This window comes from Pantoea sp. F_5 (genome assembly GCF_008631595.1).
Lineage (GTDB): Bacteria > Pseudomonadota > Gammaproteobacteria > Enterobacterales > Enterobacteriaceae > Pantoea > Pantoea gossypiicola.
On the sequence record NZ_VWUO01000007.1, the window covers coordinates 1 to 113,417 of the forward strand.

A 113,417-nucleotide genomic window follows, 5' to 3' on the forward strand; every position below is an offset into this window, starting at 1 on the left:
GACCGCATTCATCGCTGAATTATCAGACGCCGTCAGAGTTTGCAGCACGGTGGCGGAATGGAAAATGTGAGGGTAAACAAACCGACGTTACTAACTGAAGGTTGTATCTAATACTGGGGGCAGGTCAGTTGGATGTGCGGTAGGGTGGTCAATAATACCCGGACTTGTAAAACTATTCATATGCTATGGCTTTACTTTTTATCTGCCAACACCAGCCCGGCTATTGCCGGGCTTTTTATTACCTAGACTGTATGCCTTTCATTCCATGCGTCTGCATGCTGAATATTACCGTCTACAATTTTCCAGGTGATTTTTTCATATTGCATGCTCACACTTTCAACATGATTCATCTTATCATTTCCCGCTAACTTTACATTAGGCACGCCGCAATTGACGCCGGTAATTTTTACATTCTCCATTAAGACACTGTAATAACAAACTTCCTGCCCAGCATCATTTATATGGTAAAATTTAATCTCGGCGCTTTTTAGCGTCTGGCCTGTAGCTGCTGCTTTATAGAGATACGGCGTAGAGCTATCAACCTCCTTTTCAATCATCATAGGAGAGTGCTGCCGCGTACCCGTTATTCTGCCGTTTGCGCTGTCCACTGGCAGGTTAATACCGTGGCTTAGCCCGATAATTTCGATACTGCCGTCACGGTCTTGCACGTCCACGGACCCTTTGATATCAGCGCCGCCGTCGTCTTTGAGCCACATATATGGAGGGATTGGCATTTTACTTGCTCCTTAGTTTTTTGATTAACTTCATTGTCAGATAATAAATAAGTGTTGTTATTGGGAAGACTGTTATTAATGATATGTAAAAATACATGTCATAAAAATTGTCAGCCCCTATTTCTCCTGGGCCGTGGAGGAGGTGACCCAGCTGATTAGTTAAATCGTCGTTCATCCAAATTTCTGGGTTGCCTAGTGTTCGGGCTACGATTAATGACACGATGATGTAATAGGCAATCTTTAAGAACTTATGGGCAAGTGTTTTTATAACCATCAATTACCTCCACCCAGCCCCTGGCCATGAGTGAACGCATGCAGGGAACCTGCATTGGTGCCGTTCTTAATAATGCATTTCTGATAAGAGCATAATCAGAGTTGTGGGCTATTGTGATGCAGCCCTCAGAAACCGTTCCCGGATGTAACCTGAATAGGCCACGGTGAACACCGTTTATCCACGTTCCATCATCAATACCCCAATCATCCTTGTATAATGCAAACCACTCATCACGACCAAACTCAGCTCCATAATAGACTTTGTTAAAAAGATCCTGGGCTGTTGCTTTAGCCCAAGAAAGCAAGCCCCCCGCCCCCCTTTCAACTATCCAGTACTTCCCTCGAGGTAGCGGGCCATCACTCGGAATCGCTGAACACGCGCCTTTGTTGCGATACATACCCTTCCCAGAATGCGCCATAAATACCCCGACGCCATACAGATTAAATGGCGCGTAATCAGCGCCATTGAGAATCATTTTTCCATGTAGTGCCATGCTGAATCCCTTAGCAAAAAGTGAGAGTTAATTACTCACCGGATAAACCTCTGACTGCTGCATGCTAAAACAAGGCGATTAACCACGCTAAAACTAAGGTCTTGTGGTTGTTTTGTAAACAGAAAAGTGATCTGACATGGGCTGTCAATGCTTTTGAAATAACCGCACCTATGCTCTGCACAATAGGGGATGCTGGTAAGCATGGGATTTGAAGTGAGACATTTCAGTATCTCTATTCGCTCTCTGCGCCTCTGCACGCAGTAGGGTGAGGGAAGATCGTTGTCTGTTTCACGCCTTTATGATCCAGCGTGACCGAACCCCTATAGCGGTCCCGAGCCTGTCCCTGTGGTAAGCCATATTGTTACGCGCCAGAAGTTAAGGGCTTTCCCCGAAAACGCCGAGGCATCCCGGTTCATACTTTTTTTCAATTTATTCAAACCTTCACAGCGCTTTTGCCGTAAAACGTGCGGCTGTTTCCGTTTCGTTTTTAGAAATTTTTCCCCGTGCAATTAAGGATGAAGTGTTGAAAAGGCGTCTGTTGTTCTCCGTTACCGCTACTGTTTTCTGGGCCTCGCTGGCACAGGCTGATACGATCCCCTTTCCTGTGACGCCTCCGGCGATTGATGCGGCTTCCTGGGTATTGATGGATGCCACTACCGGACAGGTCCTGACTGCGGGCAATCCCGATGAACGCCGCAATCCCGCCAGCCTGACCAAACTGATGACCGGCTATGTAGTCGATCGCGCTATTGACCAGAAGAAAATCAGCCGGGACGACATGGTCACGGTTGGAAAAGATGCCTGGGGTGCAGGGAATCCGGTGTTTAAAGGGTCCTCCCTGATGTTCCTGAAGCCAGGCGATAAGCTGAGCGTCCGTGATTTAAGCCGCGGCGTGATCATCGACTCCGGCAATGACGCCTGCGTTGCGCTGGCGGATTACGTGGCGGGTAGCGAAGCGAACTTCGTCGGCATGATGAATCATTATGTTGAGAAGCTCGGCCTGCAGAATACGCATTTTGAAACGGTTCATGGTCTGGATGCGCCGGGTCAGTACTCCAGCGCGCTCGACATGGCGAAGCTGTCACGCGCCATTATTGATGGTGAGCCTGACTTTTATGCCATGTACAGTGAGAAAACCCTGAGCTGGAACGGCATTACTCAGAACAACCGCAATGGTCTGCTATGGGATAACAACCTCCACGTTGATGGGCTGAAAACCGGTCACACTGAGACCGCGGGTTTTAACATCATCGCCTCGAATGTCGTGGGCAAACATCGCCTGATTGCTGTCGTCATGGGTGGTAAAAGCCCAAAAGGCCGTGAAGAGCAGGCGCGTAAACTGCTGGTCTGGGGCCAGAACACCTTTGATACCGTTCAGCTGTTCCATGCCGGTAAGAAGATTGGCAGTGAAAACGTCTGGTACGGCAATCCGCATCAGGTCGAGGTGGGAACGGCAGAAGATGTCTACCTGTCTCTGCCGCGTAGTGAAGTGCAGAACGTGAAGGCGAAGTACGTCATCGATCGTAAAGATCTGGAAGCGCCGCTGAAAGCCAATGAAGTGATTGGTGAGATTCAGGTGATGGATAAAGATCAGCAGATTGCTCACTATCCGCTGGTGGCGCTGAGTGCCGTTGAACCTGCCGGTGTTATTACGCGACTGACAGACTATCTTAAACAGAAATTCTGATTAACCGCCGGGCAGTACAGAAAACGGGTAGCCTGCGGGCTGCCCGTTTTCACATTTATTCCCTGAGCCTGTTACTGATTCCTGAGAAAGGTTAAAAAGCCGTATTAAGTTGTTCATGACTTCCGGTCAGGTATGTGAGTCGGATGTTGATAATTGTAAGCGAACGTCAAAACCGTTTTGAAATATCCGGCCCGCGCTAAGCCCGAGCCGCTTTCAGGGTTAAGATAGCCCCATCATGTTCCTGTAACCGGAAAGTCACATTGCGTCCTGACAAGCCCATATCGAAACTGGAGTTCTGGTTTTATCGCCATTACCGATCCGTCCACGGCGTGCGCATTGCCATCGCCTTTTTACTCTGCTTTATCTTTGTCCGGGCGACTGGTATTCCGGAAGGCACCTGGCCGCTGATCACGCTGGTGGTGGTAATGGGACCGATTTCCACCTGGGGAAATGTCTTTCCGCGCGCCCTGCAGCGCATCTGCGGCACGGTGGCGGGCTCGATTTCCGGCCTGATTGCCCTGAAGCTGGAGCTGATCTCCATGCCGGTGATGCTGGCCTGGTGCGGCATCATCATGGTGATTAGCGGCTACCTGACGCTGGGCAAACATCCCTACATGGCGCTGCTGATTGGGATCACGCTGAGCGTGGTGGTGGGTGCGCCAACCGGCGATTTCACCGTGGCGCTGTGGCGGGGTGGTGATGTCATTCTGGGATCGCTCATGGCGCTGCTGTTTACCGCTATCTGGGCGCAGCGCGCCTACACACACTGGCGCATTCAGCTCTCCGACACGCTGGCGGGCATGGCAAAAATCTATCATGCCGGCTTCTCGCCTAACCTGGTTGAAAAGCCGCGTCTTAATAAGCCGCTTGGCAAGTTGCTGACCAGCGTGATCAAAATGCGGGCGCTGCTGGAGCCGTCGAGCAAAGAGACCCGCATCCCGAAGTCGGTGCTTGAAGCGATTCAGACCATAAACCGTAATATGGTTTACACCATTGAGATGCAGATTAATGCCTGGTGGGCCTCGCGTGAGAGCCACCTGATTATGCTTAACGCGCCTGCACTTCGCCGCACGCAGCAGATGACCGAGAATACGCTACGGGCGCTGTCGGTGATGGCGATTGAGGGTGAAACAGAAGAGGTGATTGCCAATAGCCATGAGCTGACCGAAATCAGCGGCGAACTGCGCAGACTGATTGCTGAAGCAGGCAGCGACGGGCTGGAAGAGACGCCAATCTACGGTTACGTCTGGCTGACGCTGGAACTGGCGAAACAGCTGGAGCGGATGACCGATCTGATGCGGATGGCGCTGCGCAAATAATCACCTCAGACAATGACTTAATGTGAAACCGGGTTTCTTTGCGCTAAGATAAGAGCCAGTCTGAATTTAGCTGCGAAAATTGCTTACCTGGCGGGCTAGCCGCTAAGCTGATCGTTTTGACTCTCTCCCTGCGTCAGCAGGCTTAAAGAAAGGTGCCATCATGGAAAATGCCAAGCAGTCATTTCAGGACGTCCTGGAGTTCGTGCGTATGTTCCGCCGCAAAAACAAACTGCAGCGTGAAATTGTCGATAACGAGAAGAAAATCCGCGATAACCAGAAGCGCGTACTGCTGCTCGACAACCTGAGCGAATACATCAAACCTGGCATGAGCGTTGAGGCTATTCAGGAAATCATCGCCAGCATGCGTGTGGATTATGAAGACCGCGTGGATGAGTACATCATCAAAAACGCCGACCTGTCTAAAGAACGTCGCGAGCTGTCGAAAAAAATCAAAGCGATGGGCGTGGGCGAACACCCGAAAGCATAAGAACAGGGCGCTTATGCGTTTTGCGTTCCATGCGAACCCGCATTCACTTCGGTGGTGCGGGTTTTTTTATTGCCTGTCTCTGCGCAGAATTATTTACCCACCAGCCTGCGGGCAATCCCCTGTAACTGCTGTGACAGCGCCACTAAATCGATCCGCTCATCAGCAGGCGGGGCGGTGGTCTCACGGATCACCAGCGTGGTTTCCAGCGCATTGTCTGGTGCCTCTTCACCCTGAAGCCGCGCCAGCATGCGCTCAACACTCTGCGCGCCAAGATAGTGTAAATCCTGCCGCACCGTGGTCAGCGGCGGCTGATACCACGCGCTCTCGGCGGTATCGTCATAACCGATCACGGAGATCTCGCCGGGAATGGCGACACCATACTGATGCAGCGCCCGCATCGCACCTAGCGCCATCTGATCGTTGGCCACCAGCAGCGCCTGCGGCAGATCATCGGGAAGCTGGGTCAGTAGCGCCTGATAACCCGACTGTGCGCTCCAGTCACCGCGCAGCGCGCAGTGCGGCGTTAGCTGATGATCGGCCAGCGCCTGACGCCATGCATTTTCGCGCTGACGGGCCGAAACCGAGCGCAGCGGCCCGTTTAACAGGCCAATCTGACGATGCCCCAGCGCCACCAGATGTTCAACGGCGGCACGTGCGCCGGACTCACTAGGATACTGACACTGTGCCACCGCCGCCTGCGGTTCGACATCCAGAAACAGCACCGGCTTGACGCCGCACAGCAACTGGATCTGCTGCGCTTCATCGGCATCCAGCGGCAGGTTAATCAGCAGCCCATCGACCCGCTGAGCCAGCAGTTCATTAACGGTGGCGGCCGCATCGTGACCGCTGTCCATCGCAATCACCAGATGATAACCCGCCCTCGCAGCACGCTGCTGAATCGCCGAGGCAATCTGCGCCGGTGCCATCAGGGCCAGGTCGCTGGTGGCGAGACCTAACGTGCGCGTTGCTTTGCCCGCCAGCTGCTGCGCCACCCGATTGGGTACATAATTGAGCTGCTGCATCGCCGCCTCAACCCTTTCCCGCGTGCGGGCTGAAACCTGTTCAGAACGATTTAAAACACGTGAAACGGTTTGATATGAGACGCCGGCCAGTTGAGCGACATCATCAAGGGTCACAGAGCGGGAAGTCATTGAACTCTCCAAAAGATGAAGCGACGAGTGTAACAAATTTTCATGCTGTGCTGCTGCTGCTGCCGGCCACACGTTTACCGCCACGCCAGCGGAGAACGTGGCGGCACCCGACTCGCGAACGTTGCCGGTTGTTAGCGCTGCTGCAGATAGACCTGCAGGTTCACATCCACCGCATTCAGCAGCGGCGTGGCAAGTCCGTTTCGTTTCGCCCGCAGCAGCAAATCGCCGATGATCTGATCGGCTTCAATATCATAACCCTGGGTGAGATCGCGGTACATTGAGGAGGTCATCGGGGTCGCAGGATTGTTTAACAGCTCAAAAATGCGGGCCGTCACCGCCGGGCGAGGCTGATAGCCTTCGGCAGTAATGACGGACAGAATCTCCGTAAAGATCCCCTGTAGCAGCGCTTCGCCGCCGCGCGAGCTGAGGATCTGCCGGGTGTCGCCGCGTGCCAGGCAGCAGACCGCGCCAAGCGTGCTGAGCAGCAGCCACTTCTCCCACAGTTCATCCATAATGTTATCGCTGAACAGGGTATCAACCTGACAGTCGCGCAGTGCAGCATCAACCCGCTGCAGCCGTTCATCATTGTTGCCGTCCAGCGCGCCGTAAACGATATGATGCAGCGGTGTCATCTGGATGACTTCGCCCTGTTCGCCCAGCGTGGCGTTGATTTTGCACAGGCCGCCAATCACCTTATCTTCGCCGAAGCGCTGTTGCAGCGTCGCGATGTGCCGCATTCCGTTAAGAATTGGCATAATCAGCGTGTCCGGGCCGACCGCAGGTGCAATATCCTGCATCACCTGTTCAAGGGCAAAACTCTTCACCGTCACAATAATCAGATCATAGTGACCCGTCAGGGTGCTGGCCTGCGTCAGCTGCGGCAGTAACGTTTCGGTACCCTGCGGCGTCTGCAACACCAGCCCGTTGTTTTGCAGCTGCTGATAGCGGCGTTCACGCACCAGAAAAGTCACATCCTGACCTGCCTGAGCCAGTCGTGCACCAAAGTATCCACCGGTCGCGCCGGCACCTGCCATCAGAATCCGCATTCCACTCTCCCTTTGCTGAAAGCCTTTACCTTAAAACGCCGCGAGCGTGCTTACCAGCGTTAGCCTCCGGCGTAGCGTATCGGAGTGCGTGAAAAAACCGGCAGGGAAAGCGTGAGCAGTGAGGCGAGGATGCAGAAAAATCAGATTTTCCCGGTCAGAAGGGCGAATCAGCGTGCGGCGTTAAAGCCGCGTGACGCCCAGCGCGGCAGCCTGCTGTTCCCACGCCAGCACGTCCTGATAATCGTCTCGCTGCACCGGGCTGAATCCACTGATGAGATTATCGTCGCAGACGCCGCGAAAGGCGGGATCGCTGACCAGTTGATATAGCGCTGTACGCAACCTCTCCAGCCGGGCCGCTGACGCTGAGGCGGCCGTGATCAACGGCAATCCGGGTGCGGCGGGCGTCTCACCGATGATATGCAGGTCACGCAGTTCATCCGGCGCATAACGCGCCAGCAGCGCCCAGCTCACACAGTCGACAGCGGCGATATCTGCCTGTGAATCACGCAGCGCCGCCAGCGACTGACGGTGTCCGCCACTTAGCAGCAGCTGTGAAAAAGTCACGCCCTGAAGCGCCGCCACAAACCGCAGCGCGTTATAGCCGGAGTGCGAGTCCTGGCTATTAGCTACGGCCCGCTGACCGTTGAAATCGGCCAGCGTCGCCTGTTTATTACGCGCCACCAGCCAGCTGCGATAATTGCGCCCGCTGCAGCCCGGTGCCTGATAGTGAAAGGTGCCGACCAGCTTAACCGTCAGTAACTGGCTGACCAGCGGATAGCCGCAGGTCTGGCTCAGCAGCAACCGGTCATCCCGCCAGTGGGCCAGCAGATCGTCAGGCCAGACCGGCTGCGCCTCTGTGCCATGCTGTGCCAGCAGCGTCACCACAGCCTGCATCAATGCCCGTGTGGCAGGCGGATGGAGGGCATACATGGGCAAAGCGAGCAGATTATTCATGGGTTTTCTCCCCTGAGCGGCCCGGATGGGCATTGACACTAACTGGTCTGGCCCAGAACAGACGCAGCCAGACCCGATAGCCCGCCACCCGAAAGCCGTGGTTGCGCTGATAGTAGTGCTCGCGGTCGCGCAGATAGAGCGGGCGCAGGCCATACCAGGGAACACCAGGCAGATCGTGATGCACTGAATGGTAGTTCAGATTCAGGAACAGTATGCGCCAGGGCCAGGCCGCTTCATTATTCACCGAACGTGCCAGCGGATCGTCCGCTGCACGGTGCTCGTAAAAGGATCGCACCTTGGTCAGCGCCAGCGCCGGATAACTTACGGCCAGCAGATACCACAGCGGCGAAAACCCGAGCTCCGCCATCCAGTAAAACAGCAGAGCCAGCAGCGCGCCATGCAGCAGCCACATGCCGGTCGCAGGGCGATCGCCACGGCGCAACGCCTGCCACATCCCGCCAACGGTCGACGCGATATCCAGCAGCGGGCCGAGCAGCAACCGTCCCGGAAACGTGTTGCGCAGATGAATCAGCTGCTGCTGCCAGCGTGGCAACTGCGCCCAGCGTGCAGCGGAAAAATAGTAGGTTTCCGGGTCTTCGTCTGGCTCGGTCAGGGTGTGATTGCGATGGTGGGCCAGATGAGAGTCGCGATACAGACCATAGGGATACCAGACCGCCAGCGGCAGGGTGCCGAACAGTTGATTCACCCGCGGCCAGCGCGTGGGATGACCGTGGATCAGCTCATGCTGCAGTGACATATACCAGGCCGTGAAAACAATCAGCAGCAGGGTAGCGGGCATCTGCCCCAGTATCTGCCAGTTCAGCATCACCGAGAACCAGCCACCGTAAATCACGCCCATCAGCAGCCAGGTCGGCAGTTCGCTGCGCCAGAGCCAGCTGCGCGCGCTGTTTCAGCCAGGCGCGCTGCTGTAAAGAGAGATAACCGTTGTGCATCGTTCACCTGACAGCAGAAGCGGGAGTCTGGAGAGTGAAAGAAAGCGCGGATAAAGACAAAGTAGATAATCTGCTTAGCTATGTCGAAATTCCTGAATATAGCGCTGAAAGATATTGACTATCCGTAGCCGCGCGGAGGGCGTAACCTTTCCCTATCAAAAATCGGCTCATGTCCACAGGCGTTTATCGCCTGTCAGGAGAAATACAGATGAAAAATATCGGCTTCTTATCCTTTGGCCACTGGACGCCTTCATCGCAGTCCGCCACCCGCACCGCGCAGGATGTGTTACTGCAATCGATCGATTTAGCGGTCGCCGCCGAAGAGCTGGGCGCAGATGGCGCTTACTTCCGTGTCCACCATTTTGCCCGTCAGCTCAGCTCGCCGTTTCCGCTACTGGCTGCCGTGGCAGCCCGTACCAGCAAAATTGAGATCGGTACCGGTGTCATCGACATGCGTTACGAAAACCCGCTTTATATGGTGGAAGACGCCAGCGCGGCAGACCTCATCTCCAACGGTCGCCTGCAGCTGGGTCTGAGCCGCGGTTCACCGGAGCAGGTGATCGATGGCTGGCGCTACTTTGGTTTTGAACCGAAAGCGGGTGAAAGCGATGCGGATATGGGCCGTCGTCATACCGAAGAGTTTCTGGAGGTGCTGCGCGGCGAAGGCTTTGCTAAACCGAATCCACAGCCAATGTTCCCGAACCCGCCGGGTCTGCTGCGACCAGAGCCGCTTTCGGAAGGGCTGCGTGACCGCATCTGGTGGGGGTCCGGCTCCAATGCCACCGCAGAGTGGGCGGCAAAAATGGGCATGAACCTGCAAAGTTCAACTCTGAAAGATGATGAGACCGGCGAGCCGTTCCACATTCAGCAGGCGAAACAGATCCGCGCCTACCGCGAGGCCTGGAAAGCGGCGGGGCATCAGCATGCGCCACGCGTTTCCGTCAGTCGCAGCATCTTTGCGCTGGTGAATGATATGGACCGCGCCTACTTTGGCCGCAGCGGTAACGATCAGGATTCGGTTGGTTTTCTGGATGAGAAAACCCGCGCTATCTTTGGCCGTAGCTATGCCGCAGAGCCTGAAGTACTGATTAAGCAGCTGGCGCAGGATGAGGCGATTGCCGAAGCAGATACGCTGCTGCTGACCGTGCCGAACCAGCTTGGTGTCGCCTATAACGCCCATGTGATTGAGGCGATTCTGAAGTATGTCGCCCCGGAACTCGGCTGGCGTTAAGTGACTACCCGAGCGCCCGCACAAGCGGGCGCTCTGTTGTTTCGCCATAAACCTGTGTTACCTGTCATTCACCTCTGCGATCGTTAACGTTTTTTAATCATTTTCTCTTTTTGTCTTTCGGCCGCTCTTGTCTGGCGTGTGATCTGACCATCCCATCAACTACACCGGTTTAGCCAGCTACCGCGGCTATAGCTGGTCAGGCCGCTGCTCTGCCAGCCATGAATAAGAGGGTTGTGCAATCGGTTATGCCGGAATAGTCTGATTAGCATCGATGCCGCTTCGTTGATGATTCCGGGTAGTAACATCCGATGCGCCATTGCTGGAAGCTGTTGAAACAAACCTTATTCAAAGGGATAAGCTATCAATCTTATAGGATGAGACAGGTGTGAGTTCCTGAAAATCCTCTATAGAGTAGCGATGAAAATACAAAAAGAGGTGTGACCATGAGCAATTCCATTGATGAAGATGCAAAAGATGCAAAGCCTATTGTTGAAGCCGATCGCGAAGCGCCTGAAAGCAAATGCCCCTTTCATGCAGGCAAGCCAGCGCAGCCCAATCAGGCGCCGGGTGGCGGAACAACCAACCGTGACTGGTGGCCTAACCAGCTCCGCGTTGATCTGCTGAATCAGCACTCATCCCGTTCAAACCCGCTTGATGAATCCTTCGACTATCGTAAAGAATTTGCCAAATTAGATTACTCTGCGCTGAAAGCTGACATCAAAGGGTTGCTCACCGAGTCACAGGCCTGGTGGCCCGCTGACTGGGGCAGCTATATCGGCCTGTTTATTCGCATGGCCTGGCACAGCGCCGGAACCTATCGCTCCGTGGACGGACGCGGTGGTTCAGGCCGTGGTCAGCAACGTTTCGCCCCCTTAAACTCCTGGCCGGATAATGTCAGTCTGGATAAAGCGCGCCGCCTGCTGTGGCCGATTAAACAGAAATACGGCCAGAAAATCTCCTGGGCTGACCTCTACATCCTGGCGGGTAACGTTGCGCTGGAAAACTCCGGCTTCCGTACCTTCGGCTTTGGTGCCGGACGTGAAGATGTCTGGGAACCGGACATGGATGTGAACTGGGGCGAAGAAGCCGCCTGGCTGGAGCATCGTCACCCGGAATCCCTGGCACAGTCACCTCTGGGTGCCACCGAGATGGGTCTGATCTACGTGAACCCGGAAGGCCCGGAACACAGTGGCGATCCTGCCTCTGCAGCCCCGGCGATTCGCGCCACCTTTGGCAACATGGGCATGAACGACGAAGAGATCGTGGCACTGATTGCTGGTGGACATACGCTGGGTAAAACCCACGGTGCGGCACCGGCCAGCCACGTGGGTGTCGATCCTGAAACCGCACCGATTGAAGCGCAGGGCCTGGGCTGGGTCAACAGCCACGGCACGGGTGTCGGCCCGGATGCGATTACCTCCGGCCTGGAAGTGATCTGGTCGCAGACACCGACCCAGTGGAGCAACTACTTTTTCGAGAACCTGTTCAAATATGAGTGGGTGCAGACGCGCAGCCCGGCGGGTGCGATTCAGTTCGTGGCAGCTGATGCGCCGGATATCATCCCGGATGCGTTTGATTCCACTAAGAAACACAAGCCGACCATGCTGGTTACCGACCTGACGCTGCGTTTTGACCCGGAGTTTGAAAAAATTTCGCGTCGTTTCCACAACGATCCACAGGCGTTCAACGAAGCCTTTGCCCGTGCGTGGTTTAAGCTGACGCACCGTGATATGGGACCGAAAGCGCGCTACATCGGACCAGAAGTGCCACAGGAAGATCTGATCTGGCAGGATCCGCTGCCTGCACCGGTTTATCACCCCACCGTGGCAGATATCGCCCAGCTGAAAGAGAAGATTGCCGCCTCCGGCCTCAGCGTCAGCGAGCTGGTCTCTGTTGCCTGGGCATCAGCATCGACGTTCCGTGGTGGCGACAAACGTGGCGGTGCCAACGGTGCCCGACTGGCGTTGCTGCCGCAGCGTGAGTGGGACGTCAATGCTGTCGCAGCACGCGTCCTGCCTGCGCTGGAAGCCATTCAGCGCGAAGCCCACAAGGCTTCACTGGCGGATGTTATTGTACTGGCGGGTGTGGTCGGTGTTGAGCAGGCGGCGAAAGCGGCTGGCGTCTCGATCGACGTGCCTTTTACCCCGGGCCGTGTTGATGCCCGTCAGGATCAGACCGACGTTGAGTCGTTCAATCTGCTCAAACCGCGTGCCGATGGTTTCCGTAACTACGGCACCGGTTTTGGTAAAACGACCACCGAAAGCCTGCTGATCGATAAAGCGCAGCAGCTGACCCTGACCGTGCCGGAGTTAACGGTGCTGGTGGGCGGGATGCGTGCCCTGGGCGCTAATTTCGATGGCAGCCAGCACGGCATCTTCACGCACAATGTGGGATCGCTGAACACGGACTTCTTCGTGAATCTGCTGGATATGCGTACCGAGTGGAAAGCGACTGATGGCAGCAATGAGAAATTCATCGGACGCGATCGCGTCAGTGGCGAAACCCGTTTCACTGCCACCCGTGCCGACCTGGTGTTTGGATCTAACGCAGTGTTACGCGCTTCGGCGGAAGTTTATGCCAGCAGCGACGCCCGTGAAAAATTTGTCAAAGACTTTGTCGCCGCCTGGACCAAAGTGATGAATCTGGATCGGTTTGACATCTGATAGCTGTTGACGTTGTTAAAGCCGTAATTCGCTAATACTCAACTGCACCCTAAAAGTCGGTGGTCCGACTGATTAAGGTGCAGTTTTTTTGCCAGATTTCTTCTGATTACTGGCCCTGTCGTCTGCGTATGGAAGCCGAGCCGCAACTTTTTCATCGGATTTAGCCCAATCCTTTGCCTCCCCGGAAACGTTTTTTATTCTCATCCTGATGAATACAGTTGATCCCCGTGCAGGTGCGGTTCAGGAGAATAAGAGAATGGAACTGGTTAATAATTGCTCGCCATTGTCCGCCGGTGTTATATTAAAATATAACATCAGGAGGTGTTTTATGTTTATCACGCGTCTTAAAAAGGTTGGCGGATCGGTCATGCTGGCGGTTCCTCCCGCCGTTCTGAAAACCCTGGCATTGTCGACAAACAGCGAAGTCGGTATGACTATCGATAATGGTTATCTGATCGTTAAGCCCCAGAATCGTCCGCGATATTCACTCGAGGAACTGCTGGCGCAATGCGATCCACACGCTGAAATGAGCAAAGAGGATCGGGAATGGATTGATGCGCCTGCAGCAGGTAAGGAGAACCTCTGAATGGAGAGAGGGGAAATCTGGCTGGTAACACTCGATCCCACCGCAGGTCATGAACAAAGTGGAAAGCGTCCGGTGCTGATCGTTTCTCCGGCCTCGTTTAACACGTTCACCCGATTACCGATTGTGGTTCCGGTCACCAGTGGTGGAAACTTTGCCCGTGCAGCAGGTTTTGCGGTTTCACTGGATGAGGCGGGGTGCAGGACAAAGGGCGTCATTCGCTGCGATCAGCCGAGGACGCTCGATATGGAAGCCCGCGAAGGCAGGCGGCTTGAGCAACTACCTGACGCTATCGTGAATGAAGTGCTGGCACGTCTTGAAGCCATTCTGAACTGAATAGCTTGCGTGGATAAAAAAATCAATAAAAAGCCCGCTCAGTTTCCTTAGCAGGCTTCTCGAATTTGGCTCCTCTGACTGGACTCGAACCAGTGACATACGGATTAACAGTCCGCCGTTCTACCGACTGAACTACAGAGGAATCGTTTGAACGGGGCGCATAGTAACGGCCACGCCGGATCATGTCAAAGCTCTTTTTCACAAATCTGCGCGACTGCTGAAATAGTCACCACAATAGCGATTCGGACCATGAATGAATGGACATCTTAGCGGCTTCCTGCGCTAAAAAGAGGCTCGTCAGACTGAGGTGTTTATGAGGTGTTCTGACGCGGCAAAGCCCTTGTCAGACCGCACTACGCATGATTTAACCGGATAGTTTTTTACTGCCGTCACAAAGTCCCAACGTTGACTTTGTCAGCAGCAAATATGAAACGTAGATTCCATTTCAATCCTGAACTGAATATCCGGAGTTGAAATGAACAAAGTCAGAATCGGCATGATTGGCAGTGGTTATATCGGGCGCTGCCACGCGATAGCCTATGCCCAGGCCCCCACTGTATTCGCGCTGAAAGGCGAAATCGTGCGGGAGATGCTGGCCGAAGTTAACCCTGAGCTGGCGGCGCGCCAGGCGGCGACCTTTGGCTTTGCTCGCTCCACCGGCGACTGGCGCGCGCTGGTCAGCGATCCGGCGATTGATGTGGTAGATATCTGCGCGCCTAATTTTCTGCACAAAGAGATGGCGCTGGAGGCGATACGCCACGGCAAGCACGTCTATTCTGAAAAGCCGCTGTCGTTAAGTGTGGCGGATGCGCAGGAGATGGTGGCAGCCGCCGAAGCAGCAGGGGTCAAAACCCTGGTCGGCTTCAACTACATGAAAAACCCGACCAGTCAGCTGGCAAAAGAGATCATTGCTGGTGGTGAGATTGGTGACGTGGTGCATTTCTACGGCACCCATAACGAGGATTACCTCGCCAGACCGGAAACGCCGCTCGACTGGCACTGCCAGAAAGCGCTGGCAGGGCTGGGTGCGCTGGGCGACCTGGCGGCGCATATCGTCAACATGGCGCACTATCTGGTCGGTGATATTGCCGAAGTCAGCGGCGACATGATGACGGTGATCACCTCACGGCCTGATCCAAAAGCACCTGCGCGGCAGTTACCGGTGGAAAACGAAGATCAGGCCAGCGCGCTGCTGCGTTTCCGTAATGGCGCACACGGCGTGATTGAAACCTCACGCATTGCCTGTGGCGCAAAAATGGGCCTGACCTATGTTGTCACCGGCACCAAAGGCACGCTGCGTTACACTCAGGAGCGCATGGCGGAGCTGGAGCTTTATCTGCATGACGAGCCTGCCGGGCGTCAGGGATTTAAAACGATCCTGACCGGACCGGCCCATCCTGACTACGCGAACTTCTGTGTCTCTGCCGGGCACGGCATCGGGTTTAACGATCAGAAAACGGTGGAGATCCGCGACCTGATTAACGGTATCGCAGCAGGGGATCGCATGTGGCCAGATTTTGCTGAAGGATTGCAGGTGCAGAAGGTGCTGGACGCGATTGCACACTCTGCTGAGCAGCGCCGCTGGGTCGAGGTGTAAGGCAGAATCTGAGGAAGAGAGGATCTGGCGAAGTGGCAGGCTATGGGCTTGAGTAAACAGGCGGGAAGGGCGGGAGTGTCCCGCCCGTATCCGGTCAGATCAGACCGCTTTTTTCCCACCACAGCTTATCCAGCGCATAGAAGCGATCGCGCTCACTTTCAGGTTGGCTGAGATCGCGCTTCCACGGCTTGGCCAGAATATAGTGCAGATTCTTCACCTCATCACCCTGCCACAGACCGCTGTGCTGGAACGGCAGCGTTTTTAACGCGTTGTAGATATAAGAGAGCGGCTTCCAGCGGTCGGCAAAAATTTCATTCAGCAGATCCTGCTCCGAGAAAGGATAGGCGCTGAGGTCATCAATGGCGGCAATACGCTTTTCCATCGCCTCAAACACCGCATTATCGGGCTTCAGCACCAGAAAACCGCCGTTCAGGTAGTAGTCGACGCTCTCCGGAGCCTGCTCACCGCGTGCCTGCCAGGTGTAGTGGCACTGCTCTGGCTGCCATTCCGGCGGATAGGAGGCGATCTGGTTGGGATTACAGCGGCAGGCGTGACAGGCCGCCAGCGGATTATCGCCCAGATCCAGGGTAAACAGCTCATCCATGTTCTGTAGCACCAGCATATCGGCATCGAGAAACACGACGCGATCATAATCGGTAAGCTGCCAGGCACGCAGCTTGGTCCAGACCTCGCCGAACTGCGCCGAGGCGTAATGCTGAGCCAGATCGGCGCGGGGATAGAGGGGGTCGACCGGTTTAATCACACAGCCCTCATCCTGCAAAATCTGACAGTCAGCGTCAGAAATGGCCGGCGTAGTCATCACCACCAGCGGCCACTGGCTGTGGCTCTCCTGCAGCGAACGGTGCAGCGCTTTGACGCCCACCAGATAATCGGGTTGTGTTAACAGTGTTACCCAGGCAAACATAGCTTTCCTCAATCAGTCAAAAAGTGGCGTGATGTAGTCGTTCCCCAACCGTCCCTGCGGGTCGAGCTGGTGACGCAGGGCGCGGAACGCGTCCCACTGCGGATAGATATCACGCCAGGTGTAGCGTTCTTCGTCGTAATACTTGCCCCAGTGCGGACGTCCGCCCTCTTCGGCCAGCAGTTTTTCCACTTCGGTCAGGAAGTGCAGACCCTCCTGTGACAGCGAGCCATCGTCGGCGTAATAGACCACGAAGCCGAAGAAACAGGTTGGCTGGTCAGCGGCCGGACTGAGCCAGGCTGACGACGCGCCGGTGCAGCGCAGGATAATCGGGTAATGCATATGCGGACGATTCTCCGCATACCACTGCTTAATCCGGCGGATGATGGCCGGGGTTTTTGCCAGCGGCACGCCGATTTCCACATTAATTTGTGGCACAGCAATGCCGCGGCAAAAGAGCTGATAGATGTCGCCGGTAACATCAGTGAAGTCGCGAAAGCGGGTGACGGTACGAAACTGCTTGCCGCCTTTGCCCTGAATCTGCGTGTCGCGGTGCATGTGCGCCAGCGTCTGGTCAATGGTGTCATTGAGACTGCCGTCAGCTTCACCCTCATGTTCCACCACCTGACGCCCCTGCGCTTCGTAACGCTGACGCTCTTCGTCACTCGCTTCATGGGCGTTCCAGACGTGCATCAGGTTGTCATCAACAAACCACCAGGCTTTGCTCAGCGGATAGTCGTTGTTCCAGCGCAGCAGATCCTCTTCCAGCATATCGGCAGAGACAGCATTTTTGTGGCAGGTGAAGATTTTAAACGGCTGAGTGCGCAGGGTGACGGCAGTGACAATGCCCAGCGCACCTAAAGAGACCTGCGCCGCCGGAAAGTCAGCGTCGCCGCGGACAAACTCACGCACGCTGCCGTCGGCCAGCACCATCCGTATCGCCAGCGCTTCATCGGCAATCGAACTCTGCTGTAAGCCCTGACCGTGCGTGCCGGTCGCCATTGCGCCTGCCAGCGTCTGAATCGCAATCACGCCTGGCGATGAAGCCAGCATCCGGTTCATGTCGGTCAGGCTGCGATAAACCTGCTCAAGCGGGGTTGCGCCACCAAAGGTCACGCTCTGCTCATCACTGGCTATCAGACCGCGCAGGGCGCTGAGATCCAGTAACAGATCGTCTTCAGCGACATGCAGCATCCGGCCAGGCGACAGCTTGCTGCCGATCACCCGGATCTTACCGCGTGATTCGCGGATCAGTTTCTGCAATTCCGCTTCGCTGGCGGGACGCTTAACCTGCTGACGGCTGCCGATTTGCGCATTCTGCGCCCAGTTCCACAGCGCATCATCATCGGGTTCAATATGGGTCTGGCGAAGCGGATAGAGGCGTGCGTCTTTGCTCACAACAGCATTCCTTTTATGGCGGTTTCATGACAAATGTTTACTAAGCGTAGACCATGGGTAAGCGAAGCCCGGGTTGCGGGCATTTATTTGCGGATATAGCGTAACGTTGCGGTAACAGCGAGCTGACGATTGCGGCGGATACTGTCGGCTTCACTGTTGTCAGGACTGAACAGGGCATTGAAGGTATAGCGGTTTGAGACGTGATGAACGCAGATACTGCTGATCAGGCGATGAACATCGATGGTCTGCACATCGCCAGTAAATATCCCCTGTTGCTGACCGCGCGCCAGAATGTCATCCAGCAAATCCAGCGCGCTGCGGTTCAGCGCTTTAATCTGCGGCGACTGGGTGATGTAGCGACCGCGCAGCAGGTTCTCACTGCAGACCAGCCGGATAAAATCGGGATGCTCGACGTGATAGTCAAAACTGGCTTCTACCAGTCGGGTCATGGCCAGTTCCGGCTCCATCGATGCCAGGTTCAGGCCGGTTTCATGCTGACGTATCTGCTGATAAACCTGCTCAAGCACGGCGATATAAAGCTGCTCTTTACTGCCGAAGTGATAGACCACCATGCGTTTCGTGGTCTGCGCATGCTCAGCAATCTGCTCCAGCCTGGCACCCTGCATACCAAATTCAGCGAAGGTTTTCAGTGCGCCTGCGATAATGCGTTTTTTCAGCCCTTCAGGGTCATTTTTACGTTTTTTTAGTTCTGACATGGTGCTCAATAAGGTGATTTTGACCGGGGAATGTTAGCACACTGTTGAGGCGTAACCCGCAATCGCCGCGTCAGCCTGGCACAGCCCGAAAGATTACAGGTATAATCCCGGACATAATTTCACAGGTTCAGAGACGACAATGACAAAACTCACCTTGCAAGAGCAGATGCTGAAAGCGGGCTTAGTATCCAGTAAAAAAATGGATAAGGTTCAGCGCACCGCGAAGAAATCCAGGGTTCAGGCGCGCGAAGCCAGAGCAGCGGTAGAGGACAACAAAAAAGCGCAGCTTGAGCGGGATAAGCAGCTGAACGAGCAGCAGAAACTGGCTGTGCTGTCGAAAGAGTATAAAGCGCAGGTTAAACAGCTGATCGAAATGAATAAAATCGACGTGGCGAGAGGCGATATCAGTTTTAACTTTACCGACAACAACCTGATTAAAAAAATCATGGTGGATAAGCTGACGCAGACTCAGCTGATCAATGGCCGTCTTGCCATTGCCCGCCTGACTGCTGACAAAAGTGGTGAGAGCCAGTACGCCATCATCCCGGCCAGCGTGGCGGATAAAATTGCCCAGCGTGATGCCAGTGCCATCGTTTTAAACAGCGCGCTGAGCGAAGAAGCACAGGACGAAGACGATCCTTATGCAGACTTCAAAGTGCCGGATGATCTGATGTGGTAATCGCGTGCTGATGCCATCAGAAGGGACTGGCGGCAGAGAGGTGCAGTGTCTCGCCACTGACAGGATGCAAAAACGTTAGCCCGCTGGCGTGCAGCATCAGCCTCTCTGCCTGCTCAGCGCCTGACAGCGCCAGCCCGCCGTAAAGATCACAGCCCAGAATCGGGTGACCCAGTTGCTGACAGTGAATGCGCAACTGATGGGTGCGTCCGGTTTCTGGTGTCAGCTCAACCCGCGTAACCGGCAATTCCTTTACCTCTTCTCCCCGGTAATAACTGCGTTCAGTAACCTGATAACGTGAGCGCGCGGGCTTGCCCTGGATCGCGCAAATCACCATGCGCGGAAACTGTGCCGGATCTTTGGCTATCGCAGCGTCAATCACACCGTCGTCATCGGCAAGGTGCCCGCACAGCAGTGCCTGATAGGTTTTGCGCACCGTACGCTGACTAAACTGCTGGCACAGCGCGGCGTTGATCGCTTTGGTTCGTGCCACCACCATCAGCCCGGAGGTGCCAAAATCGAGCCGATGAACCAGCGTGCAGCCTGGAAAACGTTTTACCAGCCGATAATGTACTGAATCGAGGTTTTGCGGATTCTTACCTGACAGGCTCAGCAGCCCGCTGGGTTTGTTTATCACCAGCAGATGATCGTCCTGAAACAGGAGAGTGATCTCATCAAAACAGGGCGGGGCAATAAACGTATCGATAATGGCAGACATCGGGCAACCGGCAGCAAAATGGCAGGGGATCATAACCGATAGCCGGTCTGCTGACGACGCCGGACTTCACCCTTATTCTTCCGCAACCGTTTTGCCACTTTGTGTGTAAAGCGACTGGCTGACCTGATGCATGCCGAATCCACCATGGGCAGCAAAAACTGTGCAAACCGTTGCGGCTAACACCGTGAGAAGAACAGAGAGTTTCATCGTTGCATCCGTTGCTGATAAGACCAGCCAGTCTGGCAGGATAGGCGACAGAGACAAACAGCGCTCTCCGGAAAAAAACATTAAGTGTATTCGATCAGCAGGTTGCGAGATTCTTAGTGATTTATTCGGGCAGGTCTCGCTTTAACGACTACAGTCTCTGGTGAGGTTGTCATCAATTCGTACTAATGGAGGATTTTCTGTGTTAATTCAAAACGACGAGAAAGGCCACGTCATTATTGGCGAAGCGGCACTAAGCCTTGCCCTGGGTGAGAAAGAAATCAGTATCGCATCACTCTTTACTCAGCTGGGTTTTATGGCGAAATCTGAAAGCAACGCCGATCGGCTGACGCAAATCTCTGAAGCCAGAAACTGGTTAAGCAGTTTTAAGTCACCGTCGCTTGCCCAACAGCAGGTGCCCTACCTGCGGACCCTTGCAGGCCTGAACGAAGAGCTGAACTAGCAATAACTGAACTGACGCCAGTGGACGTAGTCCGGCTCCGGCCGGAAAACGACGAAGCGGACGACCTCATCGGTTGCGCGAAAGCGTTTACCGGCCGGAGAAACTGTCATGGACGACACGTCTCCTGCCACCGCAATTCGATATTCATCTTCAAAAAAGCCTTTTCTGAAGCCATAAACCTGCCGGACCCGAAACAATAATCAGACCCGGGCGAAAACGCTCCCGTGCTGGCTTTTTCTGTGATTAATCTGATGCCGTGTCTGTGGCGAATTCATACTTCAGCCAGCCTCATCAGATCAGGCTGGCTGTATCAGCATGACGCTTACATCAAAGCAGCGCTGTGTATCAGAAGCTTTCCCAGCTGGATTCTGCTGATGCTCTAACAGGCATCGCGGGCACTAAACGTGGTGCGAGGGCAGGTGCAGCCCGGCTGTTGCTGTTTTGCCCGGCTGATAAACGGAACACCGCCACCGTTTTTTCCAGATCGTCTGCCTGCGCTTCCAGGGAACTGGCTGCGGCAGAAGACTCTTCAACCAGCGCGGCGTTCTGCTGCGTGGTGGTATCCATTTCAGCCATTGCTGTCGCAATCTGGGAAATACCGCGATTCTGCTCGTCGGATGCGGCAGCAATCTCACCCATGATGTCTTTGACCTGACTGACCGAGCGGACGATGTCATCCATGGTGCTTCCGGCGCGTTCCACAAACTCAGAACCATCATGAACCCGGTCAAGTGACTCGCGGATCAGCGTTTCAATCTCTTTGGCAGCCAGCGAGCTGCGCTGGGCCAGATTTCTGACTTCACCAGCAACTACCGCGAATCCGCGACCCTGTTCACCGGCGCGAGCCGCTTCTACTGCGGCATTCAACGCCAGGATATTGGTCTGGAAAGAGATGCTGTTGATAACGTGAATGATTTCACCGATTTTGCCTGAACTCTGGCTGATGTTGTTCATAGTGACGATAACGTCACGGATAATCTCACCACCGCGTCCGGCATTCACCGACGCATCGGTTGCCAGCTGGCTTGCATGGTGAGCATTTTCCGCATTCTGTTTCACCGTAGATGACAGCTCTTCCATGCTGGCAGCCGTCTGAACCACTGCCGCAGACTGCTGTTCGGTGCGGGAGGAAAGATCGGTATTACCTGCTGCAATCTCCGCCGAGGCACGCGCCACGCTGCTGACGCCATCGCGCACATTGGTAATGATATTCTGCAGACTGAGATTCATCGCATCGACGGCCTGCATCAACTGGCCCAGCTCATCACCCCGGGTGGTGTTCAGTGAGGTCGTTAAATCACCACTGGCAATACGCTGCGCTGCATTCAGGGTCTCTTTCAATGGCAGTGTAATGTTGCGGGTAATCCGCCAGGCAATCAACAGGCTCAGGAGGACACAAATCAGCGCAGCAAAGGCGATGCGCCACTCTGCCTGTTTGATAAATTCAGCAGACAGTCTGGACTGGAAGGCAAAAGTCTCAGAAACGGCCGCATTGAGCCGCTCTGCTGCTGTGGTCAGGCCCGCAGATTCGCTCTTTTCTTTCTCTGAAGCATCAACATAACGCGTCAAAGCCTGACGCTGCTGTGTAAGGGTAGTGATGACATTTTGCGTGACGGCATTGATCGCTGGCTGATTAAAACTGTCCAGTTGCTCACTCAGCGTGTTGATGGCGGTGTACTCATCAATAACCGCATCTCTGCTGGCCGCTGTTGGCTTATCAATAAACGCTTGTTCAATATTTGCAGCATCAAACAGTGCGGCGGCCAGTTTCATAACCGGCAGCGCTGCGTCGGGTGTCATAGCCATATCAAGTAATTCAGACTGATGAGCAAGATCGATTAGCGCGCCCGGTTTAATGTCAGCAAAGGCGGAAGATTTCACCTCCGCAGATGCCACGAACTTCTGGCGCTGATTCTGATAATCATTAAGTAACTGCCCCAACAGCGTAATTTTCTGCTGGCCTTCATCATCCCACTTAAATCCACTCAGTCGTTGATAAAGGGTATCCAGCTCCTTAAGTGCCTGAACGTTCTTCGCGGCAAATTCAGGATTTTTGGTGTACTGGTAAAGCGTGCGATTAAGACGTGCCTTGCTTAACGTATTCACCATTTCCACGGTGGTCGTGCGGCGTGCAGAGTTGTCTTTAATACTGCGGAAACAGTCAAAAGCGATAAAGGTTATGGCGAGAGACGCCGCGATGACGACGATAAAACCGACGCCAAGTTTTTTTCCGATTTTAATACTGGAGATGCGTTGAGCCAGGCCCATGAGGTTCACCTTTGTTGAGGTTCAAAAGCAGACAAAAGAAATTCAAATAATTTATTCCTGATCTTTTTATCGTCAGCTTCTGATAATCCTTTAAGGGTCTTTATCATTAATTCAGTACTCTTATTAATTAGAAACCCATTGTTTTGCGATGTAATTATCTGCCTGCTAATTGATGGGAATTTTGGTTAAGATTATGATTAGTATAAATAATTAAGGGGGTAGGTTTTCTTGTAAGGGTTCTTTTACTACCTGAATAATTATTTATTGATCTTGATCAATTTAATGATTGTTGAAAATCAGGCTGAAAGGATTCCAGCGATTTTAAAACATCCTTATCAATAAACTGGCGCTTTCAGGGGGCTGCGGCCGTTAACGCACCGCTGCGGAAACTATTATTATTTCGCCAGCGCCTTCAGACCTGCTCGATGTGTTTGCCCCACGCTATCTTATTTGCCGGTTAAAAAGCGGGGAAACCTCTTCATTGCCCTATTCCGGCTAAAGAGTCCCGGTTTTAGCATTTGTGATCGCCGTCGCGGGCTGTTTCGTGAGGAGTATGAGTTTGCCACGCTGCGGGAGAATCTGGGGCTGGACGTGATTTAACAGCCGGGCTTACTCTCATCGCGGAGAATGTTGTCGCCCGTACCGCACGGAGCCTGCCAGAAGATGACGTGCGGTTAATTTAACCACCACGAAATTTGCATCGCGCCATACTCTTTACTAAAACCGTTTTGCAAATCACTGCCTGCCCGATATAACAGACATTCACTCTACTGAATGCGAACTCACTGAATGTCAGACTACAGATTCTATTCCAGGGGCAAACACACCCTTGCATTGAAAAGATTAGACGTAAACCGGGCTTTAGATCTGACAGAGCAGGGATATAAAAAACAGTTCGAAGAAGTTCGTGCATCAGATGAAACAGAGGCGCAGGCACGCTTCGCGGATATTCGCAGGAACCAGCGTATCGACCAGCACAACTTTCTGGCGGGCGCGGCGACCATGCCGCTGATTGGCGTGCTGACAGCGGTAGCCACCTTTCTCTTCTGGCGAAAAAGAGCAGGAAAGTAGGGCGCTCCTGATGCAGAGGGTCACTATAGCTGTTCTGATCACCCGTTTCACCAGGGCTCAGATTCCGTCGCCTCTTCACTTAAAAGTATTTATCTATGAAAACGGTCATCGCTGTTTTCTGCTGCATTCTGTCAGCTGGTTGTGCGCCTCTTACACCACATGAATGTATTAAAAAAAGCGCACTTGATAGTTGTAGTTATAAACGTTCAGGAAAAGTCAGCGACAAAGATATCTATGGCCAGCAGGCATCGGGTATTAAAAAATCTCTGGATGCCGCGCTGTCAGCACCGCACGCCTGGAACGGGAAACGCTGTAATGTGCATCTGGATTTTAAAAAGGATGGCACCCTGGAGAACTTTATTATTAAAAGGGGCGATAAACATTACTGCCAGGCATTAGCCGAGGCAGCAAAACGCGCCAGATTCCCGGCGTTTACCGATCAGCAAGGTTTTGACGTAATGGGATCGGCGCGCTGGAATATGGAAAGGCAACCCTGACAACCATTAAACCGTTAATTCTGAACGCCCGCCCGGTTAAGCCCGAGCGGGCTCCTTTATTTGCAGGCACATTCCTCATCCCGCAACAAATCCGTTACCGCTCGCAAATCATTGCAAATTTTATGCACAGAACACAGACAGAATAGAACCCCTCTCTGCTATTTGATTAAAGTCCGCTGCCTTCCACATGCCGTTACATCACACTCGGTTATCTCTTTACACCTATATAGCATCTGGCCTATATTAATAAGGATATTCTGTGTGGATGATTAAAACGACAGAGCGGTTTGATCGCTGGATTACGCTACTCAATGACAGCGATCGCGCCTGCGTGCTGGCTGCATTGATGGTGTTGCGGGAAAAGGGGCCGGGATTAGGGCGACCCTATGCGGATACGCTCAAAGACTCTGCACATGTGAACATGAAAGAGTTACGTATCCAGAGCCGCGGCGACCCAATAAGGGCTTTCTTTGCTTTTGACCCGAACCGCACGGCAATTGTGCTGTGTGCCGGTAATAAGGCGGGCAATGAAAAGCGATTTTATCGGGAGATGCTTCCGGTTGCCGATCGGGAATTAACACACTGGCTAAAAAGCTTTAACCATAAGGAGTAACGTGATGGGCAGAACGCTGGAACAGCTTATTGCGGATGAAAAACCGGAAGTCGTTGCCGACGCACGGGCCATGGCGACCGAAATTCTGCTCAACATTCACCTTGCCGAGTTGCGTGAGAAAGTACAGAAAACGCAGGTGGAAATGGCGCAGGCGCTGGGCATCACACAGCCGACCGTGGCGGGCATGGAGAAGCCGGGGCGTGACCTGAAGCTTTCCACGCTCAAACGCTACGTCGATGCGGCAGGGGGAAAACTGCAGCTGGTAGTGGAGCTGCCGGATGGTTCCCACTACGGATTCGTGGTGTAAGCCTCAGGCGGTAAAACCATGCCGCCGTGATTAAATACATAAATGCAAAAAGCCCGCTCAGGTTTCCCTGAGCGGGCTTTTCTAATTCTGGCTCCTCTGACTGGACTCGAACCAGTGACATACGGATTAACAGTCCGCCGTTCTACCGACTGAACTACAGAGGAATCGCTTGAACGGGGCGAATATTAACGGCGCTGATCCCGCTTGTCAAAGCCCTGTTTACTGAATTGCGTTCAGATGCTCGTAAAAGCAGCGGATTGGCGGTTTTTACGCACTTCTGCTGGCTTTTCAAACTGCCAACAGGATCTCACTTTACGGGCATTTCTCGGCAGATGTTAGAGGCATGTCAAAGTTTTGTTGTTTGCCGATGTTAAAACAGCTGTTTCAGTGCTTTTATGATAAAAATTTCAAAACGAGATTATATGGAACAAATAAACTGCTTATCATCACGGTCGTGATTATCATCCGGAAATGAAACGGCATTCTTAAACTAACTGTTTGCAGATCAAGTGATTGTGAAAAGGAGTGGTCGATCACAAAAATAGCCATAACCTGAAGTCTTACCTTAAATTTCCTCAAACAGACGCCAGACAGGCTGGATGAATGTAAAAGATATTTTTCATTCGCGGGTACAGCCGCTGAGCAAGTTAACAAATAAGAAGGGTCCCTATGAACATTAAAAAAACGATTGTCGCCTCACTGTTAGCCTGCATGTTACCTGCCGCGGTTATGGCAAAAGATATCTCAGTGGGTGTCTCAATGGCGCTGTTTGATGACAACTTCCTGACGATTCTGCGTACTTCAATGCAGAAGGAGATGCAGAAGGATGGCGTTAAAGGCCAGGTTGAGGATGCAAAAGGCGACGTTTCACAGCAGCTTCAGCAGGTTCAGAACTTTATCGGTCAGGGCGTGGATGCCCTGATCGTCAACCCGGTCGACACCAATGCGGTGAAACCGATTATGGATCAGGCGAGCAAAGCGGGTATCCCGCTGATTTTTGTCAACCGCCGTCCACAGGCGGAACTGACCGGCAAAATGGCCTATGTGGGTTCCGATTCAGAACTGGCCGGGCGCTTACAGATGGAAGCGCTGGCTAAAGCGATGAACGGCAAAGGCAACGTCGCCATCCTGATGGGTGACCTGGCGAACGAAGCGACCCGCGACCGTACCAAAGGTGTGGAAGAAGTCGCCGCTAAATTCCCTGGCATCAAAATCGTGCAGAAACAGACCGCCAAATTTACCCGTAACGACGCGGTGGATGTCGTCAGTAACTGGATGACGGCGGGTGATGAAATCAATGCCATCGCGTCGAACAACGATGAAATGGCGATCGGTGCGCTTCAGGCGCTGGGTAAAAATCCGGACAAAATCCTGATCGCTGGCGTCGATGGCACGCCGGATGCACTGCAGATGCTGAAGCAGGGCAAGATGGTCGCTACGGTGTTCCAGGATGCGCAGGGCCAGGGTGAAGGTGCGGTGCAGACGGCGATCAAACTGGTGAAGGGCGAGAAAGTCCAGAAAATCATCAACATCCCTTACCAGCTGATTACCAAAGAAAACATGGAACAGTTTACCAATCGTAACCTGAAATAATCGTTCCCGACCCAGCTGTACGGAGGTGATGTATGAACGCGTTTGCGCTTGAAGCCGAAGGCATCAGCAAGTTCTTCCCCGGCGTCAAAGCTCTCGACAACGTGTCGTTGCGGGTGCGTCCGGGAACGGTACATGCCTTGATGGGCGAAAATGGCGCGGGCAAATCCACTTTAATGAAGTGCCTTATCGGGATGTATCGTCCCGATAAGGGCACCATCAAAATTAAAGGGGAGCCGGTGCAGTTTCAGGACACCATGGACGCGTTGCGTTCCGGCATTTCAATGATCCACCAGGAACTTAATCTGGTGCCTTTCATGACCGTCGCCGAGAATATCTGGCTCGGCCGTGAGCCGATGAAGTTTGGCTTGGTCGATCACGCCCGACTTAATCAGAAGACGCAGGAACTGCTCAACCGCCTGAATATCCGCCTGAAAGCCGATCGGATGGTGGGTGAGCTGAGTATTGCGTCGCAGCAGATGGTCGAGATTGCCAAAGCGGTCTCCTGGGATTCAGACATCGTCATTATGGATGAGCCGACCTCCGCGCTGACGGAAACCGAAGTGGCGCATCTGTTTACCATCATTCGCGATCTGCGGGAGCAGGGCAAAGCAATCATCTATATCAGCCACAAGATGGATGAGATTTTCAACATCACTGATGAAGTCAGTATCTTCCGCGACGGCAGCTGGATCGCCAGCGATCAGACGGCGAAATATACCCGTCAGTCACTGATCACACAGATGGTAGGACGCGAGCTGACGCAGTTGTTCCCGAAATTCAACAGCGCCATCGGCGAAGAGGTGCTGACGGTGTGTAACCTCACCTGCAAAGATCGTTTCACCGATGTCAGTTTCAGCGTGCGCCGGGGTGAAATCCTCGGTGTCGCCGGGCTGGTGGGGGCCGGTCGCAGCGAGGTGATGGAGAGCCTGTTCGGCATGGAGAGTTTTGACAGCGGTGAGATCCTGATTGATGGCGTACCGGTGACGATCGACTCACCCTCAACCGCAATTGAAAAGGGCATGGCGTTCCTGACCGAGGACCGTAAAAAGTCCGGCCTGTTTCTGGTGCTGTCGGTGATGGAGAACATGAGCATCGTCAACATGCCGGAGTACAGCGGCAAAAGCGGTTTTGTCAGTCATGTGAAGATGGCGCAGGACTGCATGGAGCAAATCCGTCGGCTCAATATCAAAACGCCGACCATGGATCAGATCATCAATAACCTCAGCGGCGGTAATCAGCAGAAGGTACTGATTGCCCGCTGGCTGCTGGCGCAGCCAAAGATTCTGATTCTGGACGAACCGACGCGCGGCATTGACGTCGGTGCAAAAGCGGAGATTTACCGCTTAATCAGTGAACTCGCCAACCGTGGCGTGGCTATCATCATGGTCTCCTCCGAACTGCCGGAAATCCTTGGCATGAGCGACCGGGTGATGGTGATGCACGGCGGGCGTATAACCGGCATCCTCAATAAAGAAGAAGCCGATCAGGAAACCATTCTGTCGTTGGCATCCGAGTGAGGCGCGAGACCACTATGAGCAATATGAAAGCTACTGCTACCCCGGCAGCCCCGCAGCAACCCTCTTTTTTTGCCAGCCTGCGCCATAAACTGCCGAAAGACACTGGCATTTTTGTGGTGATGGTGGGGATTGCGTTGATTTTTGAAATGTTCGGCTGGTACGTGCGTGACCAGTCTTTCCTGCTCAACACCAACCGTCTCATCCTGATTGTCCTGCAGGTGGCGATTATCGGGATTATCGCCGTTGGCGTGACCCAGGTCATTATCACCACAGGTATCGATCTCTCGTCCGGTTCCGTCATCGCCCTGGCGGCGGTGGTCGCTGCCAGTCTGGCGCAGACTTCTGACAGCCTGTCACCCATGTATCCATCGCTGGTCAATATGCCTGCGGTGATCCCTATCGCGGCCGGTATCGGTGTTGGTCTGCTGGCGGGTGCGGTCAATGGTGTACTCATTACCCGCACCGGCATTCCGCCCTTTATTGCCACGCTGGGCATGATGGTGTCAGCACGCGGTCTGGCGCAGTATTACACCCAGGGTAATCCGATCAGCTTCCTTTCCGATGGTTTTACCTCAATCGGTCAGGGTGCCATGCCGGTCGTGATTTTCCTGGTGGTGGCACTGCTGTTCCATATCGCCCTGAAACATACCCGCTACGGTAAATATGTTTACGCCATCGGCGGCAACATGACCTCGGCGAAAGTCTCCGGTATCAACGTTAATAAGTATCTGATCATCGTCTACACCATTGCCGGTGCGCTCTCTGGCCTGGCGGGTGTGGTACTGGCGGCGCGTGTCAGCAGCGGTCAGTCGAGCATGGGGATGTCCTACGAGCTGGATGCAATAGCCGCAGCCGTTATCGGCGGCAGCAGCCTGATGGGTGGTGTCGGTCGTATCACCGGCACATTAATCGGCGCGGTTATCCTCGGTCTGATCAAAAGCGGATTCACCTTCGTGGGTGTTGACGCCTACATTCAGGACATTATTAAAGGGATAATCATCGTGGCCGCGGTTTCTATCGACATGCACCGTAACCGTAAAAAACGTTAATCAGCAGGCGTTGCCTTCTTCCGCAACGGGAGAAGGCAACGGTTGCTTTTTTGTCTTCAGGAAGCGTCAGCGATAAGAAATCCCGCTGATAGCGGTTACATTCTCAGTCAGTTAGTTAATGCTTTTTTGTAAGCCCGGCAAGCCTTCATCCGGTGCAATACGTTTCCACTGCACTAAAACTGTACAGCCCGTCATCACTTTTCTGCACGTCTGACTCGCAGCATCTGCACTGCCACAGTGCGCCCGCTCGTGTCCTCCCTTGCTATTACGCATTCCTGATCCTTATTAACCCTTAAGAGGTAATCAGAAACGCTTATTTTCCGGGCCGTTAGGAAAAATCTGGCTGACGGGCGAGGCGCAGGATTTAAACCTGGCCTGCATCTTGCAAAATCTCTGTCATCAGAGCGATGGGCCAGACACCTTTCGCTATTCAGGGTAAGTGACGGAGGCAAGATGAATTTAAGACGACTGAAGTACTTTGTGAAAATCGTCGATATCGGCAGTCTGACGCAGGCAGCCGAAGTGCTGCACATCGCACAGCCTGCACTCAGTCAGCAGGTGGCAACGCTGGAGAATGAGCTGGATCAGCAGCTGCTGATCCGCACCAAGCGCGGCGTCACGCCAACAGAAGCCGGAAAGATTCTCTATGGCCATGCGCGTACTATTCTGCGCCAGTGCGAGCAGGCCCAGACAGCGGTGATCAATGCCGGTCAGGTGCTGAGCGGCCAGGTGTCGATTGGACTGGCACCGGGCACGGCAGCCTCATCGCTGACCATGCCGCTGCTGCAGACCGTCCGCGATCAGTTTCCTGAAATACTGGTCTACCTGCACGAAAACAGCGGCAGCGTGCTGAATGAGAAAGTGATGAACGGTCAGCTGGATATGGCAGTGCTGTACGATCGCGCGCCGACTGCCGGAATCAACAGCGTGCCGCTGATGAAAGAAGATCTCTTCCTGGTCGGTGCAACCGATTACCCAGGTGCCAGCGTCGATCTGGCCGATGTGGCGCAGATGAGCCTGTTTTTACCGCGCGACTACAGCGCAGTGCGCAAACGGGTGGATGAAGCCTTTTCACTGCGTCGCCTGAGTGCGCGCATTATTGGTGAGATCGAATCGATTTCAACCCTGACCGCAGCAATTTCCAGCGGCATGGGTGTCACCGTATTACCTGAATCCGCCGCCCGTGCGCTGGTGGGTTCGACGGATGCCTGGATGTCACGCATCAACAGCCCCTCACTGAGTCTGCCTTTGTCGCTGAACATCTCCGCCCGTTTGCCACTGTCGCCTTCTGCACAGGCCGTGAAAAATATCCTGCTGTCACTGCTGAATAAGCCGCTGAATGAGGAGCGGGAGTTGATGTTAGTGGGGTAGGGTCGCTTTCTCGGGGGCTGAGGTTAAGCTTTGCAGCGCGTTCACACTGAGAAGGTTAGGCCCGCCAGACAGTGGGCAGTTTCAGGTTCTCCGTGCAGGCGAACGCGTCAAGGGGCGGACGCCCGCCCCTTAACAGTCCCGGCGTCCGGCAGCCTGCGTGCTCCGCTTTGCGGGGTGCCCTCGTCACGCCATGCGGCCAGCAGACCGGCCGGACGCGCCATCCCTGGCGCGAACCGTCCTTTCGCCGATGTCCTGTCGGCTCATCCTTGCCTCCGGTTGTTCCTCAGCGCTACGGATGCTTCTCCAAAAGCCCCGCCTGTGATTTCTTTCTTTATTTTCTTGTCCGAACTTCTCGTTGGATGAGGCCGAAAATATTACGGTTAACAGTTTCATCACAATTTGAATATTTTGGTGCGGGGGCAGGCCCGGTTGGCATAAAGAATGGCTGCGCGATGGTTTAACTATTCTGAATAGCTTTCGGGTTCGTATTTTTATCCGTGATACCGGATTATTTCAGGTTTTTTATATCTGGAACAATAAAGTGTTAAACAGATCTTTTTAATGTTGTACGAAAATTGATCTGTTGTTTGCCGGGGTTTAGTTTAATCAGGTTATGAATGTAGCAGGGTTGTCAGCAGATTGAATGCTGGCTTGTCTTTTTAAAGGGAGTTTAAAATTATGGCTATTCCAGCTTATCTCTGGCTCAAAGATGACGGTAACAACATGATTGCTGGATCCGTCGAGGTGGCAGGTCGTGAAGGCGCTATTGAAGTCCTCGGCCTGAATCACGGCATCATGCTCTCGACAGACGACGTGACGGGTAAAACAACGGCTATCCGGGAACACTCCTCTTACAGTTTTGATAAAGAGATCGATATGTCCAGTCCCTGGCTTTACAGGGCTGTGACCTCAGGTCAAAAGCTTCGCTCAGCAGAAATGCGGTTTTACCGGATTAATGACGCAGGCCAGGAAGTTGAATATTTCACTACCCTGATGGAAGGCGTAACCGTTATCTGTGTGGGGCCGATAATATATGACGTTAAATCCTGCTATGGTGAGGCGCGGAATCATCTGGAAGCAGTAGAGTTAATTTATGAAAAAATAACCTGGCGATATGTAGATGGAAATATCATCCACTCGGACAGCTGGAATGAACGAGTAACCGCATAAAGGAATATAACGATGACATGGACATATGAGCAAAGCACGGGTCGCTTATACCATAACCGTGAATTTATTGAGGCTGGCTACTCAGGAAATCTGACTAATAAAAATAATCCCGATCGCCAGCACGTCAGAGGGATGGGACCCCTTCCTCAGGGAACGTACAGGATTGCAGGACACTCCACATCAAAAGGACCCCTGACCATTATTCTGGAGCAGACATCCGGAGAATCTTTTGGCCGTTCGGCGTTCCGCATTCATGGTGAAAGGGTGAATAAGCCAGCGGGTTTCGCCTCACAAGGCTGCATCATTATGTCATTTGCGACCCGGCGACGTGTGCTGCGAGAAGGCGGAATGCTGGAGGTGGTCCGATGAAAAATCTGATACTGATTAGCCTTCTGCCCTGTCTGGTCTGGGCGGGAGCAAACACACCCGACCAGGAGGATCCGATAAAGAGCATTGCATCAGGAGAGCAAGCCTGGCTTGCCAGGGTACCGCAGTTGGCAGCGACAGCTGATGTTCAGCAGGCAATCCGGCTGGAGGATGCTCTGGCCTCGGCTCTGGCAAAAAATCCCCCGGACGTGCTGGAAATGTTACGCGTTATTGACGCCAGAACGTGGCCCCATATGGCAGGTACAGACATTATCTGCAGCATTCCGGCTGAGCGTCCGACAGCCGCTATTGAGGATTTTTATCAACAAACACGTATGGCGCTACTGACAACGGATAAGGGTGCAACCTGTCTCTGGATCCTTGAAGCAAGTTATGTAGAGTGGAAAGCAGATATGGCCAGAATGCATAACCTATCGCCCTCGGTGAAATAGCTTCTTCACCAGGCCGGATTTCAGTCAGCAACTGAAGTCCGGCCGCCTGTCTCAGCCTTCTTAATACCTCTCTGTCTCAATCTGTATATTCCCTAAAGTCATAAAGCCAAATTTTTTAGTATTTCCTGTTATCAATAATTGTTCTTAACATCAGGGAATCAGATTATGTAAAGGGAGGTAAATACCGTGAATTTCCAGCAGCTTAAAATCATCCGCGAGGCGGCCCGCTGTGAGTTTAATTTAACGGAAGTCGCTAACACGCTGTTTACCTCTCAGTCAGGTGTCAGTCGGCACATTCGTGATTTGGAAGATGAACTGGGCGTTGAGATTTTTATTCGTCGCGGTAAGCGCCTGCTGGGAATGACCGAACCGGGTAAAGCGCTGCTGACCATCGCCGAACGCATCCTTGATGAAGCGGGGAAGGTACGACGTCTGGCCGATGTCTTTACCAATGAAACCAGCGGCATCCTGACCATTGCAACGACCCATACTCAGGCGCGCTACAGCCTGCCGAAAATCATCAAAGCGTTTCGTCAGCTCTACCCCAACGTCCGGCTGGAACTCAATCAGGGATCGCCACAGGAAATTGTCACCATGCTGCTGGCCGGTGAAGCAGACATCGGCATTGCCAGTGAAATGCTGGTCAATAACAGCAGTCTGGCGGCGTTCCCCTGGTTCAGCTGGCATCATGCGTTGCTGGTGCCGAAAGATCATGAGCTGGTTCAGAATCAGCCGGTTTCACTGAGCACCCTCAGCCGTTATCCCCTCATTACTTACCGCCAGGGTATCACTGGCCGTTCGCGGGTTGACCGTGCCTTCCAGTCGGCGGGTTTAAAACCGGATATCGTGCTCAGCGCCCAGGACTCCGACGTGGTAAAAACCTACGTTAAACTTGGTCTCGGCGTTGGGATACTGGCCGATCAGGCGTGTGAAACTGAAGAGAGCGAAGAGCTGGTACGCATCGACGCCACACATCTGTTTGATGCCAGCACCGTCTGGCTCGGTCTCAAGCGGGGACAGCTGCAGCGTAACTACGTCTGGCAGTTCCTGGAACTCTGCAACGCTAACCTGTCTCTGGAGGAGATCAAACGTCAGGCACTCTCCTACAGTAATGACGACGAGCCGATCATCGACTTCCAGATTTAAAGCGCGTGCGCATCCCGCGGGATGCGCACGCATTTCCGCACAGCATAAAATTTCAAATCCCCGCGAAAAACTCTTTAACTGACCTTTCTGACCCCGCACAACAACATCCTGCGCTGACCCGGCGCGATAAAGTGGAATCAGCTGACCACAAGGGGATGTTATGTCGCGATTACAACTTAAAGACAGCGATCTGCTGCGCCAGCAGGCGCTGTTTGCCGGACGCTGGCAGGATGCACATCAGGGTGCCACGCTGCCGGTTACCGATCCCGCCACGGGCGAAACACTGGCGACCATTCCGGCGCTGGGCCGAGCGGAAACAGAGCAGGCGATAGCCTATGCGGAAACGGTACGCATCAGCTGGGGCAAAACCACTAACGCCAGCCGTGCCGTACTGCTGGAAAAATGGCATCAGCTGATTATTGAACATGCTGATGACCTGGCAATCATCATGACTGCCGAGCAGGGAAAACCGCTGGCGGAAGCCAGAGGTGAAGTACTCTACGGAGCCAGTTTTGTGAAATGGTTCGCGGAAGAGGCGCGCCGTATCTATGGCGACACCATTCCTGCGCCCAGCGATGACCGGCGCATTCTGGTGCTGAAACAGCCGGTAGGCGTTGCCGCCGCCATCACACCCTGGAACTTCCCGATTGCGATGATCACCCGCAAGGTGGCCCCCGCGCTGGCCGCCGGATGCCCGATTATCGTCAAGCCTTCTGAATTAACGCCGCTCTCGGCACTGGCCCTCGCGGTACTGGCAGAGCGTGCCGGTTTCCCGTCAGGCGTATTACAGGTACTCACCGGCCTGCCCACGGAGATTGGCGCGGCACTGACTGGTAGCCGTACGGTACGTAAAATCTCCTTTACCGGCTCGACCCGCATCGGGCAGTTATTAATGCAGCAGAGCGCTGACAGCATCAAACGTCTGAGCCTGGAGCTGGGCGGCAACGCGCCGCTGATCGTGTTCGATGATGCCGACATTGAGATTGCGGTCGCGGGTGTCATGCTCAGCAAGTTCCGCAACGCCGGGCAGACCTGCGTCTGCGCCAACCGCATCCTGGTGCAGCGCAATATCTATCCGCGCTTCACCGCGCGACTGCTGGAGGCGGTCGCCACCCTGAAAGTGGGCGACGGTTTTGCGCCCGACAGCACCATTGGTCCGCTGATCAACCCCCGCGCGGTAGAAAAAGTGAATGGTCACATCGATGATGCGCTCAGCCAGGGGGCCACGCTGCTGACCGGCGGCATCAGCCAGGGCAACGGCACCTTTGTGCAGCCCACGGTGCTCGGCGAGGTCACGTCCAGCATGCGCATCGCCCATGAAGAAACATTCGGTCCGGTCGCGCCCCTGTTTATCTTTGATAATGAAGAGGAGGCGATCGCGATGGCGAATGACACGCCTTACGGCCTGGGTGCCTACTTCTTTACCGAAAATATCCGGCGTGCCTGGCGGGTGGCGGAGGCGCTGGAGTTTGGCATGGTCGGCTTTAATACCGGCGCGATTTCTCTTGAAGTTGCTCCCTTTGGTGGCGTGAAACTTTCCGGTATTGGCCGGGAAGGATCCCGCTACGGAATTGATGAATATCTGGAGCAGAAAACGTTTCACATTGGCAGTCTGTAATTAAATATGACCTGAACGCCAGCCGGACGATCCGGCTGGCGTTTTTTTTTGCCTGACGCACAGAATTATTTCTGCGGCGTCAAATAATCCTCTTTAAAAAGTAAAGAATTTATCAGGGATGTGAGGCCCGTCGGTAAATGGGTGTGTCATGAACGCAGAAGTGAGCAGCCTGAGCCGGAATATCCGCTTTGGTGCAATTTCCGTGCAGGTTGCACCAGCAGGGCGCATAAATTTTGTGAAGTAAATCATCTGTTTAATTGTTCGGCAAATCCGCAAAAATTACCCCGGCAATACGGCAGAAAATTTTTTTGCGCTGTTTTAAACGCATTTTTATTTTTTGTCCGGCTGGCATACTTTCTGCATTAGCTTATTAACAGCGCAGAAATCGCCAGTTAAAAACGCTAATAAGCCAGCAATTGATGGGTGTTACAAATAAGGAATTCTTCCATGTTAAGTTTCGACCCTGAAAAAGTTTCTCTTCCGGCTGGCCATTATATTGGCGGCCAGCACTGCCAGAGCCAGGGCGCAGCCTTTGAGGTTAAACGTCCCTCTGATGGCAGGGTCTATGCCACGCTGCAGGACGCCACGCCGCAGGATGTCGATCGTGCCGTCACCGTCGCGCATCAGGCGCTGAAAACCAGCGGCTGGTCTGGCTGTCCGCCGCGTGAACGCGGTCGCGTGTTACGCCGCTGGGCTGATTTGATTGAGCAGGACGCGCTGCTGGCTCAGCTGGAAGCGCTGGGCTCAACGCGACCCATCAGCGACGTGGTGCTGCATGAAATTCCGTTTACCGCCGAGGCAATTCGCTTCTACGCCGAATGCGCGGACAAATACAGCGGCGATCTCTTTCCCACCCGCGACAGCAGCCTCGGCATGCTGATTGCGGAACCCTATGGCGTCATCGCCGCGATTACCCCGTGGAATTTCCCGCTGTCGATGGCGTCTTGGAAATGCGGACCTGCGCTGGCAGCAGGCAATGCGGTGGTGCTGAAACCCTCTGAACTGACCCCGTTTTCGACGGTGCGCATGGCCGAACTGGCGATTCAGGCGGGCCTGCCAGCGGGCGTACTGAACATTGTGCAGGGCAGTGGCGCGGTGACCGGCAGCGCGCTGGTGAAACATCCACTGGTGCGCAAAGTTTCGTTTACCGGCTCGACCCTGACCGGCGCGCGCATCATGAGCGATGCCGTGCAGCACGGCATGAAACCGGTGACCCTGGAGCTGGGCGGCAAAAGCCCGCAGCTGGTATTTGATGATGCGGGTGACCTTGAGGTGCTGGCTCAGCGCATTCTGCGCGGCTTCACCGCCAACGGCGGTCAGGCGTGCGTGGCGGGTACCCGTCTTATTGTGCAGCGCAACATTGCCGATCCGCTGGTTGAGCGACTGGCCCAGCTTTGCCGGGAAGTGAAACCGGGCGTCACCTGGCAGGAGGGCAGCCGCTATGCGCCGCTGATCGATGAACGCCAGGGCAACAAAGTCTGCTCGGTCATTGAAGCCGCAAAAGCGCAGGGCGCAGAGGTGCTGGTGGGCGGAGAGCGCTTTGCTGACACCGACAACGGCTGGTTCTGGCAGCCGACGCTGCTGAGTCATGTATCGCAGGATAACCCGGCGGTGCAGCAGGAGATCTTTGGCCCGGTGCTGACGGTGCAGACCTTTGATGATGAAGAGCAGGGACTGGCGATGGCTGCGCACGACACCTACGGTCTCTGCGCCGGTGTCCACACCCTGAGCCTGCCGCGCGCGCTGCGGGCGATGCGGGCGATTGACGCAGGCACCGTCTGGATCAATCGCTATGGCCGCTCCGGCGACTTCATCATTCCCACCGGCGGTTTTCTCGGCTCCGGCATAGGTAAAGATTTAGGGCGTCAGGCGTTTCAGGCCTGCCAGCGCCAGAAGAGCGTACTCATCGATTTCTAAGCGCAACTGACAAGACGAGGGTGTTACATGGCACTGTTTAAACCGAAATTCATCACGTTTGACTGTTACGGCACGCTGATTCGCTTCGATATGGCCGGTGCGGCAGAACGCTGTTTCAGCGACCGCGTCGATCCTGAAGCCATGCACGCCTTCACCACCGACTTTGCCAGCTACCGGCTGGATGAGGTGCTCGGCGCATGGAAACCTTATTACGACGTGGTCAGCAATGCCATCCAGCGCACCTGCAAAAAGTGGGGCGTTAAGTGGGACAAAGCCGACAGCGACTTCATTTACACCGATTGCGCCAGCTGGGGGCCGCACCCCGACGTGCCGGCCGGGCTGGCGAAAGTCGCAAAAGAATTTCCGCTGGTGCTGCTGACCAACTCGATGAAAGACCTTATCCCGCACCATATACCGCGTCTGGGTGCGCCCATCCACATGACCATCACGGCGGAAGAGGCGGGTGCCTACAAACCGCAGATGAAGGGCTTTGAGTACATGCTGGATAAGCTTGGCTGTGGCCCGGAAGAGATCCTGCACGTCTCCTCCAGCTTCCGCTATGACCTGATGACCGCCTACGATCTCGGCATCAAAAACAAAGTCTGGGTTAATCGCGGTCATGAACCGGCGAACCCGTACTACCAGTACACCGAAATCAAAGATATCGGCGGCCTGCCTGGCGTCGTCGGACTCTGAGGACCCCCCATGAAACTGGAATCGTTCTGGCAGGCCACGGCTCCCGCCTTTACCGGTGCTGCCCGCGAACCGCTGCCCGCCCAGGCGGATGTGGTGGTGATTGGCGGCGGCTTCACTGGCGTCTCGGCAGCCCTTAACCTGGCGCGCAGCGGCATCAGCGTGGTGCTGCTGGAGAGTGGCGACGTCATGAGCCAGGCCTCGGCACGCAACGGCGGCCACTGCAATACCGGTGTGGCGCAGAACTTCGCCTCGCTGGTGGCGAGTCAGGGTCTGGAGCAGGCCAGCCGCTTCTACCGGGCATTTGACGACGCGGTGAGCTACGTCCAGCAACTGATCCAGGATGAAGCGATCGACTGCGACTTCCGGCTGTGCGGCAAGCTCAAGCTCGCCAGCAAAGCGTCGCATGTCGCCGGGCTGCGGGAAGCTTATGAACTGATGCGTCGCACTGTGGACCCCGAGATCGAATTGCTCGACAAAACGGCGGTGCGCGACGAAATCGCCAGTGACAAATTCCACGGCGGCCTGCTGCAGAAGCGTGGTGGTCAGATGCACATGGGCAAGTTTGGCATCGGGCTGGCTGAGGCCGCCGCCCGCAGCGGGGCGAAAATTTACCCGCACCACGCCGTGACGAAGCTGGAACGTCTGAAGGGCTATCAGCACCGGATTCACACCGCGCAGGGCACCCTTCTGGCGGATAAAGTGCTAATGGCGACGGGCTGCTCCAACGTCGGCCCTTTCCCCTGGTTTCAGCGCCGCATTGTGCCGGTCGGCAGCTTTATTGTGGTGACGGAAGCGCTCGACCCGGCGCTGCTGCGCCAGGTGCTGCCCCATAACCGAACCTACGTGACATCGCTGAATATCGGCAACTACTTCCGTACCACGGCCGACAGCCGGCTGGTGTTTGGCGGGCGGGCGCGGTTTGCGGTCAGCAACCCGACATCTGATTCGCGCAGCGGCGAGATCCTGCATCATGCGATGAAGCAGATGCTGCCGCAGCTCGGCCAGGCAGAGGTGGATTATTGCTGGGGTGGCATGGTCGATATGACCGCCGACCGTCTCCCGCACGCGGGTGAACAGGATGGCCTCTTCTATTCGCTGGGCTACAGCGGCCACGGCACGCAGATGTCGGTGTGGATGGGGCGGGTCATGGCCGATCTGCTGGCCGAAAAGCGCACTGAAAATCCCTGGCAGCGTGATGCATGGCCCGCGCTGCCAGGTTATCACGGCAAGCCATGGTTTTTACCGCTCGCAGGACTCTATTACAAAGCAAAGGATCGCCTTTCTTAACGTCCCGTCGGGTGCTGGCCGCCAGGTTGCCAGCACCGCCAGAACATGATCCCGGTTCGCCTGACTATTGAGGGTAGAGAGATGAGTAAATTTGATAATAACGACGCTGATGCGGTAAATCCGGCACTGACGCGCATGATCACCGAAGGCTCGCTGTCACGTCGCAGCCTGATGAAGATTCTTTCCGCCGGTGCGGTGATGAGCAGCGGGCTGGTGGGCTTTTCCGGTGCGGCACTGGCGGACGACAAGCCGGTCAAAGGCGGTAAACTGCGGGCGGCAATGTCGAATGCCTCCGCCACCGACACGCTCGATCCGGCTAAAAGTAACAACAGCGCGGACTACACCCGCCAGTTCATGTTCTACAGCGGTCTGACCGAACTGGACAAAAACCTGATGGCGCAACCGGCGCTGGCCGAATCAGTGGAATCCAGCGACGGTATCACCTGGCATATTAAACTGCGCAAGGGCGTCACCTTCCATGATGGCAAACCCCTGACCGCTAAAGATGTGATCTTCTCGCTCAGCCGCCACAAAGATCCGGCCATCGCCTCAATCGCCTTTAAGCTGGCCGATCAGTTCAAAACTTTCAGTGCGGTCAATGATAACGAGGTACAACTGGAGCTGAACAGCGCCAACTTTGACGTCCCTTACATGCTGGCGACGCCACCGTTTTTGATTGTCAAAGACGGCACCACCGACTTCAGCAAAGGCATCGGCACCGGTCCGTTTGTCTGCAAAACCTTTATGCCAGGCACACGTACCATCGGCACCAAAAATCCCAATTACTACAAGCCCGGCCTGCCGCATCTGGATGAGGTGGAGCTGATCGGCGTCACTGACAACGCGGCGCGTGTCAATGCCCTGATGTCGGGCGATCTGCAGATGGTCTCCACCCTGAGCGCCGCGGACTGCAAACGCATTAAAGCCAGCAGCGAGTTTGGCATACTGGAGAGCAAATCAGGCATGTACACCAACCTGATTATCCGCACCGACATGAAGCCGGGTAACAACGAGGATTTTGTGCTGGCGATGAAATATCTGCAGCCGCGCGAAATGCTGGTGAAAACGGTACTGCAGGGTTACGGCGACGTCAGTAATGACACGCCGGTGCCGCCATGGCATCCGCTTTACAACGCCGACCTCAAACCGCGTCCGCTCGACATAGAAAAAGCGAAGTTCCACATTAAAAAAGCGGGCATGGCTGGCGCTACAGTAGAGATCATCACGACGCCCAACATTGAAGGCGCGAACGAAGGTGGGCAGATGATCCAGCAGATGGCGCGCGGGGCAGGCCTGAACATCAAAGTGCGACGCGTGCCGTATGACGGTTACTGGTCTTCGCACTGGATGAAAGATCCGGTGGGATATGGCTCGATAAATCCGCGTCCGACGCTCGACATGCTCTTCTCACAGTTTTATCTCTCTACCGCACCGAATAATGAGTCGGGCTGGAAAAATCCGCAGTTTGATCAGCTGGTGGTCGCCGCGCGCGGAGAACGCGATCAGGCAAAGCGCAAGCAGATGTATGGCGACATGCAGACGCTGATTTATGACCACTGCGGCACGATTATCCCGACCTTTATCAGCTCCACCGATGGCTACAACAAAAAGGTCAAAGGGGTCGAGTCCTGGCCGTCGGGCATGATGATGGGCTATCGCTTCCATGAGTTTGCGTGGCTGTCAGCCTGATTTTATCTGAGTAAGGAGTTCGCCGATGAACCGATACATGCTGTTCCTGATTGCCCGGCGCATTGGTGCCGGCATCCTGACGTTGCTTATCGTCTCGGCGGTGGTGTTTTTCATCACCAGCCTGCTGCCGGGTGACGCGGCGCAGATGATCCTCGGCCAGAACGCCACGCCGGAAACGGTGTCGGCGTTACGGCAGCAGCTGGGTCTCGATCAGCCTTTACTGGTGCGCTATCTCCACTGGCTGACGGGTATGGTGCAGGGTGACTTTGGCATCTCGTTTGCCAGCCATCTGCCGGTCTCGCAGCTGGTAGCGCAACGCATACCCGCCACCTTTGAACTGGCGGGCATCACCACGCTGATCTGCGTGCCGCTGGCACTGATTATCGGCATTATCGCGGCGATGAATCGCGGTTCCCGGCTTGATCGGGCGCTGGTTATCGGCACCATGGCGACGGTGGCCGTGCCGGAGTTCCTGGTCGCGACCGTGGCGGTGCTGATCTTCGCCGTGAAGCTGCACTGGGTATCGGCGATGTCGTTCGGCAGTCCGGACAGCGACCTGCTGAGCTACCTCAAAGCCTATGCGTTGCCGGTGCTGACGCTCTGCTGCGTGCTGGTGGCGCAGATGGCACGCATGACGCGGGCCGCCATTATCAACCAGCTCGACAGCCCTTACCTGGAGATGGCGCTGCTGAAAGGGGTATCGCCACTGCGTGCTGTGCTGCGTCACGCGCTGCCTAACGCGGTCGGACCTATCGCCAATGCGATTTCGCTGAGCCTCTCCTACCTGTTTGGCGGGGTGATCATCATCGAAACCATCTTCAGCTATCCCGGTCTGGCCAGCCAGCTGGTGGATGCGGTCAGTAACCGCGACCTGCCGGTTGTGCAGCTCTGCGTGATGCTCTTCGCCGCCTGCTACCTGGTTCTGCTGCTGGCGGCCGACATTCTGACTATCGCCTTTAACCCGAAATGGAGAAGCGCATGAATACTCTCTTGTTGCCCTGGCGTTTCTTACAGTCGCTCTCCTGGTCAGGTCGGCTGGGTCTGATCATGTCGCTGTTCTGGCTGCTGATGGCGGTGTTTGGCACGCCACTGGCCCCGCACAGCATTGATGACATCGGCGGTGGCCCGCTGATGGGCGGCATGACGGCCGATAACCTGCTGGGGACCGACTACCTGGGGCGCGACATGCTGAGCCGGATTCTCTACGGCGCGAAGTTCTCCATCGGCCTGGCACTGAGTGCGGCGCTGCTGGCCAGCCTGATTGGCACGCTGCTGGCACTGCTGGCGGCGGTAACGGGACGCTGGCTGGAGGAGCTGCTGGGCCGCGTCAACGATGCGCTGCTGGTGCTGCCTGGCAAAGTGCTGTCGCTGATGATTGTCGCGGTGTTTGGCTCCTCACTGCCCATGCTGATCCTGACGGCGGTGTTCACCTACTGGCCGGGCGCATTCCGCATCGCGTTTGCTATGGCCAGCTCGCTGCGCAGCATGGATTACGTCCGGGCGTCACGGCTGCGGGGCGAAAGCCGCTGGTATATCGCCATTCACGATATCCTGCCTAACATGGTGCATCCGATGCTGACGGACTTTGGCCTGCGCTTTGTCTACATCGTGCTGCTGCTGAGCGGCCTGAGCTTCCTCGGCCTGGGGGTGCAGCCGCCGTACGCCGACTGGGGCACGCTGGTACGTGAAAACATGCAGGGGCTGTTTGATGGCTCGCCCGCGGTACTGATGCCCGCTCTGGCGATTGCCAGCCTGACCATTGGTGCCAACCTGTTTATTGACAGCCTGCAGGCGATGCGTCCGATGACGCTGGCGAAGGAGGGAGCATGAACGTGACACCACATACCGCCATGCCGGTGATTTCGGTGGATAAACTGCGCGTCACCGCACAGACCGATCGCGGCGAAGAGATCGACCTCGTGTCTGACATTCACTTCACGGTGCAGAAAGGTGAGGTGCTGGCGCTGATTGGCGAATCCGGCTCCGGAAAAACCACCATTGCCATGGCACTGATGGGCTATGCCCGCAACGGCTGCCGCATCGCTGAGGGCAATATTCACGTTGCCGGCACCGACGTGAACAGTCTGACGCCTGGCCAGCTGCGCGCGTTTCGCGGCAACAAGGTCGCTTATATCGCCCAGAGCGCCGCGGCGTCATTTAATCCGGGCATGAAGATCCTCGACCAGGTGATTGAGCCAGTGGTTATTCACGGCACGATGACCCGCAAAGACGCGAAAGCCAAAGCGATCGGCCTGTTCCGGGAGCTGGCGCTGCCCAATCCCGAAACCATTGGCGACCGGTTCCCGCATCAGGTATCGGGCGGTCAGTTACAGCGTCTGATGACGGCGATGGCGCTGATTGGCGACCCTGACGTGGTGATCCTTGATGAACCCACGACCGCACTGGATGTGACCACCCAGGTGGAAGTGCTGAAGGCGTTTCGCCGCGTAGTGGTGCAGCGCGGCGTCACCGCGATTTACGTCAGTCACGATCTGGCCGTGGTGGCACAGATGGCTGACCGGATTCTGGTGCTGCTGCGCGGTAAAATGGCGGAGTATGGCAGCACCGCGCACCTGATTGGCGCGCCGCAGGCGGAGTACACCCGGCTGCTGATGGATGCAGCGCGGCAGAAAGAGCGGCCCAGCAACTGGTGTCCGGCCGCCGCCGATATTCAGCCGCTGCTGGAAGTGCGCGATCTCAATGCCGGTTATGGCCCGCGCGACAGCGACGGCCAGCCGAAAATACGCATTCTGGAGGAGATTAACCTTAAGCTGTGGAAAGGCCAGGCGATTGGCATCATCGGCGAGTCTGGCTCGGGTAAAACGACGCTGGCCCATGCCATTGCCGGTCTCAACGCGCCGAGCCACGGGCATATCCTGTTTAACGGTCACTATATTGCCGGCGATATGCAGAAACGCCCTGACAACGAGCTGCGGCGCATTCAGTATGTCTTTCAGATGGCGGATACCGCGCTGAATCCGGCCCATAGCGTTGAGCGCATCCTGTCGCGACCGCTGACGCTGTTTCATGGGCTGAGCGGGGCGGCCCGACAGCAGCGACTTTATCAGCTGCTGGATCTGGTGCAGCTGCCGCGCAGCGTGCTGTGGCGGCGTCCCTGGGCGCTCTCCGGTGGTCAGAAGCAGCGCGTCAACCTGGCACGTGCGCTGGCAGCGGAGCCGGACCTGATTTTGTGTGATGAAGTGACTTCTGCGCTGGATACCGTGGTCGCTGCCGCCGTCCTCGACTTAATCAGCGAACTGCGCCGCGAGCTGGGACTCTCTGTGATCTTCATCAGCCACGACATGCATGCGGTGCGCGCGGTGTGCGACGAAATTGTCGTGATGAAAAGCGGTCGCATCGTTACCCAGCTGGCACGCAATGACTACGACAAGCCGACCAGCGAGTTGTATTTCGAGCGGCTGAAACGCGCGGTACCGGAGCTGCGTCAGGGCTGGCTGGATGAACATGAAGAGATTTTAAAAGCGGAGTGAGTGGCCGCTGAGCCTTACGGGCAACTGAATTTATCCGTCTGCGCAGTACTGATGTGCAAGGCAGGCGGCGTGGGTCAGCGTACAGCGGCGATGTCGCACTGCGCCAGACCCGATACTGACAACAGAGGTCATTGTGTTATGCCCGCACCGATTCGTTATGTACAGGACAGTGCTGACTTTCCCGATTCCGCCGATGTGGTGGTGATTGGCGCTGGTATTGCCGGTGCCGCCGCCACCTGGGAGCTGGCGAAGCAGGGAGTTAAGGTGGTGCTGATTGAAAAAGGGCTGGTTGGCGCTGAGCAGTCGAGCCGCAACTGGGGCTGGTGCCGCCAGCAAAACCGTGATGAGCGTGAGTTGCCACTGATTATCTATGCGCTGCAACGCTGGGGTGAGCTGGGTGAAGAAACCGGTGAAGAGCTGGGTTTCCGCCGCAGCGGCCTGGTATACGCCACCCAGGAAGAGTCGGATATCGCGGCCTGGGATAAGTGGAACCAGATGGCAAAAGGCTATGGCATGCGCAGTTCGATTCTCACCGCAGAGCAGGCCAAAACGATGACGCCCGGCAGCACCACAAACTGGCTGGGCGGTCTCTCGTCGCCGACCGATGGTCACGCCGAGCCGCGCCTGGCTGCACCGGGGCTGGTGGCTGGCGCGCAGAAAAAGGGCGCACTGCTGTTTCAGCAGTGCGCAGTTCGCGGGCTGGATATCGCCGCAGGTCGGGTCAGCGGCGTCTGGACCGAACGCGGTCTGATCAAAACCAGCCGGGTTATCTGTGCCGCCGGGGCCTGGACCTCCATGTTCTGCCGTCGTCACGGCATCGACCTGCCGCTGGGTAACGTCATTGGCACCGCCTTCCGCACGCAGCCCATTGAGCAGGCGATCGCCATGCCGCTCTACACGCCGGGCTTTGCCTGCCGCCCACAAATTGACGGCAGCTATACCGTGTCCGTTTCGGGTCGCGGACGTCTGGAGCCGGGCGCGCAGGGGCTGCGCTATGCCCGCCAGTTCTATCCGACCTTTAAAAGTCGCCGCAAAAATCTGACCCTGAATCTCGGCCTGTCGCCGTTCTTCAACGGCCCTGAAGCGATGGGGGGCTGGTCATTTGACCGCGAGTCGCCGTTTGAGCGGATGCGTATTCTTGATCCGGCAGCGGATGCAAAAATCGTAGAGGAAGGACTGGCGGCAATGCGGCGTGAATATCCGGCGCTGGCGAATCTTAAGCTGGCACAGTCGTGGGGCGGCATGATTGACAGTACCCCGGACGCCATTCCGGTGATCTCCACCGTGGCGAAACTGCCAGGGCTGGTGCTCTCGGCAGGTTACAGTGCCCACGGCTTCGGTATCGGGCCGGGAGCCGGACGACTGGCGGCTGACCTTGCGACCGAAGCTACACCCATCGTTGATCCGACCCCTTACCGCTACAGCCGTCTGGTTGACGGCAGCGGACTTGACACGCCAGGCATGATGTAAGGAGAACGCGAATGAGCCTGACCATACGCGCAATGACGCCAGATGATATTGAAACGTGTTTCACCTTAACCCAGGTGCTGAACTGGCCCCATCGCCGTGAAGACTGGCAGCTGGCGTTACAACTGGGCGAGGGCACGGTAATAGAAGAGCAGGGCAAACTGATTGGCAGCGCTGTGCTCTGGCGCTGGGGTGACCGTGCCGCCACGGTGGGACTGGTGATTATCGATAACCAGCAGCAGGGACGCGGCCTCGGCAAGCAGCTGATGCTGGCGCAGCTGGAAAAACTGCCTGATTACAATGTGCGTCTGCACGCCACCGAAATGGGCAAAGGGCTGTATGAGAAGCTCGGTTTTGTGAGCTGTGGTGAGATCCGCCAGCACCAGACGCGTGCCCTGACCACGCTGCCAGAAGTGGTGATCCCCGCGGGGCTGAAACTGCGCCCGGCGACAGCAGCCGATCATGGCACGCTGGTGACGCTGGATCAGCAGGCACACGGCATGCATCGCCCGGCGCTGATTGAGCATCTGCTGCGCGACTGCCAGACAGTGATTTTAGAGGATGCGCAGCAGCAGATTCAGGGCTTCGCCAGCCTGCGCCGCTTTGGTCACGGCTGGGCGATAGGCCCGGTGATCGCAGCAGACTTTCCGGCCGCTCAGGCACTGGTCGCCTCGCTGATGCAGTCGCTGCAGGGTGAATTTCTGCGCATCGACACCGACGCCGCGCTGCCGATGGCGGCCTGGCTTGAAAGTCTGGGTATTCCTCAGGTCGATGCGCCCACCACCATGGTGCGCGGCACGCCCTGGACGCCGCAGGGTATGCAGGCGTTTGGACTCATGACGCAGGCGATGGCCTGATGCATATCGTCTATAAATCGGAGCCGGAACGAGGCCGGATCTGGCAGCGCTGGCTGGCGGAACATTCGCCTGATATTCAGCTGCATCTCTGGCCGGAGACCGGTGATCCGGAGCAGGTTGAAGCGCTGGTCGCCTGGCAGCCTCCCGCTGACATTCCGGCGCTGTTTCCCCGGCTGAAACTGCTTTTCTCGGTGGGGGCAGGTGCCGACCAGTTTGACTTCAGCGCGCTGCCGCCCGACCTGCCGGTAATCAGAATGATCGAGCCGGGCCTGACGCAGGGCATGGTGGAATATGTCACCTTCGCGGTGCTCGGTCTGCATCGCGACATGCCGCGCTATTTCCATCAGCAACACCAGCAGCAGTGGCTGCCTCATGCAGCTATACCTGCCGGGCAACGTCGGGTCGGCGTGATGGGGCTGGGCAAACTGGGTCAGGCCGCGTTAGCGCAGCTGGTGGCGCTGGGCTTTGACTGCGCAGGCTGGAGCCGCACACCGCGCGAGTGCCCCGGTGTCCGCTGCTGGCACGGCGCAGATCAACTCGCTGACTTTCTGGCGCACAGCGAGATTCTGGTCTGCCTGCTGCCGCTGACCGACACCACCCAGGGTTTGCTGAATCAGTCTCTGTTCAGCCAGCTACCGCACGGCGCGGCGCTGGTGCAGGCCGGGCGCGGCCCGCAGCTGAATCATGACGATCTGCTGCGGGCACTGGAAGGCGGTCAGCTGCGTGCCGCCGTCATTGACGTCACCGATCCGGAGCCGTTACCGCCGGGCCATCCGTTCTGGCACCATCCCGCTATCTGGCTGACGCCGCACATTGCCAGCCAGACGCAGAATGAGAGTGCCATTGCGGCCCTGCTGGAGAACCTGCGGCGCTATCAGCGTGGCGAGCCGCTGCACGGTGAGATTGACCGTTCGCGAGGATATTAAGATGGAACATTTAGTGGCACTGCGCCGCGACCTGCATGCGCACCCGGAGCTGGGTTTCCAGGAGCAGCGCACCAGCGACATCGTGGCGAACTTTCTGCACCAGCTGGGCATCGAGGTGCATCGCGGCATGGGTAAAACCGGCGTGGTCGGGATACTGAAGAAGGGCAGCAGTAAACGCATGATTGGCCTGCGCGCCGACATGGATGCGCTGCCGATGCAGGACCAGGGCGGCACGGAATGGCAAAGTCAGGCAGAGCAGGTGAGTCATGCCTGTGGCCACGATGGTCATACCGTGATGCTGCTGGGTGCCGCTGAAAAACTGGCACGGGACGTCAGCTTTGACGGCAACGTCTGCTTTATCTTCCAGCCTGCTGAAGAGGGAATGGCGGGTGCAAAAGCGATGATCGACGACGGTCTGTTCAGTCGCTTTCCCTGTGAGGCGGTCTACGCCATTCACAACTGGCCGGAACTGCCGCTCGGTCAGGTACAGACTCGCCCTGGCCCGATTATGGCAGCAGCCGACCGCTTTGATATCCGGGTGCTGGGCGGCGGTGGTCACGCCGCGCAGCCTCACCTGACGCGTGACACTTTGCTGGCGACCAGCGAGCTGGTGGTACAGCTCAATACGCTGGTTTCTCGCGCCCTGGATCCGTGCGAAACCGCGCTGCTTACCGTCACACGGATGCAGGGCGGCTTTTCACACAACATGATCCCGGCCGAGGCGAGTATCACCGGCACGGTGCGTACCTTTAGCCCGGCGGCGCAGGATACGATTGAAGCACGGCTTCGCCAGATGGCAGAGCACGTCACGGCGGCTCATGGGTTGCACGCAGAAGTGAGCTATCAGCGTTACTACCCGGCGACGATGAACAGCGCGACGGAAGCGCAGTTTTGCCTTGAAGCGCTGACGCAGGCAGGCATCCCGGCTGACGCCGCGGCCAGACCCGCGCTCACCTCGGAAGATTTCGCTTTTATGCTTCAGGCGCGTCCCGGTGCCTATCTGTGGCTGGGATCGTCGCCCTGTAAGCCATTGCACCATGCCGCATATGACTTTAACGATGCGCTGATCCCCCATGGCGTTAACGTTTTTGTCGCGCTGGTACGCCAGGCACTGGCAGAGAAATTTCCCTGCTGAATGCAGCGGGATTTTGACAGGAAATGCCGCTGCCTCGGGAATTACGGCAGCGTGAGAAACCAGCGGGTTGCGATACTTGAGCCAACCGAACGTTACGTGGATGAGGGTTTAAAATGCAGAATGTCATGGCAGAGCAGCAAGCATACTCCGATAACAGCCTGTTACTGGATGCACGCGAGCAGAACGTGCCGCGCGGTGTAGTGACCGCCCATCCGCTGGTGATTGAACGCGCCAGAGGCAGTGAAGTGTGGGACGTTGAGGGCAATCGCTATCTTGACTTTGTTGGCGGTATTGGCGTGCTGAATGTCGGCCACAATCACCCGGCGGTAGTCAATGCAGTGACCCGCCAGCTTGGTCTGGTGTCACACGCCTGTTTTCAGGTGGTGGCCTATCCGGGCTACATCGAGCTGGCGCAGCGGCTGAATAAACTGGTGGGCGGCGATGAGGCGTACAAAAGTGTCTTCTTCACCAGCGGTGCCGAAGCGGTGGAAAATGCGGTGAAAATTGCCCGCTCACACACCCAGCGCCCCGGCATCATCGCGTTTGATGGCGCGTTTCATGGCCGCACGCTGCTGGGCGTCACCCTGACCGGCATGTCCGCGCCGTACAAACAGAACTTTGGCCCGTTCCCCGGCGACATCTATCGTCTTCCCTTCCCGAATCCACTGCACGGCGTGACGGAAGCGGACTGCCTGAAGGCGCTGGATCAGCTATTCGCGGTGCAAATCCTGCCGGAGCGTGTGGCGGCGATTATCATTGAACCGGTTCAGGGCGATGGCGGCTTCCTGCCAGCCGGGCCAGCCTTTATGCAGGCGCTGCGTCGCATTACCAGCCAGCACGGTATTCTGCTGATTTGTGATGAAGTGCAGTCCGGCTTCGGACGTACCGGCACGATGTTCGCCTTCCAGCAGCTGGGTATCAAACCGGATTTAATCACTCTGGCAAAAAGTCTGGGCGGCGGTCTGCCCATTTCCGGCGTAGTCGGTCGGGCGGCGATCATGGATGCGCCCACGCCTGGCGGGTTAGGCGGCACCTATGGCGGCAACGCGCTGGGCTGTGCGGCGGCGCTGGCGGTGCTGGATCTGTTTGAGCATGAGAACCTGCTGCAGCGTTCCTGTCAGCTCGGTGAACAGCTCAATGCCCGTCTGCGACAGCTGGCGGATAAATATGCCTGCATTGGTGACGTGCGCGGCGTGGGCTTTATGCAGGCGGTGGAAATCCTCGATTTCGAAACCGGCCGTCCCGATGCGGCGCTGACCCAGAAGATCCTCGACAGCGCCTGTCAGGAAGGGCTGCTGCTGATTAAGTGCGGCCTGCATCGGAACACTATCCGTTTCCTGGCACCGCTGGTTACCACCGACTCACAGCTGGAAGAGGCGCTGCATATTTTCGATATTGCGCTGGCCCGTGCCACCGGGCGGCTGGGTTAAACCCTGTTCCTCATTGATTTTGTTGGATTAATTTGAAAATCTCCCGCTGGTATAACCACTGCGAAGCGCTGGCGCGTTTGCAGTAAAGCATGTTATATCTTCGGGAGGTTCTGAACATTTGATTGCGCGCCTGGCCCAACAGGCTCTGACAATGAGGGGGGTGCTATGAACGGCTTAATGAAACTCGACCGCATCGACATCAACATCCTGGTGCAACTCCAGAAAGATGGCCGTATCAGCAACGTTAACCTCGCCGACGCCGTAGGCCTCTCGCCCAGCCCCTGTCTGCAACGGGTCAAACGTCTGGAACAGGCCGGTTTTATCACCGGTTATGAAGCGCACATTAATCTCACCCGCATCACCGATTCAGTGACCGTCTTTACCGAAGTCACCCTGTCCGGCCATCGCCGCGAAGATTTTATGAAATTTGAAAGTGCGATGCGCGACGTCGATGAACTGATGGAGTGCCATCTGATCACCGGCGGCTATGACTATCTGCTGCGCTTTATTACCCGCAGCATTGAACATTACCAGGAAGTGATTGAGAAGATGCTCGACGCGCAGATCGGCATCGATAAGTACTTCAGCTATATCGTCATCAAATCCCCCATCATGAAAAGCAGCGTGCCGTTGCGATCGCTCATCGGCAAACATAATTCGGTCGAATTCGGCGTATAACGGGCGGTCGCCCCTCGCCACCTCCCCGGTGGAGAGGGCGGCCACACGCATTGTTTCTGTCTGCTGTTCACCTCAACTAACGTTGCTCACAGACGGTCCTTCCTTTTGCCCTTTAACCTTTGCGATTTTTCCCTCAGCATAAAATTTTTTCCCTGCCCAAAATTCAGTCGCTCTGTCCGGTTTTGTCGCGTGCTACGGCCTTAATCGTTGAGCGAAGCCTTTTACACTGAATTCAACCGATACAAGGAGTTGTCATGGACTCATTACAGATTGCTGACCAGCAGTGGCAGCGCGATGCGTTCACTGTCTCTACCGATCGCCAGCGGCTCGATCTGGCCTGGATCCACATCCAGCTGGCGGAGAAGTCCTACTGGGCCAAAGGCCAGCCGGAAGCGAAAACCCGGCGGGCGATTGCCGGTTCCCTGCCGTTTGGCCTCTATCACCAGCAGGCACAGATTGGCTTTGCCCGACTGATCACCGACTACACCCGCTTTGGCTGGCTGTGCGACGTGATGATTGATGAAAACTGGCGTGGTCACGGACTGGGTAGCTGGCTGGCGACCTGTGTTCGTGAACACCCGGAGCTGCAAACGGTGCATCGCTGGATGCTCTCAACCCAGGATGCGCATCAGGTCTACCAGCGGCTCGGCTGGCGTGTGGTGCAGCATCCCGAGACGCTGATGGAATTTCCCCCTTCCTGACACTGGAGTTAACCCGATATGCGATACCGCGTTGGCGTGGATATTGGTGGTTCCTTTACCGATTTCGCCGTGCTCGATCAGCAAACGAACCAGATCCACACCCTGAAGGTCCTGTCGCGACCGGACAAGCCCGGCAGCGAAATCTTAACCGGGCTGGCGCAGTTTCAGCAGCAGCAGGGCATTGATCCCGCTGAGATTGGCTACTTCACTCACGGTACCACGACAGGCATCAACGCGGTGATCCAGCGGCGCGGCGTGCGGCTGGCGCTGTTTGCTACCGAGGGCTTCTGCGATGTGCTGGAGCTGGCCCGGCTGAAAATTCCGCATATCCACGACCTTTTCTCACGGCGTGCAGCACCGCTGATTACCCGCGACAGGGTGTTTGCCATCCGCGAACGCAGTGACGCGCAGGGCAACATACTGCAACCCGTGGATCGCCAGAGCGTGCTCGACGCTATCGATCAGGCACGCGCCGCCGGCTGTCAGGGCATTGTGGTCTCGCTGCTGCACAGCTATCGCAACCGACACAATGAAGCGGCGGTAAAAGCGATTATCGATGAGGTGGCACCTGAACTGCTGACCTCCTGTTCCGCCGACATCTGGCCGATCATCCGCGAATATGAACGCACCATTACCGCCACCATCAACGCTTACGTGCAGCCGATGGTGATCCACTACCTGGAATCCTTTGAGCAGGCACTGCAACGGCTTGGCGTGAAGCCGCCGCCGCGCATCACCAAATCCAACGGCGGGGTCATGGGCGTCGACCAGGCGAAGCGCGAATGTGTGCAGATGGTGCTCTCCGGCACCGCCTCCGGCGTGATTGGTGCCAGTTACCTCGCCAGCGCCTGCGGTTTTGACAAAATTCTCAGCCTGGATATCGGCGGCACCAGCGCCGACGTGGCGGTGATCATCGACGGCAAGGTGGCGCAGGGCAACGGCGAGATCATCGGGGATTTCCCGATCTTTATTCCTTCCGTCGCTGTGACTTCGGTGGGTCAGGGCGGCGGCTCGCTGGCGTGGATTGATGGGCAGGGCGTATTACAGATGGGGCCGGACAGCGCCGGTTCGCTACCCGGGCCGGTCTGCTTCCAGCGCGGCGGCACGCAGCCGACCGCTACCGATGCCTTTGCCGCCTGCGGCATGATGGGCCACGGCGCACTGGGTTATGACGCGGTGACGGTGGATGTCGCCGCCGCCTGTGCCGCCTGGCAGCCGCTGGCGGATGCGCTCGCGATTTCGGTTGAAGAAACCGCCGAGACCGCTATCCAGCTGGCGATCTCCAGCATGTATAGCGACACCAGCGGCCTGCTGTCACGCTTTGGCCTCGATCCACGTGAATTCTGGTTCCTGGCCTTTGGCGGCGCGGGACCGATGATGGGCTGTTTTCTCGCTCGCGAACTGAACATGAAAGGAGTAATCGTGCCGCCGACGCCGGGCGTGCTCTCCGCGCTGGGCGGGCTGGTAGCGGACATCCGCAACGACTTTATCCGCACGCTCTATGGCGATCTGACCCCTGCGCTGGCCGACACCTTAGCCAGTGAAGCCGTAGCCTTGCAGCAGCGCGCCTGCGGCTGGCTGACGCAGGAGCACGGCAGCGATATGCCATACAGCCTGCAGTTCAGTGCGGATATGCGCTATCGCGGTCAGTCATTTGAGATCGACGTGCCGCTGGAGGCGAGCTGGCTGGCACAGGCGAACTTCGCTGCGCTGCATGACGCCTTTGATCGTCAGCACCAGCAGCTGTTTGGTCACTGCGACCCGCAGGCACCCGTGCAGCTGATTAATCTGCGGCTGGTCATCGCCTCGCCGACGCCGAAACCGGTACTCAATACACTTCCCTCCGCCACAGCACCCGTGCCGGTGCTGAAACAGACCAGAGCCTGGATCGACGGCGGCTGGCATCAGGTCGATTTAGTGCTGCGCTCTGTGCTGCGCGCCGGACATCAGCTCAGTGGCCCGGTCATCATCGCCCAGGACGACTGCACCACCTGCGTGCCGCCCGGCATGGGCGTCACGGTCGACTCATTCGGTAATCTGCTCATCACGGCGAACGAGGCATAACATGGCGATTGACGGACGTAACTTACAGATCCTGGCGAATTACTGCGCCGCCGCGGCCGATGCGATGGCCTTTACGCTGATGCGCACCGCGCACTCCACCTTCGTGAAAGAGACGGAAGACTTTTCCTGCCAGATCGTCAGCCGCAGCGGGCTGGCATTTGCCTCGCCGCGCAGCTTCGGCGCGCCCTGGTACAGCGGCATCGACTATGCGCCGGTGCTGGCGCTGATAGAGGAGTACGCCGAGGGCGACATCTGCATCACCAACGACGCCTATGCCGGCAACGTGGCGACTCACTCGCCCGATATCCACATCTGGAAGCCAGTGTTCCATCAGGGCGAAATCGTCTGCTTCGTGGTGGGTCACATTCATAACACCGACGTCGGCGGCGCAGTGCCCGCCTCGCTGTCGCGTGCGCTGACCGATATCGTGCAGGAGGGGATCCGCATCCCGCCGCTGAAGATCATGCAACAGGGGCAGCTCAACGAGGAGGTTGCCAGCATTATGCGGCTCAACGTCCGGGTGCCGGACCAGAACTGGGGCGATTTTAAGGCGCAGCTGGCGTCGGTGAACGTGGGCGAGCGCAAAATCCACGACATCATTACCCGGTTTGGCATTGATGATTTTTTGCAGGGCATTGAGGGCATTCTCGATTACGCCGAAGCGCAGGCGCGCACGATTATCAGTACCATTCCCGACGGTGAATACTTTTATGCCGACTACGCCGATGAAGATGGCGAGGGCGGCTATCCCTGCCGCATCGCCATTACGCTGCGGGTGCAGGGCGATCGGCTGGAGCTGGACTATACCGGCAGCGATCCGCAGCTGGCGTCGTCGCTGAACATGCCGACCGGCGGGCGCGAGCGGCATCCGCTGGCGCTGGTGGGCGTCACCTATGTGCTATCAACGTTGGACCGTTCGCTGCTGCTTAACGCCGGTACGCTACGACCCACCCGGGCAATTCTGCCGCCAGGCACGGTGATGAACTGCGAAGCGCCTGCGGCGGTGGGGATGCGCTCGCTGACCTGTGCGCTGTCGCAGATTGCAACGATTGGCGTTTTTTCGCTGGCGATGCCAGACCGTCTGCCCGCGAATTCACCGGGCGGCAACTCGATCATGAACATCCGCACCCAGACGCACAACCGCAGCGTGGTCGCCTCACTGGGTCCGGTGGGCGGCGGCGCAGGTGGCACGCCGCGTCATGATGGACCCGACGGTTCCGGCGGGCTTTCCGCCTTTCTGAAAAATACCCCGATTGAGATCAACGAAGCGGAAGTGCCGATTCGCTTCCATCGCTACGGCCTGGCGCAGGACAGCGCCGGTGCCGGTCGCTATCGCGGCGGCTTAGCCACCGAAATGGCGTTTGAAATTTTCGCCCCCAATACCACGATCACCGCGCGCAACCGTAACCGGTCAGTGTTTGCCTCGGCGGGTGTAGTGGGCGGGCAGAGCGGCGCGCTGTCGACCTTCCGTACCCGGCGCAACGGAGAGGTTATTAATCACGGTAACACCGATGTGATCCACTGCCAGCCGGGTGATGTGGTCGACGTACGCGGTCCCGGCGCGGGCGGTTACGGCCTGCCATCGCAGCGTAATAGTGAGGCGGTCATGCAGGATGTGCGCTGCGGCTATCTCAGCGTGGCGGCGGCCAGGGCGCAGTATGGGGTAGTGGTCGTGGATAACCGCGTGGATCGTGAAGCGACAGAACGCCTGCGTGCCGACATGCCACAGCAGCCTGCGCACCATTTTGAGCATGGTGAAGCACGCCAGCGCTTTGAAACGCTCTGGACGCCTCAGCGTTATCGGTTACTGACGACTTTTCTGGCAACCGCGCCGGTGAGCTGGCGTCACTTCCTGAAAACCCAGGTATTCCGTGCCGTGGAGGAGACAGGCGAAACGGCGGATATGGCGCAAATATTCAGTGATTTGCGTCAGCGATACCCGGCAATGGCCAACAGTTAACGGCGATGGCTCATCGTCTACTACGCTTTAAGTCTGTAAGGACAACGAGGGGAAACGCGACGATGAGCATGAAAACCAGTGATTTTTTTGTCCAGCGCCTGAAAGAGTGGGGCGTCACACGCATTTACGGCTATCCGGGAGACGGGATTAACGGCGTGCTGGGGGCGATTCAGCGTGCGAACGCCAAAGGCGACGGCATCGAATTTATTCAGGTGCGTCATGAAGAGATGGCGGCCTTTATGGCGGCCGGACACGCAAAATTTACCGGTGAGCTGGGCGTCTGCCTGTCGACTGGCGGGCCGGGTGCCACCCACCTGCTGACCGGACTCTATGATGCCAAAATGGACCATGCCCCGGTGCTGGCCATTGCCGGACAGGCAGAGGCGACCGCGCGCGGTGCCAGTTACCAGCAGGAGATGAACCTGGATCGCATCTTCTCGGACGTCGCCAACTTCGTTCAGGAAGCCTCGACCACGACGCAGGTGCGCCATCTGCTGGACCGTGGCGTTCGCATCGCCAAAGCGCAAAACGGCGTGGCGGTGATTATCATCCCTAAAGATATTCAGGATGAAGAGTGGCAGCCGCCGCAACATCTGCACGGCTTTACCCATTCCGGCAGCGGCTATCAGCGTCCTAAAGTCACTCCTTACGAAGCGGACCTGCAACGTGCCGCCGAGGTGCTTAATGCCGGTAAAAAAGTGGCGATTCTGATTGGCGCAGGCGCACGCGACGCCGCCGTTGAGGTGGTTCAGGTCGCCAATGTGCTGGGTGCAGGCGTGGCAAAAGCGCTGCTTGGCAAAGATGTATTGCCGGACGACGCACCTTTTGTCACCGGCTCGATTGGCCTGCTAGGCACCAAACCTTCATCTGATTTAATGCAGAACTGCGACACCCTGCTGATGATCGGCAGTGGCTTTCCGTGGACGGAGTTCCTGCCGGAAGAAGGCAAGGCGCGTGCCGTGCAGATTGACATCGACCCGGCCATGCTTGGCCTGCGCTATCCCAGCGAAGTCAATCTGCATGGCGATGCGGCTGAAACCCTGCGTGCGCTGCTGCCGCTGCTGACCCACAAAGAGGACCGCAGCTGGCAGGAGGATATTGCGCTTCAGGTGCGTGACTGGTGGACGCTGATGGAAGAGCGCGCCATGGCACCCGCTAATCCGGTCAATCCGCAGCGGGTAGTGTGGGAGATGTCACCGCAACTGCCGGACAACGCTATTGTCACATCGGATTCCGGCTCCTGCGCTAACTGGTTCGCCCGCGACTATCGCGTGAAGCAGGGGCAGCGCGCCTCGCTCTCCGGCGGCCTGGCCTGTATGGGCGCGGCGGTGCCTTACGCGATTGCGGCGAAATTTGCTCACCCGGAGAAACCGGTGGTGGCGCTGGTGGGTGACGGCGCGATGCAGATGAACAACATGGCCGAGCTGATCACCATCCAGAAATACTGGCAGCAGTGGGCCGATCCGCGCCTGATCGTCTGCGTGTTCAACAACCAGGATCTTAATCAGGTTACCTGGGAGCAGCGCGTGATGGAGGGTAATCCGCGCTTTGATGCCTCGCAGCAGCTGCCGGACGTGAAGTATGCCGAGTTTGCGCAGTCGCTGGGGATGGTCGGAATTTATGTCGATAATCCTGACGATCTGGCCGGTGCCTGGCAGCGTGCGCTCCGCGCCGATCGTCCGGTCTTGCTGGAGGTGAAAACCGATCCGGAGGTCGCGCCGTTACCGCCGCACATCACCTTTAAGCAGGCAAAAGCCTTTATGGCGTCGATGGTGAAGGGCGATCGCGGGGCGGCGCAGATCATCAGCGACACCGCCAGTCAGCTGTTTCATAAAAAGCATTAAGGGCTAAGTGAGGCGGTCGCGCCTCACTAATCTTGATCCCCGGATGCAGTCGCGTCCGGGTCTTAAACCACATCATCAAACTTATCGGGAGTCTTAACATGACTGCTCATTCCAGCCCTGTCTGGTTAATCTCGGGATGTTCGACCGGTTTTGGTCGTGAACTGGCGCAGCAGACCATCGCACGTGGTTTTAACGTGGTGGTGACGGCGCGTGATACGTCGTCGATTGCCGATCTGGTTGAAGGACACGATAACGCACTGGCGGTGGCGCTGGATGTGACCCGTCAGGCGAGCATCGACCAGGCCGTCAGCGCAGCACTGGACGCCTTTGGCACCATTGATGTGCTGGTAAACAACGCCGGTTACGGCTATCAGAGTTCGGTGGAAGAGGGTGTGGAAAGTGAAATCCGCGCCCAGTTTGATGCCAACGTTTTTGGCCTGTTCGCCCTGACGCGCGCCGTGCTGCCTGCGATGCGCAAGGCGCGCAGCGGTCATGTCATCAACATTACCTCCGTGGCAGGCCTGATTGGCTTTGCCAGCTCAGGCTACTACTCTGCCAGCAAGCATGCGGTGGAAGGCTGGTCCGATTCACTGGCGCTGGAAGCGGGGCCGCTGGGTATTCACGTCACCTGCGTCGAGCCTGGTCCGTTCCGCACCGACTGGGCCGGACGCTCACTGCATCAGACGCCGAGTCACTTGCCGGAATATGCAGAGACCGCGGCTGCGCGGATGAAAGCCACCGCCGAATACAGCGGTACTCAGAAAGGCGATCCGGCGCGGGCTGCCACGGCAATGATCGCCATCACCGAACATGACAACCCGCCACGCCATCTGGTAATGGGGGCCTGGGGCCATGACGCCGTTACCAGCAAGCTCAAAGAGCGTCTGGCTGAGATCGAAGCGTGGAAAAAGACGTCGGTGGAGACGGATTTTCCGGAGTAGAGGTGAGTGCTCTGTGGGTGGCGGGAAGCCGTTAAAATACGAAAGGCCCGTTTATCGGGCCTTTAAGCGCTAATCGAGTACCTTAGCTTCCTGCGTTTCACGCGCATTCAGCTCTTTCAGCTTACGCCGCAACAGGGCAGATGAGGAACGTTTTCTCGCCTGAGCTAACTGGGCTTTAATGGCGGGCAGATCGGGCCGGGCCAGCCACTGAGCAATCAAAAGTGCCCTTAACTCCTGATATCGGGTTTCAACCGGAGCCAAAGGGGTTGTTTCATCGTGTGTATCATAAAACGACATAGCAAGCTCTCCCTGTAGTCACGACTTTATAAGCCTGGAAACAGTCCGGGATTAAAGGTTGCGGCGCTTTCTTTGGCAACCCTGTTCGGTGATTGTAGCGTAGTTCATTTTTTAACCCAGGCATGGCGTCGTGGAACGTCAAAACAGACTTCAGCCAGGCCATTAACCAAAAAGCATCCTATGACATCACGCTAAAACCCGGAAAGCAGAATCAGTGCCATCTCATTCGCCAGAGCGCTGAGTTCACGTTCCACATCTGCTGACTCTGAAGCGGACTGAGCATCAAGTGTAATGTCCAAATCTTCAGCACAGATACGATCGCCAAAAAGCATTAATGCCTTATCGCCATGCTGCTTCGAAGACCACTGAATTCCCTGTGCCTCTGGGTTAGAGTGATGTATCTGCTCAGCCCATTGTCGGGTTTCCGGGTAGTGATCGGCAGTTGACCCCAGCAGGTCGCCTTGCGTAATGCCATGTTTTTTCATAAAGCGTGGATTGAGATCCACCAGCTTTATCTCTTCTTTAGGGGTGAGCTGACTGTGTGCCAGCTTATTCAGCACTGTCAGGTCTACGGGCGCATTCTCACAGGGCACAGGAAGATCGTGTAATACCGTCTCCATCAGGGCAACAGCCAGCGTTTTACCGCCATAAAGCGTCGGTATGATGTGACCCGCACGATCAGCAATTGGGCTGAAGCGTCCAACGCCTTTTCCTGGATTAAACTCCGCAGCGCCATACTGCGACCAGTGAATGCGGTCAATCGTTTTACCTTTCGGCCAGGTGACCAGAGAGACCGATAAATCATCATCTTTGCCGGGCGTTTTGATCTTTTTAGCCATGAACCGGACCGTCCTTTGCCCGCTGTGCCGCCTCCAGTACTTTTGCCGGTTCCGACGTCATCAGATTCTTAGGTTTTTCATTACCGAGCCAGCTATTTGGCGTGCCAAACCAGACGGCCAGAGTCCATGGTGTTTTTGATTCCCCAAACAGCGCGATAATTTTTTTCATCAGCGGCAACGGTTGACCGCCAACGTCCAGCCCATAGGCCGGATAAAGATCCCTGCCTTCGGAGGAAAGTGCAAAAATCTTACCGGCTCGCTTCCACCGGTTAGGTAATCCGCTAGGATTTTTCACACTGGCACTGCTGCCAGCGCGGCGTGAAACTTCCTGCGCAGGCAACCACTCGCTGTCGTCCAGAATATGCTTCCTGAGTTGTTCCAGCTTTGTGGTGTTACTCACTGTGACCGGCGGCCTGGTCTGTTCTGCTGTTGCCATCTCGCCAGCGCTGAAAGGTGACTTACCTTGACTGGCGAGCTGACTGATGCCCGATACCGCCCGGAACGCGGCATCCAGCGCGATTTTAAAGGCGGCTTCATCCACAGCATCGGGACGCTTCACCACATAGTATTGCGCTGGCTCATCATGGCAGTGCGGGACTGACACTGTGATCTCTGCTTGTCCATCCTGGGAGCGGGAAGAGGAAATACTGCCTGCCGACACGGGTATAACGTCGAAGCCAGTGGTTTTATCAGACCTGATCATGATTTTGCTCCTGCTGGCAAAATACAAATATCGAATATCAACAATATATCGTATATAGCGAAAGTCCTCCACGTAAACTGATCAAAAACCACCCAGCGGCAGACTGCGCTTTGGCATGACAAGCGCTGAGGAATTGCTCGCCCCCTTATCGCGCAGCCCTGCGCCATCATCGTGCTGAAAAAAAAACAGCCTCCTGCCTGCGACATCATAAGAATTCGATCTTGTATCCCAGGCCGTATTCCATCTGGCATCCCTGTCTCAGACCGCCGGCATCACCGCTATCTGGCACGCTTCATGCACTCGCTGACAGGTACAATTCTGGCGAGGTGACTCATGTTTGACTCCTTATTAGACGAAGATGCCACCACGATGGCCGCACGGGTCCGCAGCGGGGAAGTCTCGGCCTGCGAGCTGACCGGGGCAGCGCTGGCGCGGATGGAACGGCGGGAGCCGGTGATACAGGCCTTTTGTACGCCGACACCGGAACTGGCGCTTGCACAGGCCAGAGAAGTGGATGCCCGACGAGCGCGTGGGGAAACGCTGGGCGCGCTGGCGGGCGTGCCGCTGGCGGTGAAAGATTTAATCTGCACTGCAAACGTCCGAACCACCTCCGGTTCGGCGGCGTACAAGGATTTCGTACCGGAAAATGACGACATCACAGTGGAGCGATTGCTGGCCGCCGACGCCATTCTGCTGGGTAAAACCACCGCGCCGGAGTTTGGTTACAGCGGTGTCGGACACAATCCGCTGTTCCCGTCACCGCGCAATCCCTGGAATCTGGCGATGACGCCCGGCGGTTCCAGCGCGGGCTCTGGCGCGGCAGTGGCGGCGCGGCTCTGCCCGATTGCACTGGGCAGCGACGGCGGGGGGTCGGTACGCATTCCGGCGGCGCACTGCGGCATTTTTGGCTTTAAAGCGTCGATGGGCCGGGTGCCGTTGTGGCCCGGCTGTCGTGATGAGCGCTATCCCGGCGTGTCGAGCTGGGAGTCGCTGGAGCATATCGGGCCGATGACGCGCAGCGTACGCGATGCCGCGCTGATGATGTCGCTGATGGCGGGACCGGATATGCGTGACCGCCACTCGATCCCCTGTAGCGACGTTGACTGGCTGGGTGCACCAGAGCATCTGCCCGGTAAACTGCGCATCGCCTTCAGCGCAGATTTTGGCTATGTGGCGGTTGACCCGGAGGTGCGGGCGGTGGTCAGCGCGGCGGTGCTGCGTTTTGCCGCTGAAATCGGGGCTGAACTGGAACTGGCCGATCCCGGCTTCCCGGATCCGGCCGCTGCCTTTGGCGCGCTGGTGGCGATGGAGAGCGATCTTACCGGCATGCGCCAGATGATGATGGAGCAGGGCAGCGCGATGTCGCCGCATCTGGTTGCCATGCTGCAGCGCGACTGGCGGGCGGAAAACTTCACTGATGCCATCGCCACCCGCAAAGCGGTCAGCAACAGCCTGTGGCGCTTTATGCAGCGCTTTGATCTGCTGATCACCCCGACGCTGGCAGTGCCGCCATTTCCGCTGGGGATGCAGGGACCAGAGATCATCAATGGCCGTATGGTCCGCAACGATCACTGGCTCTCGTTCTGTTACCCGTTCAACTTCACCGGACAGCCCGCCGCATCCGTGCCTGCCGGTTTTACCGCCAGCGGCCTGCCCGTCGGGATGCAGATTGTCGGACGTCATCTTGATGATGCGTTAGTGCTGGCTGCCAGTGCCGCTTTCGAGCGCATACAGCCGTGGAATCACCTTCAACCCGGAATCGCCCAATGAAAACATCTGATACACCTGCGCTGGAGCAGGAGTTTGAACATGAGCCGGTGCCGCTGTCGCATCGTCATTCCACCCGTTCCGTCTCGGCGGTCTGGTTTGGATTCCCGATGATCCTTACCAATGCACTGTTTGGCGGCATCATCACCTGGCATCTGGGCTTCTGGCCCGCGCTGATTGCTATTCTGCTGGGCAACCTGGTGCTGTTCGCCTATGTCGGTGCGCTGAGCTGGTTCGCCGGTAACACCGGGATGAACTTTGCTTTGCAGGCCAGACGCACCTTTGGCAGCAAAGGCTACATCCTGGTCTCCGGTTTTCTCTCGACGGTGGTGATCGGCTGGTATGCCTTCCAGACCGGTCTTACCGGTACGGTCATTAACCAGACCTTTGGCTGGAATGCGCTGGCGGTGACGGCTTTTGCCATGATCCTCTATACCGGTATCACGTTCCTGGGCGTGCGGGCACTGTCGGTGCTGGGGATGATTGCCGCGCCGCTCTTTGTGGTGCTGGGGATAGTGGCGCTGTGGCTGATCGGCAAACAGCACGACTTCTCCATCGTGACGCAGTGGAAGGGCAGCGCCAGCGCCGCCGGTGCGATGAGCATGGGCACCGCTGTCACTATGGTGGTGGCCGGTTTTGCCGACTCCGGCACCATGACCGCTGACTTTACCCGCTGGTCGAAGAATGGCCGCTCGGCAGTGATCGCCGCGTTCTCTGCGTTCCCGGTCGCTAATGTGATCTCCTATCTGTTCGGCGTGGTGATTGTGGCGGTGGGCGCGGCGGTTGATCCGCTGACCAACGGCGGTAACTTCCTGCCGATGCTGATGGGACACAGCGCCTTCCTGTCGGTGGTGGCCTGTCTGTTTGTTTTTATCAACCTGGGGTCGGTCTGCACCCACTGTCTCTACAACGGCGCGGTGGGTTTCAGTCATCTGTTCAGCAGCAAAATGCGACTCTGGACGCTGATCCTCGGTGCCATTGGCGGCGTGCTGGCGCTGGCGGGAGTCTGGTCTTACTTCCTGGAGTGGCTCAGCCTGCTGGGGATTGTGGTGCCACCGTTTGGTGCCGTGATGATTGTGGATTTGATTTTCATGGCGCGCATCAGCGAGCAGCGTCCGGCGCAGCGTTTTCGTGGCACCGCGTTTGCCGCCTGGGCGATTGGCAGCCTGTGTGCGGTCATCGCCCACATCGCGTTTCCGCAGTTCGGTGAAGCGGTGATCGGTCTGGTGACCGCCGCCATCAGCTACACCCTGATCAGTAAAATGCGCATGCCGCACCCGGTAATGGAGAACAGTAATGCCCGACTACAGCGTTAATTCGACCCCCTACGCCTGGCCGTTTGACGGCAGCTTTACCCCGGCTGACACGGCGCTGATCGTGATTGATATGCAGACCGATTTCTGTGGCGTCGGCGGCTATGTCGACAGCATGGGTTATGACGTGAGCCTGACCCGCGCGCCCATCGCCCCGCTGCAACAGGTGCTGGCGGCGATGCGCGCCCGGCAGTTTCCGGTTATCCATACCCGCGAAGGTCACCGTCCCGACCTCAGCGATCTGCCCGCCAACAAACGCTGGCGCTCGCGACGGATGAACGCCGGGATTGGCGATGTAGGACCCTGTGGCCGCATTCTGGTGCGCGGTGAACCGGGCTGGGAAATCATCCCGGAGCTGGCTCCGTTGCCGGGGGAAGTCGTGGTTGATAAACCGGGGAAGGGTTCGTTTTACGCCACCGATCTGGAGCTGATATTGCGCAGTCGCGGCATCCGTAACCTGATCCTGACCGGCATTACCACAGACGTCTGCGTCCATACCACGCTGCGCGAAGCCAACGATCGCGGCTTTGAGTGCCTGGTGCTCTCCGATTGCTGTGCTGCGACCGAGCAGCGACATCATGAGGCGGCGCTGAGCATGATCCACATGCAGGGCGGTATCTTTGGTGCCGTCGCCACGTCCGCCGCGCTGCTGGATAGCCTGGGCGTGTAGCGTTTTGCATCCCACAGCAAGAGGTGCTGCCCTGACTCAGGGCGATTCCGCCTGGCCTGAGCGCCATTATGCGCTCAGGCCATCTGGATCCCTATTCCCGCTGCGTATCCTCTGGCGCAGGTGATATCATCAGCGCTTCAAGCTGATCGGCGGGCACCGCCTGGCTGAACAGATAGCCCTGTAACTGATTACAGCCTGCATCCGCCAGTGCAGACATCTGCCCGACAGTCTCGACACCCTCCGCCGTCACCATCAGCCCCATGGCGTGGCCCAGTTTCACCACGGATTCAACAATCGCCACGGAATTTTCCGCCACGCCCAGCGACTGGGTGAACGAGCGGTCAATTTTGATTTTGTCCACCGGGAAGGTGCTGAGGTAATTGAGGCTGGAGTAGCCGGTGCCGAAGTCATCCAGCGCGATGCGCAAGCCCGCTTCCCGCAGCGACACAATAATCTCGCGTGCTTCGCGTTCATCCTCGATTAACACGCCCTCGGTGATTTCCAGTTCCAGCCGCTTCGGGTCACCGCCATGCTCGCCGACAATCGTCATCACCCGCTCAACAAAGCCGCTGGAGCGGAACTGAACCGGCGAGACGTTAACCGCCACCAGCAGCTCGGGAAAACGCTGCTGAGTGGCACAGGCTTCCGCCAGCACCCACTCGCCCAGTGGGATAATCAGGCCGGTCTCTTCGGCAATCGCGATAAATTCACCGGGTGCGATCAGGCCGCGCGTCGGGTGATGCCAGCGCAGCAGCGCCTCGATGCCGACCATCTGCTGACCGCCAACGTCCATCAGTGGCTGATACCACACTTCCAGTCCCTGTCGGGTTTGCAGTGCCGTACGCAGATCGGCAGCAATGGACTGCCGCGTTTGCACTGACTCATCCATTGCCCGTTCAAACTGACGAAACCGGCCGCGCCCGCCACTTTTGGCTTCATACAGCGCGATATCGGCTTTGCGCATCAGCTCCAGCCGATCGATGCCGTCCTTAGGTGCCAGCGCCAGTCCGATACTGGCCCCGCTCCAGACGTTGCTGCCGAACAGCGTAAACGGCTGAGCCAACTCGTCAATCATGCGCTGCGCCAGGCTATTCACCTGACCGATATTATCGACCTCCGGCATCACCACGATAAATTCATCGCCCCCGATGCGTCCCACGGTATCGCTGGCCCGCACGATACGGCTCAGGCGCTGCGCCACTGCGATGATCAGCTCATCGCCAGCATGATGACCGTGGGTATCGTTGACCGCCTTAAAGCGGTCGAGGTCGATCAGTAGCAAGGCTACCCGCTGATCGTTGCGCGTCGCCAGGGCCAGCGCCTGGGTTAAGCGGTCTTCAACCAGCGCGCGGTTGGGCAGGCCGGTCAGCACGTCATGAAACGCCAGATGCTGCGCCTGCGCTTCTGATGCGCCCAGCCTGAGCATCGATTGCGAGAGGTTGACCGACGAGTTCCAGAGGCGCCGCACCATATAAAGACAAAGCAGGGATATCGCCAGCACCGCCAGCCCGGTAGAGGGCCCGATGGTGCGTAGCATCTGCGCACCCGGGCGGGAGGGGATCCAGTTGAGATAGCCGACCGGATCGCCCGACTGCGCGATCAGCAAATAGCGTGCGCTGGTACCGGACTGAGACGAACCATCGGAGAAGTGCAGTCCCTCCAGCTGATTGCGTTCCGCCAGGCTCGCCAGATAACCGTCATCGAGAAATTTCAGGCTCACCAGCCGGAAACGCGGCAGGTCGTCGCTATCCCGCTGGATGTTACCCACGGCGAGGGCCGCAGCACGCTGGGTGATACGGGCATAATCGGCGTTATCCTGGCGCCTGGGTTCCTGGATCAGCGTGTTTTGCAGCATCTCACCAATCAGCGGGTCACTCTCTGTTGCGGAGAACGGCTGGCCTTCACGCCAGACTCTGACGATCTGGTTTTGCGCATCCAGCACCATAATCAGCTGATGGCCAAACATCTCATAGAGCCACTGCCCGATGTTCTCATCCAGCCACCTGTCACTGTTGCCCTCTGCCAGATGCTCTTCAAAGGGCCGCCAGCGTGACAGGCTATGCAACTGGCGCAGATGCTCATTCAGACTTTGCGAAAAAGATGCCTCAATCATCCGCTGCTGCTGATGCCGGGCCTCAGTATTGGTCAGTGACGTGCCAATAAACAGTGCAGCACCCGCCCCGGCAAACGTCAGCACAAGGATAGCCACCAGCGGCACCAGCACTTCGCGCAGAAAACTGCGGCGAAAGTCAGAGGAAAGTTTAAGAGTATTAATCATATTGTTGTTTTTCTCTGCAGCAGGGGAACAGCTTAAAAATTAGCAGATGCTAAAAAATCTTTCACGTAAACCATTGCGGTTAGTGATTTCTGGAACGTTTCTTTATTGTCTGAAGTTATAGGGTGTCAAAAATAGCGAGCAAAAAAGCGAAGCGGTCATATCAGATGTATTAATGTTGTTGCGCGGGAATTTCAGGGACTTCAACACTGACAGAGTTCGTTGCCGTGCTGTTGCAGAAATCTGTGAGGTCGGCCGGCAGAAGAGCTGAGATCCGCATCACCGCGCATTTCCTGCCAACTTTGCTGCTATGGTTCATACTCATGTGCGCTGATTGTGTTACGAACAGATAACCGTGCAGACAACGGTTACTGAGTGGGTCACTTATCTGACAGCGTGCGCCTGTCAGCTAACGAAAAGGGAAAATAATGCCATTGTTATTCGGTGAGTTATCTGGTTTCCCGTCATGGGTGCCTGTTGTATTGCTCGTCTCGCTTTCATTTGTTCTGGGTTTTCTGGCTCGCCTTATCCTGCTTGCCTTTATCCGCTACTGGCAAGGCCGTGACAGAAAGCTGTTCAAATCCCTGGAAAAGCACCTTAGCGGTTCGATGTTCTTTTTCTTGCCGTTATTGATGATCAATGTCGGGATTAACTACATCGATTTCCATCCTGAATCACTCGATCTCATCACCAATATCATCAACGTCTTTATTATCATGTCATTCTGCTCGGTCTTAATCCGGCTGACCAACGTGGCGCAGGATATGCTTTATATCCGCTATGACATTAATATCTCCAATAACCTGCGTGCGCGCAAAATCCGTACCCAGATTATCTATGTCAAGAAAGTCGTCATTGTCATCCTGGTACTGTTCTGCGTTTCGCTGATTCTGCTGAGTTTCCCCGGCGTGCGTAAATTCGGTACCACCATTCTGGCCGGTGCCGGTGTCGCCGGTATCATTATCGGTTTTGCCTTACAGAAGTCGCTGGTTAACCTGTTCGCCGGTATTCAGATTGCCTTTACCCAGCCGATCAAGATTGATGATGCGGTGGTGGTGGAAAAAGAGTGGGGCTGGATTGAGGAGATCAACCTGACCTACGTGGTGGTGCGCATCTGGGATCTGCGTCGTCTGGTGCTGCCAATTACCTATTTCACCGAGAATCCGTTTCAGAACTGGACGCGCAACAACGCCCAGATTTTAGGCTCGGTGTTTCTCTACGTGGATTACTCGATGCCGCTGGAACCGCTGCGACAGCACTTTGAAAAAGTTCTGAATGAAACCAAACTCTGGGATCGGGAAACCTCGGTGCTTCAGGTGACCGATACTACCGAAAAAACCATGACCATCAGGATGCTGATGACCGCGCAGAACTCTCCAATCGCTTTTGATTTACGCTGTTATGTACGTGAGAAGATGATTGAGTTTATTCAGCAGAACTACCCGGAAAGCCTGCCACAGGTGAGGGCGTCCCTGACGGAGAGTGGGTCAGAGAAGGTTGGGAGAGGGGTGATGGAGTAGGGTATCGTAGAGGTCAGAGGCGGCGGCTTGAGAAGGTGTGTGAGCACCCTGATGGCTGCCGTTCCGCTTTCTTTTTATTGCGAAAAGGACCCTTTTTTATTTTGCTTTGTGCCAAAGGAAAATATTACTGAAATCCGTCTTCGCCAGTGTAAGGAGGTAATAACCATTATTGAAATAGCTGCCGGAAAAATATAAGTATCCAGAAATTATTTTTGACAGTAAGAATTTAGCAGAATTAATTAACGCATGGAGGATAAAATGATACTGCTTTTAATGAGTCAGGCTTTACTGTATCCCTGCTTAGAATGGTTTTTAAATTGAGGGAATGCGAGTTTCAGCTGCCCGTTGTCGACTAATGGCTTAAGATATTGTTGACGCAATGCATTAGGATTACGATTAAGTATCTCCCCTAAAGCCGATACTGAAATAAAATGCCCGGAGCATACTGTCAGGATTACGCTCTTCATGAGTTCCTTATCCCCAAGACGTAATTTCTCCCGTGGGACTTCAGCCTGCTCAAACAAAGAATTGCGAAAGTGCTCTGAAAGATTATTAACAGAGTCAATATAAGGTAGATCAATAAAGCGGTTTATCATACGACCATGCTCATCCCTGGCGGCACGTTGTTGATTGGCTTCTCTATCAACTTCATGCATAGCAATGTCTTCTACGCTAACGGCCCCTTGTGCCCTGCCAGCATCCTTATATGTGAAGCTTTGACCGTTATGTGTGGAGCCTTTTTCGTTATATGGGGAGTTGCTTAACACATTGACTACCCCCTGGGAAAACACTTCATCGGGTGTCATCACTGATACTCCCGGTAACGTATAATATTTGCTCTTTTGCTCACCTCCCGCAAGCAGGAAACCCTTGCTTTCCAGCCGCGGTAACGTCAGGGTAACTTCACGGGGATGTTTCGTCGTCAATTGACAGGCTCGCTCATGGTTCACCCAGCCTTCAAGCGCCGCTGTTGCAATAATAACCTGCTCAAAATCATCAAGCTGCTCAAATCGCTCGCCAAATTTTCGATGTAACAATTCCAGGATTTCCTGAGGGATAAGGCTGGCTGTGGAGAGTTCCAGGAGAGTTTGTGCTGGAAACGTTTTCTCCCAAAGTTTTGGAATTCTCCAGTTAGCAGATTTCCAGCCGCTAAAAATCTTGGGCATGCCCGAACCGGCTTTTTCCCCCAACCCTATGAGCAAAAACATCTGATGGAGCAGACGATTACGGCAGTCACTTGTCCCTCCCATAATGACATCCTCCAGGGGAAGGCGCATCAAACCCGGATTACGAAACCCAAACATATCAGGGCGTTTAACAATCAGGACTGAAACACGATCTGAAAAATCAGCGTGCACCAGCGTATTAATTAATGCTTCACGTAGAGCAATATGGATGGGGGTATCCGTTTTACGCTGGCCTTCCTCAAGGGTAAAAGGCACTTTGAGCTCGGAAACTAACCTTTGGTAAACTCTGCGATAAAAATCAAATAAGTTTCCTGACCATGTACCGTCAGGCGTTATCCGATCAACCCAGCGCAATTCGGTTTTTGCTTCAGGGCGTTCCTGATAGTCGACCATATAGTTAGGTAATGCAGCTGTAATAGCCTCCCACTTGCCAAACATTAAAATGCCCGCAAGTGTGATGCCTTGTTTTCCCGTCTCGCGATCTTTGCGCCACCCACCCACCATCTTCAGTAACTCGAATGGTTCGCATGCGAGGTAGGGATGTTGTGGATTGTTTGAAGAGAGTAGATTGCGATAAATCTTCAGGCTGTCGAGATCAATATCGTCATCGAAATTATAATGTTCGGAAAGAACTTCATTATCCCGGCTGTCATGGATCTGTTCTGCGAGCATTCTCTTAACTGTAATGTCATCACAAAGCCGATCCCCTTCATGCAATCGCTGGTAAGTATTACCAAAAGGAGACTTTTTTAGGTGAACAGGTTTCTGTTTACGCATAGCAGGGGAGATATGTATTGCTAAAACAGTTTTGCCCTGTAAACACACTAACTGGACATCTTTTTCCGATTTAAGCACATTGGTACTGACACGCTCTTTGTCATTCAGTTGATTAAATAGGTCTGTTTTAATCTTTTGAGGATCGATAACCCCAACAGGCGTAAATATACCATCCTGCTCTGTCACGCCTAAAATGACCCAACCACCTCTTCCATTGGCCATTGCGGAATAGGTTGGCCAAAAATCCTTGGGTAACTCACCTTTACCGTCTCTGCCTCCAGCTAGCTTGAATTCAACCTGCTCCGATTCAACGAGTGTCTGGAGATCAATAATATCCTGTATTTGTAAAAACATACCTACTCCCCTGGCCTGAAAGACATCCTGATTTCATAATAATTGATCTGCTCGTTTTTAGCACACCCGCTCCCCACATTCACCCCACCTTAACCCCCCCGTCACACTCCCGTCATCTGATCCCCTCAGGCTAACCCCATCCCGCAGCGTCTTATTACTGCGTTCCCACTCTGTAACCCGTGAGGATTTCATCGTGATGGAGTTATCCAGACATCCGACCACTGTCTACCAGGCTGTTGCCGCACAGCTGGAGCAGGCGCTGAAAGAGCGCTACCGCTGCGGCGACTATCTTCCTTCCGAACAACAGCTGGCCGATCACTATGAGGTGAACCGCCACACGCTGCGCCGGGCCGTCGATGAGCTGGTGCACAAAGGGCTGCTGCAGCGCCGTCATGGCGTGGGCATCCTGGTGCTGATGCGCCCGTATGACTATCCCCTGCATGCCCAGGCGCGCTTCAGCCAGAACCTGATGGAGCAAGGGAGTCACCCGACCAGTGAACGGCTGCTGGCGGTGCTGCGTCCGGCCAGCAACGACGTCGCCAGTGCGTTAGGCGTAAAAGAGGGCGACAACGTCATTCATCTGCGCACCCTGCGACGCGCCAACGGCGTGCCGCTCTGCCTGATCAACCACTTTCTCGCCGACCTCAGCTGGTGGCCACAGCTTCAGCAATTTAACAGCGGGTCGCTGCACGACTTCTTAGTGGAGCATACCGGCAAGCAGCTGGTGCGCACCCAGACGCGTATCAGCACCCGCCGGGCGCAGGCGAAGGAGTGTCGCCAGCTCGACATCGCGCTGCATGCGCCACTGCTCTGCGTGCGGACCCTGAACAAAACCCGTGATGGCGCGCTGGCGGAATACTCTGTCAGCCTGACGCGCGGCGACATGATCGAACTGACTCTGGAGCACTAATGGAACAGCAAACAGATCGTCAGCGCTGGCTGTCGGTGCTGGCACACAGCAGCGCCGCCCTGCTTGAACAGCACTGGCTGGCGCTTAACCTCCAGCCTGAATTCACCCTTGTTCGTCCGGCTGAGATCGGGCTGACGCGGTTACAGGCGCGGATGGGGGCCACGGGCAAACGCTTTGTGATGGGCGATGCCACGGTGACGCGTGCGGTGGTGCAGCTGGGCGACGGCACGCTGGGTTACAGCTATCTGCTGGGGCGCGACAAAGCCCATGCCGAGCGCTGCGCTCTACTGGATGCATTGCTGCAGCAGCCGGAAACCCGGTCACTGCTGGAAGAGAAGATTATTACCCCGCTGGCGGCATGGCGCGATGAGCAGCGACAGCTGCGCGCCCGTGAAATCGCCAGCAGCAAAGTGGATTTCTTTACGCTGGTTCGCGGAGATAACTGATGACTTTACTGGCAAGTTTTAACCATCCGGTCGCGGATGCACAGCGCGCGTTTCGCCGCATTCTGAAAGCGATGAGCGAGCCGGGCGTGATGGTCTCGCTACCGCTGCAGCAGGGTTGGGGCGCGCTGTCACCGGCGGCGACGGCGCTGCTGCTGACGCTGGTCGATCAGGAAAGCCCGGTCTGGCTGGATGCGCAAATCGACAACGAACAGCTGCGCAACAATCTGCGCTTCCATACCGGCGCGCCCATCACCACCCGGCAGGATGCCCCGTTCGCGCTGAGCCATGCGGCGGCGCAGCCCGATCCCACGCAGTTCGCGGCGGGTGACAATATGTCGCCGGAAAAAAGCACCACGCTGATCATCGAAGTGCCGTCGCTGAATGGCGGATTAACGCTGCGTCTCTCCGGTCCAGGCCTGCGGGAAACCCGCGCCATTGCGCCGCAGCTGCCGGAAAGCGTACTGGACTATCTGCGCACCCGTCCGCATCCCTTCCCGCAGGGCGTGGATCTCATCTTCACCTGTGGCGAAGCGATCATGGCGGTGCCGCGCACCATCGTTGTGGAGGTGTGCTGATGTATGTCGCTGTGAAAGGGGGCGAGAAAGCCATTTCAAATGCCCACCAGCTGCAGGCCGATCTGCGACGCGGCGACAGGGCAGTGGCTGAACTTGGCTGCGATCAGGTGGCGCAGCAGCTGGGGCTGGCGGTGGATCGGGTGATGACCGAGGGCGGAATATACGATCCGGAACTGGCGGCGCTGGCGATTAAACAGGCCAGCGGCGATCTGGTGGAGGCGATCTTTCTACTGCGCGCCTATCGCACCACATTGCCACGACTGGCAGAGAGCACGCCGCTGACGACCGGTGCGATGCGCATCGAACGCCGTATCTCGGCGGTCTACAAGGATCTGCCGGGCGGCCAGGTGCTGGGGCCAACGTATGACTACAGCCATCGGCTGCTCGACTTCACTCTGCTGGCTAACGGTGAAACGCCCGCTGCGCCGCGTGACGATTGCCCGGTGCCTGACCAGTGCCCGCACATGTTCAGCATGATGAGCGAGGAAGGGCTGGCCGCGGGAGAAGTAGATGACGGCAGCGAGCCGGTTGATATCACCCGTGAACCAGTGAGCTTTCCCGCCTTACGCGCCGCGCGGCTGCAACAGCTGGTGCGCGGCGACGAAGGTTTTCTGCTGGCGCTGGGCTATTCGACCCAGCGCGGCTATGGCCGTACCCATCCGTTTGCTGGCGAGATCCGCACCGGCACTCTCAGCGTCAGCATCTGTCCCGAAGAGCTGGGTTTTGAGCTGGAGATCGGGGAACTGCTGCTGACGGAGTGTGAAATGGTCAACGGCGTCGCCCACAGTGATGACGCTCCGCCGCACTTTACCCGTGGCTACGGACTGGTGTTTGGCCGCGCCGAACGCAAAGCGATGGCGATGGCGCTGGTGGACCGGGCGCTGCAAAGCCGCGAGCAGAATGAGCGCGTGACCAGCTCGGCGCAGGACGAAGAGTTTGTGCTGTCGCACGCCGACAACGTCGAAGCCGCAGGCTTTGTCTCGCACCTCAGGCTGCCGCACTACGTCGATTTCCAGGCCGAGCTGGAATTGCTTAAACAGCTGCAGCACGATTATCAGGAGCGCAACCATGGCTGAACTCACCGGCTATCTCGACGAGCAGACCAAACGCACCATCCGTCGTGCCATTCTCAAAGCGGTGGCGATCCCCGGCTATCAGGTGCCGTTCGCCGGACGCGAGATGCCGATGCCATACGGCTGGGGCACCGGCGGCATCCAGATTACCGCCAGCGTGATTGGCGATCAGGATGTGCTCAAGGTGATCGATCAGGGCGCGGATGACACTACCAATGCGGTGTCGATCCGCCAGTTCTTTAAGCGGGTCAGCGGTGCGGCGACCACCGAACGCACCGCCGATGCCACGCTGATCCAGACCCGGCACCGCATCCCGGAAACGCCGCTGGAAGAGGATCAGATCCTGATTTTTCAGGTGCCGATCCCGGAGCCGCTGCGCTTTATCGAGCCGCGTGAAACCGAGACCCGCACCCTGCATGCGCTGGAGGAGTACGGCATCATGCAGGTGAAGCTGTATGAAGATATCGCCCGCTACGGCCATATCGCCACCACCTACGCCTATCCGGTGCGGGTCAACGGTCGCTACGTGATGGATCCGTCGCCCATCCCCAAATTCGACAACCCGAAGATGCACATGATGCCCGCGCTGCAGCTGTTTGGTGCCGGGCGTGAAAAGCGCATCTACGCCTTGCCGCCTTACACCCGCGTGGAGAGCCTCGACTTCGACGATCACCCGTTCACGGTGCAGCAGTGGGAAGAACCCTGCGCGCTGTGCGGCTCGCGCCACAGCTACCTCGATGAGGTAGTGATGGACGATCAGGGAACGCGGATGTTTGTCTGCTCCGACACCGACTTTTGCCATCAGCAGCAGGAACAGCACCATGCACAGTGAACAGCCGCTGCTTGCGGTGAACCAGCTCACCCATCTTTATGCGCCGGGCAAAGGGTTTGAGCAGGTCAGTTTTGATCTCTGGCCCGGCGAGGTGCTGGGGATTGTCGGCGAGTCCGGCTCCGGTAAAACCACGCTGCTGCAGAGCCTGTCGGCGCGTCTGACGCCGCAGCAGGGCAGCATTCACTATCAGAACCGCGACCTTTATCAGATGAGTGAAAGCGATCGCCGTCGTCTGCTGCGCACCGAGTGGGGCGTGGTGCATCAGCATCCGATGGACGGGCTGCGTTCGCAGGTCAGCGCGGGCGGCAACATCGGTGAACGGCTGATGGCAACCGGACAGCGCCACTATGGCGACATCCGCGCTGAGGCGAGTCGCTGGCTACAGGCGGTAGAGATAGACGCCGGGCGCATCGACGATCTGCCGACCACCTTTTCCGGCGGGATGCAGCAGCGTCTGCAGATTGCCCGTAATCTGGTGACGCAGCCGCAGCTGATGTTTATGGATGAGCCGACCGGCGGGCTGGATGTCTCGGTGCAGGCGCGACTGCTGGATCTGCTGCGGACGCTGGTGCGTGAGCTGAATCTGGCGGTGGTGATTGTTACTCACGATCTCGGCGTGGCGCGACTGCTGGCGCATCGCCTGCTGGTGATGAAACAGGGGCGGGTGGTGGAGAGCGGTCTGACCGATCGCGTGCTGGACGATCCTCATCATCCTTACACTCAACTGCTGGTCTCTTCGGTGCTTAATTAAATGACGACTCTCACTCCGCGCCTGCGTGTAGAAAATCTGTGTAAAACCTTTGTGCTGCATAACCAGAACGGCGCGGCGCTGCCGGTGCTGCACAACGCCAGCCTGACGGTGGGCGAGGGCGAATGTGTGGTGCTGCACGGTCATTCCGGCAGCGGCAAATCTACGCTGCTGCGCGCGCTTTACGGCAACTATCAGCCCGACAGCGGCCACATCCGGATTGCCCATCAGGGCGAGTGGATCGATATGGCGCAGGCCGCCGCCCGGCAGATCATCGCCCTGCGCCGTGACACGCTGGGCTGGGTCAGCCAGTTTCTGCGGGTGATCCCGCGCGTGCCGACGCTGGAAATTGTGATGCAGCCGCTGCTGGAGCGCGGCGTGGATCGCGAAATCTGCGAAGCGCGGGCCGCCGAACTGCTGACCCGGCTGAATGTGCCGCAGCGTCTCTGGTCGCTGGCCCCATCCACCTTTTCCGGCGGTGAGCAGCAGCGCGTGAACATCGCCCGCGGCTTTATCGCCGACTATCCGGTGCTGCTGCTGGATGAACCCACCGCCTCGCTCGACAGCGTCAACAGCGCGGCGGTGGTGAGCCTGATTGAACAGGCGCACGCCCGGGGTGCCGCCATCGTCGGTATTTTTCACGATCGGGCGGTGCGCGAGCGGGTAGCTGACCGGCTGCACCTGATGCATCCGATCGACACAGGAGTGCAGGCATGATCATCAATAACGTCAGACTGGTGCTGGAAAACGAGGTGGTGACCGGATCGCTGGAGTTTCGCGACGAGCGCATCACCAGCTTCAGCGAAACCCGCAGCCAGCAGCCCGGTGCGCTGGACGGCGAGGGGGCCTGGCTGCTGCCGGGGCTGGTGGAGTTGCACACCGACAACCTCGACAAGTTTTTCACGCCACGGCCCAAAGTAGACTGGCCCGCACACTCGGCGATGAGCAGCCACGATGCGCTGATGGTCTCCAGCGGCATTACCACGGTGCTGGACGCGATTGGCGTGGGCGATGTGCGAGACGGCGGTCACCGGCTGGATAACCTCAGCAAGATGATCGACGCCATCCGCGACAGCAACCGCAAAGGCCTGAACCGCGCTGAGCATCTGCTGCATCTGCGCTGTGAACTGCCGCATCCCACTACCGCGCCGCTGTTTGAAGCGCTGATGGGCACGCCTGAGCTGGCGCTGGTGTCGCTGATGGACCATTCGCCGGGCCAGCGCCAGTACGCTTCGCTGATCAAATATCGCGAATATTATCAGGGCAAATATCAGCTCAACGACGTCGAGATGGATCAGTTCGAGCATGAGCAGCTCACCCTGGCGGCGGAGTGGTCGCAGCCCAATCGTCAGGCGATTGCCAGACTGTGCCGGGAACATGGCATCGCCATTGCCAGCCACGATGACGCTACGGCGGCACACGTGGAGGAGTCCCATGCGGCAGGCAGCCGCATCGCGGAGTTCCCGACCACGCTGGAGGCGGCACGTGCTTCGCGCTATCGCAACATGCAGGTGCTGATGGGCGCGCCTAACATCGTGCGCGGCGGCTCGCACTCCGGCAACGTCGCTGCCTGGGAACTGGCGTCTCATGGCCTGCTGAACATTCTCTCCTCCGACTACTACCCGGCAAGCCTGCTGGATGCGGCGTTCCGGCTGGCGGCTGACGAGCGCAATAGTCTCGGCATGGCGCAGGCCATCGCGCTGGTGACCTGTAACCCTGCTCGCGCATTAGGTCTTGAGGATCGCGGGGTGATCGCCGAAGGGTGTCGCGCCGATCTGGTGCTGGCGCACACCGCACACGGCTACCCGCACGTGCGGCACGTCTGGAGCAAAGGCCGGCAGGTCTACTGATGGCGAGGCTGATCTGGCTCACCGGACCTTCCGGCTCCGGCAAGGATAGCCTGCTGGATGCGCTGCGGGCGGCACCGCCGCCACGGCTGTTGATCGCCCATCGTTACATCACCCGCGCCGCCGATGCGGGGGGTGAAAATCATGTGGCACTGACTGAGACGGAGTTTGAGCGTCGCGCGGCACTCGGTCTGTTCGCGGTGAGCTGGGAGGCGCATGGCTTCCGCTACGGCATTGGTTGCGAGACGGAGCAATGGCTGCTGCGCGGGCAGAACGTGGTGGTGAACGGGTCGCGGCTGCATCTGGCCCAGGCGCAGGCGCGGTTTGGATCGCAGCTGCTGCCGGTCTGCCTGCAGGTGACGCCCGCCGTGCTGGCGGCGCGCCTGCGTCAGCGCGGACGGGAAGATGAGGCGGCGATCGCCCGACGACTGGCGCGCGCCGCCCAGCCCCAGCCCGATGGTTGCCTTATCCTTAACAACGATGGCGCGCTGGCGGAAACCGTCTGCCAGCTGCGCCAGATACTGGAGGCGCATCAATGACATCTGGCACCCGCGGAAACCGTCCGGCAGCGACACCCGCAACCGGAGACGCATCCATGAAACTCACTTTTCTGGGTACCGGCGGGGTGACTGCGGCACCGCTGCCGGGCTGCGACTGTCGCGCCTGCCAGCGGGCACAGCGCAACAGCGCCCATGCGCGTGCGCCCTGCAGTGCGCTGATCGCGTTCGGCCACGAGCGCATCCTGCTGGATGCCGGTCTGCCGCTGCTGGCGTCGCGCTTTCCGCCCGGCACGCTGACGCGCATTCTGCTGACGCATTACCACATGGATCATGTGCAGGGCCTGTTTGCGCTGCGCTGGGGAGTGGGGGATCCGATCCCGGTCTGGGGCCCGCCCGATTCGCGCGGTTGTGACGACCTCTACAGACACCCCGGCCTGCTCGATTTCCGTCCCGCCTTAACGCCGTTTGTGGCGCACGCCTTTGGTGAACTGCAGGTCACGCCGCTGCCGCTGCAACACTCGAAGCTGACACACGGCTATCTGTTCGACTGGCACGATACCCGGCTCGCCTGGCTGTGCGACACCTGCGGGCTGCCGCCCGACACTGCCGACTTCCTGCGCGGCCAGCCGCTGGATCAGCTGGTGATTGACTGCAACGATCCGCCGCGTGCAGAGCCGGGTAATCACAATGATGTGACCCGGGCGCTGGCGATTGCGGCGCTGCTTCAGCCGCGTCAGACCTGGCTGACCCATCTCAGTCATGAGATGGATAACTGGTTAACGGACAATCCGTTGCCGGAGGGTGTGCAGCCTGCCCGTGATGGTCAGACGCTGCTGTGTGGTGAGCACTGGCCTGTCACGGTTTGATCATCTCGCTGTCATCCCGCGTTCATCGCGTCACGCCTTAATAACCGGCAGACGCAATCAGCGATGACGGAGAACAGCATGGCACAGGCACTTCTGAAAACGGTGGTCGATAACGATGCACCACCGGCCAGCCTCAGCGGACAAAAAGTGTTGTCGGTGCAGAAACTGAGCAAAGCCTATGGCGACACCCAGGTGCTGGATCAGGTCAGTTTCGACCTGCACGCTGGCGAGCTGGTGGCGGTGATTGGCCGCTCTGGCGCGGGTAAATCGACCCTGCTGCATATGCTCAACGGCACGATTAACGCTACGTCCGGCGCGATTATCAGCCTGCATGAAGGCGCAGCCGATCGTAACGTGGTCTCGCTCAACAGCCGTCAGATGCGCGAATGGCGCAGCCAGTGCGGCATGATCTTTCAGGACTTCTGTCTGGTGCCGCGCCTCGACGTGCTGACCAACGTGCTGCTGGGCCGTCTGAGCCAGACCAGCACGCTGAAGTCCTTCTTTAAAATCTTCTCTGACGAGGATCGGGCGCACGCCATTGAACTGCTGCAGTGGATGAACATGCTGCCGCAGGCGCTGCAGCGGGCAGAAAACCTCTCTGGCGGACAGATGCAGCGCGTGGCGATCTGCCGCGCCCTGATGCAGAACCCGAAAATCCTGCTGGCCGATGAGCCGGTGGCGTCACTCGACCCTAAGAATACCAAACGCATCATGGATGTGCTGCGTCAGGTCAGCGAGCAGGGGATCAGCGTGATGGTCAACCTGCACTCGATTGAGCTGGTGAAAAGCTACTGCACCCGGGTGATTGGCATTCAGCGCGGCGTGGTGCTGTTTGACGACCATCCTTCCCGACTCACCGACAGCCTGCTTCACCAGCTGTACGGCGATGAACTTAACCAAATCCATTAACGTCCACAGCAAGAGAATTATTCCGAATGAAACTGACTTCTTTAGCACTTCTGACCCCTGTCATGGCGTTTGGTGTCAGCGCAGCGGATGCGCCGAAACAGCTTAATCTGGGGATTCTGGGTGGGCAGAACGCCACCCAGCAAATCGGTGATAATCAGTGTGTGAAGACCTTCTTTGATAAAGAGCTGGGTGTCGATACCCAGATGCGCAACGCCTCAGACTATTCGGGCGTGATTCAGGGCCTGCTGGGCGGCAAGATCGATATGGTGCTGAGCATGTCACCGGCCTCGTTCGCTTCGGTCTACCTTCAGGACCCGAAAGCGGTGGATGTGGTCGGCATTGTGGTGGATGACAAAGATCAGTCACGCGGCTACCACTCTGTTGTCATCGTTAAAGCCGACAGCCCATATAAAAAGCTGGAAGACCTGAAAGGCAAATCGTTCGGGATGGCCGATCCCGACTCGACCTCCGGCTTCCTGATGCCCAACCAGGCGTTTAAGAAGATGTTCGGCGGCTCGGTGGATGATAAATATAACAACACTTTCTCCAGCGTGACCTTCTCCGGCGGCCATGAGCAGGACATTCTGGGCGTGCTGAACAACCAGTTTGACGGCGCGGTCACCTGGACCTCGCTTGTCGGTGACTACAACAGCGGCTACACCTCTGGCGCGTTTGGCCGTCTGATCCGTATGGATCATCCGGACCTGATGAAGCAGATTCGCATTATCTGGCAATCACCACTCATCCCCAACGGCCCGGTGCTGGTCAGCAACAAGCTACCCGCTGACTTTAAAGCGAAAGTGGTGTCTGCGATTAAAAAGCTGGATAAGGAAGATCACGCCTGCTTCGTGAAAGCGGTGGGCGGCCAGCAACATATCGGTGAGGCGACGGTTGCTGATTACAAAAATATCATCGATATGAAACGTGACCTGATGAAAGGCAGTCGCGGCTAAGCCGACGACGCCCTGACTTTCCCCGCCCAGGCGGGGGAGGCGGGACGCGGCAACCCCGCCTGCGTCCCGCTGCTTTAAGGCCGGAGAACCCCCTTTGACCGACTTCGAACACTATTACCAACGCATCCGCCGCCAGCAGAAACGTGACACGCTGCTCTGGTCACTGCTGCTGGTGGCGCTCTATCTGGCGGCGGGCAGGGTGGCAGAATTTAATCTGCTCACCGTCTGGCAGTCGCTGCCGCACTTCTTCGACTATCTGCATGAAATCCTGCCGGTGCTGCATCTGCCGCTGCTGTTTGCCGACGGTAAGACCGAAGGCTCGCTGGCTTACTGGGGATACCGTCTGCCGATTCAGCTGCCGCTGATCTGGGAAACGCTGCAGCTGGCACTAGCCTCGACGCTGGTGGCCGTCGCCCTTGCAGCGGTGCTGGCCTTTTTCGCCGCCGACAATACCCAGACGCCGGTCAGCGTGCGGGTGGCGATTCGCGCCTTTGTCGCCTTTCTGCGCACCATGCCGGAGCTGGCGTGGGCGGTGATGTTTGTCATGGCGTTTGGCATCGGTGCGATCCCCGGCTTTCTGGCGCTGGCGCTGCACACTGTCGGCAGCCTGACAAAACTGTTTTATGAGGCCATTGAGTCGGCGTCGGATAAGCCGGTGCGTGGCCTGGCCGCCTGCGGTGCCAGCAAGCTGCAGCGGATGCGCTTCGCCTTCTGGCCTCAGGTTAAACCGATCTTCCTCTCCTACAGCTTTATGCGCCTGGAGATTAACTTCCGCTCGTCCACCATCCTCGGGCTGGTTGGGGCAGGCGGCATCGGCCAGGAGCTGATGACCAATATCAAACTGGACCGCTACGATCAGGTCAGTATTACGCTGCTGCTGATCCTGATTGTGGTGTCGCTGCTGGACACACTATCCGGTCAGCTTCGTCGCCGTGTCACAGGAGATCGGACATGATGAGTGCCGCACCGGATGTCGCGCTGCTGAAGCAGCAGCATCGTGAACTGTTCGCCGCGCAACCGCGCTATCTGCGCCGCATCGGGCTGATGGCACTGGCGGTGCTGCTCTATTACCTCTTTTTCTTCTCGGTATTTGGCCTGGAGTGGTCGCGTCTGTTGATGGGCTGTCAGCAGCTGGGGCGCTATTTCCTGCGGATGTTCGTCTGGCACGACTTCCTGAACTGGCCATTTGGCTACTACCTGTCGCAGGTCTGGATCACCTTAGGCATTGTGTTTGCCGGAACGCTCACCGCCTCGCTGCTGGCACTGCCGCTGTCGTTTCTGGCGGCACGCAATGTGATGCACGATCGCGCCGCGAAGCCACTGGCGTTTCTGGTGCGGCGTCTGTTCGATGTGTTACGTGGCATCGATATGGCGATCTGGGGACTGATATTCGTGCGTGCGGTGGGCATGGGGCCGCTTGCCGGGGTACTGGCGATTATCCTGCAGGATGTTGGTCTGCTCGGTAAGCTGTACGCCGAAGGGCATGAAGCGGTGGAGCGTTCGCCCGGTCGCGGGCTGGGCGCGGTCGGGGCCAACAGCCTGCAGAAACACCGGTTCGGTATCTTCACCCAGTCATTCCCGCAGTTCCTGGCGCTGAGCCTTTACCAGATTGAGTCCAATACCCGCTCTGCAGCGGTGCTGGGCTTTGTCGGCGCGGGTGGCGTTGGCCTGGTCTACGCCGAGAACATGCGGCTGTGGAACTGGGATGTGGTGATGTTCCTGACGCTGATCCTGGTGGTGGTGGTTATGATCATGGATGTGATCTCCAGCCGCCTGCGTAAGCGCTACATCAGTGGCAAGCCGGTGCCGTTGTGGCAACCTGCTGCGCGCGATTAAGCCGCTCACTGCGCTGCCAGGCGCGCTGCAGCGCCTGCACCAGCTGGGCCTGCTGCCAGGGCTTCGCCAGCCGCTCACACAGCGGCAGCGTCACCGGCTGATGGCGCAGATCCTGACCGCTAATGAGCAGCGTCGCCAGCTGTGGCCAGTTCTGCTGCGCCTGGCGGATCACTTCCGCGCCATTGATCTCGCCGGGCAGCATCAGATCGCTGATCAGCAGGTCGATATCGGGGGTCTGGCGCAGCAGCGCCAGCGCCGTTTCTCCGTCGCCGCACTCTAGCGTCAGATACCCCAGCTGATGCAGATGCTCGCACAGCGTCTGGCGCACCGCCGGTTCATCATCCAGCACCAGTATCAGCCGGTTGTTCGCTGCCTCTGCCTCCGCGGGCTTTGGCGGTGGCGGGGCGATGACGGCAGTGGCGGCTTCCGAAGCGCGCGGTAACAGCAGCCGTACCGTGGTGCCCTGACCCGGCGCGGTTTCCAGTTCGATCTGCCCGCCGGACTGCCGCACAAAGCCGTAAACCATCGACAGCCCCAGCCCGCTGCCGCTGCCGGTGGCTTTGGTGGTGAAGAAGGGCTCGAAAACCTGCTCCCGAACCTCGGCGGACATGCCACAGCCGCAATCGACGACCTCTATTGTGACCATGTCACTTTTATCGCCTTCTTTCGGATGACGCTGATTCCAGATACGCAGCCGGATTTCGCCGCTTTGCTGATGCATCGCATCACGCGCGTTTACCACCAGGTTCATCAGCGCATTCTCCAGCTGGCTGGCATCAATCCATGCCAGCCAGCCAGGACGCTGCGCATCAATAATCAACTGCTGTCCCGGCAGCAGCGCGTGTTGCAGCAGGCTCTGCAGGTTATCCACCAGCGTCACCACCGACACCGCACGCGGATAGAGCGCCTGCTTGCGTGAGAACGCCAGCAGACGCTGCGTCAGCTGGGCCGCACGGTCGGCCGCCTGCTGCGCCCGTTCTATCCGGGTGGCCAGCGGGCCGGGCATCAGCTGGCCTTCAGTCAGCGCCAGACTGCCGATAATCACCGCCAGCAGATTGTTGAAGTCGTGTGCCAGGCCGCCGGTCAGCTGGCCGACCGCCTTCATCTTCTGGCTGTGCTGCAGCGCCTCCTCCAGCGTTTTGCGCGAGGTCCGGTCCAGCACGGTATTGACCATGCCGCGCCGGGGGATCGGGCTGAAGCGCAGCTCCAGCGTCCGGCCATCGGCCAGCCGGATCTCCTGGGGGTCACCGGGATCGTGCAGATCCACCGCCAGCGGGGCCAGCAACTGCTGATAATGGACGCCGCGATGCAGCTCACGCGGCGCGATTCCGAGCAGCTCGGCATACTGGGCGTTCCACACCACCAGCTGACCGTGGTGATCGAACAGCGCAAAGCCGTCGCGCATCGCCAGAAACGTGGACTCCAGCTGGTTGCTCTTCTCTTTCAGCAGCCGCGAGGTGTGCGCCAGCGAGGCGGTATTGCGGGCGAAGACGTTAAACGCCCGCGCCAGCTCGCCCAGCTCGTCGCGCCGTTGCAATCCTGGCACGCTGACGTTCTGCTCGCCCTGCGCCAGCCGGGTCATCGCCCCGGCAATGGCCGTCAGGCTCGACCCGAGGTTGCGGTAAATATAGATCCCGGCATAGCCGGTGATCGCCAGCGCCAGCAGCACAAACAGCGCGATAAAGCTGATGATCGAATCGAGTTCGTGGTGGGTGGCCTGGGTGCGCGCCTCGCTCTGCAACGCGACCTGCTGCACCGACGCATTGATATCGTCGTTCAGCATCGCCACCAGCGCTTTAATCCGGTAGGTGGCGTAGGCGATCGCCAGGTCGCTCTGCTCCAGCGCCTCCGCCAGCGGCAGCAGGTGCTGCTGAGTATTAAGCAGCCGCTGTACCTGCTCGCCAGTGACACCCGTCAGCGGCACCGTGCGCCACTGGGTCATCACCTGCTGAAGCTGCTCAATCACGGCGATGGGTGAGGGCGTGCGGATGGCAATGGTGATCAGCCGTTCGGTCTGCTCGCGCAGTGCGGCATCCGGCTGCGTCCGCTGTTCCCGTTGTACCCGCTGGTCGATATGACCGAGCAGGATCTGCGTCTGCCACAGATCGCTCAGCATGTTGTTGCGTTGCAGATGCCGCTGATGGCTGTTCAGCAGCAGGCTGTTAATCGTCTGTTCCAGCATCAGGCTGCGGGCGCGGATCCGGGCGATGCGCTCCGGCTGTCGGGCCGCCAGCGGCGCACTGGCCAGCAGGCTCAGCGACTGTTGCAACGCCTGCTGATTCTGCTGCAGCCGTTGTGATTCGCTCTGATACTCCAGCGCCCCGACCACCTGCGACAGCCGCACCGCTGCCGTCGCCACGTTGGCGGTGTCACGTGCCAGCGCCAGGCTACCGTTCATGTCCGCCAGCGTCTGCGCCTGTGCCTGCTCCTGAATCGCCCCGGCGTGACGAAAGCCCACGATCGCCACCACGCTCACCATGAGCGTGACCGATACCACCAGCAGATTGAACATCAACAGGCGTCCACGCGCCCCGGCCTGCCACGGATAACTACGCTGCATCTCATGACCTCTTCTTCACGGCAACCGTGGGGCGAGTATAGGAGCGTGATGTCGGGCGTTTATGACAAATATGAATGGCCGCTGACATTTTCCGTTTATCTGGCATTGCTTAACTGGCGGCTATCCACAGTCCGCAGGAGCAGGGCGATGACAGCCACACCAATACTGGAAATGCGGGGCATTACCCGACGCTTCGGCAATTTTTATGCCCTGAAGGGCGTTGACCTGACGGTCTGGCCCGGTGAGGTTCATGCGCTGATGGGAGAGAACGGCGCGGGTAAAAGCACACTGATGAAGATTCTGGCCGGTGCCTATACCGCCAGCAGCGGGGAGATTCTCATTGAAGGCAGGCCCTGTACGATTAAGGGTCCGAAAGAGGCGCTGGCCGCCGGGATTACCCTGATTTATCAGGAGATCAACCTGGCACCCAACCTGACGGTGGCGGAGAACATTTTTCTCGGCAGCGAAATCGCGCCCGGCGGGCTGGTGAAGCGGCGGCAGATGGCCGAAGAGGCGCAGCGGGTGATTGACCGGCTCGGCGCGCAGTTCAGTGCCTGGGATCTCGTCAGTCGTCTGAGCATCGCCGAGCAGCAGCAGGTGGAGATCGCCCGCGCGCTGCAGCGCAACAGCCGCATTCTGGTGATGGATGAGCCGACCGCCGCGCTCTCTAACCGTGAAACCGAACAGCTTTTTGCGCTGATTAAACGGCTGCGCAGCGAAGGCATGGCGATTATTTACATCAGTCACCGCATGGCAGAGGTCTATGAGCTGTCCGACCGCGTCAGCGTGCTGCGTGACGGGGCGTATGTGGGCAGCCTGACGCGTGACCAGCTCAACGCCAGCGAACTGGTGCGGATGATGGTCGGACGGCCACTCAGTGACCTGTTTAACAAAGACCGGGCGATCCCGCTGGGCGATATCCGGCTGGCGGTGAATCACCTCGCTGACGGCGGCAAAGTGCATCCCAGCAGTCTGGCGGTGCGGGCCGGGGAAATAGTCGGCCTGGCCGGTCTGGTGGGCGCAGGCCGCAGTGAACTGGCACAGCTGATCTTCGGCGTGCATAAGCCGAAACAGGGTGAGATCTGGATTGACGGCGAGAAGGTCACTATTCATTCGCCGCGCGATGCGATTGCGCGCGGTATCGGCTTCCTCACCGAGAACCGTAAAGAGCAGGGGTTATTTCTGGAGATGGCGGCACAGGAGAACATCGTCATGGCGACGCTGGAGCGCGACGCCAGCATGGGGCTGCTCAACCGCCGCAAAGGCCAGACCATCGCGACGGAGGCAATCGCCTCCCTTAATATTCGTGTACCGCACGCTCAGGTCCGGGCGGGCGGCCTGTCGGGCGGCAACCAGCAGAAGCTGCTGATCTCGCGCTGGGTGGCGATTGGCCCGCGCATCCTGATCCTTGATGAGCCGACGCGCGGTGTCGATGTCGGCGCGAAAAGTGAGATCTACCGCATGATGCAGGAGATGGCGCGGCAGGGCGTGGCGATTTTAATGATCTCCAGTGAACTGCCGGAAGTGGTCGGGATGAGCGACCGCGTTTACGTGATGCACGAAGGCACCATCGTCGGTGAGCTGGAGGGCAGCCACATCAGTCAGGAAAACATTATGACGCTGGCAACCGGTGCGCACAGCACGTCAGCAGGCGAAATCTGAGGAGATCACCATGACACAACTGGCCCGCACTAATGCGCCGACGCTGAAACGCGCCCTGATGGGCGACCTACTGCAAACGGTGGGTATCCTGCCGATTCTGATCCTGATCGTGGCGGTATTTGGCTTCGTTACGCCCAACTTTTTTACCGAAGCGAACCTGCTCAACATCACCCGTCAGGCGTCGATCAATATCGTGCTGGCGGCAGGCATGACCTTTGTCATTCTGACCGGCGGCATCGACCTGTCGGTGGGATCGATGCTGGGTACTACCGCAGTCGTGGCGCTGGTGGCGTCGCTGGATCCGATGCTCGCCTCCCTGACCATTCCGATGGCGCTGGGCGCAGGGCTGGTGATGGGGTTGTTCAACGGCATTCTGGTTGCGTGGGCCGGATTGCCGCCCTTTATTGTCACGCTAGGCACCTACACCGCGCTGCGTGGGGCGGCCTATCTGCTGGCAAACGGCACCACGGTGATTAACTCCGATATTAACTTTGAATGGATTGGTAACGGCTATCTCGGGCCGGTGCCGTGGCTGATTGTGATTGCTTTTGCGGTGATCGCCATCTGCTGGTTCATCCTGCGTCGCACCACGCTGGGCGTCCATATTTACGCGGTCGGCGGCAATATCCAGGCGGCACGTCTTACCGGCATCAAGGTTGGCGTGGTGCTGCTGTTTGTCTACGGCATGAGCGGCCTGTTGTCGGGGCTGGGCGGCTTGATGAGCGCCTCGCGGCTCTACAGTGCTAACGGCAACCTGGGCGTCGGCTATGAGCTGGATGCCATTGCGGCGGTGATCCTGGGCGGCACCAGCTTTGTCGGGGGTATCGGCACCATCACCGGTACCCTGATTGGCGCGCTGATTATCGCCACGCTAAACAACGGCATGACGCTGATGGGCGTCTCCTATTTCTGGCAACTGGTGATTAAGGGCGCAGTCATCATCATCGCGGTCCTGATCGACAAATACCGCACCCGTCATCATGTGAGCTGAGGTTCTGAAGGGCGGATGCGCCGTGTCGCCTCCGCCACCCAAAAAACGCCATTAAGTGGTTGGCACCTAAAAACAGCAGGAGAAGGTCTATGCGTTTTAATCCGATTGTAACCGGGCTGCTGGCGGCGACGCTGCTCAGCACTGGTCTGGCTCAGGCAAAAGAACTCAAATCTATTGGCGTCACGGTCGGCGATCTCGCTAATCCCTTCTTCGTGCAGATCACCAAAGGCGCAGAGATGAAGGCGCGTCAGCTGGCGGGCGATAAGGTCAACGTGACGCTGGTCTCCAGCGGCTACGATCTCGGTCAGCAGGTTGGCCAGATTGATAACTTTATTGCGGCCAAAGTCGACATGATTATCCTCAATGCCGCCGACTCCAAAGGCATCGCTCCAGCGGTGAAGCGGGCGCGTGACGCCGGTATCGTGGTAGTGGCGGTCGACGTGGCCGCCGATGGCGCGAATGCGACCATTACCTCCGATAACACCGAAGCGGGTGCGATGGCCTGTAAATATATTTCTGACCGCCTGAAGAATAAAGGCAACGTGGTTATCATCAACGGGCCGCCGGTTTCAGCCGTACAGAACCGTGTTGAAGGCTGCATGAACGAGCTGAAAACCCATCCGGAGATCAAGCTGCTCTCCTACAACCAGAACGCCAAAGGCAGTCGGGAAGGTGGACTGGAAGTGATGACCGGTCTGCTCTCCGCAAACCCGAAGATTGACGCCGTGTTTGCCATCAACGACCCCACTGCGATTGGCGCGGACTTAGCCGCGAAACAGGCGCAGCGCAGCGAATTCTTTATCGTGGGCGTCGATGGATCGCCGGACGGAGAAGAGGCGCTGAAGCGTAAAAACTCGCTGTTTGTCGCGACCCCGGCGCAGGACCCGCAGGTGATGGCGGCGAAGGCGGTGGAGATTGGCTACGACATCCTGCAGGGCAAACCGGCTCCGGATAAGCCAGTGCTGATCCCGGTGAAACTGATCGACCGCGATAATATCGGCAGTTATCAGGGCTGGACGGTGAAATAGGCTTTAATGCGGCACCCTCCGGGTGCTGCCCCCAGGAGGCCATCATGCAACGTTCAGAGGTTAACTATTACCTGCAACATACCCGCGAGTTTTTCCGGCAGCAGGATATGCATCTGCCGCCGTGGGCCGATTACAGCGTCAGCCAGTGGCGTGCTCAGGATCGCGACGTGATACAGGAGATTCTGGCGCTGCGGCTGGGCTGGGACCTCACCAGTTTTGGCGCGGCAGATTTTATGCAGACCGGCCTGACGCTGTTTACTCTCCGCAACGGCTCGCCGGGCGGTCAGCCCTGGCATAAACCCTACGCCGAGAAGATAATGCACGTGCGCGAAGGGCAGCTGACGCCGATGCACTATCATCCGCGCAAGATGGAAGACATCATTAATCGCGGCGGCGGCAACCTGATTGTCGAACTGCATAACCGCGACGGTGACGGACTGGCAGATTCGCCAGTGGTGGTGTCGCTGGACGGCCTGCGCCAGACCCATGCAGCCGGTTCACAACTGCGGCTCTCGCCGGGTGAAAGCGTGACGCTGGAGGCGGGCATCTGGCACAGTTTCTGGGGCGAAAACGGCTTCGGCGACGTGCTGGTGGGCGAGGTATCGATGCCCAACGATGATGAAAATGACAACGTGTTTCTGACGCCGCTGGGCCGTTTTAATCCGCTGAATGAGGATGAAGCGCCGCGCTGGTTGCTGTGTAATGACTATGCGAACGGCTTTCTGTGAAGCTTAGTGCAGGCCCGCCGCCATCACAGCGGCAGGTCGCATTAACCTCGCTCTCCGATCTGCTGTAATGTTTCAGTGCCGGTCAGCCTGAGTTTTCTGATGCTGCGGGCGGGCGGCTCACCGAACAGGCGCGCATATTCCCGCGTAAACTGCGTCAGACTTTCATAGCCCACATCGGCCGCGACATTGCCAGGCCGCACCGCCAGCGCTTCAGAGCGCCGCATTCGCGCATGCGCCGGAGCGCGTGGCTGACAAGATTCCGGCAATGGTTGAAAGCGGAGAGGCACAGGGGGAGCTTGTGCCGCGAGCGTATGGCGGAACGTATGATGCATAATACCCGGTCTGCTGAACCGGGCCTTCAGGCGATCTGGCTGGCGCGCGGCGCGGTTTCCGGTTTCATCACGTCAGCGGAAAAGACGTAACCCAGCCCGCGGATGGTGCGGATCAGGTCAGGCTGATGCGGGTTGGTTTCAATTTTACGGCGCAGTCGCATGATCAGCACGTCGATGGTGCGGTCAAACACATCGAGGCTTTCGCTGTGGGTAAGCTCCAGCAGCTGATCGCGGGTCAGTACTTTGCGGGCGTGGCGCACCAGCGCGCGCAGCAGACTATATTCTCCCTGGGTCAGCGGCACCAGTTCGCGCTGCGGATTGAACAGCTGGCAGCGGCCATCGTCCAGTTGCCAGCCGCCAAAACGCCAGCCTGCCTGCTCAGGATCGGCCTGTGCGATACGCCCGTTGCGGCGCAAAGCGGCACGGGCGCGGGCCACTACCACGCGGGGATTAAAGGGTTTGGCGATGTAATCATCTGCCCCCATCTCCAGACCCACCACCATCTCCGCTTCGGAACCCATACCGGTCAGCATAATCACCAGCACCTCGGGTCGCTGACGCTGGAGCTGCTGTAACACCAGCAGCCCGTTGGTATCGGGCAGCATCATATCCAGCATCACCAGTGAAATCTCCGGGTGTTCGCTGAGCATTGATAGTGCCTCGCGTCCCTGATGACAGCGGTAGACCGTTAACAGATGTTCACTTAACGCATCCTGCAGGACGTCGCAGACAGCAGGATCATCATCCACCACCAAAATCGCTGGCTTCATGGCGCGGCCTCAATGTTACGAAAGAGTTAATTCTGGAGTCTACACAGGCCTGAAAAGGTTGCTGAGGCAGCGTGCTGAAACGTGACCAGCTTCGCCTGTGAGAGTATGGAAGCGTGCGCTGGCGCAGAGTTTTTAGGGGTTACTGATTTGCCGCAGGAAAACGATTGCGCAGGATCGGTGCATTGCACCATAATCGCGCCTCGATTTGGTTAGGAATCTTCTTAGGCGAGTCCTGCGCTGCCAGGTAATCGATTGCGTCGGCAAATGGCATGGCAATTGCTTTGGGCAGTGGGTAACGCAGGGATTTCAGGTGGTTCTGGCACGCAGGTATGCAGCGGCCGGTATCCATATCCCGGAAACAGAATAATCAGCATACAAACCCCTTTGGCAAGAGAGACGGCTGTCTCCTGTATCGAGAGATGATGATGTTAGAAAAACTATTCAAACTCAAAGCGCATAACACCACGGTTCGTACCGAGATTATCGCCGGGATCACTACCTTCCTGGCGATGGCTTATATTCTGTTTGTGAACCCGAGCATTCTGGGCGCAACCGGCATGGACAAGGGCGCGGTGTTTGTCGCCACCTGTCTGGCGGCGGCGATTGGCTGTGTGCTGATGGGGCTGATCGCCAACTACCCGATCGCGCTGGCACCTGGCATGGGACTGAACGCCTTTTTCACCTACACCGTGGTGCTGCACATGGGCTACACGTGGCAGGTTGCGCTGGGCGCGGTGTTTCTCTCGGCGGTGATTTTCTTCGCGATGTCCCTGTTTAAAATCCGTGAGTGGATTATTGCCAGTATCCCACTGCCGCTGCGCGCCGGGATTGGAGCAGGTATCGGGCTGTTCCTGGCGATTATTGCGCTGGAAGAGGCGGGCATCGTGGTCGATAACCCGGCGACGCTGGTGGGCATTGGCGATCTGACCAAGCCGGGTCCGCTGCTGGCGATGCTCGGCTTTGTGGTGATCGTGGTGCTGGAAGCGCGTCGCGTGACCGGTGCGGTGCTGATCGGCATTCTGCTGGTGACCTTTATCTCGATGGGCATCGGTCTGTCGCCGTTCGCGGGCGTCTTCTCTGCGCCGCCGTCCATCGCACCGACGTTCCTGCAACTGGACATCGCCGGGGCATTTAACGTCGGCCTGATCAGCGTGATTTTTGCCTTCCTGTTTGTTGATGTGTTTGATAACACCGGCACGCTGCTGGGCGTGACGAAACGTGCCGGTCTGGCGGATGAGCAGGGTAACGTGCCGAAGATGGGCCGTGCGCTGATTGCCGACAGTGCCGCTGCGCTGTTTGGTTCACTGCTGGGGACCTCGACCACCACCAGTTATGTGGAATCGGCGGCGGGCGTGAGTGCCGGTGGCCGTACCGGACTGACCGCGATTGTGGTGGGTGTGCTGTTCCTGCTGGCGCTGTTCTTCTCGCCGCTGGCCTCCAGCGTGCCGGTTTACGCTACTGCACCTGCACTGCTGTTTGTAGCGGTATTAATGGCATCGGGCCTGGCAGATATTGACTGGAAAGATATCACCACGGCCGCGCCGGTTACCGTGACCGCGCTGACCATGCCGCTGACCTATTCCATCGCTAACGGCATCGCGTTTGGTTTTATTACCTGGACGCTGGTAAAGCTGTTGAGTGGTCGCGCCAAAGAGGTGAATGCGGCGCTGGTAATTCTGTCGATTCTGTTTGTGATTAAGCTTGGGTGGTTGAGTGCTTAATTTACCGCGTTGCGGTTAAGGAACGTTTAGCAGCGGGCAGAGGCTGAGAAGGGATCGCTTTGCAGCGGGCTAACATTGAGAAGGTTACGCCCGCCAGGCGAGGGGGAGTTTCAGGTTGCCTGTGCAGGCGGACGCGTCAAGGGGCGGACGCCCGCCCCTTAACAATCCCTGCGGGTAGCGGCCCGCCAGGCCTTTAGTTCGCTGCGCGAAAGGGCGCTGAGAGAGTTTCTGTTCGTCTGGAGAGGTGGGCATGCTTAGCAGCGGGCTGGCTCTGAGCAGGTTACGCCCGCCAGGCGAGGGGGAGTTTCAGGTTGCCGGTGCAGGCGGACGCGTCAAGGGGCGGACGCCCGGCCCTTAACAATCCCTGCGGGTAGCGGCCCGCCAGGCCTTTAGTTCGCTGCGCGAAAGGGCGCTGAGAGAGTTTCTGTTCGTCTGGAGAGGTGGGCATGCTTAGCAGCGGGCATGCTCTGAGCAGGTTACGCCCGCCAGGCGATGGGGAGTTTCAGGTTGCCTGTGCAGGCGGACGCGTCAAGGGGCGGACGCCCGCCCCTTAACAATCCCGGCGTCCGGCAGCCTGCGCGCCCCGCTTCGCGGGGTGCCTTCGTCACGCCCTGCGGCCAGCGGACCGTCCGGACGCGCCATCCCTGGCGCGAACCGTCCTTTCGCCGACGTCCTGTCGGCTCATCCTTGCCTCCGGTTGTTCCTCAGCGCTCCGGATGCCTCTGACAACCCCCCGCCTGTGATTTCTTTGTGTTAACTGTGGTGTTGTGTTGTCTGCTGTCCTGTAAAGCCAAAGCCAAAGCCAAAGCCAAAGCCAAAGCCAAAGCCAAAGCCAAAGCCAAAGCCAAAGCCAAAGCCAAAGCCAATCCCGGAAACGTAAAGCGATAAAGTACCCAAAACAAAAAGAAGAGATAACAGCGAGGGGTGGGGAGGCCGTCAGAACCGCTGAGCGGATGAGGGATTTCAGGACGAGCGACAGGGATGTCGCGAAGAGGCGGGTTCGCGCCAGGGATGGCGCGTCCCGCTGGTCCGTAAGAAATCCGGAAGAAGCGAAGGGACCGCGAAGCGGCGGTGAAGCAGGCCGGAGCCGGGGGTCAAGGGGCGCGGCGACTGGCGCCCCTTGTCGGTCGCCTGCAGAGGCGAGTCTGAAACTGCCCAACTGATCAGGCGAACGAAACCCCTCTCATAGCCTGTTCGCGCAGCGAACAATCCCCGGCATCAACTCTGCTGCCAGCCCGTTCGCGCAGCGAACAATTCCCAGCATCAGCTCTGCTGCCAGCCCGTTCGCGCAGCGAACAACCCTCCCCGAGCCAGCGGCGATACATCTACCGGAAAGGCGGCTCATTAAACGTCCGCAGCTTACGCGAATGCAGCTTATCACCCTCAGCGCGCAGCAGCTCAACCGCGTGAATGCCAATCTGCAGATGCTCTGAAATCGCCCCCTCATAGAAGCGGTTCGCCTGACCCGGCAGCTTGATTTCGCCGTGCAGCGGTTTGTCGGAAACGCACAGCAGCGTGCCGTACGGCACCCGGAAACGATAGCCCTGCGCGGCAATGGTGGCGCTCTCCATATCGACCGCTACCGCGCGGCTCAGGTTAAAGCGCAGGGCCGACGCGGAGTAGCGCAACTCCCAGTTGCGATCGTCGGTGGTCACCACGGTGCCGGTACGCAGGCGCTGCTTCACCTCTTCACCTGGCATGCCGCTCACCGACTTGGTGGCGTCATACAGTGCGCGCTGCACTTCGGCAATGCTTGGCACCGGGATGTCTGGCGGAAGCACGCTATCGAGTACGTGATCGTCACGCAGATAAGCGTGGGCCAGCACATAGTCGCCGATCCGTTGGCTCTCGCGCAGACCGCCGCAGTGACCAATCATCAGCCACGCGTGCGGGCGCATCACCGCCAGATGATCGCAGATGGTTTTGGCATTCGACGGGCCGACACCGATATTAACCAGTGTGATGCCGCGACGATTAGGTGAGGTGAGATGCCAGGCAGGCATCTGATGCTTCTTCCACGCCAGATCTGAGAGCATCGACTCGCTGTTGGCGGTATCGGCCGTCAGCACCACGTCACCCGCACAGGCCAGGCTGTCGTAAGGGGTGTTAGGATCGCGCACCTGCTCAATTGCCCAGCGCACGAACTCGTCGACATAACGGGTATAGTTGGTGAACAGCACAAAAGGCTGGAAGTGCTCTACGCTGGTGCCGGTGTAGTGACGCAGACGGGCCAGCGAGAAGTCGGTGCGCAGCGCGTCGAAGTGCGACAGGGGGAATTTGGCGTCGGCGTGGAACAGACCGTCGGTAGTCTCATCGCCAATCTGTGACAGCTCGGTGGTCGGGAAGTGGCGCGCAATACCGGCGCTCATGGTGCGATCCAGCGACAGATCAGAACCGTCGATCACGTAAGGATAGGGGATCTCCTGGCTGGACGGCACCACGTCGATCTCCAGTTGATACTCTTTTTCCAGCATCTGAAGCTGTTCTGAAATATAGTGGCGCAGTAACGCCGGACGGGTAACGGTGGTGCTGTAACTGCCGGTATGGGTAAAGCGGCCCCAGGCACGCGTGCGATTCTGCTGCGGACCTTCACCGTGCCAGGTGATGCGCAGCTCCGGGTATACAAACAGTCCCTTTTCCCGTTCCGCGGCATTGGGGAGCGTGCCGTTTTCGGTAAACAGTTTAATCGCCGCACGCAGCGCATCAACGGCACCATCGTAAAGGCGTTCAAGTTCATCCAGCGCCTGCTGGCTGGTCAGGTTTTTCCGTAATGTCGGCATGGTTTCTCCTTCCATTTTTTTCCGCAATTTGCCCCAAGCTTAGCGGGTTTGTTGCAGAGATTGGTGAAGAATCTGTGATCGCCTTTTTTTTGCGCTAACGAAGCGCGTAATCTGAGCAGTGCGGCAGTGAGCCGGAACGCACATTACGAAAATCCGTTAAGAAAATCTTTATTACCGCAACAGGCGATGCCGCCGTGTCTGTTGCGCTGCAACTGATAAAAGAGCAGCAGTGCAGCCGGTGGCACCGTGATGACAGGCGATCGTAACCTACCGGAAATAATCAGGTTTGCTACAGCGGACGGCCCGGCGAGGCAGAATCTGCCGAATCTGAACTAAAAAGTTTGTAACCATGATTAATTTGTCCCGGAAAGACTTTGCATATTTCTCTGCTCACTATCATCATTAGATCTCGTCAGTCTCTTCTGATTTGGTAATCCTTTGCAAAATCCCGGCGTAGCAGTGATGCAGGCGATTAAGCGCACGGCGTGGTACCCGAAACGCCGCTCTTATCGCACGCTCTACTGGCGTGAAATATCGCCATTAGCAGTGCCTATCTTCTTCGAGAATGCCTGTGTGCTGTTGATGGGCGTACTGAGCACCTTCCTGGTCAGCTGGCTGGGCAAAGAGGCAATGGCGGGCGTTGGCCTGGCCGACAGCTTCAATATGGTGATCATCTCGTTCTTTGCGGCTATCGATCTCGGCACCACGGTGGTGGTGGCGTTCAGTCTGGCAAAACGCAACGGCAAGCGTGCCCGCGCCGCCACGCGTCAGTCGCTGGCCATGATGACGATACTCGCCTTTGTGCTGGTGATCGCCATTGAGTTCTGGGGCCATCTCATCATTGATGCCATCGCCGGTGCTGCCGAACCCAAAGTTAAAGCGCTGGCGCTGAGTTATCTGCAGACCTCTGCCTGGAGCTATCCGGCAGCCGCTATTACGCTGATCGGCAGCGGGGCGCTGCGTGGCGCGGGTAACACCAAAATCCCGATGCTGATTAACGGCGGCATGAACATCCTCAACATCATCATCAGTAGCGTGCTGATCTATGGCTGCTTCTCGTGGGACGGTTTAGGGTTTATCGGTGCCGGGCTGGGTCTGACCATCACCCGTTATATCGGGGCGATCGCGGTGATTTACGTGCTGATGATCGGCTTTAATGCCTCGCTGAAAATCACGCTGTCGAGCTATTTCCGGCGCTGGAACAGCAGCATTCTGATGGAAGTATTAGGTATAGGTGTGCCTGCCAGTATCGAGTCGGTCCTGTTCAACGGCGGTAAATTGCTGACGCAGGTGTTTGTGGCAGGCATGGGCACCAGTGAGATTGCGGGTAACTTTATCGCGTTCTCGGTCGCGTCGCTGATCAACCTGCCGGGCAACGCGCTGGGTTCAGCCTCAACTATCATTACCGGTACCCGTCTGGGCAAAAATCAGGTCTTCCAGGCGGAGCGTCAGGTGCGGCATGTTTTCTGGCTGGCGACGGCGTGTCTGAGCGCGATAGCGCTGCTGACGGTGCCGCTGGCCGGGTTGCTGGCGCGGTTCTACACCAGCGACCCGGAAGTGATCAACGTAACGAAACATCTGCTCTGGCTGAATGCGCTGTTTATGCCGCTATGGGCCGCGTCATGGGTGCTGCCGGCGGGTCTTAAAGGCGCACGTGATGCGCGGTACACTATGTATGTGTCGATGTTCAGTATGTGGTGCGCGCGCGTCGTGGTCGGTTATCTGCTGGGCATTCAACTTGGCATGGGCGTCACCGGCGTCTGGCTGGGGATGTTCCTCGACTGGACGGTGCGTGGCATCTTCTTCTGGTGGCGACTTAACAGCGGCAAATGGCTTAACCGCTACCATAAAATGATCGCGAAAACCGGTTAGCAGCATGCCTATGCCTTCTCCTCTCACCGGGGGGAAGGCATCACCTCTCAGACCCTGCCTTTAAAAATAACATCTCCGTCACATCTCCAGGCTTTCAGGTATAATTTCAGTCAGTTGCACAAAGCCAGTCTCGTCTGAGAGGGGTAGCGTATTTCCAGCTGCGCACTGGCGCAGAACCTGCTTATCAAGGTGACCCTATGATCCCTGTTAAAACAGCGCTGGCACTCCTGCCGCTGCTGTGTAGCGCTCCGCTGTGGGCGACAACCTTCGTCTATGTGTCGAATGCCGAATCCGGCACCGTTTCCCGCTATCAGCTCAGTGAAGCCAATGGCAGCCTGCAATGGCGGGGCGATACGCCCGCCGGGAAAAAGATTATGCCGCTGGCGGCCAGCCCGGATGGTAAACATCTCTATGGCGCGCTGCGATCGCCGCCTTACGCAATCATCAGCTGGCGCGTCACCCGTCCACACGGTGATCTGCAGAAACTGGCGGTGACGCCGATCAAAGCCAGCTTTCCGTGGATCACCACCGATAAGAGCGGGCGCTACCTGCTGGCCGCCTCCTATGACAGCGATATCGTCACCAGTAACCGGATTGATGATAAAGGCATTGTGACGACCCAGGTTACGGGCGAAGTGAAAACCGGGCCGCATGCTCATTCGGTGATCACCGACGTCAGCAACCATTCGCTCTACGTTGGTAACCTTGGCGCGGATAGGGTACTGCAATATACCTTCGCCAGTGACGGGGCCATTACTCCGCTGGGTACGGGGTTTGTACAGGGTGAGAAGAACAGCGGCGCACGGCATTCTGTAATTTCGCCGGATAATCGCTTTCTCTATAACCTCGCGGAGATGAGCGGCACTATTACGCAGTTCCGGCGCGCAGCCGATGGTACGCTGACGCCATTGAAAACCTGGCCCAACGCGGTGGCGAAGAAATATAACCTGCAGCATGGCGAGCAGCGTCCGGCGGGCTACAGCGATCCGACGCCGCGCATCTGGGCGGCAGACATTAAAATCACGCCTGATGGGCAATTTATCTATGTGACTGAACGCACCTCCAGCACCGTCAGCGGTTATCGGGTAGATAAGCACACGGGTGAGTTAACATTCATCGGCAGCTGGCCGGTGGAAAAACAGCCGCGCAGTATCGCGATTGATGCGCAGAGCAAATGGCTGATCGTCAGCGGAGAGAAGAGCGCCGTGATTGGCAGCTACGCCATCGATCCCGCCAGCGGTGAACTTAAGCGGGTGGGGGAGGCCCCAGCTGGCAAAGGGGCGAACTGGGTGACCCTGATAACGCAGTAGATTTTTGAGCAGCCGGTCTCTGGCGGCGGCTGATGATTGACCAGGCAAGGCGCGTTATGCCATTTTCGGCATAAGCTGCGCAGAAATTTTTGGTTCTGATCGAGCGCGTAAGCGGGTTTACTCAGGGCATCAACTGATGCGGAGAACCTGACATGAAACAGAAACTGATAGCCTGGTTTGAACAGCTGCTGAGTGGCCCTGTGACCAGTGAACGTGTACATGATATTAACGTCGAACTGCTGCTGCCACTGAGCCAGCTGTATGGACTGGAATATTACCCGGCAGTGCATCGTTACCATGAAAGATAACGGTTGTTGTACTTTGACTGGTTAAAGGCCCGCTACTTTGCGGGCCTTTTTGCGTTCAGGGTGAAGCGAACGGTCATTTCGTTGCTCAGAAAGCGCAGGGATAAAGAGATGAGCTGGTTTCTCTGGCAGATAACTTCGTTTAATATCTGCGAGTTGTGTTCCAGCACTGCTTCTTGTCGTCCCGCATTAATCGCCGTATTCTTTTTCTGCGCCTGCCAAATCAGGCGACGGAATTGGAACTCCGGTTAATGCACACTCGCGGCAACATTTTATTGTCGTGCGTCTGGCTACACCTCAATGGTGGGCTGGGCGAGGGCACCTTAGGGTGCGCCGGTTCAGTGTGCCCGGTAGTTCCAACCTCGTTCAGTCTGCCACCCATGAGATTGGAACCTCAGGTGGCGGTTTAAAATGCATACTGGAGGCTTCCCCATGAGCACGAACCTCGAACAACACCATTTGCCATCTGAAAGCGCGCCAACTAAAACACAACGTCGGTATACCATCGGCTATCAGCCCAAACGCGGCGATTGCACCACACCTGCAATACATCTGAGCGGGAAATGGCTTCGTGAAGCTGGATTTGAAACCGGAGCCCTTATTACGGTGAAAATTGAGCAGGGCTGTCTTGTGCTGGTTCCGGAAAATACTCAGCAATAGGATATTGCGGCCTCTTCTGGCTTATGAGTTATCTTCATCATTAAGCAGTCTGAAACGCCCGCATAAGAAAAAGATGTGGGCGTCATTTCAGCCATCAACCCTAACCTCGAAAACCAGCAACCTCATCGCCTTTATCAATGGCCTGGGATCCGATCTTGCCCAGATGCGCTATCTGATGGACAACGCAGCGGCGGCGCAGCAGTCGCTGGGACTGGAGTTTGGTGTCTCACTCTCTGCTGAGCAACTCGCCTCGTTAGACAAGAGCATGATCTGGTGGGAAGCCACCACGATCAACGGTGAAACGGTGATGGTGCCGAAGCTCTATCTGTCGACAAAAGATGTGGAAGTGCGCGATGGCAGCGTGATTGCCGGGAACAACGTGACGCTGAAAGGCGGGAACGTCACCAATACTGGCAGTAGCGTGATGGCCAAAAACGATCTGACCATCGACAGCCAGAATACGCTCAGTAACCTCAACGCCGGTCTGCTCCATGCGGGTGGTGACCTGCAACTTAGCGCATTGAACGATATTAACAACGTCAGTGCGACTATCAGCGGTAAAAAGGTTGAGCTTGAGAGTCTTAACGGTGATATCAACAACCTGACCACATCGCAGCTCTGGCATCTGGATGCAGGCAACGGCAAAGGCGTACAAAAATCCTATACCGAAACCCTAAGCGGGCCAACGGCGAGCATCACTTCGCTAGATTCACTGAGCCTCAAGGCGGGCAATAATATTGCTGTCACAGGCGCGAACCTCAAAGCGGGTAGCGATCTGCTGCTGAACGCATGGAATGATATTGCCATCACCGGCAATCAGAACGTCACTGGCAGCGCGCAATTCGGTTCCGGAAATCGCTGGCAAAAAGTTGATGCGACCAGCACTAAGACCGTCAATACCGCCGGCAGCCAGATTGCCGCAGGCGGCAATCTGGCGATGCAGGCGGGCCACGATCTGACCGTTACCGCCAGCAGCATCAACGCCGGTAAAAACGCGGCGCTGGCAGCCGGTAACGATCTTAATCTCAACAGCGCGACGACCAGCCAGAATGATGTGAAGGGTAAACGTGAAACCCATTCAACCGGTCTGGATCGCACGACGCTGACCAGTGGCGGCGATTTAGCACTCCAGGCCGGACGCGACCTTAACAGCCAGGCGGCAGGCATGGCCGCAGACAAAGACGTCACTTTACAGGCAGGGCGTGACGTCAATCTGCTGGCGGCTGAAACGGGTTCTGGTAATAGCTACAAATCCGGTAAGAAGGTTGAGATTAATGAGTCGGTACGCCAGCAGGGCACTGAAATTGCCAGCGGTGGGAGTACTGCGGTTAAAGCGGGTAGGGATGTTAACAGTGAAGCGGCTCAGGTTACAGCCAGCGGTGATATCGCAGTGGGTGCCGGACGTGACATCAACCTGATTACCGCAACTGATAGCGATTATGCCTACAAAGAAGAGACCAAAACCAAAAAAGGATTTTTGAGTAAAAAGACTGCCCATACCATCAGCGAAGACAGTGACACCCGTGAAAATGGCACTCTGCTGAGCGGCGATAATGTCACACTTAATGCGGGCAACAATTTACTTGTCCAGGGTTCACAGGTCGCAGGAGATAGCACCGTAGCGCTCAAAGCCGGTAACAACGTGGATATCTTTGCTGCGACCAATACAGACTCAACCTGGCGTTTTTCGGAAACGAAGAAAAGCGGCCTGATGGGAACCGGCGGCATCGGCATCACGGTGGGCAGCAGTAAGTCGGTCCATGACTTACGTGACAAGGGCACCACACAGAGCCAGAGCGCCAGCATTGTGGGCAGCACGGGCGGTAATGTCAGTATTGTTGCAGGTGGACAGGCTCACGTCAGCGGCTCAGATCTGGTGGCGGGGCGCGATCTTGCCATTACCGGCGACAGCGTGATCATCGATCCGGGCCATGATAAACGGACTCATGATGAACTGTTTGAGCAGAAGAAGAGCGGGCTGACACTTGCGTTATCCGGTGCCGTAGGTGATGCCATCAACAATGCCGTTGCCGCCGCACAATCCTCGAAAAAAGAGAGTGATGGGCGTCTGGCAGCTCTGCAGGCAACAAAGGCTGCGCTCTCTGGCGTTCAGGCGGTCCAGGCCAGCCAGCTGGCGGAAGTGAGTGCTGATCCCAGCAATGGAATTGGCGTCAGTCTTTCACTGAATACGCAGAAATCCAAATCGCAGCAGCATCAGAGCACGGACAGCGTCTCGGGATCGACGATCAATGCCGGCAATAATCTCGCGATCACTGCCACAGGAAAAAATAACAGTGTGCACAGTGGTGATATTCAGATTGCCGGAAGTCAGCTGAAAGCAGCAGGCGACAGCAGTCTGAATGCGGCTAAAGATATTTTACTGACCGGCGCAGTGAATACTCAGGAGAGCAGCGGTAAGAACAGCAGCAGCGGCGGCGGTGTGGGCGTCAGTATTGGTGCCGGACAGGGCAGTGCAGGCATCAGTATTTTTGCCAGCATAAATGATGCTAAAGGCAAAGAGAGCGGCAACGGCACGCGGTGGACTGAGACCACGCTGGACAGTGGCGGCAAACTTAACCTCACCAGCGGGCGGGACACCACACTGGAGGGCGCACAGGTCAGCGCTGACCAGGTCATCGCAAACGCAGGCCGCGATTTAACCCTGACCAGCCAGCAGGACAGCGATCGTTACGATTCAAAACAGACCAGCTACGGCGCGGGTGGCAGCTTTACCATTGGTTCGATGACGGCTTCCGGGTATGCCAGCATCAATCAGGACAAAATGCACAGCAACTACGACAGTGTGCAGGAGCAAAGCGGTATCTATGCCGGTAAAGGGGGCTTCGATATCACCGTCGGCAATCACACGCAGCTTAACGGTGCGGTGATTGCCAGCCAGGGTGATGCCGCAGACAACCGTCTGGATACCGGCACGCTGGGCTTCAGCGACATCGGTAACTCTGCTGATTATAAAGTCAGTCACAGCGGCGGCAGCATTGCGCTGTCGAATGGCGCTGGCCTTAGCCTGTATTTACTCTGCTCGCACTTTCTGAAGTCTTACCTCTGCCTGTAGGTAAATCGAATGAGATAAAATATGATCTTAGAGGGTCGTGATATACATACAGAATCTGATCTTCATCGTATTCTGGCTGAGATGATGGATTTGGACCCCTGTTACGGCAGGAATCTGGATGCTCTCTGGGATTGCCTGAATACAGATATTGAAAGGCCAACAAGAATTACCTGGTGTCACTCAGGTTTATCAAAAAAAGCCTGGAGAGCGATTTGATAAAATCATCAAGGTTTTCGAAAGGGTAAGGCAGCAGGATATAAGCTTTTCTCTGGAAGATAAATTTGATTACTGGCTAAAATAACCTCTTCTCAATATTCAGACTATGTGCTGAACAACTTTGCTTAATTCCCCTGAATCTAAAAGATAAAAGCCTCATACTTTCGCAGCAGGCTTTTATCTTCCAATTGCATCACGCTCAGTGCATTAACTGACTGACCAGCCCGGTGAGATCGGCTTTTTTATCAATCACACCTGCAGATGACGCTTTATCCACCAGCTGTGGCAGATATTTGACCAGCAAATTCAGTGCATCGCTGGTGTTGATACCCATCCGCGTAGCCAGTTGCTCAATCGCTTCAGAGTTAATCATCTTCTGCACCAGATCGCTGCTCAGGGCAACGTTCTGCTGATCGCCGAGCCAGGAATTAACCACCTCACTGTACTCACCGCTCTGAAGATGGCTTACGATGGTGTGTAAACCGCCTTGCTGTTCCACCCACTCCAGCACACCTTTCACTTCCTGACTGGTCTGCGTATTCAGGCCGCACATCGCCAGCACCGTTTCGAGTAAACTCATTTTATTTCCCCTGAATAGTAATCGCTTAAGACTGTTTACAAGCTCTGATTTTATGAATAACAAACAGCACAATAATTGAACCCAGGGTTGCAATCGCAATGCTGTAAATATTGAAACCACTGACCTTGCCAAAGCCCAGAGCCGTACTGGCAACACCGCCAATCAGCGCGCCGATAATACCCAGGATCATGGTCATGAAAATGCCCATATGTTCTTTACCTGGCATAATACATCTGGCGATAATACCGGCGATCAGACCAAATACAACCCATGACAATATACCCATCATTACCATCCTTCTTTTTATATAAATTACTGCGTGTTTAGCAGTGGTTTAATTCACGAAATAAAAGCAGGTGTATCGTACGCCGCGCAGTATTTGTCTGGCAATCCTGTTTTTTTAATTAAACTAAACGTATCGGAAACGATAGGGGAGTAATTGTGAGCATTCTGGATAATATTAAAAATATTGGCGATGAGTTGTTACATAGCGTTGATAAAAATGTTGAGAATAAGGGCGATGTTTCAGCAGCAGGTGTCCGCACTTATACGGTGAAATCCGGGGACACGCTCAGCGCAATCGCTAAGCAGTTTTATAATGATGCATCAAAATATATGAAAATCTTTGAGGCAAATAAAAATATCCTCAGCAACCCGGATAATATTGCGCCGGGTCAGGTACTGACTATTCCTGAGTAATAATTCGCCGGGAGTACGAGCCAGCCTGAGCAGGGATTGCCCGGCTGGTTTTTGCATTTATCACCGCCGGATTCACCAGGCATATGCAGGTAACAGCAGGCGGATCCGGATGCTAATCAGAAAGAACGAGAAAATTGGGAGTACTGAAAAGCAAAAAGCCCGCTCAGGTTTCCCTGAGCGGGCTTTTCTAATTCTGGCTCCTCTGACTGGACTCGAACCAGTGACATACGGATTAACAGTCCGCCGTTCTACCGACTGAACTACAGAGGAATCGTTTGAACGAGGCGAATATTAGCCGCGTCGCACTATGGTGTCAACAGCAAAAAAGACATTATCATTCAACTGGCTAGCTTTAACGCAATGCGATCGGGATTTAAGCAGTTTGAACCGTTTCAGATGTCATCCGACTCAGGGGATCCTGCTGGTAAAACTGACGCAGATGTTCATACATCGCAGGAAAACGTTCTGCCAGCAGAATCGGAGCCGTAAAGAAATACTCAGAGAGTACAGCGAAGCACTCCGCCGGATCGCTGGCGGCGTAAGGATCGACAGTCGCAGCCTGTTCGCCTGCCAGTTCCACCTCACTTTCAATCTCTGCCATCGCGGCTCGCAAATCCTTTTCCCACCGGGCTACGACCCGCAGCGGCATGACCGGAACGCCGCTGGTATAACCGCTGCCGCGCGCATCCAGTTTGTGTGCCACCTCATGAATCACCAGATTAAAGCCGGAGAGATCGAATGAATCCTGAATATCGAGCCAGTTGAGGACGACCGGTCCCTGGGTCCAGCTCTGTCCGGCGTGAACGGCAGGTGCGCTGTGAACCAGCCCATCTTCATCCTGCCACTGATCGTCAACCTCAAACGGCTCGGGATAGATCAGCACCTCATGAAAACCGTCCAGCCACTCCAGACCCAGCTTCAGCACTGGCAGAGAGAAGAGCAGTGCAATCCGCACGCTGCGCAGTTCATCCAGCTGAACGCCCCCGAGAGGCACCAGTTTTTTCTGTTGCAGAAAGCGCTTTGCCAGCTCCACCAGCGCCTGCTGTTCAGACTCATCCAGCGGGCTGAAGACAGGCTGTGACAGCCCCTGTTGCCACGGCAGTGCCGTCAGTATGGTGTCGTTATGCGTTTTCCAGGGCCATTTAAACATCGCAACTCCTGCACAGAACCGGGCTATGTCGCTATCCTGACGCGGCAGACATAAAAATGCCAGCATCGAATGCTGGCATCTTCTGTCGCACTTCAGGACTGAAGGCTGTCTATTCAACCCGTTAGCGCGGCCGTTGTCTGTGATTCAACCCGCAAAGCGCAGGGTTGAGGCATTACCTGCGTTCAACGCGCTGAAATTCAATGACCCAGACCCAGGGATTCACTTCCCAGCTGGTTGCACCGTACTGCTTTTCCCAGGCTTTACGATACGCCTCTTTTGGCGACTCAGAATTAACGTTCATGGTGAAGAAGTTATTAAGGAAATGCGAGTCGGTCTGTACGCCCTCCGCCATAATGTCATCTTCACTGATATCCTGAATCTTTTCCGCGCGTACGCCGGTGATTTCAAGGTTGATACGACTGGCCCAGCGCGGCATGTGGATGGCGGTCTGCCAGCCAAACTCCTCGGCTTCCGGGGTGCTCATCGCATGCTGACCCAGCTCATTACTGTCGGCACGATACTGGCAATATTCCGGCAGGCGAAACGGCGTCGGGTCGCGTTCATATTCGGCGAGATCGTTCTCCGGCACCATCGGGCCGCGCCAGGTTTCACGCACCCAGAGGATGTCACCCGGTTTACCGTAGGGGCACTGATAGCTGATGTCCGCCATCGACATCATCTTGTAGCCATGCAGATGGTTAGCACTGACATCGAAAGCGTGTACGCCCTCGTGATGATCCTGACCCGGCCCGAAAGCCTGAGTTTTCATAATGCGCCGGGTTTGTGTTTGCTGGCCAACCAACAGGGCACGAACACGCTGTTCGGAAAAAAGAATCGGCCGTTCTTTCATGGATTACCTCTTTTTATTAGTAGAACCCGGTTACTGCTGTAAACGTCCATTTGCTTCACATCTAAGAATTATCATAAAAGCTTTAAATCATTTTGCTTAATAATTTGTCGCCTGACAGTCACTTTAAATTTGTCACGTTGGGTGTTAAAAACCAGCAAAATGCAAAAAGCGCACCAAAGCTTATCATGCAATCGGCAGAACGCGACGAACAGCCCGGATACAGTACGTTATAACGGTAAAAATAGGAACCTTTTCAGATTTTTTCACCTGCTATTGCCCACACTTTTACAATTAAATGCGTGACAAAAAAAGGTTAAGAATGGCCAGTTCAAATGGTTCAAAAGCAATCAAACATTACTACTGTTAAACTAATTTTCTTAGCAGAAACTCACTGAGGAAAGGCTGAAAACCGCCGAAATTGCGGTATTTCTGTAACAGAGATGCTATACAGATGATCAAGATCTCATTTTTCTGCCCGAAATCGCTGGCAGCGCCGCTCTTTTCAACAGCACTGTAAAAAAAGTGTCATTAGCCAGTCGCTATGATGGCTTGCCGTTTGCGCACTGATCACGACAGAGAATCCGCTGTCGATCACTACAGGGAGATAGATTATGTCACTTACACTCTGGCAATCCCGCTATGAAAGCTGGTTTCAGGCGAACTGGATCCACGACGACGGCGCGCACGATATCGCCCATCTGCGACGCGTCTGGATGAGCGCGCAGCGAATCATGACCGGCACGAAGGCGGACCCGCTGGTGGTGCTCACCGCCTGCTATTTTCATGATGTAGTGAATCTTCCCAAGAATCATCCGGAACGGCATCTCGCCTCAACGTATGCAGCCGCGGAAACGCAGCGTATTCTGCAGCAGGATTTTCTCGATTTCCCGGCAGAAAAGATCGATGCCGTTATGCATGCGGTTAAAACCCATAGTTTCAGCGCCGGTATCCCGCCAGAGACGCTCGAAGCCAAAATTGTGCAGGATGCAGACCGGCTCGAGTCACTGGGCGCAATCGGGCTGGCCAGGGTGTTTTACACGGCCGGTGCACTGAATCGCCCGTTATTCGACAGTCAGGATCCGCTGGGTAAAGATCGCGAGCTGAATGATGTTAAGTGGACGCTGGACCATTTCCAGAAGAAGCTGCTGCGCCTGCCGGAAACCATGCATACCGAAACCGGCCGCATGCTGGCTGAGCATAACGCCGATTTCCTGGTGCGCTACATGGCGAAGCTATATGCCGAGCTTCAGGGTAACCTGGTGGGGATGGATGAGGGCGTGCTGCGGGATTTCACTCCATTGAAAACCGAATATTAAATTTTTATGACAGTATGTTAATCGAAACGGTCATCCGGTAGCGTGTGAGCAATAACAAAAAGGAGCTGCCCGATGACCGAAACTGTTAATTTAACGATTAAAATTGATCCCGAGCTGAAAGAAACAATTAAACAGCTGGCGCTGGAAAACCAGATTTCAATGAGCCAGGAAATTGTGCAGCGTTTGCAGGCCAGTCTGGAAACGCATCCGCATCCCGCCATTGATAATCAGGACATCACTGAAGAGGGAGCCGATGACGCGGGTGCCGGTGACGTGAAAGTTGATGGACTGAGCGCCAGCGAATTGAAGCAGATCCGCCTGCTGCTGAAGAAGCAGAGCAAAAAGAAGAAATAAAACAGAAACCCGTCGCAAGACGGGTTTTTACTTTGGAGAAAGGCTGGACTGTTTCGCTATGAGACTGTGCCTGCTCAGGGAACACGGTCAGATCGGAAAGACGCAAAAGCCGCCATCCATGGCATGCTCGGCCCGCACCGTCCTGGCGCGGGACGCTTTCCCCTTCTGACCGTGTTCCCTGCGAGTTGAGCTTATTTGTTGCTGTGAGTATCGTCAGATGTAAGTTCTTCATCAGCCTGAAACCCGTCGCAAGACGGGTTTTTTATTTCAGTTCGATGACGACTTCAGCTGACGAATATGCGGCAGCAGCAGCTGCGCGACCGCTGCAAACACCGGCACGACTACCGAGTTACCAAACTGCTTATAGGCCTGGGTATCTGAAACCGGAATGCGGAACGGCTCGCGGCCCGGCACATCAAAGCCCATCAGGCGTGCGCATTCGCGCGGAGAAAGACGACGCGGACGCCGTGCCATATTATCCGCATTCTGAAACTCCGCTTCACCGAGCACGCTGTTCCAGCCGCGGTCAATCAGAATCTCTGAGCCATCTTTGTAGTAGCGTGCTGACAGCGTCCGCACGCAGCAGTCAGGATTGCGCGGATCGTTAAGGCCAAAACCAAAGCCATTACCTTTCGCTTTATGCTTTTTCGCATACTGATAGAGGTAGCGCCACAGCACCGGCGACAGAATATATTTGTCGTCTGGCGTCTTCTCTAACAGACTTTGCAGGCTGGGCACCTGCGCCGGATAAAAACGGCGAATATCGCGCAGCGTAAAATCCTGCTTTTTCAGGTCACGGCGAATCCCCACCAGCACAATGCGTTCGCGATGCTGTGGCAGGAAGTGACGTGCGTCAATCACTTTGGCATCGGGGCTGTCGGCTCCGGCATCGGCCACGTCATAGCCCAGCTCATCCAGCGTCTCCATGATGATGGCGAAGGTGCGGCCCTTATCGTGGCTCTTGAGGTTTTTCACATTCTCCAGCACAAAAAACGGCGGTTTCTTGGCGGCCAGAATGCGCGCAACATCGAAAAACAGCGTACCCTGCGCCTGACACTCAAACCCGTGGGCGCGGCCCAGCGCATTTTTCTTGCTGACCCCTGCCAGCGAAAAGGGCTGGCAGGGAAAACCGGCCAGCAGCACCTGATGGTCGGGGATTGCTGCATCAATCGCGCGGTATATCGCTTCATCGTCAGTCAGACCTTCAGGCTGGGTCACCTGACGAATATCGGTATTGAAGTGATGCTCCAGCGGATCGCTATAGTGGTTGGCTTTATAGGTGCGAACCGCCTCTTTATTCCATTCACTGGTGAACACACACTTACCGCCGATCGCCTCGAATCCTTTACGGATGCCGCCAATCCCGGCAAAGAGATCGATAAAACGAAACTCAGGATTATCATAGTGGGCGGGCCGGGTCGGCAGCAGACTCTGCAACAGCGACAGCTCCGCCTCACACAGCGGTGGCAGGGCGCTTTTACCCTGACGGATCCGGTTCAGCAGGGCCGGGGTCCAGCAGGAAAATCCCGCCTGCTGCAGTCGGGCCGTGAGATCACGAACCGAATAGATGTCCAGCACCTGTCCAAAGAGTTCAGACACATCAGCAGATGAAAGTGCAGCAGAGAGTGGTTCAGCGAGAGCGGCGGGATGCATGCGTTTTTCCTTAACAGTAAGGAGCCTATGCTAACACTCCAGAGGCTGCGAGGAAATTGTCGGGATGTGCCCTGTGTCAGACCGCCGGAAAGTTCTGTTTTTGCGGCGTAAGCTCCGAAGTCCTCCGGCGACAGCTTTCGCTTTTCGCGGCGCAGGCTAAAGTTACAGAACCAGCAAAAAAGGAGACGTTATGGCTGATGTTCACTCCAGCGAAACACGCAGCAAAAATATGCGTGCCATTCGCGCTCAGGATACGGCCATTGAGCAACGTATTGCGCTGCTGCTGAAAGATCGGGGATTCAGCTTTCGCGTGCAGGATAAAAACCTGCCGGGACGGCCTGATTTTGTTCTGACCGAACAGCAGGCGATTATTTTTGTTCATGGCTGCTTCTGGCATCGTCATCACTGCTATCTGTTTAAACTGCCGGCGACGCGCACAGAATTCTGGACCGGGAAAATTAACAGCAATGTTGAACGCGACCGGCGTTATGTGCGCCAGCTGCAGGAAAGCGGCTGGAAAGTGCTGATCATCTGGGAGTGTGCGCTGCGTGGCAGACTGCGCCTGACGGATCAGGATCTGCTGGAGCGGCTGGAAGAGTGGCTGCTGGCGATGTCGGAGAGTGCCGAGATCGACCATCAGGGGATTCATCATTACAACGCTGATTGCTAATCAGGACCATAATTGGTTAGATCTGCGCTTTCTCCGTGGCCAGGAGCCTGACATGAGCAGCATAAAACTGACGGTTAAACGCCTTTACCAGATTCGTGACGAGCGGATGGTGAACACCAAAGCCACTGCGCGGGTCTATTGCGGCGACAGGCTTATCGCTACGGAGGCGATCACCGGCATGACCGAAAGCCCGGTCAGCAAATACCTGCACGCTGAACGCGCAGAAGGTGATGCGGTGCGGGTAGAGTGGGATTGTGAGGGCATCGCTGAGATGACCGTAACGGAAATTGAGCGCTGCCCATGTTGTCAACATAACGAACCAGACTAAGGATAAGATTTTGGCAGGCACCAGTTTACTGACTTTACTTGATGATATTGCAACACTTCTGGACGATATTTCCGTCATGGGAAAAGTGGCGGCAAAAAAGACCGCTGGCGTCCTGGGCGATGATTTGTCGCTGAATGCACAGCAGGTTACCGGCGTAAAAGCCAACCGTGAGTTGCCCGTGGTCTGGGGCGTGGCTAAAGGTTCGTTTCTTAACAAACTGATCCTGGTGCCGCTGGCGCTGATTATCTCCGCGTTTGCGCCCTGGCTGATTACGCCGCTGCTGATGATTGGCGGGGCTTATCTCTGCTACGAAGGCGTGGAGAAGGTGATGCACAGTCTGCAGCACGACAAGCAGAGCAAATCACCGGAAGCACGTCAGCAGCGCCTCGATTCGCTGGCGAATCAGAACGCGGCAGAGTACGAGAAGAAAAAAATCAAAGGCGCGGTGCGCACCGATTTCATCCTCTCGGCGGAAATTGTCGCGATTACCCTGGGGATAGTGTCGGAAGCACCGCTGCTCAACCAGGTGATCATCCTGGCGGGCATCGCCATTCTGGTCACCATTGGTGTCTATGGCATCGTGGCGGGTATCGTTAAAATTGATGACCTCGGTTTCTGGCTGCGTGAAAAGCCGTCGCGCGTTGCGCAGGGTATTGGCAGTGTGCTGCTGACCGCCGCGCCGTGGCTGATGAAGACCCTTTCGGTGGTCGGCACCCTTGCGATGTTCCTGGTCGGCGGCGGCATCGTGGTGCATGGCATCACGCCGCTGCATCATCTGATTGAGGAAGTCAGCGGCGGTTTCAGCGGCTGGATCGCGATGCTGCTCAGCAACGGCGCAAACCTGGTGCTGGGCTTTATCATTGGGTCGATTGTGCTGTTAGTGGTCAGCCTTATTGCCAGAGTGCGCGGAAAATCGGTATAAAGCGCACTGTGATTTACGGTCAGGAGAATGACGATGAACGACGACATGTTTGAATTTGATATCGACGCACAGCTTGAGCAGGCTGAAGCGAAAGCAGAGAAAAAAGCCAGCGAAGTGCCGGATGATCTCGGTGACGAAGCCGATTGCGAAGGCTGTAAAATCTGACGTCAGCGTCAACACTTTATCAAAGCGGATAAGTTTTTTTATCCGCTTTTTTTATATTCCGCATATCCAGCTGCTTAATTCTGAATTTGCCCTTTTTTTGCGTGCCTTAACAGGCAAGGGTCGGCTTTGCCTGCTATAAAGAAAATAATCACTCAGGTTAATAACACGCATGAAAGGAGCGCAACATGGTTTTCGCAATCAGTGAAGAAGTGCAGCACAAGGAAGAAGGTCATACGATGGTGGTGACCGGCTACGCCAGTGGCATGGTGGAATGCCGCTGGTATGACGGCTATGCCGTGCGCAGCGAGGCTTTTCGCAGTGATGAACTCTGCGCCCTGAATCCTGCGCAACAACTCGCAAGCTGAGAGCCTCAGGCCTGAAGGTCAGATGACCCGACAGGCCCGGTTTCATATTGCCTGAGGCCCGGCACACTCCCTGTGCCGCCCTGTTTCAGACGTTACCGTCGTTATCCTCTTCAACCGCCTGATAGATGCGCTGCAATACATCCGGGAACGCCGACTGAACCCGGCTCCAGCTGGGTATAAACGGTTTATCGTTAGGACGTTCAATAAACGCCTGTCCCGCTTCCAGAATCGACTGAGTAAACATCTCCACCGCGGCCTCTTCGACGTGCTGATCAAACTTCAGTCCGTTCATTGCCGCTTCGTGGTTATAGGTCTCCATCATATCCAGCGCATTACGGTAATAGGTTGCCTTCAGCACCCGGAATGAATCGCTGGTTAGCGGCACACCCATGGTCGCGAGTTTACGCAGCAGGGACTGAACGATGTCGCTGCTCATACGCTTGAGTCCGCCGGTGCCATCATCTTCTGCCAGCGGCTGATGCTTGTGATCGTAGTTATCGGCGATCTCAACCTGGCACGACTGGCGGGTGGTGTAGTTACGATAAATCTCCGACAGCACGCCAATCTCCAGTCCCCAGTCGCCGGGGATCTTGATGCCGTTCAGCACATGCGTTCGCATGGCGAACTCGCCAGAGAGCGGATAGCGGAAGCTTGTCAGGTAATCCAGGTATTCCGAATGGCCATAGACTTTCTGCAGTGAGCGCAGCAGCGGCCCGACCAGCAGACGCCCGACACGGCCATTCAGCTTGCCATCCGCGACGCGCGCGTAGAAGCCCTTACAGAACTCATACTGAAACGCCGGGTTTGCCAGCGGATAGAGCAGGCGGGCCAGCATGCCACGCTCATACGTGACGATATCGCAATCATGCAGCGCCACACAGCTGGTGCGGTCCGACGCCAGGGTATAACCGGTGCAAAACCAGACGTTACGGCCTTTACCGGGATTGGTAGGCGACAGACCCTCTTTATCCAGTTCCGCATCAATGGCCTTCAGACGCGGGCCATCGTTCCACAGAATGCGATGCCGTTGCGGCAGGCGGGAGAAGAACTCGCGGGCAAACAGGAACTGATCGCGGTCAGCACGATCCAGACCAATCACGATCTCATCCAGATAAGGCACTTTGGCCAGCTCATCAACGATTTTCGTCAGCGCCGGACCTTCAAGTTCGGAAAACAGCGATGGCAGGATCAGCCCCATTTTGCGTTTGCGGGCAAAGCGAACCATCTCTTTTTCCAGCGACTCCACGCTGCGGTGGGTCAGGTTGTGGAAGTTGGTGATTACGCCATTCTGATAAAAGTCACTCATCGCATCATCCTTTTAATGCCCGTGGGCAGCTTATTGAGGTTGAGTCAAAAAATAGTCCAGTCCTTCACGCCAGCCTTCGGGGCCATGGTGAGCGGTGTAATAGACCTGCTGCTGATCGGTCCGGCTGAGTGTTACCGGTGTTTTACTGTAGCCCTTAATCACGACGGCATAATCAACTGCGTCCAGCATCGGCGCATCATTCGGCCCGTCACCAAGACCAATTGTGATGGCTGTTTCACCGGGAGAATGGTCCAGCAGCCAGCGCAGCGCTTCGCCTTTGCCGCAGCCTGCTTGCATTACATGCCAGAAACGGCCGCCCTGCGTCAGCGCCAGCCCTTCAGCACCCAGTGCCGCCTGAAAGCTATCGAAAGCCTCGTCACTGTCGCGCCAGACAATCACTTCAGACGCGTCGCGCTGGCGTGCCAGCGCGGCATCTGCCTCACTCAGTCCGGTCATTGAGGCCACTTCCGGATCGGAGAAGTCATGGAAGCCGGTAAAACGGTAGGTTGTTTTCAATGCGGCCAGCCGCTGGCAGAGTGCGTCATAGGTCAGCGTATTATCAGGCAGACGGATACGCTGCTGCTCCTGCGTCTGGACCACGGCCCCGTTCTCGGCAATAAAGGGTGAACCACTGATCCCCAGTTTTTTTTGCAGCGGAAGGATTTCGGCGGCCGTCTTACTGGAACAGATCACCAGCGGAACCTCGTGCTGTTTCAGCGTGGTAAGCCACTCAGTGGCCGCATCCCAGCGATAGGTATGGTGGTCGAGTAGGGAACCATCGAGATCGGTAATAATCATTAACGGCTGTTGAAGATCGGGCATTAACAGGCTCCTTTCATCACGTTCGCGGCTAAAGCAGCGATTTTTCAATATTATAGTTGAATATGGCTCACACTTTTTTTCCTGCCACGCTGACTGAAAATCCAGGATAAATCTTAAAAAAGAAAGGGAGAAAAGCGAGGGATGCAGGAAGTGTGCAGGCGCTAAGTCACTGGCTGGCGCGGTTTTTTCGGTAACTATTGCCTCATAACGACCCGGTTCGTTGCAGAAACGTGCATATCTGATACTTGTTTTGGTGACGCGTTCGCGTAATCTGCAGAGGTGTTAAGAATTCCCTGGTGTAACGAA

General features: G+C 56.7%; 107 protein-coding genes, 3 tRNA genes and 2 pseudogenes. 80 read left to right on the plus strand and 32 right to left on the minus strand.

The annotated features are described in order from the left end of the window. Nucleotides 1-242: 242 nt before the first annotated feature. Both F3I44_RS10710 and F3I44_RS10720 read right to left on the minus strand, forming a co-directional pair. On the minus strand, nucleotides 243-734 hold the full coding sequence (locus F3I44_RS10710) for a type VI secretion system tube protein TssD (protein WP_150019393.1): 492 nt from the start codon (nucleotides 732-734) through the stop codon (nucleotides 243-245). Between the two features lie 248 nt (nucleotides 735-982). Further along, complete coding sequence (locus F3I44_RS10720; protein ID WP_150013711.1) at nucleotides 983-1,501, minus strand: DUF2778 domain-containing protein; 519 nt, start codon at nucleotides 1,499-1,501, stop codon at nucleotides 983-985. Nucleotides 1,502-2,024: 523 nt separating this feature from the next. On the opposite strand from F3I44_RS10720, the gene dacD reads away from it, so the two are divergent. From dacD to tmaR, 3 genes are all read left to right on the plus strand, one after another. Beyond that, on the plus strand, nucleotides 2,025-3,188 hold the full coding sequence (gene dacD, locus F3I44_RS10725) for a serine-type D-Ala-D-Ala carboxypeptidase DacD (RefSeq protein WP_190285963.1): 1,164 nt from the start codon (nucleotides 2,025-2,027) through the stop codon (nucleotides 3,186-3,188). A gap of 260 nt (nucleotides 3,189-3,448) precedes the next feature. Then, nucleotides 3,449-4,507: an FUSC family protein gene (locus tag F3I44_RS10730; protein ID WP_033733196.1), complete on the plus strand. Its 1,059-nt coding sequence runs from the start codon at nucleotides 3,449-3,451 to the stop codon at nucleotides 4,505-4,507. A gap of 160 nt (nucleotides 4,508-4,667) precedes the next feature. Further along, nucleotides 4,668-4,994 (plus strand): PTS system regulator TmaR, encoded by a 327-nt coding sequence (tmaR, locus tag F3I44_RS10735; protein ID WP_004571340.1) that lies wholly within the window; start codon nucleotides 4,668-4,670, stop codon nucleotides 4,992-4,994. 89 nt (nucleotides 4,995-5,083) lie between these two features. Here tmaR and F3I44_RS10740 read toward each other — a convergent pair whose 3' ends face one another. The 4 genes and pseudogenes from F3I44_RS10740 to F3I44_RS10755 all read right to left on the minus strand — a co-directional run bounded on the left by F3I44_RS10740 (nucleotide 5,084) and on the right by F3I44_RS10755 (nucleotide 9,098). Then, nucleotides 5,084-6,145, minus strand: a complete 1,062-nt coding sequence (locus F3I44_RS10740) for a LacI family DNA-binding transcriptional regulator (RefSeq protein ID WP_150013715.1) — start codon at nucleotides 6,143-6,145, stop codon at nucleotides 5,084-5,086. Between the two features lie 131 nt (nucleotides 6,146-6,276). Then, entirely contained in the window at nucleotides 6,277-7,191 is a 915-nt protein-coding gene (locus F3I44_RS10745) for a ketopantoate reductase family protein (protein ID WP_150013717.1), read from the minus strand. Between the two features lie 180 nt (nucleotides 7,192-7,371). Beyond that, the gene (locus F3I44_RS10750) at nucleotides 7,372-8,145 is read right to left on the minus strand and encodes a phosphate/phosphite/phosphonate ABC transporter substrate-binding protein (protein WP_150019394.1); all 774 of its coding nucleotides are present in this window, start codon (nucleotides 8,143-8,145) and stop codon (nucleotides 7,372-7,374) included. Beyond that, nucleotides 8,138-9,098, minus strand: a pseudogene (locus F3I44_RS10755) (fatty acid desaturase). Before F3I44_RS10755 ends, F3I44_RS10750 begins: the two are co-directional and overlap by 8 nt. Nucleotides 9,099-9,306: 208 nt before the next feature. Here F3I44_RS10755 and F3I44_RS10760 point away from each other — a divergent pair. From F3I44_RS10760 to F3I44_RS10775, 4 genes are all read left to right on the plus strand, one after another. Further along, a complete protein-coding gene (locus F3I44_RS10760) occupies nucleotides 9,307-10,329 on the plus strand; it encodes an LLM class flavin-dependent oxidoreductase (protein ID WP_150013723.1) in 1,023 nt (340 codons plus the stop codon). A 443-nt stretch (nucleotides 10,330-10,772) separates the two neighbouring features. Further along, complete coding sequence (gene katG / locus F3I44_RS10765) at nucleotides 10,773-12,992, plus strand: catalase/peroxidase HPI (RefSeq protein WP_223811666.1); 2,220 nt, start codon at nucleotides 10,773-10,775, stop codon at nucleotides 12,990-12,992. Nucleotides 12,993-13,320: 328 nt separating this feature from the next. Then, nucleotides 13,321-13,578, plus strand: coding sequence for an antitoxin (locus F3I44_RS10770; protein WP_150013725.1), 258 nt, complete (start codon nucleotides 13,321-13,323; stop codon nucleotides 13,576-13,578). Beyond that, the gene (locus F3I44_RS10775; RefSeq protein WP_150013727.1) at nucleotides 13,579-13,911 is read left to right on the plus strand and encodes a type II toxin-antitoxin system PemK/MazF family toxin; all 333 of its coding nucleotides are present in this window, start codon (nucleotides 13,579-13,581) and stop codon (nucleotides 13,909-13,911) included. 66 nt (nucleotides 13,912-13,977) lie between these two features. On the opposite strand, the gene F3I44_RS10780 is transcribed toward F3I44_RS10775, so the two are convergent. After that, nucleotides 13,978-14,053 (minus strand) — tRNA-Asn (locus F3I44_RS10780). A 333-nt stretch (nucleotides 14,054-14,386) separates the two neighbouring features. Between F3I44_RS10780 and F3I44_RS10785 the strand changes: the two genes are divergently transcribed. Next, the gene (locus F3I44_RS10785; RefSeq protein WP_150013729.1) at nucleotides 14,387-15,508 is read left to right on the plus strand and encodes a Gfo/Idh/MocA family protein; all 1,122 of its coding nucleotides are present in this window, start codon (nucleotides 14,387-14,389) and stop codon (nucleotides 15,506-15,508) included. A 94-nt stretch (nucleotides 15,509-15,602) separates the two neighbouring features. Here F3I44_RS10785 and F3I44_RS10790 read toward each other — a convergent pair whose 3' ends face one another. The 3 genes from F3I44_RS10790 to F3I44_RS10800 all read right to left on the minus strand — a co-directional run bounded on the left by F3I44_RS10790 (nucleotide 15,603) and on the right by F3I44_RS10800 (nucleotide 18,544). Continuing rightward, a complete protein-coding gene (locus F3I44_RS10790) occupies nucleotides 15,603-16,433 on the minus strand; it encodes a glycosyltransferase family 8 protein (RefSeq protein WP_150013731.1) in 831 nt (276 codons plus the stop codon). 12 nt (nucleotides 16,434-16,445) lie between these two features. Next, nucleotides 16,446-17,828 carry a D-arabinono-1,4-lactone oxidase gene (locus F3I44_RS10795; RefSeq protein WP_150013733.1) on the minus strand — a complete coding sequence of 461 codons (1,383 nt, stop codon included), beginning with the start codon at nucleotides 17,826-17,828 and terminating at the stop codon, nucleotides 16,446-16,448. 83 nt (nucleotides 17,829-17,911) lie between these two features. Beyond that, complete coding sequence (locus F3I44_RS10800) at nucleotides 17,912-18,544, minus strand: TetR family transcriptional regulator (RefSeq protein ID WP_150013735.1); 633 nt, start codon at nucleotides 18,542-18,544, stop codon at nucleotides 17,912-17,914. A gap of 139 nt (nucleotides 18,545-18,683) precedes the next feature. On the opposite strand from F3I44_RS10800, the gene F3I44_RS10805 reads away from it, so the two are divergent. Next, complete coding sequence (locus tag F3I44_RS10805; protein ID WP_135908196.1) at nucleotides 18,684-19,223, plus strand: DUF2058 domain-containing protein; 540 nt, start codon at nucleotides 18,684-18,686, stop codon at nucleotides 19,221-19,223. Between the two features lie 16 nt (nucleotides 19,224-19,239). On the opposite strand, the gene F3I44_RS10810 is transcribed toward F3I44_RS10805, so the two are convergent. Beyond that, on the minus strand, nucleotides 19,240-19,938 hold the full coding sequence (locus tag F3I44_RS10810; protein WP_150013737.1) for an RluA family pseudouridine synthase: 699 nt from the start codon (nucleotides 19,936-19,938) through the stop codon (nucleotides 19,240-19,242). Between the two features lie 72 nt (nucleotides 19,939-20,010). Further along, the gene (locus F3I44_RS24110; RefSeq protein ID WP_255467309.1) at nucleotides 20,011-20,145 is read right to left on the minus strand and encodes a hypothetical protein; all 135 of its coding nucleotides are present in this window, start codon (nucleotides 20,143-20,145) and stop codon (nucleotides 20,011-20,013) included. Nucleotides 20,146-20,344: 199 nt separating this feature from the next. Between F3I44_RS24110 and F3I44_RS10815 the strand changes: the two genes are divergently transcribed. Next, nucleotides 20,345-20,605: a hypothetical protein gene (locus tag F3I44_RS10815; protein ID WP_150013739.1), complete on the plus strand. Its 261-nt coding sequence runs from the start codon at nucleotides 20,345-20,347 to the stop codon at nucleotides 20,603-20,605. Nucleotides 20,606-20,950: 345 nt separating this feature from the next. Here F3I44_RS10815 and F3I44_RS10820 read toward each other — a convergent pair whose 3' ends face one another. Further along, nucleotides 20,951-22,873 carry a methyl-accepting chemotaxis protein gene (locus F3I44_RS10820; RefSeq protein WP_150019395.1) on the minus strand — a complete coding sequence of 641 codons (1,923 nt, stop codon included), beginning with the start codon at nucleotides 22,871-22,873 and terminating at the stop codon, nucleotides 20,951-20,953. 789 nt (nucleotides 22,874-23,662) lie between these two features. Between F3I44_RS10820 and F3I44_RS10825 the strand changes: the two genes are divergently transcribed. From F3I44_RS10825 to F3I44_RS10840, 4 genes are all read left to right on the plus strand, one after another. Then, nucleotides 23,663-23,944 carry a hypothetical protein gene (locus tag F3I44_RS10825; protein ID WP_150013743.1) on the plus strand — a complete coding sequence of 94 codons (282 nt, stop codon included), beginning with the start codon at nucleotides 23,663-23,665 and terminating at the stop codon, nucleotides 23,942-23,944. Between the two features lie 95 nt (nucleotides 23,945-24,039). Further along, the gene (locus F3I44_RS10830; protein ID WP_150013745.1) at nucleotides 24,040-24,441 is read left to right on the plus strand and encodes a cell envelope integrity TolA C-terminal domain-containing protein; all 402 of its coding nucleotides are present in this window, start codon (nucleotides 24,040-24,042) and stop codon (nucleotides 24,439-24,441) included. A gap of 259 nt (nucleotides 24,442-24,700) precedes the next feature. Continuing rightward, nucleotides 24,701-25,054 carry a type II toxin-antitoxin system RelE/ParE family toxin gene (locus F3I44_RS10835; protein WP_150013747.1) on the plus strand — a complete coding sequence of 118 codons (354 nt, stop codon included), beginning with the start codon at nucleotides 24,701-24,703 and terminating at the stop codon, nucleotides 25,052-25,054. A gap of 4 nt (nucleotides 25,055-25,058) precedes the next feature. Then, on the plus strand, nucleotides 25,059-25,361 hold the full coding sequence (locus tag F3I44_RS10840) for a helix-turn-helix domain-containing protein (RefSeq protein WP_150013749.1): 303 nt from the start codon (nucleotides 25,059-25,061) through the stop codon (nucleotides 25,359-25,361). A gap of 88 nt (nucleotides 25,362-25,449) precedes the next feature. On the opposite strand, the gene F3I44_RS10845 is transcribed toward F3I44_RS10840, so the two are convergent. Next, nucleotides 25,450-25,525, minus strand: a tRNA-Asn gene (locus F3I44_RS10845). 505 nt (nucleotides 25,526-26,030) lie between these two features. On the opposite strand from F3I44_RS10845, the gene F3I44_RS10850 reads away from it, so the two are divergent. From F3I44_RS10850 to F3I44_RS10980, 27 genes are all read left to right on the plus strand, one after another. Next, nucleotides 26,031-26,954: a sugar ABC transporter substrate-binding protein gene (locus F3I44_RS10850; protein ID WP_150013751.1), complete on the plus strand. Its 924-nt coding sequence runs from the start codon at nucleotides 26,031-26,033 to the stop codon at nucleotides 26,952-26,954. A gap of 32 nt (nucleotides 26,955-26,986) precedes the next feature. Beyond that, complete coding sequence (locus F3I44_RS10855; RefSeq protein ID WP_150013753.1) at nucleotides 26,987-28,471, plus strand: sugar ABC transporter ATP-binding protein; 1,485 nt, start codon at nucleotides 26,987-26,989, stop codon at nucleotides 28,469-28,471. 23 nt (nucleotides 28,472-28,494) lie between these two features. Beyond that, complete coding sequence (locus F3I44_RS10860) at nucleotides 28,495-29,520, plus strand: ABC transporter permease (protein ID WP_190285965.1); 1,026 nt, start codon at nucleotides 28,495-28,497, stop codon at nucleotides 29,518-29,520. Between the two features lie 453 nt (nucleotides 29,521-29,973). Continuing rightward, a complete protein-coding gene (nac, locus tag F3I44_RS10865) occupies nucleotides 29,974-30,891 on the plus strand; it encodes a nitrogen assimilation transcriptional regulator NAC (protein WP_150013757.1) in 918 nt (305 codons plus the stop codon). Between the two features lie 678 nt (nucleotides 30,892-31,569). Further along, nucleotides 31,570-32,061: a type VI secretion system tube protein TssD gene (tssD, locus tag F3I44_RS10870; protein WP_150013759.1), complete on the plus strand. Its 492-nt coding sequence runs from the start codon at nucleotides 31,570-31,572 to the stop codon at nucleotides 32,059-32,061. Between the two features lie 12 nt (nucleotides 32,062-32,073). Then, a complete protein-coding gene (locus F3I44_RS10875) occupies nucleotides 32,074-32,430 on the plus strand; it encodes a tlde1 domain-containing protein (protein ID WP_150013761.1) in 357 nt (118 codons plus the stop codon). Continuing rightward, a complete protein-coding gene (locus F3I44_RS10880) occupies nucleotides 32,427-32,879 on the plus strand; it encodes a hypothetical protein (RefSeq protein ID WP_150013763.1) in 453 nt (150 codons plus the stop codon). The genes F3I44_RS10875 and F3I44_RS10880 overlap by 4 nt, the downstream gene beginning before the upstream one ends. Nucleotides 32,880-33,065: 186 nt before the next feature. Further along, nucleotides 33,066-34,025 (plus strand): HTH-type transcriptional regulator Cbl, encoded by a 960-nt coding sequence (gene cbl, locus F3I44_RS10885; protein ID WP_150013765.1) that lies wholly within the window; start codon nucleotides 33,066-33,068, stop codon nucleotides 34,023-34,025. Between the two features lie 160 nt (nucleotides 34,026-34,185). Continuing rightward, nucleotides 34,186-35,643: an NAD-dependent succinate-semialdehyde dehydrogenase gene (locus F3I44_RS10890; protein WP_150013767.1), complete on the plus strand. Its 1,458-nt coding sequence runs from the start codon at nucleotides 34,186-34,188 to the stop codon at nucleotides 35,641-35,643. A 447-nt stretch (nucleotides 35,644-36,090) separates the two neighbouring features. Then, the gene (locus F3I44_RS10895) at nucleotides 36,091-37,560 is read left to right on the plus strand and encodes an aldehyde dehydrogenase (RefSeq protein WP_150013769.1); all 1,470 of its coding nucleotides are present in this window, start codon (nucleotides 36,091-36,093) and stop codon (nucleotides 37,558-37,560) included. A 27-nt stretch (nucleotides 37,561-37,587) separates the two neighbouring features. Continuing rightward, the gene (locus F3I44_RS10900; RefSeq protein ID WP_150013771.1) at nucleotides 37,588-38,256 is read left to right on the plus strand and encodes a haloacid dehalogenase type II; all 669 of its coding nucleotides are present in this window, start codon (nucleotides 37,588-37,590) and stop codon (nucleotides 38,254-38,256) included. A 9-nt stretch (nucleotides 38,257-38,265) separates the two neighbouring features. After that, nucleotides 38,266-39,543 (plus strand): FAD-binding oxidoreductase, encoded by a 1,278-nt coding sequence (locus tag F3I44_RS10905; RefSeq protein ID WP_150013773.1) that lies wholly within the window; start codon nucleotides 38,266-38,268, stop codon nucleotides 39,541-39,543. A gap of 81 nt (nucleotides 39,544-39,624) precedes the next feature. Beyond that, on the plus strand, nucleotides 39,625-41,232 hold the full coding sequence (locus F3I44_RS10910; RefSeq protein ID WP_150013775.1) for an ABC transporter substrate-binding protein: 1,608 nt from the start codon (nucleotides 39,625-39,627) through the stop codon (nucleotides 41,230-41,232). A 25-nt stretch (nucleotides 41,233-41,257) separates the two neighbouring features. Then, a complete protein-coding gene (locus tag F3I44_RS10915; protein WP_150013777.1) occupies nucleotides 41,258-42,214 on the plus strand; it encodes an ABC transporter permease in 957 nt (318 codons plus the stop codon). After that, on the plus strand, nucleotides 42,211-43,062 hold the full coding sequence (locus tag F3I44_RS10920) for an ABC transporter permease (protein WP_013358371.1): 852 nt from the start codon (nucleotides 42,211-42,213) through the stop codon (nucleotides 43,060-43,062). The genes F3I44_RS10915 and F3I44_RS10920 overlap by 4 nt, the downstream gene beginning before the upstream one ends. Beyond that, nucleotides 43,059-44,723 (plus strand): ABC transporter ATP-binding protein, encoded by a 1,665-nt coding sequence (locus F3I44_RS10925; RefSeq protein WP_150013779.1) that lies wholly within the window; start codon nucleotides 43,059-43,061, stop codon nucleotides 44,721-44,723. Before F3I44_RS10920 ends, F3I44_RS10925 begins: the two co-directional genes overlap by 4 nt. Before the next feature lie 138 nt (nucleotides 44,724-44,861). Next, on the plus strand, nucleotides 44,862-46,193 hold the full coding sequence (locus F3I44_RS10930; RefSeq protein WP_150013857.1) for an FAD-binding oxidoreductase: 1,332 nt from the start codon (nucleotides 44,862-44,864) through the stop codon (nucleotides 46,191-46,193). Between the two features lie 11 nt (nucleotides 46,194-46,204). Then, on the plus strand, nucleotides 46,205-47,047 hold the full coding sequence (locus tag F3I44_RS10935; protein WP_150013781.1) for a GNAT family N-acetyltransferase: 843 nt from the start codon (nucleotides 46,205-46,207) through the stop codon (nucleotides 47,045-47,047). Beyond that, nucleotides 47,047-47,973 (plus strand): glyoxylate/hydroxypyruvate reductase A, encoded by a 927-nt coding sequence (locus F3I44_RS10940; RefSeq protein ID WP_150013783.1) that lies wholly within the window; start codon nucleotides 47,047-47,049, stop codon nucleotides 47,971-47,973. The genes F3I44_RS10935 and F3I44_RS10940 overlap by 1 nt, the downstream gene beginning before the upstream one ends. Nucleotide 47,974: 1 nt before the next feature. Next, a complete protein-coding gene (locus tag F3I44_RS10945) occupies nucleotides 47,975-49,108 on the plus strand; it encodes a M20 aminoacylase family protein (protein ID WP_150013785.1) in 1,134 nt (377 codons plus the stop codon). 113 nt (nucleotides 49,109-49,221) lie between these two features. Continuing rightward, nucleotides 49,222-50,538, plus strand: a complete 1,317-nt coding sequence (gene gabT / locus F3I44_RS10950) for a 4-aminobutyrate--2-oxoglutarate transaminase (RefSeq protein WP_150013787.1) — start codon at nucleotides 49,222-49,224, stop codon at nucleotides 50,536-50,538. A 165-nt stretch (nucleotides 50,539-50,703) separates the two neighbouring features. Continuing rightward, on the plus strand, nucleotides 50,704-51,216 hold the full coding sequence (locus tag F3I44_RS10955) for an Lrp/AsnC family transcriptional regulator (RefSeq protein ID WP_010247853.1): 513 nt from the start codon (nucleotides 50,704-50,706) through the stop codon (nucleotides 51,214-51,216). A 254-nt stretch (nucleotides 51,217-51,470) separates the two neighbouring features. Next, entirely contained in the window at nucleotides 51,471-51,917 is a 447-nt protein-coding gene (locus F3I44_RS10960; RefSeq protein ID WP_033783466.1) for a GNAT family N-acetyltransferase, read from the plus strand. A gap of 18 nt (nucleotides 51,918-51,935) precedes the next feature. Beyond that, nucleotides 51,936-53,981: a hydantoinase/oxoprolinase family protein gene (locus tag F3I44_RS10965; protein WP_150019396.1), complete on the plus strand. Its 2,046-nt coding sequence runs from the start codon at nucleotides 51,936-51,938 to the stop codon at nucleotides 53,979-53,981. 1 nt (nucleotide 53,982) lies between these two features. Further along, nucleotides 53,983-55,941, plus strand: a complete 1,959-nt coding sequence (locus F3I44_RS10970; protein WP_150013791.1) for a hydantoinase B/oxoprolinase family protein — start codon at nucleotides 53,983-53,985, stop codon at nucleotides 55,939-55,941. Between the two features lie 62 nt (nucleotides 55,942-56,003). Continuing rightward, a complete protein-coding gene (locus tag F3I44_RS10975) occupies nucleotides 56,004-57,785 on the plus strand; it encodes a thiamine pyrophosphate-requiring protein (RefSeq protein WP_150019397.1) in 1,782 nt (593 codons plus the stop codon). 98 nt (nucleotides 57,786-57,883) lie between these two features. Then, a complete protein-coding gene (locus tag F3I44_RS10980; RefSeq protein WP_150019398.1) occupies nucleotides 57,884-58,726 on the plus strand; it encodes an oxidoreductase in 843 nt (280 codons plus the stop codon). A gap of 69 nt (nucleotides 58,727-58,795) precedes the next feature. Here F3I44_RS10980 and F3I44_RS10985 read toward each other — a convergent pair whose 3' ends face one another. The 3 genes from F3I44_RS10985 to F3I44_RS10995 form a co-directional block, all read right to left on the minus strand. Continuing rightward, the gene (locus tag F3I44_RS10985; RefSeq protein ID WP_150019399.1) at nucleotides 58,796-59,023 is read right to left on the minus strand and encodes a hypothetical protein; all 228 of its coding nucleotides are present in this window, start codon (nucleotides 59,021-59,023) and stop codon (nucleotides 58,796-58,798) included. Between the two features lie 191 nt (nucleotides 59,024-59,214). Then, a complete protein-coding gene (locus tag F3I44_RS10990; RefSeq protein ID WP_150019400.1) occupies nucleotides 59,215-59,862 on the minus strand; it encodes an RES family NAD+ phosphorylase in 648 nt (215 codons plus the stop codon). Further along, the gene (locus F3I44_RS10995) at nucleotides 59,855-60,565 is read right to left on the minus strand and encodes a hypothetical protein (protein WP_150013803.1); all 711 of its coding nucleotides are present in this window, start codon (nucleotides 60,563-60,565) and stop codon (nucleotides 59,855-59,857) included. The genes F3I44_RS10990 and F3I44_RS10995 overlap by 8 nt, the downstream gene beginning before the upstream one ends. Nucleotides 60,566-60,898: 333 nt before the next feature. Here F3I44_RS10995 and F3I44_RS11000 point away from each other — a divergent pair, with 333 nt between their 5' ends. The 3 genes from F3I44_RS11000 to F3I44_RS11010 are packed head-to-tail and all read left to right on the plus strand — an operon-like array spanning nucleotide 60,899 to nucleotide 64,315. Then, on the plus strand, nucleotides 60,899-62,335 hold the full coding sequence (locus F3I44_RS11000; protein WP_150019401.1) for an amidase: 1,437 nt from the start codon (nucleotides 60,899-60,901) through the stop codon (nucleotides 62,333-62,335). Continuing rightward, the gene (locus F3I44_RS11005; protein ID WP_150019402.1) at nucleotides 62,332-63,648 is read left to right on the plus strand and encodes a cytosine permease; all 1,317 of its coding nucleotides are present in this window, start codon (nucleotides 62,332-62,334) and stop codon (nucleotides 63,646-63,648) included. Before F3I44_RS11000 ends, F3I44_RS11005 begins: the two co-directional genes overlap by 4 nt. Continuing rightward, nucleotides 63,629-64,315, plus strand: coding sequence for a cysteine hydrolase family protein (locus tag F3I44_RS11010; protein WP_150013809.1), 687 nt, complete (start codon nucleotides 63,629-63,631; stop codon nucleotides 64,313-64,315). The genes F3I44_RS11005 and F3I44_RS11010 overlap by 20 nt, the downstream gene beginning before the upstream one ends. A gap of 91 nt (nucleotides 64,316-64,406) precedes the next feature. Here the strand turns inward: F3I44_RS11010 and F3I44_RS11015 are convergent, their stop codons facing one another. After that, entirely contained in the window at nucleotides 64,407-66,593 is a 2,187-nt protein-coding gene (locus F3I44_RS11015; protein WP_150019403.1) for a bifunctional diguanylate cyclase/phosphodiesterase, read from the minus strand. Between the two features lie 425 nt (nucleotides 66,594-67,018). Here F3I44_RS11015 and F3I44_RS11020 point away from each other — a divergent pair, with 425 nt between their 5' ends. Continuing rightward, on the plus strand, nucleotides 67,019-68,110 hold the full coding sequence (locus tag F3I44_RS11020) for a mechanosensitive ion channel family protein (protein ID WP_150019404.1): 1,092 nt from the start codon (nucleotides 67,019-67,021) through the stop codon (nucleotides 68,108-68,110). Nucleotides 68,111-68,149: 39 nt separating this feature from the next. Beyond that, entirely contained in the window at nucleotides 68,150-68,305 is a 156-nt protein-coding gene (locus F3I44_RS23710; RefSeq protein WP_190286023.1) for a hypothetical protein, read from the plus strand. 83 nt (nucleotides 68,306-68,388) lie between these two features. Here F3I44_RS23710 and F3I44_RS11025 read toward each other — a convergent pair whose 3' ends face one another. Beyond that, the gene (locus F3I44_RS11025; RefSeq protein WP_150019405.1) at nucleotides 68,389-70,428 is read right to left on the minus strand and encodes an RNA-binding domain-containing protein; all 2,040 of its coding nucleotides are present in this window, start codon (nucleotides 70,426-70,428) and stop codon (nucleotides 68,389-68,391) included. A 196-nt stretch (nucleotides 70,429-70,624) separates the two neighbouring features. Here F3I44_RS11025 and phnF point away from each other — a divergent pair, with 196 nt between their 5' ends. The 14 genes from phnF to phnE (F3I44_RS11095) all read left to right on the plus strand — a co-directional run bounded on the left by phnF (nucleotide 70,625) and on the right by phnE (F3I44_RS11095) (nucleotide 81,923). Further along, nucleotides 70,625-71,338, plus strand: a complete 714-nt coding sequence (phnF, locus tag F3I44_RS11030; protein ID WP_150019428.1) for a phosphonate metabolism transcriptional regulator PhnF — start codon at nucleotides 70,625-70,627, stop codon at nucleotides 71,336-71,338. Beyond that, nucleotides 71,338-71,784, plus strand: a complete 447-nt coding sequence (gene phnG, locus F3I44_RS11035; protein WP_150019406.1) for a phosphonate C-P lyase system protein PhnG — start codon at nucleotides 71,338-71,340, stop codon at nucleotides 71,782-71,784. The genes phnF and phnG overlap by 1 nt, the downstream gene beginning before the upstream one ends. Next, the gene (phnH, locus tag F3I44_RS11040; RefSeq protein ID WP_150019407.1) at nucleotides 71,784-72,359 is read left to right on the plus strand and encodes a phosphonate C-P lyase system protein PhnH; all 576 of its coding nucleotides are present in this window, start codon (nucleotides 71,784-71,786) and stop codon (nucleotides 72,357-72,359) included. Before phnG ends, phnH begins: the two co-directional genes overlap by 1 nt. Next, complete coding sequence (locus F3I44_RS11045; protein WP_150019408.1) at nucleotides 72,359-73,435, plus strand: carbon-phosphorus lyase complex subunit PhnI; 1,077 nt, start codon at nucleotides 72,359-72,361, stop codon at nucleotides 73,433-73,435. Before phnH ends, F3I44_RS11045 begins: the two co-directional genes overlap by 1 nt. Further along, nucleotides 73,428-74,264 (plus strand): alpha-D-ribose 1-methylphosphonate 5-phosphate C-P-lyase PhnJ, encoded by an 837-nt coding sequence (locus F3I44_RS11050; protein WP_150019409.1) that lies wholly within the window; start codon nucleotides 73,428-73,430, stop codon nucleotides 74,262-74,264. The genes F3I44_RS11045 and F3I44_RS11050 overlap by 8 nt, the downstream gene beginning before the upstream one ends. Next, the gene (gene phnK, locus F3I44_RS11055) at nucleotides 74,254-75,015 is read left to right on the plus strand and encodes a phosphonate C-P lyase system protein PhnK (RefSeq protein ID WP_150013825.1); all 762 of its coding nucleotides are present in this window, start codon (nucleotides 74,254-74,256) and stop codon (nucleotides 75,013-75,015) included. Before F3I44_RS11050 ends, phnK begins: the two co-directional genes overlap by 11 nt. Then, nucleotides 75,016-75,729, plus strand: coding sequence for a phosphonate C-P lyase system protein PhnL (phnL, locus tag F3I44_RS11060; RefSeq protein WP_150019410.1), 714 nt, complete (start codon nucleotides 75,016-75,018; stop codon nucleotides 75,727-75,729). Continuing rightward, nucleotides 75,726-76,862, plus strand: a complete 1,137-nt coding sequence (phnM, locus tag F3I44_RS11065; RefSeq protein ID WP_150019411.1) for an alpha-D-ribose 1-methylphosphonate 5-triphosphate diphosphatase — start codon at nucleotides 75,726-75,728, stop codon at nucleotides 76,860-76,862. Before phnL ends, phnM begins: the two co-directional genes overlap by 4 nt. Next, nucleotides 76,862-77,398, plus strand: coding sequence for a ribose 1,5-bisphosphokinase (phnN, locus tag F3I44_RS11070; RefSeq protein WP_150013831.1), 537 nt, complete (start codon nucleotides 76,862-76,864; stop codon nucleotides 77,396-77,398). The genes phnM and phnN overlap by 1 nt, the downstream gene beginning before the upstream one ends. 56 nt (nucleotides 77,399-77,454) lie before the next feature. Continuing rightward, on the plus strand, nucleotides 77,455-78,225 hold the full coding sequence (phnP, locus tag F3I44_RS11075) for a phosphonate metabolism protein PhnP (protein WP_150019412.1): 771 nt from the start codon (nucleotides 77,455-77,457) through the stop codon (nucleotides 78,223-78,225). Nucleotides 78,226-78,303: 78 nt separating this feature from the next. Next, nucleotides 78,304-79,134, plus strand: coding sequence for a phosphonate ABC transporter ATP-binding protein (gene phnC, locus F3I44_RS11080; RefSeq protein WP_150019413.1), 831 nt, complete (start codon nucleotides 78,304-78,306; stop codon nucleotides 79,132-79,134). Between the two features lie 26 nt (nucleotides 79,135-79,160). Then, entirely contained in the window at nucleotides 79,161-80,087 is a 927-nt protein-coding gene (gene phnD, locus F3I44_RS11085) for a phosphonate ABC transporter substrate-binding protein (RefSeq protein WP_150019414.1), read from the plus strand. A 94-nt stretch (nucleotides 80,088-80,181) separates the two neighbouring features. Then, nucleotides 80,182-81,042: a phosphonate ABC transporter, permease protein PhnE gene (gene phnE / locus F3I44_RS11090; protein WP_150019415.1), complete on the plus strand. Its 861-nt coding sequence runs from the start codon at nucleotides 80,182-80,184 to the stop codon at nucleotides 81,040-81,042. Further along, on the plus strand, nucleotides 81,039-81,923 hold the full coding sequence (phnE, locus tag F3I44_RS11095) for a phosphonate ABC transporter, permease protein PhnE (protein ID WP_150019416.1): 885 nt from the start codon (nucleotides 81,039-81,041) through the stop codon (nucleotides 81,921-81,923). Before phnE (F3I44_RS11090) ends, phnE (F3I44_RS11095) begins: the two co-directional genes overlap by 4 nt. On the opposite strand, the gene F3I44_RS11100 is transcribed toward phnE (F3I44_RS11095), so the two are convergent. After that, nucleotides 81,877-84,483 (minus strand): ATP-binding protein, encoded by a 2,607-nt coding sequence (locus tag F3I44_RS11100; protein WP_150019417.1) that lies wholly within the window; start codon nucleotides 84,481-84,483, stop codon nucleotides 81,877-81,879. The genes phnE (F3I44_RS11095) and F3I44_RS11100 overlap by 47 nt on opposite strands. 147 nt (nucleotides 84,484-84,630) lie before the next feature. On the opposite strand from F3I44_RS11100, the gene F3I44_RS11105 reads away from it, so the two are divergent. The 4 genes from F3I44_RS11105 to F3I44_RS11120 all read left to right on the plus strand — a co-directional run bounded on the left by F3I44_RS11105 (nucleotide 84,631) and on the right by F3I44_RS11120 (nucleotide 88,892). Continuing rightward, nucleotides 84,631-86,145: a sugar ABC transporter ATP-binding protein gene (locus F3I44_RS11105; protein ID WP_150013845.1), complete on the plus strand. Its 1,515-nt coding sequence runs from the start codon at nucleotides 84,631-84,633 to the stop codon at nucleotides 86,143-86,145. Nucleotides 86,146-86,155: 10 nt separating this feature from the next. Beyond that, a complete protein-coding gene (locus F3I44_RS11110) occupies nucleotides 86,156-87,136 on the plus strand; it encodes a ribose ABC transporter permease (protein WP_150019418.1) in 981 nt (326 codons plus the stop codon). Nucleotides 87,137-87,225: 89 nt separating this feature from the next. Continuing rightward, entirely contained in the window at nucleotides 87,226-88,164 is a 939-nt protein-coding gene (locus tag F3I44_RS11115) for an ABC transporter substrate-binding protein (protein WP_150019419.1), read from the plus strand. A 44-nt stretch (nucleotides 88,165-88,208) separates the two neighbouring features. Next, on the plus strand, nucleotides 88,209-88,892 hold the full coding sequence (locus tag F3I44_RS11120; RefSeq protein WP_150019420.1) for a D-lyxose/D-mannose family sugar isomerase: 684 nt from the start codon (nucleotides 88,209-88,211) through the stop codon (nucleotides 88,890-88,892). 41 nt (nucleotides 88,893-88,933) lie between these two features. Here F3I44_RS11120 and F3I44_RS11125 read toward each other — a convergent pair whose 3' ends face one another. After that, nucleotides 88,934-89,116, minus strand: coding sequence for a hypothetical protein (locus tag F3I44_RS11125; protein WP_190286025.1), 183 nt, complete (start codon nucleotides 89,114-89,116; stop codon nucleotides 88,934-88,936). Between the two features lie 134 nt (nucleotides 89,117-89,250). Further along, nucleotides 89,251-89,994 (minus strand): response regulator, encoded by a 744-nt coding sequence (locus tag F3I44_RS11135; RefSeq protein ID WP_150016068.1) that lies wholly within the window; start codon nucleotides 89,992-89,994, stop codon nucleotides 89,251-89,253. Between the two features lie 422 nt (nucleotides 89,995-90,416). Here F3I44_RS11135 and F3I44_RS11140 point away from each other — a divergent pair, with 422 nt between their 5' ends. Further along, a complete protein-coding gene (locus F3I44_RS11140; RefSeq protein WP_223811671.1) occupies nucleotides 90,417-91,715 on the plus strand; it encodes an NCS2 family permease in 1,299 nt (432 codons plus the stop codon). A gap of 753 nt (nucleotides 91,716-92,468) precedes the next feature. Here F3I44_RS11140 and F3I44_RS23715 read toward each other — a convergent pair. Both F3I44_RS23715 and F3I44_RS11145 read right to left on the minus strand, forming a co-directional pair. After that, nucleotides 92,469-92,612: a hypothetical protein gene (locus F3I44_RS23715; protein ID WP_190306302.1), complete on the minus strand. Its 144-nt coding sequence runs from the start codon at nucleotides 92,610-92,612 to the stop codon at nucleotides 92,469-92,471. Nucleotides 92,613-93,040: 428 nt separating this feature from the next. Continuing rightward, nucleotides 93,041-94,495, minus strand: a complete 1,455-nt coding sequence (locus tag F3I44_RS11145; RefSeq protein ID WP_150014810.1) for an AMP nucleosidase — start codon at nucleotides 94,493-94,495, stop codon at nucleotides 93,041-93,043. 462 nt (nucleotides 94,496-94,957) lie between these two features. Between F3I44_RS11145 and F3I44_RS11150 the strand changes: the two genes are divergently transcribed. The 7 genes and pseudogenes from F3I44_RS11150 to F3I44_RS23915 all read left to right on the plus strand — a co-directional run bounded on the left by F3I44_RS11150 (nucleotide 94,958) and on the right by F3I44_RS23915 (nucleotide 102,016). After that, entirely contained in the window at nucleotides 94,958-96,367 is a 1,410-nt protein-coding gene (locus F3I44_RS11150) for an EmmdR/YeeO family multidrug/toxin efflux MATE transporter (protein WP_150014812.1), read from the plus strand. A 197-nt stretch (nucleotides 96,368-96,564) separates the two neighbouring features. Then, complete coding sequence (locus F3I44_RS11155; RefSeq protein WP_150014814.1) at nucleotides 96,565-97,677, plus strand: beta-propeller fold lactonase family protein; 1,113 nt, start codon at nucleotides 96,565-96,567, stop codon at nucleotides 97,675-97,677. Between the two features lie 152 nt (nucleotides 97,678-97,829). After that, nucleotides 97,830-97,985 (plus strand): hypothetical protein, encoded by a 156-nt coding sequence (locus tag F3I44_RS23720; RefSeq protein WP_190285947.1) that lies wholly within the window; start codon nucleotides 97,830-97,832, stop codon nucleotides 97,983-97,985. A 429-nt stretch (nucleotides 97,986-98,414) separates the two neighbouring features. Then, the gene (locus F3I44_RS11160) at nucleotides 98,415-98,642 is read left to right on the plus strand and encodes a SymE family type I addiction module toxin (protein ID WP_150014816.1); all 228 of its coding nucleotides are present in this window, start codon (nucleotides 98,415-98,417) and stop codon (nucleotides 98,640-98,642) included. Between the two features lie 130 nt (nucleotides 98,643-98,772). Continuing rightward, a pseudogene (locus tag F3I44_RS11165) lies at nucleotides 98,773-101,661 on the plus strand (hemagglutinin repeat-containing protein); the annotation flags it as partial. Nucleotides 101,662-101,736: 75 nt separating this feature from the next. Next, on the plus strand, nucleotides 101,737-101,931 hold the full coding sequence (locus tag F3I44_RS24255) for a barstar family protein (RefSeq protein WP_223811667.1): 195 nt from the start codon (nucleotides 101,737-101,739) through the stop codon (nucleotides 101,929-101,931). Next, the gene (locus F3I44_RS23915) at nucleotides 101,864-102,016 is read left to right on the plus strand and encodes a hypothetical protein (protein ID WP_223811673.1); all 153 of its coding nucleotides are present in this window, start codon (nucleotides 101,864-101,866) and stop codon (nucleotides 102,014-102,016) included. Before F3I44_RS24255 ends, F3I44_RS23915 begins: the two co-directional genes overlap by 68 nt. 114 nt (nucleotides 102,017-102,130) lie before the next feature. Here F3I44_RS23915 and F3I44_RS11175 read toward each other — a convergent pair whose 3' ends face one another. After that, nucleotides 102,131-102,511 (minus strand): YidB family protein, encoded by a 381-nt coding sequence (locus tag F3I44_RS11175; RefSeq protein ID WP_150014820.1) that lies wholly within the window; start codon nucleotides 102,509-102,511, stop codon nucleotides 102,131-102,133. 25 nt (nucleotides 102,512-102,536) lie between these two features. Beyond that, nucleotides 102,537-102,797, minus strand: a complete 261-nt coding sequence (locus F3I44_RS11180; protein ID WP_150014923.1) for a GlsB/YeaQ/YmgE family stress response membrane protein — start codon at nucleotides 102,795-102,797, stop codon at nucleotides 102,537-102,539. A gap of 155 nt (nucleotides 102,798-102,952) precedes the next feature. Here F3I44_RS11180 and F3I44_RS24260 point away from each other — a divergent pair, with 155 nt between their 5' ends. Continuing rightward, the gene (locus F3I44_RS24260) at nucleotides 102,953-103,210 is read left to right on the plus strand and encodes a LysM peptidoglycan-binding domain-containing protein (protein ID WP_150014822.1); all 258 of its coding nucleotides are present in this window, start codon (nucleotides 102,953-102,955) and stop codon (nucleotides 103,208-103,210) included. A gap of 194 nt (nucleotides 103,211-103,404) precedes the next feature. Here F3I44_RS24260 and F3I44_RS11190 read toward each other — a convergent pair. The 3 genes from F3I44_RS11190 to F3I44_RS11200 all read right to left on the minus strand — a co-directional run bounded on the left by F3I44_RS11190 (nucleotide 103,405) and on the right by F3I44_RS11200 (nucleotide 105,210). After that, nucleotides 103,405-103,480 (minus strand) — tRNA-Asn (locus tag F3I44_RS11190). 103 nt (nucleotides 103,481-103,583) lie between these two features. Continuing rightward, a complete protein-coding gene (mtfA, locus tag F3I44_RS11195) occupies nucleotides 103,584-104,360 on the minus strand; it encodes a DgsA anti-repressor MtfA (RefSeq protein ID WP_190285948.1) in 777 nt (258 codons plus the stop codon). Nucleotides 104,361-104,532: 172 nt separating this feature from the next. Beyond that, entirely contained in the window at nucleotides 104,533-105,210 is a 678-nt protein-coding gene (locus F3I44_RS11200; protein ID WP_150014826.1) for a hypothetical protein, read from the minus strand. 611 nt (nucleotides 105,211-105,821) lie between these two features. On the opposite strand from F3I44_RS11200, the gene F3I44_RS11205 reads away from it, so the two are divergent. Both F3I44_RS11205 and F3I44_RS11210 read left to right on the plus strand, forming a co-directional pair. Continuing rightward, nucleotides 105,822-106,526 carry a phosphohydrolase gene (locus F3I44_RS11205; protein WP_150014828.1) on the plus strand — a complete coding sequence of 235 codons (705 nt, stop codon included), beginning with the start codon at nucleotides 105,822-105,824 and terminating at the stop codon, nucleotides 106,524-106,526. A 72-nt stretch (nucleotides 106,527-106,598) separates the two neighbouring features. Next, entirely contained in the window at nucleotides 106,599-106,880 is a 282-nt protein-coding gene (locus F3I44_RS11210; RefSeq protein WP_150014830.1) for an Arc family DNA-binding protein, read from the plus strand. Between the two features lie 267 nt (nucleotides 106,881-107,147). On the opposite strand, the gene dcm is transcribed toward F3I44_RS11210, so the two are convergent. Further along, nucleotides 107,148-108,533 carry a DNA (cytosine-5-)-methyltransferase gene (gene dcm, locus F3I44_RS11215; RefSeq protein WP_150014832.1) on the minus strand — a complete coding sequence of 462 codons (1,386 nt, stop codon included), beginning with the start codon at nucleotides 108,531-108,533 and terminating at the stop codon, nucleotides 107,148-107,150. A gap of 190 nt (nucleotides 108,534-108,723) precedes the next feature. Here dcm and F3I44_RS11220 point away from each other — a divergent pair, with 190 nt between their 5' ends. The 5 genes from F3I44_RS11220 (at nucleotide 108,724) to F3I44_RS11235 (ending at nucleotide 110,983) form a co-directional block, all read left to right on the plus strand. Further along, nucleotides 108,724-109,203, plus strand: coding sequence for a very short patch repair endonuclease (locus F3I44_RS11220; protein ID WP_150014834.1), 480 nt, complete (start codon nucleotides 108,724-108,726; stop codon nucleotides 109,201-109,203). A gap of 52 nt (nucleotides 109,204-109,255) precedes the next feature. Further along, nucleotides 109,256-109,531, plus strand: coding sequence for a hypothetical protein (locus tag F3I44_RS11225; RefSeq protein ID WP_150014836.1), 276 nt, complete (start codon nucleotides 109,256-109,258; stop codon nucleotides 109,529-109,531). Nucleotides 109,532-109,541: 10 nt separating this feature from the next. Then, nucleotides 109,542-110,453 carry a DUF808 domain-containing protein gene (locus F3I44_RS11230; RefSeq protein WP_150014838.1) on the plus strand — a complete coding sequence of 304 codons (912 nt, stop codon included), beginning with the start codon at nucleotides 109,542-109,544 and terminating at the stop codon, nucleotides 110,451-110,453. A gap of 33 nt (nucleotides 110,454-110,486) precedes the next feature. Next, the gene (locus F3I44_RS24120; RefSeq protein WP_003854444.1) at nucleotides 110,487-110,618 is read left to right on the plus strand and encodes a hypothetical protein; all 132 of its coding nucleotides are present in this window, start codon (nucleotides 110,487-110,489) and stop codon (nucleotides 110,616-110,618) included. A 185-nt stretch (nucleotides 110,619-110,803) separates the two neighbouring features. Beyond that, the gene (locus F3I44_RS11235; RefSeq protein WP_013358298.1) at nucleotides 110,804-110,983 is read left to right on the plus strand and encodes a YodC family protein; all 180 of its coding nucleotides are present in this window, start codon (nucleotides 110,804-110,806) and stop codon (nucleotides 110,981-110,983) included. An 85-nt stretch (nucleotides 110,984-111,068) separates the two neighbouring features. On the opposite strand, the gene F3I44_RS11240 is transcribed toward F3I44_RS11235, so the two are convergent. Continuing rightward, nucleotides 111,069-112,289, minus strand: coding sequence for a glycosyl transferase (locus tag F3I44_RS11240; RefSeq protein ID WP_013358297.1), 1,221 nt, complete (start codon nucleotides 112,287-112,289; stop codon nucleotides 111,069-111,071). A 30-nt stretch (nucleotides 112,290-112,319) separates the two neighbouring features. Continuing rightward, nucleotides 112,320-113,111, minus strand: a complete 792-nt coding sequence (locus F3I44_RS11245) for a mannosyl-3-phosphoglycerate phosphatase-related protein (protein ID WP_150014840.1) — start codon at nucleotides 113,109-113,111, stop codon at nucleotides 112,320-112,322. Nucleotides 113,112-113,417: the final 306 nt, after the last annotated feature.

Bases quoted from the DNA above. Each gene is read 5' to 3' on its own strand.
- F3I44_RS10980 (WP_150019398.1), top strand. From the start codon at position 57,884: ATGACTGCTCATTCCAGCCCTGTCTGGTTAATCTCGGGATGTTCGACC.
- F3I44_RS10975 (WP_150019397.1), top strand. From the start codon at position 56,004: ATGAGCATGAAAACCAGTGATTTTTTTGTCCAGCGCCTGAAAGAGTGG.
- F3I44_RS10750 (WP_150019394.1), bottom strand. From the start codon at position 8,145: ATGAATAATCTGCTCGCTTTGCCCATGTATGCCCTCCATCCGCCTGCC.
- F3I44_RS10995 (WP_150013803.1), bottom strand. From the start codon at position 60,565: ATGATCAGGTCTGATAAAACCACTGGCTTCGACGTTATACCCGTGTCG.
- F3I44_RS11005 (WP_150019402.1), top strand. From the start codon at position 62,332: ATGAAAACATCTGATACACCTGCGCTGGAGCAGGAGTTTGAACATGAG.
- F3I44_RS11050 (WP_150019409.1), top strand. From the start codon at position 73,428: ATGGCTGAACTCACCGGCTATCTCGACGAGCAGACCAAACGCACCATC.
- tssD (WP_150013759.1), top strand. From the start codon at position 31,570: ATGGCTATTCCAGCTTATCTCTGGCTCAAAGATGACGGTAACAACATG.
- F3I44_RS10840 (WP_150013749.1), top strand. From the start codon at position 25,059: ATGGGCAGAACGCTGGAACAGCTTATTGCGGATGAAAAACCGGAAGTC.
- F3I44_RS11210 (WP_150014830.1), top strand. From the start codon at position 106,599: ATGACCGAAACTGTTAATTTAACGATTAAAATTGATCCCGAGCTGAAA.
- F3I44_RS11200 (WP_150014826.1), bottom strand. From the start codon at position 105,210: ATGAAAGAACGGCCGATTCTTTTTTCCGAACAGCGTGTTCGTGCCCTG.
- F3I44_RS24255 (WP_223811667.1), top strand. From the start codon at position 101,737: ATGATCTTAGAGGGTCGTGATATACATACAGAATCTGATCTTCATCGT.
- mtfA (WP_190285948.1), bottom strand. From the start codon at position 104,360: ATGTTTAAATGGCCCTGGAAAACGCATAACGACACCATACTGACGGCA.
- F3I44_RS10985 (WP_150019399.1), bottom strand. From the start codon at position 59,023: ATGTCGTTTTATGATACACACGATGAAACAACCCCTTTGGCTCCGGTT.
- F3I44_RS10830 (WP_150013745.1), top strand. From the start codon at position 24,040: ATGAAAACGGTCATCGCTGTTTTCTGCTGCATTCTGTCAGCTGGTTGT.
- F3I44_RS10710 (WP_150019393.1), bottom strand. From the start codon at position 734: ATGCCAATCCCTCCATATATGTGGCTCAAAGACGACGGCGGCGCTGAT.
- nac (WP_150013757.1), top strand. From the start codon at position 29,974: ATGAATTTAAGACGACTGAAGTACTTTGTGAAAATCGTCGATATCGGC.
- phnP (WP_150019412.1), top strand. From the start codon at position 77,455: ATGAAACTCACTTTTCTGGGTACCGGCGGGGTGACTGCGGCACCGCTG.
- F3I44_RS11110 (WP_150019418.1), top strand. From the start codon at position 86,156: ATGACACAACTGGCCCGCACTAATGCGCCGACGCTGAAACGCGCCCTG.
- F3I44_RS10955 (WP_010247853.1), top strand. From the start codon at position 50,704: ATGAACGGCTTAATGAAACTCGACCGCATCGACATCAACATCCTGGTG.
- F3I44_RS10915 (WP_150013777.1), top strand. From the start codon at position 41,258: ATGAACCGATACATGCTGTTCCTGATTGCCCGGCGCATTGGTGCCGGC.
- F3I44_RS10910 (WP_150013775.1), top strand. From the start codon at position 39,625: ATGAGTAAATTTGATAATAACGACGCTGATGCGGTAAATCCGGCACTG.
- katG (WP_223811666.1), top strand. From the start codon at position 10,773: ATGAGCAATTCCATTGATGAAGATGCAAAAGATGCAAAGCCTATTGTT.
- F3I44_RS10855 (WP_150013753.1), top strand. From the start codon at position 26,987: ATGAACGCGTTTGCGCTTGAAGCCGAAGGCATCAGCAAGTTCTTCCCC.
- F3I44_RS10785 (WP_150013729.1), top strand. From the start codon at position 14,387: ATGAACAAAGTCAGAATCGGCATGATTGGCAGTGGTTATATCGGGCGC.
- F3I44_RS10800 (WP_150013735.1), bottom strand. From the start codon at position 18,544: ATGTCAGAACTAAAAAAACGTAAAAATGACCCTGAAGGGCTGAAAAAA.
- F3I44_RS10920 (WP_013358371.1), top strand. From the start codon at position 42,211: ATGAATACTCTCTTGTTGCCCTGGCGTTTCTTACAGTCGCTCTCCTGG.
- F3I44_RS10860 (WP_190285965.1), top strand. From the start codon at position 28,495: ATGAAAGCTACTGCTACCCCGGCAGCCCCGCAGCAACCCTCTTTTTTT.
- F3I44_RS10925 (WP_150013779.1), top strand. From the start codon at position 43,059: ATGAACGTGACACCACATACCGCCATGCCGGTGATTTCGGTGGATAAA.
- F3I44_RS10720 (WP_150013711.1), bottom strand. From the start codon at position 1,501: ATGGCACTACATGGAAAAATGATTCTCAATGGCGCTGATTACGCGCCA.
- F3I44_RS11150 (WP_150014812.1), top strand. From the start codon at position 94,958: ATGCAGGCGATTAAGCGCACGGCGTGGTACCCGAAACGCCGCTCTTAT.
- F3I44_RS10930 (WP_150013857.1), top strand. From the start codon at position 44,862: ATGCCCGCACCGATTCGTTATGTACAGGACAGTGCTGACTTTCCCGAT.
- F3I44_RS11205 (WP_150014828.1), top strand. From the start codon at position 105,822: ATGTCACTTACACTCTGGCAATCCCGCTATGAAAGCTGGTTTCAGGCG.
- phnE (WP_150019416.1), top strand. From the start codon at position 81,039: ATGATGAGTGCCGCACCGGATGTCGCGCTGCTGAAGCAGCAGCATCGT.
- tmaR (WP_004571340.1), top strand. From the start codon at position 4,668: ATGGAAAATGCCAAGCAGTCATTTCAGGACGTCCTGGAGTTCGTGCGT.
- phnF (WP_150019428.1), top strand. From the start codon at position 70,625: ATGGAGTTATCCAGACATCCGACCACTGTCTACCAGGCTGTTGCCGCA.
- dcm (WP_150014832.1), bottom strand. From the start codon at position 108,533: ATGCATCCCGCCGCTCTCGCTGAACCACTCTCTGCTGCACTTTCATCT.
- F3I44_RS11235 (WP_013358298.1), top strand. From the start codon at position 110,804: ATGGTTTTCGCAATCAGTGAAGAAGTGCAGCACAAGGAAGAAGGTCAT.
- F3I44_RS11245 (WP_150014840.1), bottom strand. From the start codon at position 113,111: ATGCCCGATCTTCAACAGCCGTTAATGATTATTACCGATCTCGATGGT.
- F3I44_RS10970 (WP_150013791.1), top strand. From the start codon at position 53,983: ATGGCGATTGACGGACGTAACTTACAGATCCTGGCGAATTACTGCGCC.
- F3I44_RS10945 (WP_150013785.1), top strand. From the start codon at position 47,975: ATGGAACATTTAGTGGCACTGCGCCGCGACCTGCATGCGCACCCGGAG.
- F3I44_RS10805 (WP_135908196.1), top strand. From the start codon at position 18,684: ATGACAAAACTCACCTTGCAAGAGCAGATGCTGAAAGCGGGCTTAGTA.
- F3I44_RS10760 (WP_150013723.1), top strand. From the start codon at position 9,307: ATGAAAAATATCGGCTTCTTATCCTTTGGCCACTGGACGCCTTCATCG.
- phnN (WP_150013831.1), top strand. From the start codon at position 76,862: ATGGCGAGGCTGATCTGGCTCACCGGACCTTCCGGCTCCGGCAAGGAT.
- phnK (WP_150013825.1), top strand. From the start codon at position 74,254: ATGCACAGTGAACAGCCGCTGCTTGCGGTGAACCAGCTCACCCATCTT.
- F3I44_RS24120 (WP_003854444.1), top strand. From the start codon at position 110,487: ATGAACGACGACATGTTTGAATTTGATATCGACGCACAGCTTGAGCAG.
- F3I44_RS11240 (WP_013358297.1), bottom strand. From the start codon at position 112,289: ATGAGTGACTTTTATCAGAATGGCGTAATCACCAACTTCCACAACCTG.
- F3I44_RS11125 (WP_190286025.1), bottom strand. From the start codon at position 89,116: ATGCGGCGCTCTGAAGCGCTGGCGGTGCGGCCTGGCAATGTCGCGGCC.
- F3I44_RS10740 (WP_150013715.1), bottom strand. From the start codon at position 6,145: ATGACTTCCCGCTCTGTGACCCTTGATGATGTCGCTCAACTGGCCGGC.
- F3I44_RS11145 (WP_150014810.1), bottom strand. From the start codon at position 94,495: ATGCCGACATTACGGAAAAACCTGACCAGCCAGCAGGCGCTGGATGAA.
- F3I44_RS11000 (WP_150019401.1), top strand. From the start codon at position 60,899: ATGTTTGACTCCTTATTAGACGAAGATGCCACCACGATGGCCGCACGG.
- F3I44_RS10820 (WP_150019395.1), bottom strand. From the start codon at position 22,873: ATGGGCCTGGCTCAACGCATCTCCAGTATTAAAATCGGAAAAAAACTT.
- phnG (WP_150019406.1), top strand. From the start codon at position 71,338: ATGGAACAGCAAACAGATCGTCAGCGCTGGCTGTCGGTGCTGGCACAC.
- F3I44_RS11155 (WP_150014814.1), top strand. From the start codon at position 96,565: ATGATCCCTGTTAAAACAGCGCTGGCACTCCTGCCGCTGCTGTGTAGC.
- F3I44_RS10745 (WP_150013717.1), bottom strand. From the start codon at position 7,191: ATGCGGATTCTGATGGCAGGTGCCGGCGCGACCGGTGGATACTTTGGT.
- F3I44_RS11180 (WP_150014923.1), bottom strand. From the start codon at position 102,797: ATGGGTATATTGTCATGGGTTGTATTTGGTCTGATCGCCGGTATTATC.
- F3I44_RS10905 (WP_150013773.1), top strand. From the start codon at position 38,266: ATGAAACTGGAATCGTTCTGGCAGGCCACGGCTCCCGCCTTTACCGGT.
- gabT (WP_150013787.1), top strand. From the start codon at position 49,222: ATGCAGAATGTCATGGCAGAGCAGCAAGCATACTCCGATAACAGCCTG.
- F3I44_RS11120 (WP_150019420.1), top strand. From the start codon at position 88,209: ATGCAACGTTCAGAGGTTAACTATTACCTGCAACATACCCGCGAGTTT.
- F3I44_RS10825 (WP_150013743.1), top strand. From the start codon at position 23,663: ATGTCAGACTACAGATTCTATTCCAGGGGCAAACACACCCTTGCATTG.
- F3I44_RS10900 (WP_150013771.1), top strand. From the start codon at position 37,588: ATGGCACTGTTTAAACCGAAATTCATCACGTTTGACTGTTACGGCACG.
- F3I44_RS11225 (WP_150014836.1), top strand. From the start codon at position 109,256: ATGAGCAGCATAAAACTGACGGTTAAACGCCTTTACCAGATTCGTGAC.
- F3I44_RS10875 (WP_150013761.1), top strand. From the start codon at position 32,074: ATGACATGGACATATGAGCAAAGCACGGGTCGCTTATACCATAACCGT.
- F3I44_RS10990 (WP_150019400.1), bottom strand. From the start codon at position 59,862: ATGGCTAAAAAGATCAAAACGCCCGGCAAAGATGATGATTTATCGGTC.
- phnD (WP_150019414.1), top strand. From the start codon at position 79,161: ATGAAACTGACTTCTTTAGCACTTCTGACCCCTGTCATGGCGTTTGGT.
- F3I44_RS11135 (WP_150016068.1), bottom strand. From the start codon at position 89,994: ATGAAGCCAGCGATTTTGGTGGTGGATGATGATCCTGCTGTCTGCGAC.
- F3I44_RS10935 (WP_150013781.1), top strand. From the start codon at position 46,205: ATGAGCCTGACCATACGCGCAATGACGCCAGATGATATTGAAACGTGT.
- phnH (WP_150019407.1), top strand. From the start codon at position 71,784: ATGACTTTACTGGCAAGTTTTAACCATCCGGTCGCGGATGCACAGCGC.
- phnL (WP_150019410.1), top strand. From the start codon at position 75,016: ATGACGACTCTCACTCCGCGCCTGCGTGTAGAAAATCTGTGTAAAACC.
- F3I44_RS11220 (WP_150014834.1), top strand. From the start codon at position 108,724: ATGGCTGATGTTCACTCCAGCGAAACACGCAGCAAAAATATGCGTGCC.
- F3I44_RS10890 (WP_150013767.1), top strand. From the start codon at position 34,186: ATGTCGCGATTACAACTTAAAGACAGCGATCTGCTGCGCCAGCAGGCG.
- F3I44_RS11010 (WP_150013809.1), top strand. From the start codon at position 63,629: ATGCCCGACTACAGCGTTAATTCGACCCCCTACGCCTGGCCGTTTGAC.
- F3I44_RS11045 (WP_150019408.1), top strand. From the start codon at position 72,359: ATGTATGTCGCTGTGAAAGGGGGCGAGAAAGCCATTTCAAATGCCCAC.
- F3I44_RS10965 (WP_150019396.1), top strand. From the start codon at position 51,936: ATGCGATACCGCGTTGGCGTGGATATTGGTGGTTCCTTTACCGATTTC.
- F3I44_RS11115 (WP_150019419.1), top strand. From the start codon at position 87,226: ATGCGTTTTAATCCGATTGTAACCGGGCTGCTGGCGGCGACGCTGCTC.
- F3I44_RS10775 (WP_150013727.1), top strand. From the start codon at position 13,579: ATGGAGAGAGGGGAAATCTGGCTGGTAACACTCGATCCCACCGCAGGT.
- F3I44_RS24110 (WP_255467309.1), bottom strand. From the start codon at position 20,145: ATGAAACTCTCTGTTCTTCTCACGGTGTTAGCCGCAACGGTTTGCACA.
- phnC (WP_150019413.1), top strand. From the start codon at position 78,304: ATGGCACAGGCACTTCTGAAAACGGTGGTCGATAACGATGCACCACCG.
- phnM (WP_150019411.1), top strand. From the start codon at position 75,726: ATGATCATCAATAACGTCAGACTGGTGCTGGAAAACGAGGTGGTGACC.
- F3I44_RS11175 (WP_150014820.1), bottom strand. From the start codon at position 102,511: ATGAGTTTACTCGAAACGGTGCTGGCGATGTGCGGCCTGAATACGCAG.
- F3I44_RS11105 (WP_150013845.1), top strand. From the start codon at position 84,631: ATGACAGCCACACCAATACTGGAAATGCGGGGCATTACCCGACGCTTC.
- F3I44_RS10790 (WP_150013731.1), bottom strand. From the start codon at position 16,433: ATGTTTGCCTGGGTAACACTGTTAACACAACCCGATTATCTGGTGGGC.
- F3I44_RS10960 (WP_033783466.1), top strand. From the start codon at position 51,471: ATGGACTCATTACAGATTGCTGACCAGCAGTGGCAGCGCGATGCGTTC.
- F3I44_RS11140 (WP_223811671.1), top strand. From the start codon at position 90,417: ATGATGTTAGAAAAACTATTCAAACTCAAAGCGCATAACACCACGGTT.
- F3I44_RS11025 (WP_150019405.1), bottom strand. From the start codon at position 70,428: ATGTTTTTACAAATACAGGATATTATTGATCTCCAGACACTCGTTGAA.
- F3I44_RS10770 (WP_150013725.1), top strand. From the start codon at position 13,321: ATGTTTATCACGCGTCTTAAAAAGGTTGGCGGATCGGTCATGCTGGCG.
- F3I44_RS10940 (WP_150013783.1), top strand. From the start codon at position 47,047: ATGCATATCGTCTATAAATCGGAGCCGGAACGAGGCCGGATCTGGCAG.
- F3I44_RS23720 (WP_190285947.1), top strand. From the start codon at position 97,830: ATGAAACAGAAACTGATAGCCTGGTTTGAACAGCTGCTGAGTGGCCCT.
- F3I44_RS10810 (WP_150013737.1), bottom strand. From the start codon at position 19,938: ATGTCTGCCATTATCGATACGTTTATTGCCCCGCCCTGTTTTGATGAG.
- F3I44_RS10850 (WP_150013751.1), top strand. From the start codon at position 26,031: ATGAACATTAAAAAAACGATTGTCGCCTCACTGTTAGCCTGCATGTTA.
- F3I44_RS10895 (WP_150013769.1), top strand. From the start codon at position 36,091: ATGTTAAGTTTCGACCCTGAAAAAGTTTCTCTTCCGGCTGGCCATTAT.
- F3I44_RS10880 (WP_150013763.1), top strand. From the start codon at position 32,427: ATGAAAAATCTGATACTGATTAGCCTTCTGCCCTGTCTGGTCTGGGCG.
- F3I44_RS11160 (WP_150014816.1), top strand. From the start codon at position 98,415: ATGAGCACGAACCTCGAACAACACCATTTGCCATCTGAAAGCGCGCCA.
- F3I44_RS11100 (WP_150019417.1), bottom strand. From the start codon at position 84,483: ATGCAGCGTAGTTATCCGTGGCAGGCCGGGGCGCGTGGACGCCTGTTG.
- F3I44_RS11015 (WP_150019403.1), bottom strand. From the start codon at position 66,593: ATGATTAATACTCTTAAACTTTCCTCTGACTTTCGCCGCAGTTTTCTG.
- F3I44_RS11020 (WP_150019404.1), top strand. From the start codon at position 67,019: ATGCCATTGTTATTCGGTGAGTTATCTGGTTTCCCGTCATGGGTGCCT.